The organism is Gilvibacter sp. CC01 (assembly GCF_055755295.1).
Map to the genome: position 1 here is coordinate 1,496,520 of NZ_CM146909.1, position 115,343 is coordinate 1,611,862.

Consider the following 115,343-nt stretch of genomic DNA (forward strand, 5'->3'; position numbering starts at 1 on the left):
CGAGACCGATTACCGCGAACTTATTTTAGATCATTACACCTTTTTAAAACGTCCGGTTTTAGTGTTGGACAACCAGATCTTTGTTGGTAACAGTAAGAAAGTTGTCGCAGCCGCGTCTGAAGCTCTATCATGAACAACTTAAGATGGCTCGCCCTTTTGGCCGCTACGGCTGCCAGTACCATATACGGCATTAATCACACCATTGCCAAAGGCCTGATGCCCGATGTTATTGGCGCATACGGCTTTATCATATTACGTGTGACAGGTGCCGCTGCCTTGTTTTGGCTGGTGAGCTTGTTCTTCCCCAACGAAAAAATAGACAAAAAAGACTGGCCGCGTTTTGTGGGTTGTGCTGCTTTTGGCATGGTGATCAATATGTTGATGTTCTTTAAGGGGCTGAGTTTATCTACACCAATAAACAGTTCGGTTGTCATTACTTTGTCTCCAGTTTTACTGCTGATCTTATCTGCATTCTTTTTAAAAGAGCGCATCACTTTTATTAAAGCTGCCGGAATTGGAATTGGTTTGGCCGGAGCCTTAATGCTGATCCTGTTTGGGGCAAAAACCCAACCCAATGCTCCTAATATTCCCTTGGGCAATTTGCTTTTCATTGTCAACGCGGCGAGTTATTCTGTGTACTTGATTATGGTTAAACCCTTAGTGGCTAAATACAGCTCCATTACCTTGATGAAGTGGTTCTTTCTCTTTGCGGTATTTATGAATTTGCCAGTAGGCTGGAACGAATTTGCTGCTGTAGATTGGACAGGGCTCGACTGGAATCAGATCTGGGGGCTGAGCTTTGTTGTGGTGGGAACCACCTTTATGACCTATTTACTTAATGTGTTTGCCCTTAAGGAGCTGAGTCCATCAACTATAGGAGCCTTTATATATCTGCAACCTGTGATCGCAACAGCATTTGCTGTACTGGCAGGAGCAGACACCTTGAACAGTTTGCGAATTGGTGCCGCCGTAATGATCTTCACTGGGGTCTACTTATCTAGTAGGAAGCGAAAAAATCCAATTAAGAAATAAAAAAGCCCTCTTAGGTAGAGCGCTTATCTTTTAATCGTCCAGGTCTACCGGACGTTTGCCTGCGGCTCGCATATCGTCTTTGGTGAGCCATTTGAAGTCCTTGGTCTTTGGAGACTCCTCTAGCAGCTCCATCAAGTCTTCTGGCAGAGGCGTTAGTTTGCGGGTCATTAAGTTTATCCACGCTCCTTGCATTTCACAATGCGCCATGTTGCGCCCTTTGTGATCGTAAAAATTGTGAACGAATCTAAAGAAGGTCCCATCCTTGCTCACGCCTCCCAATTCAAAGCTCACGCGGATCTTCATACCCTGAAAAGCCTCTTTGAAGTAAAAGATGTTCTCGTTAAAAACTACCGGGCCAATTTGATGTTTGGCCATAGCTTTCATATCTATTCCGCGATCGATCAAGAAGCTCATTCGAGTATGCGACATGAAGTTTACGTAAGCACTGTTGGCCAAATGTCTGTTGGCATCTATATCGCTCCAACGGATCTCAAATTCTTTTAGGTACATGGGCAAAATTTTTTGTCAAAGATACTTGTTTCTACTATGCGTGCATAATATCTGCAGCTATAAAACCAACAATATCCAATAGACATTGGTAACTTGCAACAATGCCACTACTGACCCCTAAATACCAACCCGCTGCCTGGATAAAGAACGGCCACTTGGCAACGATCTATTCTGCCAAGTTGCGTCGCGTGAACAATCCGTATCAGCAACGACAGCGTCTTGAACTGCCCGATGGTGATTTTGTTGATCTGGACCTTATTCTTGAGCCGAGCAGCACCAAATACGCGATCCTTTTACACGGCTTGGAAGGAAATACCGCCCGATCTTATATGAAGGGAGCCGCCCGTGCCTTAGCCGATAAAGGTTGGAACGTTGCTGCCTTGAATTTCAGAGGATGTAGTGGAACTCCCAATAGAAAATATTACACTTACAACGCCGGGCGCACAGCCGATCTTGAATTTCTAATAGCTCATCTGCACGACAGCTACGAAGTGGACCAACTTGCCTTAGTCGGGTTTTCCTTGGGCGGGAACCTCTTGCTTAAGTTCTTAGGCAGCAAACAAGTTGGTTGGGAATTGGTCGATAAAGCCGTGGCAGTCTCGGCCCCGCTAGATCTGCACGGTACACTCAAAGCCCTTGACAGAAGAGAAAACTGGTTGTATCGCACAGTCTTTTTAAAAAGCCTGAAGCAAAAACTCTATCAGAAAGCAAAACAGTTCCCCGATAGGATATCCTTTAAAACGATCCGTGAAATTGATTCACTTTACACTTTTGATAATCTATATACGGCTCCGGCTCACGGCTTTGAGGACGCCCTTGATTATTACACCCAAAACAGTTGTAGGCAGTTCTTGCCAAACCTAGCAACACCAAGCTTGCTGCTCAATGCAACCAATGACAGTTTTCTGAAACAAACGGAGAGTTTCCCAACAGCACTGGCACAAAGCTCTGAATATCTTTATCTCGAAACTCCAGAACACGGTGGGCATGTGGGTTTTGTTGCACCAAATGCGCTATATTACAGCGAACTTAAAATTTGTGCATTTTTAGATGACTGATGCAGTAGAACTATACATTTCACTTGGCTATTTAGGTGTGATGATCCTTTTGGCTTGGCTGTTTAACAAATATCCTCCCAAAAAGATCAATTCTTTTTACGGCTACCGTACGCCCAATTCTATGAAGACGCAAGCGACTTGGGATTTTGCCAATCACTATTCCAGCCAGTTGATGATCAAAATCACTATCTACAGTTTTGCACTACCTTTTATGTGTTATCTGTTTTATCCGCATTTGAATATACTGATCACCTTGGTGGGGCATTCGACCTTGTTGATTTTGATCTTGTTTTTTACCGAACGCGAGCTCAAGTCGCGATTTGATAAAGACGGCAACCCCAAGTAGGTCGCTATTTCTTACCTTTGCCCAGTATTAATCTGCGCAGTATGATACAATCCATGACTGGTTATGGGAAGGCCATAGTTAATCTCCCAAATAAAAAGATAACCATTGAGCTCAAATCACTCAATAGTAAAAACCTGGATCTGAACGCCAGAATTCCATCCCACTATCGAGAAAAGGAGTTGGAGATCCGCAACAAGGTCTCTAAAGCCTTGGTTAGGGGAAAAATAGACTTAGGACTCTTTGTAGAACTTACAGGAGAAGCTACATCTACAAGTATCAACGGCGCTGTAGTACAAGAATACATTCGTCAATTGAACATTGTAGTGCCTGGAGATGCCATGGATCACCTGCAGATGGCTATGCGCTTACCAGATGCGCTTAAAACCGAACGAGAGGATATCGATCCGAAGGAATACGCATCTATCTTAGAAGCTTTAGAAACGGCTTTGGCAGCAATTAAGAATTACCGTAGCAGTGAAGGAGCCGATCTGGAAAAAGATTTCAAACAACGCGTGGCAAATATCAGCGAACATTTAGAAGCTGTGAAAGCTATGGACCCAGAACGTATGGGCAGTGTACGTGAACGATTGACCAAGGCTGTATCTGATCTGAAAGAGCAAGTAGATCAAAATCGCTTTGAGCAGGAACTGATCTATTATCTGGAAAAGTACGATATCAACGAAGAGGTGGTTCGCTTGCAAAGCCATTTGGACTACTTTATACAAACCATGGACGGAAAACAGTCCAACGGAAAAAAACTAGGGTTCATCTCTCAGGAAATGGGCCGCGAAATAAATACTATTGGTTCTAAGTCCAACTATGCCCCGATGCAACAAATAGTTGTGCGCATGAAAGACGAGTTGGAGAAGATCAAAGAACAATGCCTTAACGTACTCTAATGAACGGCAAGCAAGGAAAACTCATTGTATTCTCTGCCCCTAGCGGAAGTGGTAAAACAACAATAGTGCGTCATCTGTTGGCCCAAGAAAAATTGAATCTTGCTTTTTCAATTTCGGCCACTAGTCGCGAACCTCGTGGTGAGGAAAGGGACGGCAAGGATTATTATTTTTTGTCCCTTAAAAAGTTCAAGCAGCACATAAAAGACGGTGACTTTCTGGAATGGGAAGAGGTGTATCGCGACAATTTTTACGGTACGCTAAAATCAGAGGTAGAAAGACTTTGGGCAGAAGGCAAGCATGTGATTTTTGATATTGACGTAGCCGGTGGTCTGCGCCTTAAGCGAAAATTCCCGGAACAGACCTTGGCCGTTTTTGTAAAACCGCCAAGCGTAGACGAGTTAAAGATCAGACTTAAAAAACGCAAGACCGAAGACAAGGCCAAAATAGATATGCGCATTGCTAAGGCCTCGGTAGAATTGGCAACTGCGCCTCAGTTTGACCATATCATTTTAAACGACACCTTGGAACACGCTCTAGAAGAGGCAGAGGACCTGGTGGATGACTTTGTAAATTCATAAAACAAGGTGGGTAAAAAAGTCGGTTTGTTCTTTGGTACTTTTAACCCGATTCATATTGGGCATTTGACCATTGCTAATCATATGGCAGAACACTCCGATCTGGACGAGATCTGGTTGGTGGTCACTCCGCATAATCCACACAAAAAGAAACGAACCCTTTTAGAAGATCATCATAGATTGGCTATGGTTCGTATTGCTGTAGAAGAATATCCTAAACTAAAGGCCAGTAATATAGAGTTTGGTCTGCCGCAGCCTAATTATACGGTCAACACTTTGGCCTATTTAGAAGAGAAATATCCAAAGCACAGTTTCGCCCTGATCATGGGAGAAGACAACTTAAAGAGCTTTACCAAGTGGAAGAATCACGAGGTTATTGCTGAGCGGCATGAGTTGTATGTTTATCCACGAATTAGTGAAGGTGAAGTAGATCCGGCTTGGAAAGATCACCCCAAGGTTAAGCGTATAAATGCGCCCATAATGGAGATCTCTGCCACCTTTATCCGTAAAGCCATTGCAGACGGAAAGAACATCAGGCCGCTTTTACCCGACAATGTTTGGGTATATCTGGACGAGATGAACTTTTATAGGTAGTTGTCTTCGCCGCTTTATGTGATTGGAATTTTATGAATGTACAACCGGGGACTTACATCCCCTCCCCAATTCAAATTAGTTTATTTCCGTTCCTGATGAAAGGAGTTGATCATTTGTTTTATGAATTCAACAGCCATTCCCATTTAGATCTCGAAGGGACAACGGACGAGTTGAACTTCATTGAATGGTTATCACTAGAGGTCTTGAGGTTCGCTAATAAGTTTGTGCAATGAGCGACAGATTAAAAAGTGAAAAGTATACAGTTATTGGCCTTTGTACGATAATAAGAATCGGTGGTAATTGATTTTTAACTCCGGGGACTTACATCCCCTCCCCAATTCAAATTAGACTATTTCTTAAGCTATTAAAAGTAGTTGCTGTCTGATTTTATAAATCTAATCAGCGCTGCAGCAAGATTTCTGGGTGAACTTGAAAGCATTCCTTCTTGCAACTGGACAAAAAAAGAACCGCTCCCAAAAATTAACACTTCTATTAACTTTTTAGGGAGCGATTCCCAACTAAATAACCAACCAAAAAAACTTTTAAGTCTTAACTAACTCTTTTATTTGAGCCTGTATGTCCGCTTTACTTTGGCGTTTAACTTCGGCTCTCTTGTATTGTATGTACCCCCGTCCTTTGTATCGGTATAACGTACCCGATTGCGGGTGGTAAAGTTCGATGGTGCTGTCATTGATAACGTGGAGTTCAAAGTATTCATTGCCCAAATAATCATAATCTAGTGTTAAATATTTTATGTAGGGATCACTCGCATCATCAGCTACATTATATACCCCTTCGTAATCCCAAAATATAAAATCAATATTCGTGCCAACTGGGTCTTTAGAACTCCTAAAATTATCTAAACCTCCTGCCGGTAAGAACTGTAAAAAGTTCTCCTTGTCAAACGGATTAGCATCACCATAACTACTGGTCATAGTATTTTCCCAAGCCACATACTCCTGCAAGAAGTAATGAATGTTGTCATAGAATACCAGATCGTAATCAAAAGTGTTTCGCTGATACCCCACCAAAACATAGCTAATATTAGCAGGGCGGTAATAAACACGGATCTCGTTATGGCTCAATGGTGTAATTTCTAGTGGATAGAATCCATCCAGGTCGTGGTTCACCTCTAAAATGTAATCGTATTCGAGTACATCGTAGTATCCCACATCAAGTCCGAATCCGTTTCCTTGACTCCCGATACCAACCAGGTTGTTGTTCGCCCAAAGTGTTCCGTTTAAAAAAGAAACTGTAAAGGCCTTTTGCAAGAATGGGATCTCTCCATTTCCTGTGGTACGGTTAATGTCTACATACCAGAGTTCGTGCGAATTCAATACCGCAGATAGTGGAACAGGGTCCGGAATAGGATCGTTCACCACGACAACATCGTCTTCGTAAATAACCTGCGTAGAACAGGCCGAAAAAATAAGGGCCAAAAAGGCAAGTACTGAAAGTGATTTTAATGTCTTCATATCCTTGGTATTAAAGTTCAGTTAAGGAAATTCAAACAACGTGCCAAACTCACAATTACTTGATATACAATTAATTACAAGCTATTTTTAATTGTTTATTTTTGAAAACCAAATTGCAGTAATGGCGAAATCCCCTAAAATTGCGGTCTTTGGTGGTGGTAGTATGGCCACTGCTATAGTAAAGATGCTCCTAGAGAATGTAGACGAGCTGGGCTGGTATATGCGCTCTGTTTATGCCTTGGAACACATTAAAAAACAGAAGCACAATCCGAACTATTTGAGCTCTGTAGAGTTCGAGACCGAAAAACTAGTTTTGAGCAACGAAATTGATGAGATGATCCGCTATGGCGATTACTTGATCTTTGTGATCCCTTCCGCATTCTTGCAAGGGGAACTAGACAAAGCAAGTGAACCCCTTAAAGACAAGATCATATTCTCTGCCATTAAAGGGATCGTTCCAGAAAGTAGCTTAATTGTAGGCGATCATTTCTACACCCATTACAAAATACCTTTTGAGAACATTGGAGTGATCACTGGCCCATGTCACGCGGAAGAAGTGGCCTTAGAGCGATTGTCGTATCTCACCATTGCATGTGCAGACCAAGATAAGGCAGCTTGGGTGGCCAAACAGCTCCGCAGTGATTATATCAAATGCAATATCAGTGACGATATAATAGGCACAGAATATGCTGCAATGCTTAAGAACATCTATGCTTTGGCGGCCGGTATTTGTCACGGCTTAGGTTATGGAGACAACTTCCAATCGGTATTGATGAGCAATGCCATACGCGAAATGAAACGCTACGTAAAAAAGATGCACAAGATGAAGCGCGACATCAACGGTTCGGCCTATTTGGGCGATCTATTGGTTACAGGCTATTCCACTTTTAGTAGAAATCGCATGTTCGGGAACATGATCGGGAAAGGCTATACTGTAAAAAGCGCCATGATGGAAATGAGCATGGTTGCAGAAGGATATTACGCCACTAAAAGCGCTTATAAGCTCAACCAAGCTCATGGAAAGAAAAAGGCGAAAACGCCTATTATCAATGCGGTCTATGCAGTACTTTACGAAGGTAAAGACCCCAAGAAGGTGTTCAATAAGTTAGCGGATAAACTTACTTAGCTATAACGCCATCTGTATCCATAACAGGAAGCGTTGAAGCAGCCTCCTCTTTCACTGTGTAAGGCTCAAAAACAAAGGTCTTGTCGTAAAGTTTGTCGTCCGCAAAGAAGGTCAACAAATATTCATTAGTAAATCCGAGAACCTCATCGGGTAGCAGTTCTACCTTTACGGCCTTACCCGGCGGAACATCATTGAGTCCGTGTCTTAATGTAGAAGTTTTTCTGTCGGAATCATTCCCGCGAGACATTACCAAAGTAGTCTGTAGCGTCTTGTCCCAGTTATTGATCAGGTATACAAACCAATTCTGAGCGAGGAACTCTTTGTCCCATTCGCGCACAGCGGCAATATACACCTGAGTCACCTCAGGTATTTCAATATCCTTTCTCATGACCTATAAAGAACCTTTGAACTGTTGTAAAAAGCGAATGTCGTTCTCGCTGAGCATACGGATGTCTGAGATCTGATGCAACAAGAGTGCAATACGGTCTATCCCCATTCCAAAGGCGAATCCGGAGTATTCTTTAGAATCAATCCCGCAATTCTCCAATACGTTAGGATCTACCATCCCACAACCCATGATCTCCAACCAACCGGTACCTTTGGTCATGCGGTAATCGGTCTCGGTCTCCAAGCCCCAATACACATCAACCTCCGCAGAAGGTTCTGTAAATGGGAAGTAAGACGGCCGCAAGCGTATCTTCGACTTTCCAAACAGCTCTGTGGTGAAATATTGCAAAGTCTGCTTAAGATCTGCAAAAGACACGTCCTTGTCTATATACAAGCCTTCTACCTGATGGAAAAAGCAGTGCGAACGTGCAGAAATAGCCTCATTTCTATAAACGCGTCCAGGAGAAATGGTTCTGATAGGCGGTTGATTGTTCTCCATATAACGCACCTGTACCGAAGAGGTATGGGTACGTAACAAGATGTCTGGATCGGTCTGAATAAAGAAGGTATCCTGCATGTCTCGTGCAGGGTGATATTCTGGCAAGTTCAACGCAGTAAAGTTGTGCCAATCGTCCTCGATCTCAGGGCCTTCGGATACGTTGAAACCGATTCGAGAAAAAATCTCAATAATACGGTTCTTTACAATGGAAATTGGATGTCTTGACCCAACATGCAAAGGATTCCCCGGACGACTCAAATCACCAAATTGCCCTTGAACAGTGGCCTGAGAATCCATGGAGTTCTTGAGCTCCTGCATTTTCTCATCGGCGGCTTGGCGCAGGGCATTTATGGCCTGACCTAGATCGCGCTTCTGCTCTGCAGAAACCTCCTTTAAATCGGCATACAAGCCTCGGAGGATTCCCTTCTTACCCAAGAATTTAATACGGAAGGCTTCTAGCTCTTCTGCGGTCTCGGTAGCAAATCCTTTTACCTCGTCTATGTATTTATTGATTTCGTCTTGCATCACTAATCTTCTTTGCAGAGGGCAAATTTAAAATTTTCCTGTGGATAAGCCTCGCTTATTCAATGACTTCTTTTTCTAGAAAGTACTGTACTATGGCTTCTTTCATGAGCACGGATTGCTCCCCGGCCTTTAAAGGGGGTAAAGGCGTGACTACTTCATAATGCGGCCAGCCGTCTTCGTCTTGATAGTCGAAACGGTAATAGCCGTAAGGTTCCAACAAGCGGCATATGGCAATATGCATCAGATTGACCTTGTCGTCCTTTTTAAAGCGACGATCGAACTGTCCAAACTCCTGCAGCCCTATCAGGTATATGATCGCATCAAGATCTAAGGGAGCCCCATCGGCAAATCGTTTGCTGATCAATTCTGTGACGGCTTCCCAGCGGGCCTTAAGTTGTGGATCTCTAGACATACGGCTTTTAAAGCAACAAAGATAAGGCTCCCAGCGTTTGATTTGTATATTTATCGCAAATTAGCAACATGAATAGCTTGGATTTAGCCCTAGTGGTTATTATAGGTCTGGCAGCCTGGGGTGGCTGGAAAAAGGGCCTTTTTGTAGAAGTCGCTTCTCTTATAGGAGTTGTTGCCGGAGTTTTTGGAGCCATCTATTTCTCTGGGTATGCAGGAAACTGGTTAGAGAATTCGGTCGACTGGGAACAGAAATACATCAACCTGTCGGCTTTTGCCATCACTTTTCTGGTGATTGTAGTAGCGGTTCAAATGGCAGGTAAAATGCTAACCAAGATCGCAGATTTTGCTGCTATTGGTATCTTAAATAAACTTTTAGGCGCTGCTTTTGGTGGTCTTAAAATGGTCTTTATTGTCAGTGTTGCCCTAATGTGGTTCAACGACTGGGGAATGTCTGGTTTTATTCTTTCTGAGGAGCGCAAGGAGGAATCTGTACTCTACGCCCAAATTGAGCCCATAGCTCCTGCCATACTACCCGATCTTATCGAAGACGCTAAAGAAATTATAGACGAGACCAAGGAAGATCTCCGTTTAAACGAGGAGAATTAAAGCTCCTTTAGGGCACTGGCGCTTACCCAACCGTCCTTACCGTTGCTGAGTTTGATGCGCAGCCAGTCTCCATCTTGATCGATGATCTCTAATTTAGTGCCCGCGTGAAGCTGGAAAGCTACTGTCCCACTGTTCTTTGGAGCTTCCCGCACATCCATAGTGTCGGAAAACACAATAGCAGAACGCTCATTTATCTCATCCGCAGCACTCAAATAAGCCGCAGTGATACTAAAAAGCACCAGGCCAAATAGTACTAAAGATCCAACGAACAAGATCCGCTTTCTAACCGTAGTGGCAGAGAAATAGTAGCCTAGAAAGCTCAAAACTCCTGCTATCAAAAGACCAATAGAAAGCCAGGCCCAAAGGTTGCTGTCCATACTACCAATAGTACCGTCATAAAACCGAGTAAATACCGTTTTCGGCAAAGGCTCTATCACATCGATACGCAAATTTTGAGCAAAGACCAGATTGTTCTTCACCTCTTTATCTGTAGGGTCCAATTGCAAGGCCTTCTCGTAATAGTAGATACTCGGAGCTACCTCACCCAGCTTGTAATAAGCGTTTCCAAGGTTAAAATAAACCGCTTTAGAATGCTGGCCCTTATCTAATATGGCCTTCCAATCAGCTATGGCCTCTTGGAATGCGTCGGCTTTATAATGCTCTTTCCCCGATTCGAACAATGCATCAGCATCTTGCGCCTGCACAGACGCCACCAAAGCCATTAATAAGATCAATAACAACTTCTTCATTACAATTGTTTGTCGAGTTGGGTTACTACTTGTGTGGCCTTTTCATAATCGGCGGCAACATTGGTACTTATTCCTGACGCGTATCGGGCCAATTCACAGCTCTTTAAAAGCCCAATGAAATTAGTTTTTGCATCTTCTTCCGCCCCTTTTTCATCTAACATCTGAGCAATTTTTTCCTTGCTCATCTCTGTAGTTTCAATACGCAATTTGGCTCTTAGGTAATTGTGTAAGGCACGCTCTAAGGACTCATAGAACAATGCAGGTTGCCCCAGGTTCTTTTTGGCCTCAGAAAGGTATTTCTTAACCAATTTATCTGCTTTGCGTTTGCGTTGCCCTTCTGCGTCTGCTAAGCGTTCTTTGCGTTTTCTACCCGCTACTATAAAGATCGGGATAAGCAGTAAAGGCCCGCCCATTAATGACCAATACAGCGGCGACTTAAAGAACTGGGAAGAAGCTATCGGTTTTAAAGAAGATTTGAGTTTAATGTATTTGAACTGATCTCCCGTTTGTATGATGTTTTTGGGCCCTCCAGAATTTGTATTGTTCTCTGTGGATGCAGTCTCTGTAGACACAGGACCATTTTCCACGGTGATCACCGTACCATCAGAAACAATGGTCTTATAAGTTTCTGTAGCCAGGTCAAAATACGAGAATCTAAGCGGCTGTATCGGGTAGGTTCCCTTAAACTGCGGCACTACAGTATATACCGTAGCTATGGAACCACTCATGCCATTGCTAGTGGTCTTTACATTGTCTTCTCGCTTCGGATCGTATACCTCCAAGGAACTTGGCAAGGTCAATTCCGGTAAATTAAAGAGCTTTAGGTTTCCATCGCCTTCCGCTTGCACACGTATCTCTAAGGATTCATTAGCATCTACTTGATTACGCGAAGCGCTGATGTTGAATTTAAAATCGCCCACAGCACCCGTAAAATTGACTGGTTTACCTTGCTCTGGCAAAGGCTTTACGTCTATGGTCAAGTTTCCGGCAGCTACAGTTTGGTTAACCGTTGTGGTTAAGCGGCGGCCAAAGAAGTCGCGTTTATTGCTCAATACCTCAACCGGAACATCCAATACCAAAGGTTCAATATTGAGTTCTCCTGTTTTCTGCGGATACAAGATAGCCGTCTTCAAGATCACATATCGGTAGTCACGGCCTCTGAACTTGCCCTCGAAAACACGCCGCTGCCGGTTCTCTTTGATCTGACTCCAGAAATCTGCATACTTAGGAATATCTATCTCTCTCCAAGCTCGCGTTACACTGACATCCTCAGAAACATAGAGCTTATAGGTTACCGTGATGGCTTCGTTGAGATAGGGGTCACGTTTAGAGACCTCGGCTACCAAATGCACGTTCTCACTGGCTACGTATTCTGCGTTATTGCCGTCTTTAGGAACATCTACCGCAGCGGTCACCTCTATCTTTAGCGGCAAGGTCTTATAGATCTCTCCGTCTATCTCTACGGTGGCTTGTCCTATGGTAAAGTTCCCTCGAGACATGGGAGATAAAAAATAGCTAAAGGTCTTGGAGTAGGTCTTTTTCCCGTTGATATAGGTATTACTCACCGATTGATTCGGGCCACCAACCACACGGAAACCGTCAAAGTCTGGTGGACTGAAGTTATCGCCGTCCTGATTCATCTGAAAGTCGATACGTACGCGCTCATTGATGCCCAGCTTCTCTTTACTGGCAGAGGCATTGAACTGCACCTGTGCCCATCCGCTGAAACCGCAGAGCGCAACTAGCACCAATACTATCGATCTTAACTTCTTCATCTTACCAATCCTTGTTCGATTTTACTTTAGCGCCTTTCTTGTCTTTGACGTTCATTTTCTGCTGAACTTTCTGTTCTTCGTTATTCATGGCTTCCAGCAGGCTTTCTATCTGTTGTTTGGACAACTGTCCGGGTTGTAGTTTTTGTTGTTCTTGCTCTTGTGGCTGATCTGGTTTTTTAGGATCTCCCTGTTTTTCTTCTTCGTCTCCTTGTTCAGGTTTTTGCTCTTGATCCTTGTTTTGCTCTTGATTCTGCTCGTCTTTCTCTTCACCTTCTTCGCCCTCTTTATCTTCTTTGTCTTTCTCCTTCTCGTCCTTGTCGTCGTTATTATCGCCACCGCCGTTGTTCTGTTGCTCTTTTTCTAGCATCTCTTTGGCTAAGGCTAAATTGTAACGGGTCTCGTCGTCAGTAGGGTTGTTGCGTAAGGCATTTTTATAAGCTTCTACAGCCTCTTTATACATTTTGGCATTCATGAGCGTATTGCCCAAATTGTGAAAAGCTTTGTGTTTCTCACTTTTGGTATCGGCAACTTCTGCCGCTTGAACAAAGCGACGCATGGCCTCTTTATTCTTTTCTTTCTTATAATAAGCACTCCCTAAGTTGTACTTACTCGCCGTATTCTGCGGTTCTAACGAAATGGACTTTCTGTACAAGGCCTCGCCGCTTACAAACTCATCTTTATTGATTGCCACATCGGCATCTGCTCTAAAGGTCTGAGAAGTCTTTGCAAGGGTCTCAAGATCTTCCTGAGCCACTAAAGAACTGCTTAAACCAATACAGAGTATCAACATTATGAATTTAAACTGCTTCATCTTTATTCCTCCTTCTCGTTAAATAAATTCAAACCGCGCAACCACTGGGTCTTGCGCTCTAAGAACAAGATATCCAACAGCAAGAAAAACACTGCTGCCGCTAAGAACCATTGAAACTGATCCTTAAAATCTGCCACTTGTTGAGAATCAAAAGTGGTCTTGTCCAAATTGTTCAAGATCTCGTTCACGCCTTCTACCAATGCAGCCGTATTATTACCGTTCAAATAGGCTCCGCCAGAGGCTTCGGCGATATCTTTTAAGGTCTGCTCGTTGAGTTTGGTTCTTACGCGGTTTCCACTCTCGTCTCGCTTATATCGAATAAGCACTCCATCGCGTTTAATAGGTATCCAAGCTCCTTCTGCATCGTCTTTTCCTACACCAATGGTATAGATGGTAATGCCAGCTTTTGCAGCCTCACGAGCCATGGTCGTTGCCTCGCCTTCGTGATCTTCTCCATCGGAAACAATGAACAATACGCGATTGATCTGCTCCTCATCATTGTAATAGGTCTGCGCTAAATTGATCGCCTCATTAATCGCAGTTCCCTGAGAAGACACCATGTCGGTGTTCATGTTGCGCAAGAACATCTTGGCCGAGCCAAAATCCGTAGTAATGGGTAGCTGCGGAAAGGCGCTCCCTGCGTACCCAATGATCCCAACGCGATCTCCCGAAAGCGAATTGATCACCTCGCTGATAAGCTGTTTGGATTTCTCCAAACGATTTGGCGCAATATCTTCTGCCAACATACTCTTGGACACATCCAAGGCAAATACCAGATCAACGCCTTCGCGTTTTACCGTTTTGAATTCGGTTCCGACCTTCGGGTTGACCAAGGCAAACACCAAACTAACAAAAGCTAAGCCTAAAACAAGGGCCTTTAACCAAGTTTTAATACTAGAACGCTCCGGAGAAAGTCGGTCTAGCAAACTTGTATTTGCAAATTTCTGTTGTGTGCGCTTGCGCCAATACAGCACGCCAAGCAACAATACCAACAAAATTGGCACTACGCCTAACAAATAGAAATATGTCATTTCTTCCCACTGTACCATCAGACAAAACTTCTAAAAAGGGTGTAACGTAAAAGCACCTCGAGCAGCAAAATTCCAAAAGCCAAGAGCGTGAGGTTTCTGAACATCTCGCTATAGGTAGTGAATTTGAACTCCTCGATCTCGGTTCGCTCTAAAGTATTGATCTCGTCGTAAATCTCTTCCAAACGCGTGTTACTGGAAGCTCTAAAATATTTTCCTCCGGTCTCTGCAGCAATCTGCTTGAGCAAGTCCTCATCGATCTGAACCGGAGTCTTCCCGTAATGGAAATCTCCGTTGGACTTTTGCCCAATAGGCGACATGGCCAAGCCATTGGTTCCCAAACCTATGGTATAGACTTTAATGCTGAACTCCACCGCCAGTTCACTGGCTATCTTAGGATCGATAAAACCGGTATTGTTCACTCCATCGGTTAGCAAGATGATCACCTTGCTTTTGGCCTTGCTTTCTTTTAGGCGGTTAATGGCTGTTGCCAAGCCCATTCCAATGGCGGTGCCACCTTCAATGATTCGGTTGTAGCTTATATCTTTAAGCGAAGAGAGCACTATGGTCTTATCGCTGGTAAGTGGCGTTTTGGTGTAGCTCTCTCCGGCATACTCTACTAGGCCAATACGATCGTTTGGGCGCGCATTGATAAAGCGAGCAGCCACCTTTTTTAAAGCCTCTAAACGGTTTGGCTTTAGGTCTCGGGCCAGCATGCTTGCAGATACGTCTATGGCCATGACAATGTCTAACCCTTTGGTGGTCTTGGTTCTTGAATTTTCACTGTAGGTGCGAGGTCGGGCCATGGCAGTGATAAGAATCACCAAGGCTATTATCCGAAGTACAAATAATAGCGGCTTAAGTTTACCCAATAGATTCCCGCTAGCCTTAAACCCATCTAAACTAGACATGCGCAAGGAAGCCGTTTGCTTGTCGCGCTTCAAATAATACCAAACCCCTGCCGCCGGCACCAAAAGCAGGAGCCAGAACAGTTCTGGATTTACAAATTCAAAATTTAACGCGATCATTGTGGTTTTCCTATTTGAGGTTGTGTAATGTTAACTTCTAACTCTATGGAAGCAACTATGCGTTCTATCAATTGTTTGGCGTATGGATCGTCCTCTTCTGAAACAATGACAACCTGTTGAGAGGCTCCAGTTTGCCCAAAAAGATACATTTCGTAATTGAGCTTGCGTCCGAGTTTTCCGTTACCCTGAGTAGCATTGAAAGAGCCATAGGCCTTAACCCCTTTGATCCCTTTATCGGTTTCAAAACTCTCTTGCTTAACAAAGAGATTCTGAGCACCTTTTGCTTCAATATTCTTCAGTGCCGCTTCAATACCGGCATCCATATCTGGTTCTACAGGTTGTTTGTATTCGGTGGTGTTTACAGCGATGTAGAAATTGTCCACATAGCTTCCGTAAGAGAAGGAACTCATATCCTTGACGATCTCTATAGCCGAATCTGGTAGTACAATTTCTTTGCGCACCAAGATCTCTGGAGTTTCTATGATCACTGCCGGATCGCCATACTCGCTCAAATACCAAGTGGATTCTACCAGTTCTTTGGTAGGGTGACCAATGAGATTGTCTTTTAAGTAGTCAACTCCTAAAGTTGCCGCAAGAATTCCTGTGGTTATCACCAATACTCCAATTCCGGCCAGTGTGCCTATGATCCAGCGTTTTCTGAGCTGTTGTTTTCTGAGTTCTTCCTGATACTGTAAGTCCTCTAAAAGTTCTTCTTCTGTTGGTTCCGGAATGGCTTCTTTGGTCTGATTGACCACTTGTTCCAACTCTTGACGGTCTGCTGCTGCGATCTCCGGAGCTATCTGTTGCTTCGCAAATTTCACCAGATCCGCACGCTTTAGAATACTGTCTAAAGCCTTTATCATGTTGTCGCTAAAAGCAAAACTACCTGCATCCTTGTGCATTTGCAGTCGCGTTATAAGTTCTGCAGAGGTACTCTCAAGAGCTGCCGAATCAACTTCTCTATCCAAGTAGCGCTTCACGATCTCGGTAAGTGCCGAATAATAATCTTTAGAGCCCTTTTGCATGGCAAGCGGCGACTCATCCAATGCCTTTAAAGCCGCGATGGCCTCCTCATAAGGCGGAATAGCAGCTTCTGCCTCCGCTTTCTCTTTTTTCCGCTTTAAGAACCAATACAATCCACCACCAATGGCTGCAAGCAGGAGAACTATCCAGAGCCATTTGAGGTTGGCCGGACGTTCACCAACATCCATGCGTTCCCGAATATCGAACATCTTCTGCTTGGTGGTATCTACCACTACGTCGTCGATCTCAATGAGTAAGGAATCGGTAAAAAAGGCCTTCTCGCCTATAATAACGCGTTGTCTGGGTATCAAATACTGCCCGCTGTCAAACTGCGTGAGGCCGTATTCTCTTATCAAAGTTTGGCGCTGTTGATTATAGGCTGTGTCGATGGGGTAGGCCTCTATAACCTCCAACGGCAAGAAAGTCTGACCTTCTGGGAACTGAATAATGTCAGTTGTATCGGACTCTACAACCAAGCGGTAGCGCAGTTCCTCGCCTATCTTGATCTTAGTAGAATCTAATTCGGCGCGAACTTGTGCCTGCAATTGTGCTGCACACAATAGCGACAAGAGGGAGAATAATCGCCCAACCACTGAAATATTGTATATAAAAAGCCTTTTCAAGCTACGCTCTGTTTTTAAAATAGCCCAATAATTTCTTTACGTAACTCTCGTCTATTCGACAAGAGATCTGTCCGCTCCCGCTCTTTAAGAACACCTCTTGGAAGTAGTCCACACGTTCGCGGTAATAGCGGTTATAGTTTTTTCTCACCGATTTAGAACCGGTATTTACCAGCATGCTTTCGCCCGTTTCGCCATCTAGCATTTGTACCACCCCGAGGTTCGGAATATCTTCTTCTCGCGGATCGAATATGCGGATTCCTGTAAGGTCGTGCTTGCGCGCTACTAGCTTCACCGTCTCCTTGTACTGATCTGTCATAAAATCAGAAAGCACAAAGACAATGGCTTTCTTTTTCATCACATTGATCAGATATTTTAAAGCCTGATCCAGATCTGTACGTCTGCTTTTAGGTTCAAATTCTAAAAGCTCGCGAATGATTCGCAGTATGTGCGATTTTCCTTTTTTAGGCGGAATGAACAGTTCTATCTGATCCGAAAAAAGCAGTAGCCCTACCTTGTCGTTGTTCTGTAAGGCAGAAAAGGCCAAAGTAGCTGCGACCTCCGTGATGAATTCTTCTTTGAACTGCTCCTTGGTACCGAATAATTCAGATCCACTAACATCTACCAAAAGCATGAGGGTTAGCTCGCGTTCTTCTTCAAAGACCTTTACAAAGGGCTCGTTATAACGAGCAGTAACGTTCCAATCGATGTTACGTACATCGTCGCCGTATTGGTATTGACGCACCTCGCTAAAGGTCATACCACGCCCTTTGAAGGTAGAGTGATACTCTCCGCCAAAGATGTGGTCACTTAGGCGGCGCGTTTTGATCTCTATCTTCCGTACTTTCTTAAGAAGTGCTGCTGTATCCATTACTGTACTCTCTTGAGTTTGTCTTGGTTAGTAAGGTGCGCTTCTATGGTACTTCAATCTGATTGACAATCTTGTTGATGATGGCTACGGAGTCAATATTTTCTGCTTCAGCCTCGTAGGTGATCCCGATCCGGTGACGCAATACATCGTGAACCACTGCACGAACGTCTTCCGGAATCACATATCCTCTACGCTTAATAAAGGCATAGCATTTGGAGGCCATGGCCAAATTGATACTACCACGTGGCGAAGCTCCAAAGCCAATCAGCCCTTCTAGATCTGCCAATCCAAATTGCTTCGGATTTCTAGTAGCAAAGATGATGTCGAGTATGTATTTCTCGATCTTCTCATCCATATAAACTTCACGCACCGCTTGCTGAGCTCTTGTGATCTGTTCTATGGTCACCACTTGATTGACCTTTTCAAAAGCACCTTTTAAGTTGGCACGGATGATAAGTTGCTCTTCTGCTTGCTGCGGATAGTTGATTACCGTTTTTAACATGAAACGGTCTACTTGAGCCTCCGGAAGCGGATAAGTTCCTTCTTGCTCAATCGGGTTTTGTGTGGCCATGACCAAAAATGGTCTGTCCAACGGAAAGGTCTCGTCGCCGATGGTCACCTGCTTTTCTTGCATGGCTTCCAGTAAGGCCGATTGCACCTTGGCTGGTGCACGGTTTATCTCATCTGCCAAGACAAAGTTGGCAAAGATGGGTCCTTTCTTTATGCTAAAGTCGTTTTCTTTGATGTTGTAAATAAGGGTTCCGATAACGTCTGCCGGGAGCAGGTCTGGAGTAAACTGAATACGGCTAAAACTGCCGTGTACTGCCTGAGATAATGTATTAATGGCCAAGGTTTTAGCAAGACCAGGCACCCCTTCTAGTAAGATATGTCCTTGTCCTAAAAGGCCTATTAAAAGGCGCTCTATCATGTGCTTTTGCCCCACGATCACCTTGTTCATCTCTAAGGTTAGCAGGTCCACAAAGGCGCTCTCCTGTTCAATTTTTGCATTTAATGCTCCTATATCAACACTTGCCGTAGCTTGTTCCATAAATGCTGTTTTTATTGATTTTTTCTGATGGTAATTTTAGTAAGCGCAAATTGCCTATTTTCTGCGACAAGTCTTGTTAACAGTTGGTTAAAAGTTCTTGATAACATAAGGAGTGCTATGGCCTGAAAAATAAGCGTTTTTTATAAATTTTAAGACCTGCTTTTAAGAGGACAATAACGTTTAAATACAGGGTTTCAATTTTGCGCTTCCAGAAGTGTCTAAAAATGCATTATTTTCAATTACAAAATCGCCAAAATACATGAAGAATTCGATAGCCTTAATTACAGGTGCCACCTCGGGAATTGGACAAGCCACAGCCCGTCTTATGGCAAAAGAAGGGATAAAACTCATTTTGTGCGGACGAAGAGTAGAACGCCTTCAGCTTATAAGTCAGGAGCTCTCAGCGTACACCAATGTACACCAGTTGCAATTTGATGTACGAGATAAATCCGCAGTAAATAAAGCCATTGATAGCCTGCCAGAAGCGTTTAAGAATATTGACATTTTGGTCAATAACGCCGGGAATGCACACGGTTTGGACTACATACAAGAAGGCAGCAGCACCGATTGGGATGCCATGATGGATATCAACGTAAAAGGCCTATTGTATGTAACCCAAGCAATACTTCCAGGCATGCTGGAAAGAGAAAAAGGCCATATAATCAACATTGGTTCTACCGCTGGCAAAGAAGTATATCCCAAAGGAAACGTCTATTGCGCAAGTAAACATGCTGTCGATGCCATTAACCAAGGCATGCGCATGGACCTCAACGGAACTCCTATCCGTGTGGGAGCGGTAAACCCTGGGCTTGTGCAGACCGAATTCAGCGAAGTACGATTCAAAGGCGATTCAGAAAGGGCAGACCAAGTCTATAAAGGCTATACTCCTTTAAATCCAGAAGATGTTGCAGAGGCCATTTGGTTTGCAGTGACGCGTCCGCCGCATGTAAACATTGCAGATCTTACCATGATGTGTGTGGATCAGGCTTCGTCTATGATCGTAAATAAACAGGCCTAATATTATGATCAATAAACGGCTACTTGTCAAATACTTGCTCGCTCATAATGACGAGAGTAGTTTTTATGATAAGAAACGCCGCATTGATATTGGCTCAAAGGAAGGGAAAGCCAAATTTCTAAAGCATATCTGCGCGCTCAGCAATTCGAATCCGGCCAACAATTCCTATATCATAATTGGCGTAGAAGACGCTAACAATGAGATTGTTGGGGTGGATTTCTTTGACGATTCCAAGATCCAAAACCTGATCAATGCCTATTTGACCAATCCGCCGCAAATCCAATACGAGAATATCAACTTTCCAGATCTGGAAGATGGTAAGGTAGTTGGCTTGGTTACCATTCGCTCCATAAATGAGATCACCTCTTTGCGCAAGAATATTTGGAAGTATTGGGGCGGTACCGTGTTCTTTAGAGAAGGCAGTATTTCTAAACCTCAGGCCTTTGATATTGAATTAGTAGATCACAATTCAGAAATTGTTGCAGCCATTGAGCAGCACGCCAGAAACAATATTGAACTTACCTTAGACGGGGTGATCGATTTTATCAATAACCGGCACGCCGATATGCCTTCTCACTACAAGGTCTTTAAAGAATTATTCGTGCTTTGCTGGGCAGGACATACCAAGCAAGTCAAAGATGAAACCTATTACTCCCGAGTAGATATAGAGCTGATCAACGAACAAAAACGTTTGTTCTATTCGGCGCTAGATGAAGTCAGCATAAAATACAATGACGATTTTTTCAAGATCGTGGAATATGTGAGCTTGGGGTTGAACAATCAGACCAAATACTACCCTTTAGAGGAGGTTCTTATAAAATTTGAAGACAACGGCTCCTACACTATCGAGACCCAATTACTTTTTGACCCTCCGCAGTTTGATAAAAAGACCTTGCATCATTTTTACAACGCTAACAATGCCCTTTTGGAAAAGCTGAAAAAGGAAATTCCATTGACCAAAATGGAGATTCAGGATATACGGAATTTACCTAACACTTATTTGATCTGTTATCTCAACGATTTTCCAGACGCAAAAGACAAGCTGGTAGAAGCCAAACCTTTTTTGAAAGCCTACAGTAAAGGGATCTATGACTCCTACAGGGAATGTGTTCGCATTTTGCGGAAATTAAAATACAATTAAAGAAATAAGGGTAGTCTGTAACAAAATCCGATGATCTGCACTAATCTATCGGAAGCGGGATATAGTAAAGGAAACTTAATCTTATTAAATCCCTAAATTCCTATCTTTAACCATCAACATTAAACATTATCTACCTATGGGCCTTTTTGACAAGATTAGAGAGAAACTCAGCAACGAATTCATCGACATTGTTGAGTGGCTGGATTATACGGACGACACCATCTGTCACCGTTTTGAACGCTACCAGAATGAAATAAAGAACGGTGCACAACTCATAGTGCGAGAAGGGCAAATGGCGGTCTTTATTAACGAAGGAGAACTGGCCGATGTATTCGAACCAGGAACCTACACGCTAAACACAGAGAACTTACCTATACTCGCTACTTTAAAAGGATGGAAATACGGATTCAATAGTCCGTTCAAGGCCGAGGTTTACTTTGTGAATACCCACCTTTTCACCGACGAGAAATGGGGTACTAAAAACCCGATCACACTTAACGATGATCGCTTCGGATTGGTGGAGATCCGCGCCTTTGGAACCTACGCCTTTAAGATCAGTGATCCCGATAAATTCATAGTAGACATTGTTGGAACAGACAACAATTTTACCAACTTCGAGATCAACGAACATCTAAAAAGTCTTATCGCAACGCGCTTTACCGACACCATTGGAGAAGCCAACTTACCCATAGAACTCTACGCAGCCAATTCCACAGAATTGAGTGAGACCTGTCAAGAGGTTATGCAACCAGAATTTGCAAGTGTTGGTATTTCTTTGGAGAAATTCTTTATCGAGAATGTCTCCATGCCAGAAGACCTTAAAAAGGAGATCTTCGAATACAGCCGCATTGACAAATTGGACCTGGACAAATTGGCCAAATTCAAAGCCGCTAAAGCCATTGAGGCGGCAGCCGCCAATGAAGGCGGAACTGCCGGCGCCGGAATGGGCATGGGTATGGGATTCGTATTGGCCCAACAAATGGGAGGCCTTATGGGTGGAGCAGGACAAGCTACAGCGCCTGCAGCGGCTCCCACAGGAGCCGTGCCGCCGCCAATGCCAACAGCAGTACAATACTATTACGCCTACAATGGTCAACAAGCGGGCCCAGTTAGTTTTGAACAGTTGCGCGCCCTTTTTGCCAACAGGACAGTAAACAAGGATTCCTTGGTTTGGAAGCAAGGCATGAGCGACTGGGCACCACTAAAGGATGTAGAAGAACTCAAAGCCTTTTTAGGAGGAGCGACCCCACCGCCACTGCCTGCTTAATCTCAGAACCCACATAAGCGATGGAGGCTGCACAGCCCAAGTCTAAATCAGAATTAAAGAAGGCCTGCATCAATTGCGGGGCGGAACTCCTATATGCGCCTGGAACAACCGAGTTGCAGTGTGAATACTGTGGTCACAGCGAAACCATTACAGCTGCTACAAATAGTTTCGAAGAATTGGAGCTTCGGCCCTATTTGGAGGAGCTTGGGCATCTTTCACACAGCGAGGTCATCTCACTAATTCAATGCAAGAACTGTGGTGCAAACCAGCACATAGAGGAGAATTATAAGTCCCTGCATTGTGTGTATTGCAGCATGCCGCTCATTATTGAAGATCAGCAGAAGGAAGCGTGGATCTTACCTGGAGCTCTCGTTCCTTTTCAATTGACCAAGGAAAAGGCACATTCCATATTCAAATCTTGGGTCAAAAAGCTGTGGTTTGCTCCGAATAAGCTCAAAAAAGCAGCGCTAGATCCGCAGTTCACCAAAGGCCTATATGTTCCCTATTGGACCTTTGATGCCCAACTTTACGCGACCTATACCGGACAACGCGGAGACTACTATTATGTGTCCGTGCCCTATACGACCACCGTAAACGGAAAAACGGTTACCAGGATGCGTCAGGAACGCAGAACACGTTGGACTCCGGCAAGCGGGAGCATTTCTGGTTTTGTAGACGATACCTTGATCAAAGCTTCGGAACAAAAATCTGGGCGAATCCCTAGTAAGATCGCCCGCTGGAATTTAAAGGAGCTCAAACCCTTTGACAGTTCCTTTTTGGCCGGATTTGTGACAGAGAAGTATACCATACCACTCAAAGAAGGACATATAGAATCCAACAAGGAGGCTAAACGCATCGCCCACCGTTGGGTATGCAGAGATATGGGTGGAGATACCCAGCGTGTTTCATCCCTAAACATGAAACTCACAGACGAGACCTTTAAGCATATTCTGCTGCCCATCTATATCAGCGCATATAGTTTTAAAGGCAAACAATACAACTTCTTTGTCAACGGACAGACAGGAGCGCTCTCTGGCCAACGCCCGTATTCCTTCTGGAAGATCTTTTTCTTGGTGGTGGGCATCATTGCAGCCATTGTGTTGATCATCTTTTTAATAGATCTGGCAGACAAGCAACAATGAAAACCTACGCAATAGGCGACATACATGGCGGTTTAAAAGCACTTGAGCAACTCTTGGATCGTATTCCAATTGCTGCGGAAGACACCCTGGTCTTCTTAGGCGATTATGTGGATGGCTGGAGCGATGCAGCCAATACCGTAGAGTTTCTCATTGAAATTGCCAAAAAACAGCACTGTGTATTTATTCGAGGAAATCACGATTATTTGCTCTCCCAGCATTTAAAGGTACACTCAAACAACCCTTTATGGTTGGCTTCCGGAGGCGAAATGACCAAAGCCAATTACAGCGACAAATGCGCAGCATATAAAGCGAGACATATTGAATTTCTAGACCAATTGGTCAACTATTGGATCGATAAAAACAATAGACTCTTTGTACATGCCGGGTTTACCAACCCGCATGGGCCTCAGCATGAGTACTATCCTAATATGGTCTATTGGGATAGAACACTTTGGGAAATGGCTTGCGGGCTCGACCCCAAAATGCCCGTGGAGCATCCGCGGTATCCTAAAAGATTGACCCTTTTTAAAGAGATCTATATTGGACATACTCCTGTTACCAAAATTGGAGAAAGCGAGGTGGTCAACTGTGCCAACGTTTGGAATATCGATACGGCAGCGGCATATAAAGGCCCATTAACCGCAATTGATGTTGCCACCAAAACCATCTACCAGAGCGATCCGGTTTGGCAACTTTACCCCGATGAATCGGGAAGAAACTAATTTTAGAGCTCTCAAGTAACAAAAAAGCCCAAGCCGACCGTGGAGGCAGCAAGGGCCATATTCTTTGAAAAATCTCTTCTATCCATAAACCGTTAATTGGTCTATGAAAATACTAAATCAATCTAATTTAGCCGGAACCTAAAGGTCGAACTTAATACCTTGGGCTAATGGAAGATCTGTAGTATAATTTATAGTATTGGTCTGTCTGCGCATGTAAATTTTCCAGGCATCAGAACCAGACTCACGTCCGCCTCCGGTCTCTTTCTCACCTCCGAATGCACCACCGATCTCGGCTCCAGAAGTGCCGATATTCACATTGGCAATTCCGCAGTCAGAACCTGCATGAGATAAGAAACGCTCTGCTTCTCGCAAGTTGTTGGTCATGATGGCAGAAGACAAGCCTTGAGCCACACCGTTTTGAACTTCAATAGCGTTTTCAACATCGCCAGAATACTTTAATAAGTATAATACAGGAGCGAAAGTTTCGTGCTGAACGATCTCAAAGGAGTTGTCCGCCTCTGCAATGGCTGGTTTTACGTAACAACCGCTTTCGTAACCTTCTCCTTCTAGAACTCCGCCAGGAACAACAATGTTTCCACCTTCTTCAACTACTTTGTCCAAGGCTTTCTGATACATCGCAACCGCATCAGTATCGATAAGTGGTCCTACGTGGTTGTTTTCGTCTAAAGGATTCCCAATGCGCAACTGCTTGTAAGCATCTACTACCGCATTCTTAACTTGATCGTAAATGCTCTCGTGAATGATCAATCTGCGTGTAGAGGTACAACGTTGTCCCGCAGTACCTACAGCACCAAAAACAGCACCGATCACAGTCATTTTAATGTCTGCATCCGGAGTAACAATAATAGCGTTGTTTCCACCTAGCTCAAGAAGTGACTTCCCTAAGCGAGCTCCAACAGTCTGGGCTACTATTTTCCCCATACGAGTAGAACCTGTTGCAGATATAAGAGGTACTCGTGTATCTGTGGTCATGAATTCACCAACCTTATAGTCTCCATTGATCAAACAAGAAATTCCTTCTGGAAGACCATTCTCTTTGAATACACGTGCTGCGATCTTTTGGCAAGCAACTCCACAAAGTGGCGCCTTTTCAGACGGCTTCCAAACACATATATCGCCACAAATCCAAGCCAAGGCTGTGTTCCAAGACCAAACGGCGACTGGGAAGTTAAAAGCAGAGATGATCCCAACCACTCCAAGTGGATGGTATTGCTCATACATGCGGTGTCCTGGGCGCTCGGAATGCATGGTGAGTCCGTGCAATTGTCGCGAAAGTCCAACTGCGAAATCGCAGATATCAATCATTTCTTGAACCTCACCCAAACCTTCTTGGTACGATTTACCCATTTCATAAGAAACAAGCTTTCCGAGAGGCTCTTTTAAACGACGAAGTTCCTCACCAAATTGGCGTACCACTTCTCCACGCTGCGGAGCTGGCATAACTCTCCAACTTTTAAAAGCTGAGGTAGCAGCTTGCATTACTTTTTCGTAGTCTGATTTGGTGGTGGTGGTCACCTTACCGATCAACTGACCATCTACCGGAGAATACGAAGCGATCTCGTCTCCAGAAGAGAACCACTCAGATCCTGTTGATGTTCCTTGATTAACCGCCTCAAGACCAAGTTCTTTAAGGGCTTTGTCCATTCCAAAGGACGTTGCAACTGCTTTCATCTATTTAATAATTTTATTATTGTGGCAATCAAGCAAATAAAAATTATCTGCATAGATCAACCGCTTCGCTTTCACACAAAAAATTTAATTATTACTGTAGGTTTACTAACAATTAAATTTGTTTGTGTTCATTTCATATTAATTATAAATTTTGACAATAAAATTGTGCTGCGAAGGTAGGCATTCGCAAACGATTTCGCCAAATTCTACAACGGAAGATTAATCTGCTGTGAAACGGGGATCAGATTCCATTTGATGCCCACAATTATCGCAGGTTCTTAAGGTCTCTGAATTGTAGTATTCTTTAAAATGTGGTAAGAAGTCCTTTTCTATATCGTGCAACTCAAAATAGACTTCGTGAAGTTTGTGGTTGCAGTTGTCGCAGAACCACAAGAGGCCATCGGTGTAACCTTGCCCGGCGCGTTTGCGCTCTATGACCAAACCTATAGAACCTTCTTTACGGACAGGAGAGTGCGGTGTTTTAGCAGGATGTAAATACATATCCCCAGGACCCAAAGGCATCACTTTGCGCTCACCGTTGTCTTGAACGATAACCTCGATCTCTCCTTCTAATTGATAGAAGAGCTCTTCAGTTTCGTTGTAGTGGTAATCCTTCCTCGCGTTAGGACCCGCCACAACCATAACGATATAATCATCAGCATCGACGTAAAGGTTTTTATTGCCTACGGGAGGTTTGAGAAGTTCGCGATTCTCTTCCAACCAGGTGTTCAGATTAAAGGGTTTTGCAATTGCCATATCGCCGTATAATTAGTGAAAATCTAAGGTACGGCGATTCTGGCGAATATAAAAGTGCGTGACTAAGCGTAAAGTTATTCCGAATAGAATAGGTGTGTAAAGTAATAGGTTCCTCTAAAGTCTTGCATAACACCAAATCCGCTGTGGGTGTAATCGCCTTCGATCACATTGCGGTGGGTTTGGCTGTTCAGCCATGCATTGACAACATCTTCTGCAGATCGATATCCTCTAGCTACATTCTCTCCGACGCGAAGAGCGCCTTCACTCAATAGGGCTTGAGAACGTTGTGCATAACCGTCGTGGCTAATGCGCTCTTTATCGATCATGTACTCGGTGTGCATCACCGCATAAGCTGTTGCCGTTCTACGGTCGAGCTTAATTGGTTCTAGATTTAAGGTACTGCGATGCGCGTTCACCAAGGATAGGATTTCATTTGCCATGGTCCAATCGGTTTTATTGGCCAAGTTAAGGTCTACTGAAAAGTTTGATTCTGGCTCCACAGGGATGTCATCCTTGGAGCAGGAAGTGGCCACGAATAGCAGGACCACTGCCATGAGGCTGGTTCTAAGTAGGTTCATAATACGGGGACATCAAATTTGGGACATGATGTTGAGCCAAATATAGAAAAAAAATACTAATTATTGCATTTCAGCTAATTTTTATGCATTTCATCGATATTTTGTGTAAGGTTTTAAGGTGTTTTTCCTACACGGTTGATTTTTAAGCTTCCCAATAACTGTGGGCATTTTGACGTATATTAGTAGGTGAAAAAACGCTTAGATCATGATCCGAAAATTTTTTGCAGTTTTAACATTTTCCGCACTGATTTCTTGTGGGAATAATGCCGATTCGACTCAGAATCAGACCTCCGAAGCAACAAAAACAAGCACTGAACAACCCACTTTTGGTATAGTTATCCACGGAGGTGCAGGCACTATTTTAAAGAAGAATATGACCGATTCTTTAGAAACTGCTTACAAGGAAATACTCGAAAAAGCGATTCGCGTTGGGCATAAAATATTGGAAGATGGTGGAGATGCTATGGATGCGGTAACTGCTACTATCAATGTCATGGAAGATTCTCCGCTTTTCAATGCCGGCAAGGGAGCGGTCTTCACGCACGAAGAGACCAACGAACTAGACGCCTCTGTAATGGATGGCAAAACCTTGAATGCCGGGGCGGTTGCTGGAGTCACTCGCATTAAAAATCCAATCGATCTGGCGCGAGAGGTGATGGACAATTCAGATCATGTGATGTTAGCCGGTAAGGGCGCAGAGATCTTTGCAGAGACTCGCGGGATCGCACTGGTTGATCCGGAGTATTTTTTTACCGAAAGACGCTACAACAGTCTGCTCAGAATCAAAGAGCAGCAAAAGACACAGTTGGATCACGACGAAAAAACAGCCTTTGTAGACCCCTTTATTAAAGATTCCAAATTTGGAACAGTTGGCTGTGCTGCCTTAGACAAGAACGGAAATCTTGCTGCGGGAACATCTACCGGAGGTATGACCAACAAGCGCTGGAACCGTATAGGCGATGCGCCGATAATCGGGGCTGGAACCTATGCCAATAATGCTTCTTGTGCCGTTTCTTCTACCGGTTGGGGCGAATACTTTATACGTGCAATGGTGGCACACGATATCTCTGCCCTAATGGAATACAAAGGCATGAGTGTACAAGATGCGGCCAGAACCGTTATTCACGATAAAGTGGGTGGCTTAGGTGGCGATGGAGGCATTGTCGCCATAGACAAAGACGGCAACGTCGCTATGGAATTCAACACTGCCGGTATGTATCGAGCCCATATGAATGCCAATGGGGATCTGGTTATTGGAATCTACGAAAATCAACAATAGCCTTGGAACTCAACAAACCCTACTATGCCGTTATCTTTAGCAGTTATCAAACCGATGATCTAAAGGGATATTCGGCCACAGCACAACTCATGGAGGAGCTCGCAGCCCAACAAGCAGGTTATCTAGGAATAGAAAGCGCCCGCAGCGGTTTAGGTATTACTGTTAGCTATTGGGACAGCTTGGAGGCCATAGCAAAATGGAAACAACAAGCAGATCACCTCTTAGCGCAAAAAATGGGCAGGAACCAATGGTATTCTAGCTATAAAGTACGGATCTGTAAGGTAGAAAGGGAGTACAATTTTACTGCAGATTAAACCCAAGTCTGTTAAAATCTTCCCAAATTCAAATCCGCAGCATACGCAATTAAAAAAAGCTGCGTTATTTAAGTGTCTTCAACCACCAACGCGCCTTATTCCGAAGGCCTTACAGTTTAACTTCAGGAATTTACTAGCCCTTTTGGGCTTAGATTTTTTGTACCTTTAATTACTGACGTTAAACCATCGCCGACTATGAAGTCATTATTCCGCGCGAGTCTCGTTTTATTACTACTCGCAACTGCCTGTAAGCCCAAATCAACACAAGACGATCAACTTTTTCAATACCGGGACTACCTATCCTATCACACGCAAGGGGTGCGCTCTGTGCATGCACCCATAGTCCTTGACTTTATAAGGCCGCTAGCCAACTTCGATGCAGAGGCCCAGCTTCCTGCCAGTAGTTTTAAAATAAGACCAAGCGTAGCGGGTACACTTAAGATCAGTAATGGACGTTCCTTGATCTTTACGCCCAATGAAGCTTTAAAGGCCGATACTGAATATTCGGTTACCGTAAATCTGACTGATTTTCTAGAGGATCTTCCCACGGACAAACGTCAATTTACCTTCTCCTTTAAAACCATAGCACCCAATTTCAAAGTAGACCTCGGGCAATTACAGTCTTATAACAAGAGCTATCAATTTTTACAAGGTAGCATTCAGGCGGCCGATGGTCTTTATTTGAATCAAGCCCGCGAACTGGTCAGTGCAAGTCAAAGTGGAGCACAGCTCGCAGTTAAGTGGGACTCGCTTGGCGGTCCAAATAAATACTACAGCTTTGTGATTGACAGCATAGCGCGTGCTGAAAACGACAGCGAGATCCAAATCCGTTGGGATGGAAAGGCGATCGGAGCAGACAATAAGGGTACAGCCCCTTTTATAATCCCTGGAAGAAACAATTTCACCGTTTTGGACGTAAATACTTCGGAGGCGCCCAGTACCAGACTCACCATAAACTTCTCCGATCCTGTCGATCCAGATCAAGATTTTAGAGGTTTAGTGAATTTAGGAGGTAACGATAATTTACGGTTTGAGGCAGATGGCAATTCGCTGCTGATCTATCCTGCAAGTCGCCCGCAAGGCGATTTGGATCTTGTAGTCTTTGCCGGGCTTAAGAACACCGATGGCTACGCTTTAAAGAACTCTTATTCCGACACGGTCACTTTTGATCCCTTAAAGCCACAAGTCAATTTGCTCTCTAAGGGAACAATCATCCCGAATGCGAAGAACAATCCCATTTATTTTGAAACGGTTAACCTGGCCCAAATAGATGTAAGAGTCGTAGAGATCTTTCAAGACAACCTCTTACAATTCCTGCAAGAAAGTTCTCTGAACAATTCCAGCGATTACTACCTGCGACGCGTAGGCAGACGTGTGGCCAAAAAAACGCTACAGCTGGTAGATACCAATATAGTGAGCGCAAACAGTTGGAAAGCGCACGCTTTAGATCTGACAGAACTCTTCGATGCCAGCCCCGGAAGCGTCTACAGAGTAGAATTCAGTTTTAAGCCAGAATACAGTCTATTTGCATGTGAGACCATTTTAGCAGGAGAAGAAAACGAGTACGAAGATGAATATTACGGAGATTACACAAGTGACAGCGATCTGGAAAGTGCCGACGAAGATGCCCTAGAATCCCGTTATTGGGACAACGAGATCTACCGCTGGCGATCTTACAATTACAATTGGCAAGAAAGAGATAATCCTTGCCATCCGGCTTACTACAATGAAGACCGAATTGTGCAGTCCAATTTAATGGCTTCAGACTTAGGAATAACCGTAAAGGCAGGTAACAACGGAACCTATCACGTCTTTACCAACAATCTTATCAGCTCCGAGCCTATGGGCGGAGTCAAGGTCTCTCTTTACAACTATCAGCAGCAAGTCATTGCCAGTCGCACAACGAATGCACAAGGACAAATTGTGTTCGACACCGACAATAAGGCCGCCTTTGTAGTAGCGCAAAAAGCAGCTAACTACGCCTATGCACGCATAGACGATGGCATGGCTCTTTCTCTATCTAAATTTGATGTGTCGGGAGGACAAGTGCAACAAGGCCTTAAAGGATTTTTATATTCCGAACGTGGCGTACATCGCCCAGGAGATAGCATTCACCTAACCTTTGTTCTGAATGATGCGGCCAATCCCTTGCCAGAAGATCATCCTGTAAAACTTGAGCTCATAGATGCCCGAGGAAAACTAGTGGAGCGTCGGGTTGTTCGTGGAAGCGTAGACGGCTTTTACTATTTTCCACTGACTACAGCTGCAGAGGCACCAACAGGAAATTGGAATGCCACGGTTAGAGTAGGTGGCGCGAGTTTTGGCAAGACTTTGAGAGTGGCTACAATTAAACCCAATCGCTTAAAAGTACAATTGGAGTTTGAGAAGGCTGTTTTAGAGGCCGGCGGCCCCATTTCCGGAACCTTGAAAAGCACCTGGTTGCATGGGGCGCCAGCGCGTAATTTAAAAGCCAATGTCTCTTTGACCTTAGCAGAATCTTCTTCGCCTTTTAAAGATTTTACCAATTTTGACTTTAATGACCCGGTGCGGACTTTTTCTACTTCGGAGTTTAACTTTTTAGATGCGGACCTCAATAGCGAAGGCGCCTTTAATTTTAAAGAACAACTGCAACTAAGTGATAAGGCCCCAGGAATGTTACAAGCGTCTTTTGTGACCAAAGTGTACGAAGGCGGCGGCGATTTCTCTATAGATGTGATTAACAAACCCCTTGCGCCTTATGCACATTTTGTCGGGCTGAAGTCTCCTAAATTAGGACGTTATGAATCTTTTGAAACCCAGCGAGACCATCGGTTCGAACTTGTCACAGTAGACGCACAAGGAAAAGCCTCTGGCAACAGAAAGCTCACCGTTGAGGTTTTTGAGATCTCTTGGCGATGGTGGTGGAACCGCGGACGGGATAATTTGTCTCGATACGAGAACAGCAGCGTTTACAGACCTGTAAAAACCTTTGAGGTCACCACGGGTAGTAATGGAAAAGGAAGCTTTGATCTCAATATTCCCGACGAGCAGCGAGGCCGATATTTAATTCGTGTCAAAGACCCAGTTTCTGGCCATGCAACGGGAATTACAACCTATTTCTTTAAAGATTGGTGGCAAACCGGACAAGCTGGCTCCGAGAGTGCTAAAATGCTCCTTTTTTCATCAGACAAAGACACTTACAATGTCGGTGAACAAGCACAGATCCGGTTCCCTTCGAGTGCAGGTAGCACGGCGCTGATCAGTGTAGAAAATGGCACAGAGGTATTGCATTATCAGTGGGTTAGTACACAGCAAGGCAATACGGAGCTTTCTTTAGACATTACTCCAGAGATGGCTCCAAATGTGTATATCAACATCAGTTTATTGCAACCGCACGAGCGAACCAAAAACGACCTGCCCATGCGACTCTACGGGGTGGTTCCTATAATGGTAAACAATCCGAAGACCGAGCTGTCTCCGCAACTTCAAATCCCCTCTGAATTGAAGCCAGAAACAGACTATCAGGTAACAGTATCTGAATCCAACGGAAAAGCTATGACCTATACCCTAGCGGTAGTAGACGAAGGCCTTTTGGATCTCACCAGATTCAGCACGCCAGATATTCACAAAGCTTTTTACGCCCGACAAGCCTTAGGGGTTAAGACCTTTGATATCTACGATCTGGTGATGGGGGCCTTCTCTACTCAGGTTGACAATATCTATGCAGTAGGTGGTGGCGATGCCGCAGCGGGAGCCAAGAACAGAAAAGCAGACCGCTTTAAACCTGTGGTAAGTTATCTGGGGCCCTTTAAATTAGCCCCCGGGCAGTCTGCCACACATACCTTGACCATGCCCAATTACATAGGGTCTGTAAAAACCATGGTAGTTGCCGGAGACAATAAAACTCAGGCCTATGGTAAGACAGAAGTGGTCACACCAGTGCGCACTCCGCTGATGGTCTTGGCCTCAGTGCCTAGAAAGCTTTCTCCAGGTGAGAAACTCACTCTACCTGTAACTGTCTTTGCTATGGATCCAAAGGTAAAACAAGCACAAGTGCGCATAGAGACCTCCTCCGGATTAAAACCAACGGGAAGTACTACAAAGACGGTTCGTTTTGATAGCCCAGGGGAACAGATCGTGAACTTTGAATACGAGATCCAAGCCAGCGATGCAGTACAAAACATTAAAGTCCTGGCTCAAAGCGGAAGCCATAAGGCGTCTTACCCCTTGGAGATCGATATTTACAATCCGAATCCCATCAGCAGAACATCTAAAACCTATACGTTAGAAGCGGGAACCCAGAACCAGATCGACTTTGCAACCTTCGGGACCGCAGGGACGAACAAGGCGACTCTAGAATTGTCTACCATTCCTCCTATGGATCTGGAAAAGCGTTTGGATTATTTGATCCAATATCCACATGGCTGTGTGGAACAAACAACCTCGGGTGCCTTTCCGCAACTCTATCTCAAAGATCTGGTTGCCCTAAGTTCAACACAAGCGCGTCGTACGGAAGAGAATATCAAAGCTGCGATACGCCGTTTAGGACAATTCCAGAATACCTCTGGCGGTTTGGGCTATTGGATGGGTGAGTCCCAATCTAGTGATTGGGGAACCTCTTATGCAGGTCATTTTTTATTAGAGGCCAAACAACAGGGATATACCTTACCAATTGGGTTCCTTTCTAATTGGATCCGCTATCAAAGTCTGGCAGCCAAACAATGGCGCAAATCATCGCAATCGTATAACACAACCCATGCCCAAGCATATCGCTTATACACCTTGGCTTTGGCCGGGCAGCCCGAACTGGCAGCCATGAACAGGCTCAGAAAAAGCGGCGGATTAACCAATGCCGCACTGTGGCGCTTGGCTGGGGCCTACGCCCTGACCGGGAACAAATCCGCAGCATTAGAACTGCTAGAAAAAGCCACACTTAAATTCGAAAATCAACGATACAGTTGGTATACCTATGGCTCAGCCCTGCGTAATATGGCTATGGCCCTAGAGATCATGACCCTGCTGCAAGACGAAAACGAACGCGAAATGGCCCAATCCATAGCGGCCCAACTAAGCAGTGAGCGTTGGCTCAATACCCAAGAGACGGCCTACAGTCTTTTGGCTCTTGGAAAAATGGTGAAGATCAATGGTGGAAAATCCTTTAGGGTGAGCTTGAATCAAAACGGACAAACTACAGCCTTGAGTTCCGAGAAAAGTATTTTACTGCAAGAGCTTTCCTTTGTTATGGGAGACAATTCCATCAGCCTAAACAATTCAGGAGAGAGTCGTATTTATGCCTCGCTGATCCAACAAGGACGTTATCCGATGGGGGCAGAAAAAGCAGCTACCAAAAATCTATCGCTGCGCACCGATTTTTTAGATAAAGAAGGCAAGCGCATCAATGTGACCGAATTGCGACAAGGCACGGAGTTCAAGATCCGCATTAACATTTTGAACAACTCCAATGACGACCTAAGAGACCTTTCCCTAACGCAACTTGTACCTAGTGGCTGGGAAATTGTAAACACCAATTTTACAGATGCCGTGCAAGGCAGTTTGAATCCGGCGCGATATACAGACATTAGAGATGACAAAGTGAACTACTATTTCGATCTGCGGTCTGGCAAATCCATGACCTTTGAATTGGTGGTCAATGCCTCTTATTTAGGCCGATATTATTTAGCTGGAACACACAGCAGCACCATGTATAGTGATAACTACTACGCCAGAACACAAGGGCAATGGGTAACTGTTAAACAATAATGCGAATAACTAAAAGGTTCATAGCGTTCTTTAAATGGTTAGGCCTTAGGCGAAGCCTTATTTTAGCTGGCTTGCTCTATTGGTTGTTTTGCCTACCTCGAGTTCTATTCGAGTCGCCTACATCTACAGTGATAGAGAGCCGCGAGGGCTATTTGTTGGGAGCGCGAATTGCTGCGGATGGACAATGGCGATTTCCGGCCTCAGATAGCGTGCCTCATAAATTCGAGCGATGCATCCTGCTTTTTGAAGACGAGTATTTCTATCAGCATCCGGGAGTTAATCCGGTGGCGGTAACTAAAGCGCTTTGGAATAATTTGATGACCGATTCTCGCCGCGGAGGCAGTACGCTTACCCAGCAAGTAATACGTCTGTCGCGTGACAACAAAGCACGCACATATTCCGAAAAGCTCATAGAAATGATCCAGGCTACTCGCTTGGAGTTTCGACACAGCAAAAAGGAAGTCCTTGGGCTGTATGCAGCGCATGCTCCATTTGGTGGTAATGTTATCGGTTTGGAAACAGCGGCTTGGAGGTATTATGGCCTACCTGCAACCGAGCTGAGCTGGGGGCAAATGGCTACCTTGGCCGTACTGCCCAACGCACCTGCCCTAGTGTATCCAGGAAAAGGGCAAGAAGTGTTGCTCCAAAAGCGAAACAGACTGCTCAAAAAACTCTTAGAAAGAGGCGAACTCACCCAAACCGATTACGAACTTTCTGTACAGGAACCCTTACCAGGGAAGCCTTTACCATTGCCACAACTGGCCCCACATTTATTAGACAGAATGGTGCAAGAACAAGCCGGACAGCGGGTAAAGACTACTTTAGATTATAAGCTTCAGCAGCAACTCAACACCAGTATGCGTTTGCATCATCAAGGTCTGCAGGCCAATCAGATCCACAATGCGGCGATTTTAGTTTTATCCACAGACCAAAGAGATGTACTGGCCTATGTTGGCAACAGCCCAACGTCTGCGCAGCATCAAGTGTTCGTGGATATCATCCGCAGCAAAAGAAGCACAGGAAGCATTTTAAAACCACTGCTCTATGCAAGTGCCATAGAAGACGGAAGCCTATTACCGGATATGTTGGTCAAAGATGTTCCGACGAGTATCAACGGATACAATCCCAGCAATTTTGACAATGAATTTCAAGGCGCTATTTCGGCCAGCGAAGCCCTTTCACGTTCGCTGAATATTCCGGCAGTCAGACTATTAGAAAGCTATGGCCAAGAACGGTTTCACAGAAAACTCCAAAAAGCTGGCCTTAATAGTATAGATCGTCCGGCAAATCACTACGGATTGTCGCTGATTTTGGGAGGCGCTGAAGCTTCACTCTGGGAAGTAACAGCTGTTTATGCAGCCATGGGAGCCACCTTAAATCACTACAGTGGAAACTCATCTCAATACCGAACTGGAGAATATTCCACTCCGAAGATCATAAAAGACAGTCAGCTAGACTTTGGCAAGACCACTTTCGAAGCTCCTCTTTTTACTGCGGGGAGTTTGTTCAACACCTTTCAAGCCCTGCAAAAAGTGAATCGTCCTTTTGGACAAGAACTCTGGGATAGCTTTAACGGGGCACAACAGATAGCTTGGAAAACGGGCACCTCTTATGGCTTCAAAGATGCATGGGCAGTTGGTGTTACCCCGAAATACACTGTAGGAGTATGGGCAGGTAATGCAGATGGCGAAGGCAGGCCAGGTCTAACAGGTGTGCAAGCCGCGGCGCCACTTCTCTTTAATGTCTTTGATGCTTTGCCAAAAAGTGAATTCTTTGCGCCTCCCTTTGACGATCTGGTTCAAAGAAACATATGCACAAAAAGTGGGCATATCGCCGGGGCATCTTGCGAAAATGCACAAGAGCAATGGGTTGCGAAGGCCAAAGTAATGACCTTGAGCTGTCCTTATCACAGAACTGTATTTTTAGACGATCAAAAGGAGTATCAGGTGAATTTAGATTGTTACCCAGCAGCTGAGATCACCGCAGAAAAATGGTTCGTTCTGCCGCCTTTCTTAGAACACTATTACACCAAGAATCATCCTGAATACAGACCGCTGCCAGTATTTAAGCAGGGTTGTTTTCCAGAGGAGATACCCAATATGGAATTCATATTTCCCAAGGACAGTTCGGATATTATACTCGCCCAAGATTTTAGCCAAAAGCCAAGCGAGGTAGTCTTTAAGGTAGCACATCGAAAATCTGAAACTACACTCTATTGGTATCTGGATAACACCTATTTAGGCAATACCGATACCTTTCATGAAATGGCCCTTTTGCCTAAGGCAGGCCATCATCTACTCACGGTGGTAGATGCCGACGGAAATGAGATCAGGCGTCAAATACACATTCGGAATCCTTAACTTAGCGAAGAACCGATGCCAAAATTCTATGCAACGCTTAATTGTTTTTGCCAGCTTTCTTTCGCTGACCTTATCGTCCTGCGACCCTGACAATGACCATCCGAAACTGAGTTATGAAGAGGTTGCCATACTGCCCGCGCCTGCACAAATGCAGCCCCAAGATGCTAGTTTTATCTGGAAGGCCGAGCTCAATTACTTTGTAGATTCCTATGCGGAAGGTCTCACTGATTTTATCGACACTTACTTTGGAATGAATCCGAGCTTCAATGTGAGCCGCGCAACCGACTCCAACAAAGCACAGCTTAAAATAATAAGCGACAATACCTTGGAGACAGAACACTATCGTCTTGATATCTCTAACGATCAAATTAGCATATTTGCAAAAGACGCCTCTGGTGCATTCTACGGTTTACAAAGCTTAAGACAATTGTTGCCAACCGAATTGGAAAAAGCAGAAGAACTGGCCTTTGAAAAGTTCGAACTACCTGGTTTAACCATTACCGACGGCCCACGATTTGAGCATCGAGGGATGCATTTGGATGTTTCTAGACATTTCTTCGGAGTGGACGCAGTGAAGCGTTATTTAGATGTAATGGCCTTAATGAAAATGAACAGCTTTCATTGGCATTTGACAGACGATCAAGGCTGGCGCATTGAAATAAAAAAGTATCCCAAACTGACCAATCACGGCGGCTACAGACCAGAGACACTAATTGGTCATTATAACGATAGCCCACAAAGGTTCGACGGTGAGCGCTACGGCGGTTATTATTCTCAAGAAGAGATCAAAGAAGTCGTGGCCTATGCACGAAGCTTGAACATTAGAGTTATTCCAGAGATCGAAATGCCCGGACATGCCACGGCTGCCATTAGCGCTTATCCAGACTTAGGTTGTACCGGTGATTCCATTGCTGTTGCCACAAAATGGGGTGTTTTTGACGATATATTTTGCCCCAAGCCGGAGACCTTTGACTTTCTATTTAATGTGTTGGACGAAGTCATTGCGCTCTTCCCTGGAGAATACATTCATATTGGAGGCGATGAGGCCCCAAAAACAAGGTGGAAAGCATGCCCGCATTGCCAACAGCTCATCAAAGACGAAAATCTCAAAGACGAACATGAATTACAGTCGTTCTTTATCAGTGAAATTGCGGGCTACCTCAACGGAAAAGGGAAAAAGCTTTTGGGTTGGGACGAGATCTTAGAAGGCGGTTTGGACCCAACGGCCACGGTAATGTCTTGGCGGGGTGTTGAAGGCGGGATTCAAGCAGCGAAATCTGGCAACAATGTGATCATGAGCCCAACTTCTCATGCCTATTTTGACTATTATCAGGACGATTCTGCAGATCAGCCATTGGCTATTGGTGGGTTCTTACCCTTAGAGAAGGTTTACAGTTTTGATCCTATCCCGGAAGCCTTGAATAATAAGCAAGCAGCTCTAGTTTTAGGGGCTCAAGGCAATGTTTGGACCGAATATATGCAAACCGAAGAAAAGCTGCAATACATGGCTTATCCTCGCACAATGGCGATGGCAGAGGTTGTTTGGAGTGGCGCTAAAGAAGAGCCCGAGGTCTCTTACCCTGACTTCTTAAAAAGGCTGAAACCCCTGCTCAAACGCCTGGACGCTATGGGGCGTAATTATTACAATCCTCTGGAAAAGATCACCGCTGAAATAAGTAAGGAAGACAAGCTCAGAATCAGCTTATCAGGGCCGCTCCCTGAACAGCAAATTCAATACCGTTGGTCTAATGAGCAGGCCTGGATAGCTTATTCAGAACCTATAATGGTAGAGCGTTCTGCTATGCTAGAAGCGCGTTTTGCAGATCAAACAGACCCAAATGCGGTAAATTTTACACAAGAATTTACCTTACATAAAGGAATCAATGCTAAGATCAAGCTCAATAAAAAACCACACCCGGCCTACAACAGCGGAGGTATTGCCGCTTTAAACAACGGGGTCCATGGCAGCAGCACACGCCACGGCGACAAAGAGTGGTTGGGCTTTTGGGGAGACGATCTGCGTGTAGACATCCGTTTTGAAACTCCGGTTAAACTCAACAAACTCAAACTGGGATTCTATCATGCACCGGGTCAGTGGATCTACGCCCCGACCAAAAGTCAAATAAGTGCTACGCTTGCCGACGGTCGCTCTTACAACACTACTGCTATCATTGCAAAGGACTCGCTTTCTAATGTGGCGAATGAGGTATTTGGTATGCCCGAAGAAATGGTCACGCATATCCGTATTGATATCCCTAATTACGGGATCATACCAGACGGGAAACAAGGCGCTGGCAACAAAGCTTGGACCTTTTTGGACGAAATTGTAATGGATTAATGCTGCTAGAAATTTGTACCCCAAGTTTGGAATCTGTCACTGCTGCGGTTAGTGGTGGTGCAGACCGCATTGAGCTTTGTGAACAATTGGAAGTTGGTGGCGTGACCCCTAGACTGGGTTTGGTGGAACAAGTACTCCAATCATATACAATAAACACTCAGGTCTTAATTCGTCCGCGCGGCGGGGATTTTGTTTTTACTGCGGAGGAGATCCGGCAGATGACCAACAGTGTAGAAGCGGTGGGAGCCTTGGGAGTTCAGGGCGTAGTCATCGGCGCTTTAACTGCAGATGGAAACTTGGATATACCAACCTTAAAAACACTTGTTGAGGCCGCCGGTGATCTGGAACTCACATTCCACAAGGCCATAGATACAATGAAAGATCCAGAATCGGCCATAGACACTCTTATAAGCCTTGGCTTCATTAGAATATTGACCTCAGCAGGAGCCAAAACAGCCCTTGACGGATTGGAAAATCTAAAAGCCTGGCAAGCTCGCTATGGAAATGAAATAACTATCATGCCTGGAGGCAGTATACGCCCTGAGAACATCAATGCAATATTATCGTCCGGCTTTAGTGCGATCCACTCCGCAGCAATAAAAAAGGGAGAAATTCACAGTGACAAAAACACTGTGAAAGCCTTAGCATCGGCCCTAAAAGATCAACGTAAAGGATAGCCTTTTCCTGCCCACCATGGGTGAATCTCAATGACCAAGCGCCCTGCCTTGACCATGGGATCCATATTGGCCAAAGAATCTGCCATTTGCAGTGTCGGTACGTTATAAACAGTTATACCACTAATGTCGCTTTCATCGTCAAAGGGGCCAGAAAGGTCAGCATAACCCAACTCATACATACGCCCTAAGTGCGCCATGTGCAAGCCTTGCAAGCTGTCTGCTTGTGCTTTAGGCTGATCTCGATTAGGACCTTTCTTTAAAAAGACCATAAAGTACTTTTGCATGATTATGGTGTCACCCGTGGCCTCATCTACATAATCGAAGATCTCAAAACCGTCTTGTAACAGTTGGGCCTTTTGCTGGGCCACTGAAATTTTTTGATCAGCAGCCTCTACAGTGAGGCGGGCCGTGGGCTCTTGCTTACAGCTATAAACAAGAACTCCTAATGCAATTAAAGAAAGGAGGTATCTAGCCATTTTGAATAAGGTTTTATAGCGAGTTGACTGTTGTAATATTTAGCATCGCCGGTCACTTCTTCTCCCAACCAATCAGGTTTGGGAAAGTCTTCGTCCGCAGCGCTTAGTTCTACTTCTGCAACGATAAGGCCTTCGTTGTCTCCTGAAAAAACGTCGACTTCATAAGTATGCGCTCCTACGGGAATAATATAGCGCTGCTTACTGATCATTCCAGGCAAACAGAGATCTAACAAATGCTGCGCTTCTGTCAAGGGAAGCTCGCGTTCCCATTCAAAACGAGAAGTGCCGTCAGTACTACTAGCTCCTTTTATGGTCAGCTTACCCGAGTTATCTAAAACACGAACGCGCACAGTGCGCTCCGGATCTGTAGACAAAAACCCTTGCTGCATGCTTTCTACGCGAATCGCATCCGCCTTAAAAGCGTCCGATACCACTAAAAATTTACGTTCTACTTCTATCATGATCAAAGCCTGAAGTCTAACGAAGATATCATAAATTTATGGTATGGAACCTGCGCCGCAATTACGAAAGATCATACACGTAGATATGGATGCGTTTTATGCCTCGGTGGAGCAATTGGATAGGCCTGAATTGCGGGGTAAACCGATAGCTGTAGGCGGGAGTTCTAAACGCGGCGTGGTCAGTGCAGCGAGTTATGAGGCCAGAAAGTTTGGAGTGCGATCGGCCATGAGTGGCGTAATGGCCCGGCGCAATTGTCCGGAGCTTATTTTTGTTAAACCCCGCTTTGACCGTTATACGGAGATCTCCAGAAAGATCCGAAAGATCTTTTTTGAATACACCGATCTGGTAGAGCCCCTTTCTTTAGACGAAGCTTATTTGGACGTAACTCAAAACAAAAAAGGAAACCCCAGTGCCACGCTGATCGCCAGAGAAATTCGGGCCAAGATCAAAGAGCGAACTGGCCTTAACGCCTCCGCAGGGATCTCCATCAATAAGTTCATTGCCAAAGTGGCCAGTGATGTTAATAAACCCAACGGACAAAAGACAGTGCCGCCAGAAGAGGTGGAAGAATTCTTAGAGGCCTTAGACATCCGAAAATTCTATGGAGTTGGGAAAGTTACCGCAGAAAAAATGTACCAAATGGGCATCTTTACCGGGGCGGACCTAAAAAAGCGATCACGAGAATTCTTAGATGAACACTTTGGGAAAAGTGGTAACTATTATTACGAAGTAGTGAGAGGAATTCACACCTCTGAAGTAAAACCAGACCGAACGCGAAAATCCTTAGCGGCAGAACGCACTTTTAGCGAGAATATCACCTCCGAAGTATTCATGCTAGAAAGGCTTAAGGGCATTGCAGAAGAGATACAAAGACGTTTGGCCAAAAGTGAGATCGCCGGGAAGACCGTAACACTCAAGATCAAATACAGCGATTTTAGTTTACAAACGCGGAGTAAAACCCTTCCCTTTTATATTGCTACGGCAGACCTTATTTTAGAAGAAGTAAAACAACTTCTGTATCAGGAGAAATTAAAAGAATCGATTCGGCTACTGGGAATCTCCATTTCTAACCTCAACAACGAAAAGAGCGAGAAAGCAGTGGAGAAGGAAAGTATTAGCGAACAATTAAAATTTGAATTCTAGTGTAACATTATCCCCAAAACCATATTTATAAAGCATAAACGGTCATTCATGAAAAGTACCATTTGCCTACTGTTTATACTGTTTTTTAGTTTTGGATTTGCACAGGATTGCGACTGCGCCAGCGATCTGGAATTTGTTGCTGCCAAAGCCAAAGAAAGCCCGAGTTTTAAATCGCAGTGGAAATCTCCTCTTGCCGATAAATTCTTAATTGCAGGCTTGAAAGAAGATATGCGAAACGATGAAAATTTGGCTTTGAATTGCCTCTATTACCTACAGACCTATTTGGGCGCCGTAAAGGATAATCACATCTATATCGCAGATTTTGATAAAGAAAAAGACTATGCAAGCCTGACTCCATTTTACAAGGGATCTCCGGAAGACCTAAGCTCGAATGCCGTTACTACCACAGATGATCCTGTAACCGGAATTTACGAACTAGCTGGGGTATATCGTGTCGCCGTGGTAAAAGTAGCGGATAAGTACTATGATTATGCCGGGTACATTCTAGAGAGCAATTATGAGGATTGGCCTGTCGGGTCGCTGAAGTTTACCCTACGCATAACTGGCGAGGACTTCTCTGGGAACTTTTACGATCGCAATCATAAACCGCAAAGACGAAAAGTTGACCTTACCAATGGCCGATTGTATCCCGAAAGATGGGTAAAAGAAGACTTTGCCGCGAGCTATGCTGCTAACAATTATTACATAGAAGGCGATACCTTTCAGTACAAGGATTATGGTAACGGTGTACACTATGTGCGTCTTGGAAGTTTTGGCGGAAGCAATGAGAACTACGCCAAGGCCATGAAACTCCTAGAAACCTTAAAAGAAAAGTTGACTTCTGGAAAAGTGATCTTGGACTTACGCAATAATGGCGGCGGAGGCCCCAGAACCTCAGATCCTTTTTTAAAACTATTCAAAAAGCGCAAAAAGCAATTGGAGTTTCACCTGATCCAAAACAATTTTGTAGCCAGTAATGCCGAGCATTTTCTAATAAAGGCTAAGAATCAATTACCGCTAACCACTTATGGAGAAAACACCAAAGGCGCCTTGGCTTATGGTTTTGGAAACTATTCTACAGCAGATCTTATAACTCCTTGTAATAATTATTCCTTAGGACTCACCTCGTCTAAATACGAACGTTATTTGAAATATGAGGTAGTAGGTATTGCTCCGGATGTTTCTCTAAGTCATAAATCTGATTGGATTGGTCAAGTTTTAGCGAAAATTGAATAGAAATCGTTTAAAAACAGGTGGTTTTAGTTAAAAAAGTGCTAAAAAACACTAATTTTTGCTAGTTGGCATATTCCTTGAAAAATTTATTCTGACCGGTAGCGTTATACTAACAAACCGGGAATCCAACACCCAAAATAAGAACTGCAGTTCCTTGCAAAGAAAGCTACGATAACATTTTTATTAACGCTAAAACTTGCAAAATGAACACAGTAAAATTATCGAGCTTAGCCCTATTGGGAGCGCTCACCCTAGTCGCTTGTAAAGAAGCCCCTCAAGAAGTTCAAGAATCAGAAACGCAAAGCGTGATCAACGAGCAGTTGGCCATGACTGAGAATCTTACAGATGCCAAAGCAGCTCTGGAAGACAGTGAGGTCACCTATCGCTACGTGACCGCGAGAACAGGCCTCAGCCTTAGAGAGTTTGACAATCTCAACAGTGAAAAGCTAGCTATTATTCCCTACGGAACCAAGCTAGAAATTGTTGAACACGAAGGGCAAAACACCATGAAGGTCAACAATATAAAAGGTGGAATGGACAAGGTGAATTTTAACCGCAAAACAGGTTTTGTATTCAACGGTTATCTGTCTAAGTACTTCCCCCCGGAAGAAGATATGTTGCCTGCTGGCTACGCCAAGGAGCTAAAAGAGGTATACCCGAAAGTTAGCTATACAGAAGTGAATGGTGGCACGGCTAGTAAGCCAGTGAATACAGAGACCTTAGTGCTCCCAGAGGCTACTTGGCATGAAGCCTACTTTATTGCTCAAAAGATCTTTGATATTCCAAAGGAATTTGAGTACCCTAAGCAAACTGGAAAAGCCAGTCAGCAGATCAAAGGGCCAAAAAAAGAGACCGACAGTTGGTTTGATGCCCTAAACATTAAGCGCGACGCCAATGGTTTAACGCAGCTGCTCTACAGCTATGAAGCTAAAAAGGTAAAGCGTACCGTTAGTATTACCGCTACAGAAAAAGGCATGCAGATACAACAGATCCGTGCCTACAAATAAGCGAAAACGTTAGCAAGAATAAGGCCCTTCGGGGTCTTTTTTTATACTTGAGAAACACGCAGTGTGTTGACCATCCCTTTATCTGCAATAGGCATAGCAGCCAAGTTGATCAGATAGTCGCCTTTTACCACATAGTTCTTTTCTGTAGCGATACGGTTTACGTCTTCTACGGTCTCATCGGTACTTACATATTTGTCGTAGTAGAACGCGCGAACGCCGTACAACAAATTCAAGCGAGATAAAATGCGCTTGTTCGATGTAAATACCAAAATGTGCGCTGCAGGTCTCCAAGCAGAGATCTGAAAGGCGGTATAACCACTATTGGTCAAAGTACAGATAGCACGTGCGTCTATCTCATTGGCCATCAGTGAAGCGTGGTAGCAAATACTTTTGGTGATATATCTGTTGGTCTTGATGTGCGGCGGATTCTGAGGCACTTTGATCAGTGGTGAATCTTCTACTCCTTTACAGATCTTACACATGGTCTTTATAACGTCTACCGGATACTTCCCAACAGAGGTCTCGCCTGAAAGCATCACAGCATCTGCGCCGTCCATGACAGAGTTGGCCACATCATTCACTTCGGCACGCGTAGGCGTAAGAGAAGAGATCATGGTTTCCATCATTTGGGTAGCAATGATCACCGGAATACGAGCTTTCTTGGCCTTAAGTACCAACTGCTTTTGGATAAGTGGTACCTCTTGCGCAGGAATCTCCACCCCTAGATCTCCACGAGCCACCATTAAGCCGTCCGAATAGGCGATGATCTCGTCTATGTTTTTTACAGCCTCTGGCTTCTCGATCTTAGAAATAATAGGGATCTTGTATTCGCTGTGCTCCTTTATTAAAGCATTGAGTTCTTTGCAATCGTCTGCGTGACGCACGAACGAAAGGGCGATCCAATCCACTTCTTGAGAAATGGCAAAGACAGCATCTTCCTTATCCTTTTCGGTCAAAGCCGGTAGTGAAATATCTGTATTGGGTAGGTTTACTCCTTTACGAGATCGCAGCGGACCTCCTTGCAATACCTTAGTGTTCACTTCGGATTTGCCATCGGTAGCAACTACTTCAAAAATCAACTTCCCGTCGTCTAGCAAAACACGCTCCCCAACTTTAACGTCTGCAGGGAATTTATCGTAGTTCATATAAACCTTCTCAGAGGTGCCTTCAAACTCATCACCAGTGCAGAATTTAATGGTATCGCCTGGGCTTACTACCACCTCCTCTTTCATAACCCCAACACGAAGTTTAGGCCCTTGAAGGTCTGCCAGGATCGCTGTGGATCTGTCTAACTCTTCGTTGAGGGAACGGATCATAGCGATGCGCTCTTTTACATCCTCATAATTGGCGTGAGAGAAGTTAATTCTGAATACATTGACCCCTTCTAGGATCATATCTCTTAGCACTTCACGATCCGAAGTCGCGGGACCTAAAGTGGCTACTATTTTAGTCTTTTTTTGGGTAGGCATCATTCAAAAATTAGGTTACTTTTGGATTTCACCGAATGTAAATCTACGACATACGCAGTAATAACCTGCGCAATTTCGTTAATTCTTGAAACGATAACGTTTTCGGAATGGTTATTCTTTGTTGATGTGATCTTTAAGAGGTAATCCGCCTGCTTAATTTCGGGTAAAAGATGCACTTTTCGAGCCTTCGGACCCACGCTTTCACCAAACAGATCTGCACTCAAGGCCAAGGGTTTGTCCACTTGTAATTCTGTGGAATTAGCCACCAAGTGAAACTGTCTGTCTTGTTCCCAATCTTCAAAGTAAAAGAACGGATATTCAGCTTTTCCTTCTGCGTAGACAAACTCCAGATCTTGCTTTTCGCGAAGCAGTTTTAGATTCAATTGCTGATTGATCTTATACGCCATGCGATAATCTGGCTCGCTGCAGTGAATAGCAACAACAACACTGTTGTCCAGATCGTCATCGAGAGTCAGTTCCAGTTTGTGTGTGCTCATAAAGTTCTCCGGATTAAGCCGAGGTCTGCTCTGCGGCTTCTTTATCGCCTTCTATGCGTCTTTGTAGCTTGTAATAAGCCCTTTTGGCGGCGCGCTCTTCTGCCTTCTTCTTAGAGGTGGCACGAGCCTTGGCCATGGTTCTGTCGTCTATAGTAAGCTTAACGGCAAAATGCTTCAGATCGTCTTTGCCATTGTCCTCATAGACCATGAATTTAAAGCTGTTCTTGTGCTTCTGACACCACTCGATAAGCAAGCTCTTGTAAGAGATGATCTTGCCTTCTAGTTTTTGAATATCCACATAAGGTTTAATTACTCTTTTGTGGATGAATCGCTCGCAATATTTAAAGCCTTTATCTAGGTAAATGGCTCCTATCAAGGCCTCGAAGACATTGCCGTGAATATTCCCGCTAAAATTCTCTACAGGAATGTTGGTCCGCACTAGTTTGATCAGATCAAGATCGCGGCCTAATTCATTCAAATGCTCTCTACTTACTACTTTAGAGCGCATTTTGGTCAGGTAACCTTCGTTGCCGTGAGGGACTTTTTTAAACAGATGCGCAGCGATCACAGCACCGAGCATAGCATCGCCTAAAAACTCCAAACGTTCGTAATTCTGCTGGATCCCGTCGTCGTCCTTTTGGTTCATCGAACGGTGGGTAAAAGCCTCTTCATAAAAGGCCAAATTCCCCGGTGCAAAGCCCAATATCTTCTTTATAGCGCGAAAAAAATTCCCGTCCTTTTCAGCACGGGAATTGAATATGTTTCGTATGGAAGTCATTAAGTCTTACGCCTCCATTTTTTTAAACAACAAGCAAGCGTTATGCCCTCCGAAACCGAAGGTGTTACTCATAGCGACTTTCACTTCACGTGACTCTGCTTTGTTGAGTATAAGATTTAAATTCGGATCGATGTTCTCGTCTACCGTAGTGTGATTGATGGTAGGAGGAACTAGGTTGTGTTGCATTGCCAAGATAGAGGCAATCGCCTCGATAGCTCCTGCAGCTCCTAACAGGTGACCTGTCATGGACTTGGTAGAATTAATGCTGATGCTGTTCGCGTGGTCTCCAAACACCTTGGAGATCGCTTTCAACTCTGCAACATCGCCCAAAGGAGTAGATGTTCCGTGAGTATTGATATGATCCACTTCCTGCGGATCCAAGCCAGCATTGGCAAGGCAATTTAGCATTACTGCTTCTACTCCGATCCCGTCCGGGTGTGGAGCAGTCATGTGGTGGGCATCACTGGACATGCCGCCACCAATAACCTCAGCATAGATCTTAGCGCCACGCGCCTTAGCGTGCTCGTATTCTTCTAAGATCAATGCTCCTGCACCTTCGCCAAGGACAAATCCATCTCGCGTAGCGTCGAATGGACGACTCGCTGTTTCTGGACTGTCGTTTCTAGTAGAAAGTGCATGCATGGCGTTAAAACCACCCATACCTGCAATAGTTACTGCCGCTTCTGATCCACCGGTAACGATCACATCGCAATGTCCTAAACGAATGTAGTTCAATGCGTCGATCATGGCGTTAGCAGAAGAAGCACAGGCAGATACCGTGGTGTAGTTCGGGCCCATGAAACCGTGTTTGATAGAGATATTACCCGGGGCAATATCGGCTATCATTTTGGGGATAAAGAAGGGGTTGAAACGTGGTGTTCCATCCCCTTCTGCATAATTTATAACTTCATCTTGAAAAGTCTGTAGGCCTCCAATACCTGCTCCCCAGATTACACCAACTCTAAATTTATCAACCTCATCGAGATTGATTCCAGCGTCTTTGATGGCTTCATCTGATGAAACGAGCGCATATTGGGCAAATCGATCTAATTTGCGCGCCTCTTTCCTGTCAAAATGGTCTTGAGGATTATAGTTCTTAAGCTCGCAAGCGAATTTCGTTTTAAACTTTTCAGTATCGAAATAGGTTATAGGGGCACATCCGCTCTTTCCGTTAGAAAGACCGTCCCAATATTCTTGAATGTTACTTCCGATTGGGGTTAAGGCTCCGAGACCCGTTACTACAACTCGCTTAAGTTCCATAGTAAGTTTACTTGGCTTCCTCTATATATGAAATTGCTTGTCCTACAGTGGCAATGTTTTCTGCTTGATCATCTGGAATCTGAATGTCGAATTCTTTTTCGAACTCCATGATAAGCTCTACAGTGTCCAATGAGTCGGCTCCTAGATCGTTTGTAAAACTCGCTTCGTTAACTACTTCGTTTTCATCAACTCCTAGTTTGTCAACGATAATCGCCTTTACTCGTGATGCAATGTCTGACATAATCTTTGTTTTTAAGGTTTTAATTAAGTGGCAAAAATAAAATATTTTACATTAAAACACCATTTTGGGCACAAAATGTAACTCCAATGTAATCAATTTTGATAGAAGTAATTCTGATTTGCCTTACTTTTGTGATTTATACTAATTTACTTCTTTGAAACACCCCATTCTACGGTCTATGAAGCCCAAAATTGTGATCCTTGCTTCCGGAAACGGTACCAACGCAGAAAACATCATCAAATACTTCCAGGCTACTAAAACCGCGGAGGTGGTTCAAGTGCTGTCTAACAAGAAGGATGCCAAAGTTTTAGCGCGTGCTGAGGCCTTAAATGTGCCCGCCAGATCCTTTACCAAAGACCAACTAAACTCTAAAGAGATCCTCGGGAGGATGTTAGAAGAAATTAAGCCAGACTTGATCGTTCTAGCCGGCTTTCTATTAAAGATTCCGGAGTACTTGGTCGCAGATTATCCGGATAAGATCATCAACATACATCCGGCCTTATTACCCGACTACGGAGGTAAAGGCATGTACGGAATGCATGTTCACAAGGCAGTAGTTGAAAATAAGGAGTCCTTTAGTGGCATTACAATTCACTATGTGAACGAACACTACGATGAAGGTGGTATCATATTTCAGGCCAAGACCAGACTGGACCCAAGTGACAGTCCAGAAGATGTCGCTGCTAAGATCCACAAATTAGAATACGAGCATTTTCCAAAAGTGCTAGAAAACCTGATCTTAGCTCATTAATGGCCAAGAAAAAGAAATATTATGTGGTCTGGTACGGTTTGCAAACCGGGATCTTCGAGACCTGGGAGGCCTGTCAGAAGGCAATTAAAGGAGTAAAAGGTGCGCAATACAAATCCTTTGAAGACCGTCTTGAAGCCCAAAAAGCCTACTACCAAGGCGAATACGAAGATTATAAGGGTAAAGGCAGTTCTAAAAAAAAGACACTAACTCCAGAGCAGAAGGCAGCTTATGGCGAACCTGAGCTTTACTCTATTGCCGTAGACGCCGCCAGCAGCGGAAATCCGGGGCTGATGGAATACCGCGGCGTCGACACCCAAACTAAAGAACAACTTTTTCATCAAGGTCCTTTTAAACAAGGCACCAATAACGTAGGAGAATTCCTTGCCTTGGTGCACGGATTGGCCTACCTAGACAAAATTAAGAGCGACCGTATGTTGTATACCGATTCGCGAATTGCTTGGGGATGGGTAAAACGCAAGAAGTGCAATACCAAGCTCAAACGCACGGCCGCAAACGCCCAACTCTTTGAATTGATCGCTAGAGCGGAACACTGGCTCAAAACCCATAAATACAAAACAAAGATCGCCAAATGGGAAACCAAAGCTTGGGGTGAGATCCCGGCAGATTTCGGAAGAAAATAAGCCTCCCGCACCTCTAGTTTTGTACGTATTAAAAAACGTATATTTGCAGCGCAGAACCAAAGGCAAGTTATGAGTAAACTAGTGATCGTCGGAACCGTTGCTTTCGACGCTATCGAAACCCCATTTGGAAAGACCGACAAAATACTAGGTGGCGCAGCCACTTATATAGGTCTGGCCGCATCTCAATTTAAAGCTGATTCCGCCTTGGTCTCTGTAGTAGGCGGAGATTTTCCACAATCATATCTCGATTTTCTAGAAGGAAAAGACCTTAATATAGAAGGGATTGAAGTTGTTCCAGACGGGAAAACTTTCTTCTGGAGTGGAAAGTATCACCACGATATGAACTCCCGAGATACCTTAGTGACCGAACTCAACACACTTGCAGATTTTGACCCTGTGGTTCCAGCGGATTACAAAGACGCCCGTGTGGTAATGCTAGGAAATTTACATCCAAGCATTCAATTGGGAGTCATAGACCAAATGGAAAAGAAACCGGAGCTCGTTGTATTGGACACCATGAATTTTTGGATGGACAACACTTGGGACGAACTCATGGAAGTGATCAAAAAGATCGATGTCATCACCATTAATGACGAGGAAGCACGACAACTTACCGGAGAATATTCTTTGGTCTCTGCCGCCAAGAAGATCCGTCAAATGGGCCCTAAATACGTAGTAATTAAAAAAGGAGAGCACGGTGCCCTGCTGTTTGACGAGCACGAGATCTTCTTTGCACCTGCCCTGCCTTTGGAAGAAGTATTCGACCCAACAGGAGCAGGTGATACCTTTGCCGGTGGATTTGCCGGCTATTTAGCCCAGTCCGAAGAGATCAACTTCGAGACCATGAAACAAGCCATTATTTACGGCGCGTGTTTGGCCTCGTTCTGTGTGGAAAAGTTTGGAACTCGACGTATGGAAGATCTAGACAAAGCAGAAGTGCATCAGCGCTTGATGCAGTTTAAACAATTAACTCAATTCGAAATAGAGATAGATTAACACGCCCAATTACGGGCGTTTTTTATTGAAAGGAAACAACCATGAGTGACGCATTAAAACACGAATGTGGAATTGCAATGATCCGATTGCTTAAGCCTCTGGAGTACTATAAAGAAAAGTACGGCAGTGCCTTTTACGGGGTCAACAAAATGTACTTAATGATGGAAAAGCAGCACAACCGTGGACAAGACGGCGCTGGTTTTGCAAGCATTAAACTCGATGTGGAACCGGGCCAACGCTATATTAGTCGTGTGCGTTCTCATGCCTCTCAACCTATACAAGATATCTTCTCTCAGATAAACGAAAGAATCAATGCGGAGCTCAGTGAGCATCCTGAGTATGCAGACGATGTACAGGCACAAAAAAAGAATATACCCTATATAGGAGAGCTGCTTTTAGGGCATGTGCGTTACGGAACTTTTGGAAAGAACAGCGTAGAGAATGTTCACCCGTTCTTGCGACAGAATAACTGGATGCACCGCAACCTTATTATTGCAGGTAACTTCAACATGACCAACACCAATGAGTTGTTTAACAACTTGATCAAATTGGGAATGCATCCTAAGGAAAAGGCCGATACCATTACTGTTATGGAGAAAATCGGGCACTTTTTAGATGACGCCGTTCGCAAACTCTACAAACAAGCAAAGTCTAAGGGACTCAATAAAAAAGACGCTTCTCCTTATATAGTAGACAATCTCAACGTAGCCAAAGTGCTTCGAAAGTCCTCTAAAGATTGGGATGGTGGTTACGCCATGGCCGGACTTTTAGGACATGGAGATTCTTTTGTACTGCGCGACCCTGCTGGAATTCGTCCAGCATATTTTTACAAGGACGACGAAGTGGTAGTGGTGGCCTCAGAGCGCCCAGCCATTCAAACGGTCTTCAATGTTCCTTTTGATGCTGTAGAGGAGTTAGAGCCTGGTCACGCCATTATTATTCGCAAATCTGGGGAGGTAAAGATCTCGGAAATCTTGAAGCCTTTGGAACGTAAGTCCTGTTCCTTTGAACGCATTTATTTTTCAAGAGGCTCCGATGCAGAGATCTATCAAGAACGCAAAGAATTGGGCCGTTTGTTGATGCCAGATGTTTTAAAGGCTATTGGTCACGACACTGTAAATACTGTCTTTTCTTTTATTCCGAATACTGCGGAGACTTCATTTTACGGGATGGTAGAAGCCGCGCAAGACGAGCTAAATCAGCAAAAAAACAAAGCCATTCTAGATAAAGCTGGCAACTTGACCCCGGAGGATCTACTCAGCATTCAAGAATTGAAGATCCGCACAGAAAAGATTGCTATTAAAGACGTAAAACTACGCACCTTTATTACCGAAGATAGCAGCCGTGACGATCTGGTTGCACACGTGTACGATGTCACTTATGGCGTAGTGAAACCAACAGATAATTTGGTTATCATAGATGACTCTATTGTGCGTGGAACGACTTTAAAAAAGAGTATCTTAAAGATGTTAGATCGTCTGAATCCGAAGCAGATTGTAGTGGTGAGTTCGGCTCCGCAGATCCGTTATCCTGATTGCTACGGAATCGATATGGCAAGATTGGAGGATTTTGTAGCTTTCCAAGCTGCCTTGGCCCTGCATGAAGACCGAGGAACGTCTGGAATTGTAGAGGAGATCTACAACAAATGTAAAGCGCAACATCACCTGCCAGACGCAGAAGTGACCAATTATGTAAAGGAGCTCTATGCACCATTCAGTGACCAAGAACTCTCTGATAAGATCGCTGAGCTGCTTGCAGATGGATCATCTTTGAATGCAGAAGTAAAGGTGTTGTTCCAATCTGTAGAGAAGCTGCACCAAGCCTGTCCAAAGAATTTAGGAGACTGGTATTTCACCGGTGACTACCCAACTGCTGGAGGCAAACGTGTTGTAAATCAGGCGTACATAAACTTCTTTGAAGGCAACCCAGAGCGCGCCTATTAAAATCTGTTAAAAAAAATGCCCTTTTATCGATAGGCTTGTCGTTTATCGAATTTAGGGCGTCCTTAATCTAAAAGTAGGAAAAGCCTTAATTATAATTGACCGAATCGTTTATATTTGAATCACCATAGCATAAGTAGGTTAAGTTCATGGTAGATTTGGGGCAAAAAAAGGTAAACTCTCGTTTACCTTTTTTTATGCTATAAAGTCAACGACCGACCTATTTGGCTTGTCCATAAAGTTCAATGATTTCCGCTTACGCGGCTGCCTCAATCAAACATCCGCAAGCTGGTCGGTTTTACATGACAAAACTGTGGAGGGTCGGCTTCAATTACAAAGATGCCAACATTGAGCTCTATTATAAGGAGGAAAAGGTTGGAAAGGTAAAAGCTTCGTTAACTAATGTAGGAAAAACCTTATAAAACCTGGGTTTCAATGAGGTTTTACCGTAATTAATTCGGTATAAAATGCTTTTCAACGAAATATCTTGTTTTTTATCTAATAATTAAGAATTAGTGAAATTTAAAAGAGTATATTTGAGCTTACCATAGCATAAGTAGGTTAAGTTCATGGTAGATTTGGGGCAAAAAAAGGTAAACTCTCGTTTACCTTTTTTTATGCAGTAAAGTGAACAACCGACCTATTTGGCCTATCCATAAAATTTAATGATTTCCGCTTACGCGGCTGCCTCAATCAAACATCCACTGGATGTTAGGTTTCACGTCGTAAAACTTCATTTCACCAATCTTTTTTTATGCAATAAAGTCAAGAAACTCCCTGAACGACTCCCTTTTCAATTCATCATTTTAAGCATCAAAAAGCTTCGAGCCCCAAATGGGGTGAAGATCCGGCCCTCCAGGCAATTTTGTAAGTTGATTTAATCAAAATTGTCTGGAGGGTCGGTTTCAATTACAAAGGTATAAGCGAGTTTGAAAACTCAAAGTCTTCCGCTTACGCGGTTGCTTTATAAAACAAGGCAGAATTCTCAGTAATTTTATGCCATGTCCAAATCTCAATATTATGTCTATGTGGTAGAGCTCTCAAAAAGAGTGTTTACGGAGAATGCTAAATTCCGTAGCGCTAATCCACAATTCAACGGAGTGCTCCAATGCTTATATGTAGGCATGACAAGTACTTCACCCAAAGAGCGATTTGCACAACACAAGTCTGGTTACATCAGCAAAAAAGGCCACAAGATCTCTTCTAAACTGGTTGAAAAATATGGCCTTTACTTAAGACCTAGCCTTTACAATCACCTCAACCCCTTACCCAGTAGAGAAGCAGCCTTAAAGATGGAAGAAGCCTTGGCGCTTGAACTCCGCAGAAAACGATATGCCGTGTGGTACAACTAGGAATCTCCGCGTTCTTAGAACCTTTAATTTCACCTATATAAATACTATGCTCGCACAGAACAAAAGGTTTATTACCATGCTTGGCGGTGGCCTTAGCTTGCTACTAATACCAGCATTGGCCATGCAATTTGACCAAACGGTCAATTGGGGCAAGGAAGACTTCGCTCTTGCAGCATTATTGATCTCTGGTACAGCTGTAGCCGTTGAACTTGCACTTCGCATTTTTAAGAATGAGAAGTACAGAGATATCATAGTCATTGCCATAGTTCTCTTGGCTATTTTACTCTTTATAGAAATGGCTGTAGGTCTATTTGGTTCACCTATAGCTGGAGACTGATCTAATTTCAATCCCCTTCGATTATCGGTCTTAGGTCGTATCTTTATATTCGATTCTATCAAAAGATGCAATTTTTTAAGTCCATCCTAATAATTGCGTTACTTGCTGTTTCTACAACAGTAATTGCGCAGCAGAAATACGAAAATGAGATTCGTATCAGTAGAGATAGTGTGCCTACAAAAGCACTAGAGTTCATAGATACAGCTCCATTTGACAAAAAGATCCGCTGGTATAAGGAATACTTTCTAGATGGTACTTCTGTTGAAGCAAAAACGCGATATCACGGTAAGCGCTATAGTATTGAGTTCGACCCCTTCGGTAAGCTAGAAGACGTTGAGATAGATCATCGTTGGCGCCACGCTCCAGAGCAAGTGCGCTTACTTATGGAGAACTATTTACAAGAGCGGTTTGGTCATTACACTTTAGACAAACTCCAGTTTCAGTACAGCGGCCCTGCCGAGCAGGTTTTTGAATGGTTGCATGAGCGTCTAAGCGCGGCGGAACTCACCCTGAGGTATGAGGTTGTGATCCACACTAAGGACAACGGGAAATACAAGCGTTATGAAGTTCTTTTTGATGCCGAAGGAGCGCCATTGAGATCGGCAGAATTCATTCCAAAGAATTTAGACAACATTGAATACTAATAAGGTCTTATTACTATTGGCCTTTTTTGTTTCGGCCAGCACCTACGGGCAAAGTGAGTATCAGTTTGGTATTCTGCCAGCTGTAAACATCAATAAAGGCTTGAACCACGGTTATAAGATCAACTTTAAGGTAGCGTCTCGTCAAGGTTTTAAAGAAGGCCTATTTGAAGACGACAACTCGTTTGACTACCAATATATCTTAACCGACCTCACCACCTTGGTCGCCAAAAAAGTGGGCTATAATAAGACCTTAGCCCTAGGTTATTTGTTCCGTATTCGAGGAGAGCAAATCGTGCATCGAAGCATACAGCAATATATATGGACCAATAACTTGGCCCGTTTTAGATTGTCTCAGCGTATTGCTGCGGACCAAACCTTTACTGCAAACAGCGCTCCGCAGTTTCGCTTCCGGTATCGCTTAGCATCACAGATACCATTTAATGGAGAAACCGTGGACCCAAAGGAATTCTATTTAAAGATCAATCATGAATACCTGAATCAGTTCGAGTCCGGCCACTACGATCTTGAAATTCGCTTGATCCCTTTTGTGGGTTATAGCATAACAGATACTGAAAAGTTCGAATTTGGATTAGACTATCGGATCAACTCCTTTATCGATGGCCCGGCTTCGCACAGATTTTGGATAGCCTTGAATTATTATTTGAGTCTTTGATCTATATTGTAGTGTAAATTCAAACTATGGCTTCAGATTCCTATTTTGTTGAATATGTAGTAGAGCAGATCAGTCCTGCGGGCAATATCATTTGTAAAAAAATGTTCGGTGAGTACGGGCTGTATTGCAACGGTAAATTCTTTGGAATGATCTGCGACGACAAATTCTTTGTCAAACCTACTGCCTCCGGCAAGGCTTATATAGGAACTCCAACCGAGGCACCGCCTTACCCTGGCGCTAAGAATTGTTTTTTAATAGAAGAACAACTTGACAATAGTGAATGGCTCTGTGAATTGGTGCGCCTTACCGCGGCAGAATTGCCCGAGCCCAAACCTAAAAAGAAGAAAAAGTGACATTTGTCATTCTTCTATGGTTCAGATTTAATTAGGATTGCATTTTAAATGTCTCCGCCTTTTGAAGCGCTTTTACCAAAGATTAAAAAACAACCACCTTTTGGCCATTACCATTGGCCTTGCTTATTTATGGTTCGGCTTGCTTAAATTTTTCCCTGGAGCGAGTCCTGCTGAGGTTTTAGCAAAACAAACTATAGAAGCTTTGACTTTTGGCGTATTGCCGACAGAGGCAGCTCTTATTCTTCTAGCCGCTTGGGAAACTGCAGTAGGTGTGCTTTTACTTTTAAATTGTTGCCGCCAAACCGCAGTTAAATTCGCTTTGATTCACATGCTGTTTACATTTACTCCGCTGTTTTTATTTCCTGATCTCGCTTTTTCAGAACCGCCATTTTACTTCAGTCTTGTCGGGCAGTATATCTTTAAGAATCTCATTCTAGTGGCTGCTTTGATATACCTTTTAAAGACACCGGCCTTGGCAACGGTTGTGGAGGAGGAATAATTTTCTTTTCTTTAAGGAGCGGGCACAAACCTATTCGCTCATTCAAACGCGCTGTTCCCTCAATATAACTTTCCATTAACAATTGACTGCTCTAGTTTTATTGGAAATGTAAAAAAATGATCTTATGAAATCTAATTTTAAAAGTGGACTGCTAAAGTCCTTAAGTTTTATGGGGCTTTGCCTTATGCTGAGCCTATTCTCAAATCCAGTTTTTGCTCAAGCACGTACGGTTAGTGGTGTAGTTTCTAGCACTGATGGACCCTTAGAAGGCGCTACTGTTATTCTTAAAGGCTCTTTGGATTATGTCCTAACGGACGAGGATGGAAAGTTCGAATTCCCAAAGGAGCTCAACAAAGACGATGTATTGCTTATTACAGCTTTAGGTCTAGAAGATGCCCAAGTTGTCATTGAGGCAGATACTAGTTTTATCTCGCCAATATTGGCAGACGATCCGGTAGTCATCATCGCGGCCTTAAGAACAGAACCTTCTAAAAAATCGCGGCAACCAGAGCAACAGTAGCGAATGCGACAGCTTACACTTATAGTACTCTTTGCCTTTATTGTTCCTACGCAGGCACAACGCGAGGATTTCGAACATATCGATCTCACCCGGGCAGATGCGCTTGCAAGAGACCTTAAAGGCGAAGATCTATATGCCTTACCCATCTTGGTACACCAGTTAACTGCACCCTTGGAAACCGATGTGGAGCGCTTTAGAGCCATCTATATTTGGGTGTGTCAGAATATTAAAGGTGATTACCCGCTGATGCTTGAAAATGACAAGATGCGTCGCAAACTGCATACAGACAGTTTGGCTTTAGAGCAGTGGAATTACGAGTTTAAAAAGGAGATCTTTCAGATCCTGAGAAAAAAGAAACGCACCACTTGCAGCGGATATTCTTACCTCCTGAAAGAGATGGCAGAACTCGCCGGCATAGAGGTTACCATTGTAGACGGTTACGGCCCGATCAACAAACTAAAGATAGAACGCTTAAAAATTCCAAATCACTCCTGGAACGCTGTCAAACTGAACGATAAATGGTATCTCTGTGATGCTACTTGGGCCTCTGGTTATACAGACCTGACCACCTACCTCTTTGAGTTCGATTATGACGACCAGTATTGGCTGATGCCACCAGAAGAATTTGCCGAGACCCATCAGCCGGAAGATCCACAATGGACACTCTTACCAATTGCACAAAACTAAAAAGCCACTCCTTATCGGAATGGCTTTTTGCTTTTTACGTTGACGGATCTTATTTGGCCGCTTCGTAGTTTTTAGAAACCTGATCCCAGTTGATTACGTTAAAGAACGCTTGTACATAATCTGGGCGACGGTTTTGATAGTTCAGGTAATAGGCATGCTCCCAAACATCAATCCCAAGAATCGGGGTTCCTCCGCAACCAACACCTGGCATAAGTGGATTGTCTTGGTTTGGCGAAGAGCAAACTTCAACTTTTCCTCCTGGGTGAGCGCAAAGCCAAGCCCATCCAGATCCGAAGCGAGTTCCTGCGGCAGCAGCAAAGGCATCTTTAAAGCCTTCGTAGCTTCCGTAAGCTTCGTTAATGGCATCGGCTAGAGCTCCAGAAGGTGCTCCTCCGCCATTAGGCGACATTACTTCCCAGAACAAACGGTGGTTGTAAAACCCACCGCCGTTGTTACGAACGGCGCCGTTGTTCATGTCTAAATTCTTTAAAATATCTTCGATAGACTTTCCGTCAAGGTCAGTTCCTTCGATAGCTGCATTTAGTTTGCTAGTATATCCTGCATGGTGTTTTCCGTGGTGGATTTCCATGGTGCGGGCATCGATATGCGGTTCTAAGGCGTCGTGCGCGTATGGCAAGGCTGGTAGTTCAAATGACATATTGTATGTTTTTAAATTAAACGTCTTGTTTTAAGTGGTATAAAGATACGAATTAGCTGCAGGACAATTAAGCTTCCGTATTATAAGATTGTTATGCGGGAATAACATAGATTTATACCTACTTTTAATACCCTAGTAAATCCGTCGCTATAAAAACTACTGACCAAAAAGAACCTTTTGTGCTCTATGCCGCCTCTGCCGGTAGTGGAAAGACCTTTGCCTTGGTGAAGCGTTATTTAACGCAATTGTTGATTCCAGCTGCGACAGACAGTTACCGCTCGCTCTTGGCTATAACCTTTACCAACAAGGCAGTTGCCGAGATGAAATCGCGGATCTTGCAGCAGCTCGATCACTTCACAAAATATCAAGAAAAGGATAAACTCACGGCCATGCAACATGAGGTCTGTGCAGCCTTAGATATCAAAGCGCCAGAGCTAGCCAGACGCTCCCAAGGCGTTTTGAAAGACCTATTGCATAATTACGGGGCTTTTGCGGTAGAGACCATTGACAGTTTTAATCATAGGTTACTGCGGACCTTTGCACGAGACCTCGGACTGAGATCTGACTTTGAGGTAACTACAGAGGCCGACCTACTCTTACAAGAAGCGGTTGATGCAGTCCTGGCGCAAACCGGTGAGGATGAATTTCTAACAGAGACCCTTGTGAATTTTGCCTTGCAAAACACCGAAGAAGACCGCAGTTGGGATCCTAGTGGCCCGCTCTTGGACAAAGCAAAGGTGTTGCTTTTTGAAGACAGTATTGAGCCCGTTAAACGGCTACAGGAAAAATCGACCGAAGACCTCAAGACCCTAACCAAACTATTAGAAAAACGCCGCTCAGAAACTCAAAATAGCTTAATCAATATTGCCAAAGAAACGCTTCAACGCATTGCGGATTCTCAATTGGAGGTCTCTCATTTCAATAGAGGTAGCTATCCGAACCACATGATCAAATTACGCGACGGCCAAGCGGTCAAGTGGGACAACAAATGGCAATTGGATATTGAGAACTACAACTTCTACACCCAAAAACAAGAAGCTTGGGTAAAAGATGCGATAGATGCCATGCGCGAGCAGCTGATAGCACTGTTTTATCAGGCTAAGGAATATGCCATTGCTACTGATTGGTATCAGCGCCTGTATAGAGAAGTAGTTCCTATGACCCTGCTCAACTATGTTCAAAAAGCATATCAAAACATAAAGGACGATCAAAACTTGGTCACGGTTGCAGAGTTCAACCGACGTATCCACAACGAGATCAAGGCCCAACCGGCTCCTTTTATCTATGAGCGACTTGGAGAGCGCTACCGACACTTTTTTATAGACGAGTTTCAAGACACTTCGTCCATGCAGTGGAATAACTTGGTTCCTTTGGTAGACAATGCCCTCTCGCAACAAGACAGAACAGACCAACAAGGCACCTTGCTCTTAGTGGGCGATGCCAAACAATCCATTTATCGATGGCGGGGAGGTTTACCGGAGCAATTTTTAGACCTGAGTGAAGGTCAGACTCCTTTTGCTATCGCCGCCTCGTTGCACAAACTCCGCAGAAACTGGCGGTCTCGCAAAGAGGTCATCGACTTTAACAACAAATTGTTCAAGCATTTGGGGACCTACTTAGCAGAAGGTCCGTATCGCGATTGCTATTTAGAACAGGCCGAGCAAGAATTTAACGATAAAAAGGGCGGCCAGGTTACCTTAGAATTCTTTGAAGCGCAAAATAAGGAAGAACGCGATCCGGAGTACATAGATCGTGTTAAAGCAAAGATAGACAGCTGCCTTGAGCAAGGATATGCCCTAAAGGACATTTGCGTATTGACTCGTAAGAAAGACGACAGTAAAACCTTGGCTCAAGCCCTACAAGAAGATTACGCCGTGGTTTCTCCAGATAGTTTACTACTAAAGGAATCTACTTTGGTTCAACTGCTGATCTGCGGATTGCAATTGCGCGATAAAGCTGCGGATGCAGAAATACGTCTGGCCTTGTTGTGGAATTACCTGGAAATAACTGGAGCTGAAGGGCAGAATCACACTTTGTTTAAGATGGTTATTGCGGACTCTAATGACGCACTTCAACAGACACTTGAAGCATTGCGGCTCGATTTTTCTTTAGACCATATGAATAGCCTAGGGCTGTATGAGTCCTTGGAATACCTTATAAGAAGTTTTAAACTGCAGCCTTACATCACCGCCTACGAAAGGCATTTTCTGGATGTGGCCAGAAATTTTGAGCAGCACAACAGCAGCGCGACTACCAACTTTCTTGAGGATTGGAAAAAGCAAGAAGATGCGGCCAGTTTGCAGTTCCCAGAAAACTTAGATGCCATTAGACTTATGACGGTTCACAAGTCTAAAGGACTTGAATTCCCGGTTGTTATTATTCCATTTACAGATGCTGATTTGATCAATAAGCGCAACGAATATCTTTGGTATGCAGTTGATCCGCAGCATTATTGTGGTTTTGAAGAGTTCCACCTACCCATTAATGCCATAAAGGAAACAGATACAGAGACCTACGAGCGTTTCTTAGAGCAGCGTTTCTTTGATGAACTTAATGTGTGGTATGTGGCCTTGACTCGTGCCGAAGATCAATTACACCTGATTAGCAGTAGCACCAAGGCAGACCAAAAAACATTTGGCGGATTGGTCCGCTCTTATCTAGAGGCCTGCGAACCCGAGCGTGCAGACCAAAATAGCCTGACTTGGGGAACGCCTGTAGTCCCAGAGCAGCAGCAAAAAGCAACCGAAGAAGCTCCGTCGGCATATATCAGCAGTGATAAGTCAGCCAATAAGATTCGCCTTATTGCAAGTCCACGGGACAAATACCAAAAAGAAACCCGAGCCGCCCAAGACCGAGGAAACCGCTTGCACTTGTGGCTTTCTCAGATAGCCTCAGAAGAGGAACTTCCCTTGCTATTCGAACGCCTGGAAGTGCTGGCTCGTTACTCACGTGAACAATTGGCTACAGATAGGGCTCTTTTAGAGAAGCTGATCCAGCATCCTGAGGTGGCTCCATATTTTCGCGTCGGTGTAGAAGCCAAGAACGAAGCTGCCATTATAGATAGCTCTGGAGAGATCCATCGTCCGGATCGATTGGTCATAGATACGGATAGCGTTGTGATCATAGATTACAAGTTCGGAAGCCCTGATCCGACCTACAGAGCACAGTTAGATCGTTATCAAGACGCTCTGCAACAACTCGGCTTTAAAAAATTCAAGAAAATACTCGTTTACGTACAAGAAGAAATAGAACTGGATACTTGGTAAATGCTCTTAGGCTTTAATACCTTTGTAAAAAATCCATCTCATGTACGGAAATATCAAGCAGCATCTGCAAGAAGAACTCGAAGGTATCAAAGAAGCCGGGCTCTTTAAAAAAGAACGAATTATCACCTCTCCACAAGGTCCGGAGATCACCATAAGCACAGGAGAAACCGTGCTGAATTTCTGCGCCAACAATTATTTAGGACTGTCGGCCCATCCGGAAGTGATACAAGCCGCAAAAGACGCCATGGATACCCACGGTTTTGGGATGTCGTCTGTCCGTTTTATCTGCGGAACCCAAGATATCCATAAGACCTTGGAGCAAAAGATCGCCGATTATTATGGTACTGAGGACACCATCCTCTACGCAGCAGCTTTTGATGCCAATGGCGGCGTGTTCGAACCTTTACTTACCAATGAAGATGCGATCATCTCCGACTCTTTGAATCACGCCTCTATCATAGACGGCGTACGCCTTTGTAAAGCGGCCAGATATCGCTACGAGAACAACAATATGGAAGATCTTGAAAAACAGCTTATCTCAGCAAACGAGGCCGGAGCCAGATTCAAGATCATAGTAACCGATGGTGTTTTCTCTATGGATGGTTTGGTTGCTCCTCTAGATAAGATCTGTGATTTAGCCGATAAGTACGACGCCATGGTGATGATAGACGAATGTCACGCCACTGGCTTCATTGGCCCAACCGGTCGAGGTACACTAGAAGAAAAAGGAGTGATGGGTAGAATTGATATCATCACAGGAACCTTGGGCAAGGCTATGGGAGGCGCAATGGGCGGTTACACCACTGCCAAAAAAGAGATCATAGAGATGCTGCGTCAGCGCTCAAGACCTTACTTATTCTCCAATTCATTGGCACCAGCAATTGTAGGTGCTTCTATTAAGGTATTTGATATGTTGAGCAATGACACCAGTCTTAGAGATAAATTGGAGTCCAATACCGCTTACTTTAAAAAAGGGATGATGGATGCGGGCTTCGACATAATAGACGGAGACTCCGCAATTGTACCAGTAATGCTGCATGACGCCAAATTGTCACAGCAAATGGCAGACCTATTGTTAGATGAAGGAATCTATGTAATAGGGTTCTTTTATCCAGTGGTTCCAAAAGGGAAAGCAAGGATCAGAGTACAGCTTTCTGCGGCCCACGAAAAAGAGCATCTTGACAAGGCGATTGAAGCCTTCAAAAAAGTGGGTAAAAAGTTAAATGTAATCGGCTAAAAACCTAAATAGGCTCTAGAATAAAAGCTTATTACAAAAATTTTAGTAGATTTGCTTTTGTTAATAAAATTTAACAACATATTTTTGCTTCAATTAACACTTAAAAAAATTAAATTTTCTAATATGAAACATCTTAGCAGATTTTTAGTTGCTTCCTTGCTTGTCCTAGGGTTAAGTACTGCGAATGCACAAGACGAAAACAATCCTTGGGCTTTCAGCGTTGAGTTTAATGCCGTGGATACTTTCCCAGTTGGTACTGAGGATGTAGGAAGAACTCCAGCACCTACTAAGGGTAACTTCTTCCAAGAGTTCTTCAACGTAAACGACCACTGGAACATTATTCCAGTTGTATCTAAGTTCTCTGTTGGACGTTATGTAGGTTCTGGCCTTACTTTAACTGCTTCCGGATCTGTAAACAGTATCAGCAAAATCGGTGATTTCAGAATTGACAACGTTGCATACTATGCTGCAGACGGGCGTATTAGCTATAGCTTCAAAGATGTGATCGGTGGTCCAGGTGGATGGCTAGATCCAGTAATTGGAGTTGGTGGTGGTTACACTTGGGTAGATGACATAGGATTTGGTACTATGAACTTCGGAGCCGGATTCCGTTTCTGGTTGAGCGAGCAGTTCGGTATCAATGTTGAGTCTACTTACAAGCACGCTTTCGAAGATGTTTACGGAATTCGTCACTTCCAGCACTCTGCTGGTGTGATTTTCACTTTCGGTGGTAAAGACACTGATGGAGACGGTATTTACGACAAAGACGATGAGTGTCCAGAAACTCCAGGTCTTCCTGAATTCAACGGATGTCCTGATTCTGACGGTGACGGTATCGAAGATCGTAACGATGCTTGTCCTGACGTAGCTGGTGCTGCTGAGTTCAACGGTTGTCCTGACACTGACGGTGACGGTATCGCTGATCCAGACGACGCTTGTCCTACTGTAGCTGGTCTTAAGTCTTTAGGAGGATGTCCTGATGCAGACGGTGACGGAATCAAAGATTCTGACGATAACTGTCCTAATGAAGCAGGTCCTGCTGCTAACAACGGATGCCCTTGGCCAGATTCTGACGGTGACGGTGTACTAGACAAAGATGACAACTGTCCTGATGTTGCCGGTACTGTTGCTAACAACGGATGTCCAGAAGTAACTGTAGAAGTGATCAACACTTTGAACGAGTACTCTAAGACTATCTTGTTCGACACTGGTAAATCAACTATCCGTCAAGAGTCTTATGCTGTTCTACAGAACATCGTTGACATCATGAAAGAATACCCTAACACTACTTTCGTTATCGAAGGACACACTGACAGTGTAGGTAGAGATGCTACTAACCAGACGCTTTCTGAGAATCGTGCTGCTTCTGTTAAGTCTTACCTAATGACTATCGGAATGGAGTCTTCTCGTTTAATCTCTGTAGGTTACGGTGAGTCTCGTCCAATCGCTTCTAACAACACTAGAGCTGGACGTCAAGAAAACAGACGTGTAGAGATTTCTTTGCAGAAATAAGAAATCCCTCAAATACATAAAAAAACGCCTCCGAGTATCGGTGGCGTTTTTTATTTTTATGCTATGCAAGCATTCATTGCCCAGTGCTGGGATCATTTACGACAAAAGGTTACAGACCCTGCACAACTTCGCTGCATAGTGCCCAGCATCAGAGCTGGCAACTTTCTACGGCAATGCATACAGGAAAGTCAAATAGCGCCCGGCTTTTTACCTGACATTATTCCTATAGAAGCCTTTATTCAAGAGGTTGCAGATCTGCAGATCATAGACGAGCTTCCCTTGCTATTTGAGTGCTACCAGGTGTATCTAAATCACCAACCTGATCAACCCAAAGAAGACTTTGACACTTTCAGCTCATGGGCTACTATTCTTCTAGGTGATTTTAATGAGATAGACAGGTATTTGGTGCCGACCGACTCTTTTTTCTCCTATTTGGCGAGCATACAAGAATTGAATCACTGGTCCACCCACGACACCCAGTCGGATATGGTTCGTGCTTATCTTCAGTTTTGGAATGAGCTTCCTGAATACTACAGCGATCTTAAAGAAATACTCGCCTCCAAAGGTTTGGGTTATCAAGGTATGGTGTATCGGGAAGCCACAGAACAAATAGCTTATTATTTGGAGGCTAAAGGAGGTCGGCCTCATGCGTTCATAGGCTTTAACGCATTGAACACTGCGGAACAGTTCCTTTTTCAAGAGTTTCTTGCACAGGGATCTCATTTTGTACTGTGGGATGCAGATAATCATTTTATAGGCGACAAAGGACATAGCGCATCATTGTTTATGCGGCGTTATTTTAAAAGCTGGTCGTATTATGAAAACCATCAGCCGCTCTTTATTGCGGATAATTACAGTACGCCTAAAAATATTACCCTAGTAGAGGCGGCTAATGCGCTGGACCAAGTAAAAGAAATTGGAAACCTACTCACAGGGCTATCTGCAGATCAGCAGCGTAACACCGCCATTGTTTTAGCAGATGAAGAACTTCTATTGCCTTTATTGAACTCGCTTCCAGCTAATGTTGAAAAAGTCAATGTGACCATGGGGGTTAGCCTAAAAAGCCAACCCTTAACACTGTGGATCATGGCCTTATTGGAACTCCATATTCGTTATCCAAAAAACTTCTATTACAAGGCCCTATTCAAGGTGTTGGAACATCCTGTTTGCCAATTGATATTGCCAGATGGGGCGCTTTTAGTACAAAAAATGACCCGTGAAAATCAGATCAGTATAAATACAAAGGCTATCTGCGCTAACTTCAAGGCTGAAGATCAACAACTGCTAGAGTTGTTATTTGCGAGTTGGCCATTAGAAGCGGAGTCCGCTCTGAATAGATTAGAACAAATCATAGCTAGCGTAGCCGAGAGCTCCAACGATCTTCATAGAACTGCGTCGGTAAAACTATTGGCGGCTTGCACACAACTAAAAAATATGCAAGATCGCTATGGCTCGCTCAAATCACTAGAAGCCTTGCGCAATATCTTTAGGCAACTTGCTGGCAAACAGCAGTTGGACTTTCAGGGAGATGCATACGATGGTTTGCAGATAATGGGTGTACTAGAGAGCCGGGCTTTGGATTTTCAGCGGATTATCATGTGCTCTGTCAACGAAGGACTTCTTCCAAGTGGCAGTGCAGCTCCATCTTACATTACCAACGACATGAAATACCAATACGGCTTACCGGGTCTCTTTGAGAAGGACGCCATATTCGTTTATCATTTTTACAGACTATTGCATAGAGCCAAAGACATTACTTTATTCTACACCGCTGTCGGTTCCGGTTTTCAGGCCAAAGAAGAAAGCAGGCTTATCAAACAGCTGCGCAACAATCATCCGCAGCATAAAATCAGCCAAAGAACACTTAAAACTAAGATGAATGCGACCAAGGTCGGTTTAAAGGTAATTCCCAAGGATTCAGATATACTGGAAAGGCTAGAGCAGATTGCGGCTAAACAGTTTAGTCCATCCAGCCTGATCAACTACATCTGGAACCCAATCGAATTCTACAAACAGAAGATTTTAGGTGTTGGTCCTGCGGATATTTTAGAAGAAGACATTGCTCTTAATACCTTAGGCTCTGTGGTGCACGAGTCCATTGAAACGCTTTATAAACCGCTAGAAGGTAGCAAGCTTACCGAAGCTGTCTTAAAGACACTCTTCCCTAAAATAACACCTACTTTGGCAGCCCAAAGTATAAAGCATTTGGGTAAACATTACCTAGCGGGTAAAAATCGTATTGTATTCGAAGTTGCCCAGAAATACGTGCAATTCGCTATTGAAAGCGACCTAAAGCACCTAAAAGCAGGGCGTGAAATTAATCTAATAGCAGTAGAAATGCCGCTTCGAGCTGTGTTTAACCACTCAAGTTTGGGCGCGATACACTTAGGAGGAACAGCAGATAGAGTCGACACTTTAGACGGAAAGCTTCGTATTATAGACTACAAGACTGGTAAAGTAGAGCCCAACCAACTGCAATTGGCTAATTGGGACGTTCTAACAACCGATTATAAGTACAGTAAGGCATTTCAAGTCCTTATGTACGGCTATATGTATTGGCTTGAGCACAATATCATACCCGACCAAGCTGGAATTATATCTTTTAGAAAACAGTCGGAAGATTTTATGGCTTTTGGGTGGAAAAACCCCGGTAGTAGGCAACTCGACCATCAACTCACCGAAACCACCTTGAATAGTTTTGAGCAAGAGCTAAGCAAGTTGATAGAAGAACTCTTCAATCCAGAATTCCCGTTTACAGAAAAAGAAATTTGACCATGACACACTCCTTTCAACTATTACCCGATCACGGCCGCGCTATTATTGGAGACCTACATTTGGCTCAGGGAGACAGAAGAGATGATCTGATCGTCTTTTGCCATGGCTACAAGGGTTTTAAAGATTGGGGAGCTTGGCATTTAATGGCTAATGCTTTTACAGAAGTTGGTTTTGATTTTGTGCGGTTCAATTTCTCTCACAATGGTGGAACCGTAGAACAACCCATAGACTTCCCAGATCTGGAGGCCTTTTCAGAGAACAATTACAGCCTAGAAATGAACGACCTCCAAGTGGTTCTAGATCATTTTAGCAAAGCCGAAAAAACTCCATTGGATCCACCTAAAAATATCTACCTACTCGGCCACAGTAGAGGCGGTGGGATCGTTATGTTAACTGCGGCCCAAGACAAAAGGATAAATAAATTGGCAACCCTAGCCGCGGTTAGTGATTATAGGGCGCGATTTTTAGAAGGAACCCCACATTTTGAAGCATGGAAGGCCTCTGGAATAACCCATATTGAAAATAGCAGAACCGGACAGCTGCTTCCTCATAAATTTCAGTTTTATCTGGATTTTATAGCTAATGAACAACGGCTCACTATCAGTAAAGCCGTTAAAGAGCTCAAAGTACCTCAACTAATAGTTCACGGAACGGAAGATCCTACGGTAGCCCTTAAAGAAGCGCAGGCCTTGCATCATTGGAATCCAGATAGCAGTTTGGTAGTTATCGATGGAGCAGATCATGTTTTTGGCATGCAACACCCTTGGAATAAAACCGAGTTGCCAGCAGCTATGCAAGAAGTTGTCACAGCACTCATTGCATTCTATAGTGCTTAACCTCCAATGGCGATCATACTGCGATTGTTATTGTAATTCTCCGGATCGCTGAAAGATTCGTCGGATTCCATCCCGGCACGCACTGCAAATTTTGCCTTGACTGCCTGACTGATTAGCGGCTGAATGTCTTTACCGGCTCGGAAGGGCGTCAAAAGGTCTACCTCAGCATTGGAGAATAAACAGTTCTTGATCCGGCCATTGGCTGTGAGTCGAATTCTATTACAAGTATCACAAAAGGGATTGGTAACCGTACTGATCATCGCGAAGCTGCCCGCATACCCTTTTACTTTATAGTTACGAGAAGTGTCGTTTAAACTATCGGTAAGTCGTTCTACTTTTGATACAGTCCAATGATCAAAAACCGACTTTAAGATCTCTTGTTCTGCTACTAGCTTGTCTTTGTTCCAGCGGTTGCCGTCAAAAGGCATAAACTCTATGAATCGCATGATTACCGGCATAGTTTCCGTATAGGCAACAAAATCAACGATCTCCTCATCGTTAAAACCTTTGATGAGCACACAGTTGATCTTAACCTTAAACCCTTCTTCAAGCAGCAGTTTAATGTTTCGTTTTACAGCGGCAAAATCGTCGCGTCGCGTTATGGACTTAAATTTCTCTGGATGCAAGGTGTCTAAGCTAACATTGATCGTTTTGATCCCTGCGGACTTTAATTGGGCGATATAACGGTCAATCAGCACAGCATTGGTAGTAATGGTCAATTCGACTGGCAAACCGCTTAAACGCGATAAGATCTCTTCAAAATCTTTCCTCACTAAGGGTTCGCCACCAGTTAGGCGAATCTTAGTAACCCCAAGTTTTACAAATTGCTGTGCCAGAGCGAAGATCTCGTCTGCTGTCATTAATTGTGCCCTGGGGCTCAGTGGGATCCCATGCTCAGGCATGCAATAGGTACAACGCAAATTACACCGCTCTGTCAATGAGATTCGCAAATAGTTATGCGCTCTGCCAAATGTGTCCTTTAGTGCCTCCATTAATCGTGTCTTTCTTCTCCCATTACATTAAACAAATGCAAAGCCGCCGGAAAAACGGCTTGCATAGACTCTTGAGCACCTTTTGTAGAGCCTGGCAAGGCCATTACTAAAACATTGCCAATGGTGCCAACCAAAGACCGTGATAGCATGGCGTAGGGCGTGCGTTGTTGCCCATAAGAACGGATGGCCTCTTCCATCCCTGGAATACGCCTTTCTATTAAGGGTTCCAGGGTCTCTGGGGTAAGATCTCTTGGCGAGAGTCCTGTACCTCCGGTATAAATTATAAGTTGACATCCTTGAGCTATTCCTTTATTCAAAACAGATTCTATTTTTTCCGGCTCATCAGGAATTATCGTATAATCGATTTTGTCTAAACCGTGAGTTTCCAATTCTGCTACGATTGTTTTGCCAGCCTTGTCCTGTTTATCACCAGCTGAAATACTATCGGAACAGACGACCACCAGCGCTTTTATATTTCTAGAAAGTCGCTTTCTGTGTGTGGATTTGCCGCCAAATTTCTCTAACAACTTGATCTCTCCGATACTTACCTGTTTATCGATTGGTTTAAGCATGTCGTAAACAGTCAAAGCCACAACGCTAGCCCCATGCATGGCTTCCACTTCAACTCCGGTCTTATACAAAGTCTTTACTGTCATCAAGATATGCAGCTCCAACGGATGGAATTCATAATCAATTGCGGTATACTCAATTGGAAGTGGGTGGCAATCCGGCAATAGATCCGGTGTTTTTTTAACCCCTAATAGACCGGCAGCCTTTGCCATGGCCAATACATTGCCTTTTGGTACTCTATCTTCTCGAATGGCGGTGAGAGTCTCTTCGGACCCAACGCGGACCACAGCTCGCGCAACAGCCGTTCTCAGGGTAGTTCCTTTATGTGTAATGTCTACCATATTACTGGTTTACTTTCCATTGATGTGATTGATCCATTAGCAGTTCTTTCCCAAAAACCGGGGCTTCTGCTTTGATAGATTCCACCACGTACTCCAAGGCTCTAAAACACACTTTTCTATGAGGTGAAGAAACAAAGACGAATAAACAGATCTCTCCTGCTTTGACAAGTCCCAAGCTGTGGTAGATATGCATGCAAGTAATTTCAAATCTTTCGAAAGTGTTCTCTCTTATCTGATGCATCACTTTATTGGCCATTTCTGTATAGGCCGTATATTCAATAGCTCCAACGGTGGTTTCACCTACCTGGTCTGCTCGGACCTGGCCCAAAAATATATCGTGCGCACCTATCCCTGTTTTGCTTTGATGTTTAGCAATGGATTGTGCTATAAAATCAGGACTAATGGGTCCTTCTCTAAATACGTTCTTAATAGTGTTCATGCTCACTTACTATTTTCAATTTTTCTTTTTAAGACTGCGGCAGAGGCCTCAAGTACATAAGCATGTTCAAAGCCTTGACTCCGCATAAGATCTACCGCGTTACGGGCTCGCTGTCCGCCTTGACAGAATACAATATATGTTTGCGCTCTATCGAGTTCGTCAAAGCGACCTGATAGTTGATTCAAGGGTATCCTGTGAATTGGAATTTCAGGTACTTCCGGAAGTTCGTCTAGCTCACGTACGTCGAGAAAATCCGCAGCTTGGTAATCGGGTAGCTGATCAATATAGATGTTTGGTGATAGCTCTTGATTCTGTAATTTAGGAGAGGATTTGACGGTATTATTGGCGTCAAAACTTCTCTGCAATTGCACTCTTCTGAGGCTAAAATCCTTCATATTCATAAAGAACACTACCTTATTGGGCAGCTCGTTTGGCCATAGAAAAAATTGCATGGCTAGTTGCGCCATTTGCATCCCGATAATGCCTGAAACAGTTCCCAAAACACCTATTTCCACGCAACTAGGCACTTCTCCTGCTTTGGGTGGCTGCGGATACAAACAGCGATAGCTTGGTCCTTGTTGATAGTTGAATAGTGCAAATTGGCCTTCGCTTTTGTATAAGGCTCCAAAAATCCAAGGCTTATCTAGTGCAACACAAACATCGTTGATCAAATAACGCGCTTGGAAATTGTCTGTAGCATCTACTATCAGATCGTACTGCTCAAAGACAGCTGCGGCATTCGCTGTATGAATTCCCTCAGAATAAGTCTGAGTCTCAACCTCTGGATTGATCGCCTTTAAGCGTTGGTGTGCAGCTTCTACCTTTGGCCTACCAACGTCGTCCGTAGTGTATAATAGTTGCCGATGCAGATTAGACAAAGACACTGTATCAGCATCTGCAATGCCCAATTTTCCTAAACCAGCTGCCGCCAAATATTGTAAAATTGGGCTGCCCAGACCTCCAGCACCTATAACCAATACGGAGGCCCCAGATAAAGCCAATTGACCTTGGGTCCCAACTTCTTCTAATTGTATTTGACGCTTATACCTTTCCATGATCAACCTCCTGAGAATGGGGGTAATAGTGCAACTTCCGCTTTGGCCGGAAGTGGATACTCTCCTCTTACAATTTGGTGGTCTACAGCAATACTGTAGCTCGCCATAGCAAGCCCAGGATACTCCTTCTTAAGTGCGTCATTCAAAGCTGCAACGGTATCGACCGTCGCCGAACGCACCTCCTCGGATTTCCCCGTAAGCTCCGCTATTCTTCCGAAGTACTTTAGTTGTAATTCCATTAGTCAATTTTTAAATATCTCACCGATGTGTTCTTAGCTACAAAGCCCATGTCTTCTTCCATATATACTAAGGCATCTGCAACCGCAAAACTCTGCAGCATAGAAGAAGCCTGTCCGTTCAATATCTCCACAGTGTTATTAGCACCAATTTTAGCCTTTAAGAATTGGGCTCTGTCACCTTTCTTATTAAAATCCGCAGTAATAGTGGCTTGTCTAAAGCTAATTCTAGCCTCAGCATCACCTTCCCAAAGCTTTAAAGCCAAGTGAACATATACATAAAAGCAATTTAAAGCAGAGGCTGGATTTCCCGGTAAGGCAAACACCATTCGCTGGTCTTTGGTTCCAAATAATAGTGGTTTACCCGGCTTTTGTTTCACCTTGTAGAAATGCGTTTTAACGCCAAGATGAGACAGGGCCTCATTTACAAAGTCGTAATCGCCCACAGAAATACCCCCGGAAACCAAAACAACATCGGCGGTCTCAAACGCCTTCTCCAGGGTCTTAGTGAGGTTGTCTAGCTTGTCTTCTGCCTTAAGCACAAAAGTATCTGCATAAGCTTTGTCTTTTAGCGCTGCACGGAGCATAAGCCCATTGCTTTCATAGATCTGCCCACGACTAAGTTCTTCTCCGGCTGCTTTAAGCTCATCGCCAGTAACCACAATGGCAACACGAGGTTTTTTATGAACCGGCACTGCCGATACTCCAACTCCAGCCAACAGTCCAAGACTAGCAGGGCTAAGTCGAGTCCCTTGAGCTAATACCACATCTCCTTTAGACAGTTGTTCTCCAACAGGTCTAATATTGGCCCCTTCTTGTGGAGCATCGTCTAAGGCCAGAACTTCGTCCTTGCGGGTGACTTTTTCTTGTATTACAATACTGTTTGTACTGTCGGGCACAGGAGCTCCTGTAAAAATGCGTACTGCCTCTCCAGGTTTTAAGCTTGGGTTATGTGAAGAACCTGCTGCTACCTCACCAACCACATGATAAGTAAGACTTTCGTGCATGGACAAGGCATAGCCATCCATTGCCGATTGTCGGAATGGCGGCATATTGATCGGACTGTAAATAGATTCAGCTAAAACGTGATCAAGAGCCTGTTCTAGTGAACAATTTCTCTGTTCTCGTGTAGCGGTAACAACAGCCGATATGATGTCTAAGGCTTCTGTAACAGTTACCATGTTGCGTTATATCCTACCAAATATAACGATAATTGGTCTTTAAATTCGAGGCATATTTAGAAATACGCATCGCTTTAAGATGTTTTAACTGCTTAGGCCCTCTCGGATAAAATCGAATGCTTAATTTTAGACATGTTCCACGAATTAAAAGCGATTTTCGAAAAAGCCCTCAAAGCAGGGCAAGAAGGGAAAAAAGCAGTTTTGGCATCCGTAGTTGCCCTAGACGGCTCCTCCTACCGCAGGCCTGGGGTTCGTATGTTGATCTTAGAAGATGAAAGCATGCACGGTGCTGTTAGCGGCGGTTGTGTGGAAAAAGATATTTTGCGCCAAGCGGCAGAAGTGTTTCAGCGAGGAATACCTAAGATGATGCATTACGACGGCCGATACCGTTTAGGCTGTGAAGGCCTTTTGTATATTCTGATAGAACCTATTGCGAGTCCAAAAGATATCTTAGAGGCGCTACTTGCGCAAGAAGCTACTCGAAAGGGTTTCCACATTGTCTCTAAATTTAGTCGGCAAGAAGGCTTGCAACCAACAGCGCAATCGGTGTTTCAGTTTTACGGTGGCCAGTCATTAGCTGTTTTTCATGCGGAGCCAGACTCGCAACCTCTAGAAGAATTCACGCAAGAAGTTGTGCCAAGCATTCGTCTTATGATCATTGGAGCGGAACACGATGCAGTGGCATTAACGCAAATCGCTGCTGGAATCGGTTTCCAAGTTGCTGTCGTTGCGCCTGTTGATGACCCTAAAACCTTAGCGAACTTTCCCGGCGCATCACATTACTATCCCTGGACGCCAGAAGAACTAAAAGTTGCTGATATAGATAGCAGAACTGCCGTTGTGTTGATGACACATAGCTTCTCTAAAGACCTCAAATATTTAGGGAGTCTAATAGGATCCGATGCTGCATATGTAGGACTGCTTGGTCCTAAAAAGCGCAGAGAGAAACTCTTTGATGCGCTCATTGAACACTACCCGGAGGTGGCTACAGCATTCATTGAGAATCTTCATGGGCCAGCAGGCATCAATATTGGCGCAGAAACTGCATATGAGATCGGTGTTTCGATAGTTGCGGAGATTCTTGCTTGCATGCGAGGGCAACATCCGCAGCCACTCAAAGACAAAACCACAGGAATTCACGACTGATTGGCTTTACCTATAAGCATATTGATCTTAGCCGCCGGGAACTCTTCGCGCATGGGAGAACCTAAAATGCTCCTGCCCTGGGGCAAGTTAAGCGTACTAGAAGCTGTATTGGAAACGGCGATGAGTATCAATGCTTCTGAGGTCTATCTCGTAGCTGGAGCAGAAAGCACTAGCCTTAAGGAAACCGCCAGCAAATATGATATAAAACTAATTGAAAACCCACATTGGGAGCGCGGTATGGGTCATTCCTTAGCGCGTGGAGTAGCCTTAGCTCAAAACAGCGATCCAGAAGGCATCATGGTGCTGCTTGCCGATATGCCGACTGTACAAACTGCAACCCTCAATGGCTTGATCGATACTTTTAAACAAACAAAAGCAGATATAATTTGCACTAAATATCCGCAATTACAGGCGGTGCCCGCTATTTTTCGAAAAAATATCTTTGCTCGTTTGACCCGTTTAGACGGAGAAGTGGGCGCAAAACAACTCTTTCAACTTTCAGACATTACTGTGGCTTCCTACCCGATCGAATCAGCCTATGAGGATATCGATACGCCAGAAACCTATCAGCAGTTAAAAAAGAAATACAACCTCTAGCACTTCTCTGATTCCATACCGGGAAGCGGAACCGTAAATCCGATCACCTCTGTCATGTCTGCGGGCTTTAACTCATTAATGAAAGGCTGTTTCATTAAGCGCTGCCCAGTTGCCGCATTGATCGCATTGGCAATCGCAGCTCCAGCGGGAGGTAAAGCAGGCTCACCGAGTCCTGTAGGAGAAAGTCCATTCTCTACAAAATAGGTTTCCACTTGTGGTGTTTCACGCATACGGATCAAGCGATAGGTGTCGTAATTGTTAGACGTAGGTCTTCCCTGATCAAATCCAAAGTCCCCGTACATGGCATGTCCAATCCCGTCGATCACTCCACCCTCTATCTGGTTCTTAGCCCCCAAAGGATTCACTACGATTCCACAGTCTACTGCTACAGTAACCTTTTTAATCACAGGGTATCCATTTTCCAATTCAACCTCGGCCAACTCAGCGACGTGGGTGTTATGGCTGTAGTAAGCTGAAAACCCTTGGTAAACACCTTCTGGAGCCTTACCCCATCCACCTTTTTCTGCAGCCAACTTTATGGTTTCTTGCATGCGCTGGCCAGAGTATTGGATGTTTTCGTCGGTGGTTCCCTTTACATTTTCCAATAGATCGAGGCGCATTTGCACCGCGTCTTTACCTAATTTAGCAGCTACTTCGTCAAAGAAAGTCTGTTCTGCAAAAGCCAAAAAGTTCGTGTAAGGTGCACGCCAGGCACCAATAGTAATATTACTCTGATAATTGGCTGTATCTACCTTGTAATTTGGGATCGCCCCAGCTGGGAAGAAATGCGGGATCAAACCATACATATTGGAATTTATAGCTGCTTCCTTAAGATAATATCCGGTGATCTCACCATCCTTTAAAGAAGCTGCAATTCTGTATTTGATCGCTGGTCTGTAGATCCCAGCAGTCATGTCGTCTTCTCTGCTGTAAACAACCTTGACCGGTTTTTTAGCCAAATTAGAGATCTGAGCGGCATCCAAAACAAAATCGCCATAGAGTCGGCGGCCAAAACCACCGCCCATACGGGTCATTTCCAAGAAAACCTCTTCTTCTTTGCGTTCCAAGAGTTGTGCAACTCTTGAGGCGGTACCTGCCGGAGTCTGGATAGGACCAACCAAGTGGATTCTATCTGCAGTTACATCCGCATAAAAGTTCATAGGCTCCATACAATTGTGTGGCAAAAATGGAGACTCATAGGTTCTTTCTACCACTTCGTCCGCAGCGGCAAAGGCGGCCTTGATATCGCCGTCTTCTCTTCTGGTATTGAACTGATTTCCGTCTAAGATCTCATTGAGAATACGATCGTGGTCTGCGGTACTTTCTAGCGTACTGTCTGCCTTCCAGATCGCTTTTAGAGCCTTTTTGCCTTGCATGGCTGCCCAAGTATTGGTTGCCAAAACAGCGATCTTATTGTCGTAGCTGATCACATCCAAAACACCAGAAACTGCTCGTGCATCGGCATCGTCAAAACTTTCGAGCGCATTACCAAAAGCAGGTGGGCGCATCACACTAGCGTAAACCATGCCTTCTGCTTTGTAGTCTAGCCCAAACAGTGGTTTCCCTGTTATGATCTCATCGATGTCTACATTGCCGGTATCGATTCCGATAATAGTGTAGTCTTTCGGTTCTTTAAGGGTTACATCTTCTGGCACTTCCATGGTTGCAGCCTGATTGACCACCTGTCCGTAATGCAGCGTATCACCATTGGTGTTGGTGATCACTCCTTGACTTGCCGTACAGCTCGAGGCATCTACTCCCCACTGGGCTGCAGCCGCATTTATGAGCATCTGTTTGGCCGTGGCTCCGGTCTGACGCAATGCGTCCCATCCGAAGCGAATAGACTGACTACCCCCAGCAACCTGACGCTGGTAATTCTTAGTATCCAAAATCCCTTGGGCCACATGGACCTTGTCCCAAGACACATCGAGCTCTTCTGCAATGATCATAGGCATAGAGGTCTTAACCCCTTGGCCAATTTCTGGGTTTGGTGAAAATATGGTAACATATCCTTCATCTGAAATCTTGATAAAGGCATTGAAGTCATTAAAATTTAGAGCGGCAATATCAACCGGAGGTTGTGCTGCTTCCTTACAGGCCTGAAATAAGTTGAAACCGATAAGCATTCCGCCACCGGCCAAAGCCGAAGTCTTTATAAAACCCCGACGACTAAAAGTGAGTTTCTGATTGTTTTCCATGACGTCTTGGGTTTAAGCGTTCTTTTTGGCTGCTAATGCAACAGCGCGTTCTATTCGGTTGTACGAAGCACAGCGGCATATATTGCCGTGCATGGCGTTTCTGATCTCTGCGTTAGATGGATTGGGGTTCTGCTCTAAAAAGGCAGAAGCTGTCATGATCTGCCCTGCTTGGCAGTAACCGCACTGCGGAACATCTACTTCTTTCCAAGCTATTTGAACCGGATGATCACCAGCCTCAGACAGACCTTCTATAGTCGTAATTTCTTTACCTTCCAAGCTAGAGATTGGAAGTTGGCAACTGCGAACAGCATTGCCGTCTAAGTGTACGGTACAGGATCCGCATTGTCCGATCCCACATCCGTATTTGGTACCCACCATGTCTAACTCATCGCGTAACACCCACAAAAGAGGTGTGTCTGGCGAAGCATTGACAGTGCGAGTTTCCCCGTTGATCTTTAAGCTTAGGCTTGCCATAACTGGTTGGTTTTGTAATGAACTTTTAAGGTACAAAAAAAGCCTGTAGTGCTAGCGTTTTTAACACTACGGGCTTAAAAATTAAGATTTTATAAAGGAGCTAACGGATCCGATTACGGATCACTGCTTGAGCAAAACCATTTTGGCTGCATCGCTTCTGGCAACAGTTCGCATAAAACTGCGCAGCTCTTTGTATTCCTCTGTGGCGGCTCGAAAATTCTGTAAAACCAAGGTCCGATTCACCTGTACGGCCTTGTCGCCGTCGGGCAATACGAGCAAGGTGTAGCTGCCAAATTTAGATTCTATTACCACAGGCGATGGCAAGGCATCGACAACATAACTATCGGGAATCTCAATACGGAAACTGGTATTGTCTACCCCTCCACGTAACAAGACGGCCTCTTGAGTGCGCTCTTTGTATCGGCGCGGGATATAGCTATAACGATCCATAACATTTACAGGCACTATCACCTTTTCACTAGAGAAATTGGCAAAATCCTTGGCTGAGATAACTACTTCTTCACTGAGACTGATGTCCTGTTTATCTTCTTCTAGGCTGATGCTTTGTATTTCCAGGTTGTCAACATAGCGCCAATAGCTTTTATAACTGCTGATGCGATCTTTCTGATCTTCGTGCAATAAGGCGCTTCTTATGTCGTACTGAATTCCTTTAGAAACCAGATTCACCGTTCCGCTTAATGTCCCGTCTGTGTCCAAACTAAAGGTGCCACTGGTGTCCAGTGTGTTCTGGTCTATAGTATAATTAGGCGTGCGTTTAATGATGCCGCCTTCAGGCGTAAGGGCAACTACATCTCTGTTATCTGTAAAGTCGCCTAGAAAGTTAAAGGGCATGGTCTGGCTGGTGCATTCCAACCACAATTCTTCTTCTTCCAAAGGCACATTTAATATCACGTGATTGCCTTGTAAAGAGGCAAAATCCTTATCGATACTCCGCTGATGGCGGCCAGCCCACACCACACAATAATTGGCTTCTATCCCCTGACTTTTTAGCAGCGCCATGGTCAAATTGGTGAGTCCCTTACAATCACCGTAACCTTTTTCGATGACTTCGTTAGCCGGATAGGGTCTGAGTCCACCTATACCCAATTGCACACTGATATAGCGCGTATTGTTTTGCATGAATTCATAAATTCGGCGCACCTTTTCTTTCGTATTTGGTGCATCTGCAACTAAAGCATTCACCTTAGCAACAACCTCTTGAGGCAAGGCGTCTAGGCCTGCAACAAGATTGCGATACTGCCAGGCTCCGAGTTCCTGCCAGTTGCTGGCTTGTCCGTCTATTCCATCTATACTAAAAGAACTCAATCCGAAGTGTGCAGTGGGCACCAAGTCTGTAAAACTCGGGCTCATCTCTTCTGTTTTGATCACTCCTTGCTCACGCACAGAGATCTTTAGAAACCCTTCTTGCTCTTCCACTTCAAATTGACCCTTAGGATCAAAGGTCTTATACCGCAAGCCCAAACTTGGCTCGTATTTAATACGAACGTATTTGTTCCATATGCTGGAATAGGTGTTCTGATACATGGTCCAACGAGGAATAAAGAAGGTATTATCGCTCTCTACAACACTCTCAAAGATCACTGTGTACGGATAACTCGTGGGAGTATAGTTTAAGAATAACACCCTACTGTCGCTGTAAAGGGTTCCGCCGCTCACAGCGCTTACATCTTCAAAATCACGTTTGCGGAAAGTCTCCAACAGATTGCCGTTGGCATCGACCACATCTACTCTTAAACTTTTGACCTTGGTCTCATCGTCATAATTCACAAAGGCGTCCACATGCCTATCTCCGGCCTTATTGTGCACGGTGATCACACGACGTTCGCAGGTAATTATCTTCCTGTTATTGGGTATATCGATCTCTACCTTATGCTCAACAACAGTACTATTGGCATCCGCTAACAACTGCTCCGGAATATCGGCAACCTTGTAATCGATCTGCCCAAAGCTTAAGACAGGAATGAGAATTAGAGTTAATATGAAGATATTTTGATGAAAGCGCATGGTCTGGTTTGGTTTGCGGTAACAGCAAGCTAAAACCTCAGCAGGAGAAAACCAAATTTAATCCCTTTGCTCTTGGTACTGCTTCCACTTAGCCAACAGGAATTCCGTAAGGGTCAAATTTAATTTATCCGGAGTCGGAACAGCACTAGAAGTTTCCACACAATACAATAAAAAGGGATAGATGTCAACGGCCTCCAAGCCCAATTCCTCTTTAAAGAATTCTTCTGGCAAGGCAGCCTGTAGCTTGTCAATTAGAGCATCTTGCTTTTCCCAATTGTTTAAGGTTCTAAGACTTTTGATCCGGCCGTTTATGAGATTCAAAATATAATCAAAAGAGACGGCGCCATAGTCGTGAGCAGAGGAGGCAGAATAGAGTTTTTTCTCCGCATTGCTGAGTACTTTGGTGGGCATGATCAACCCAAAGTTCTGCTGTATGATCTCGGCAATTTGTTCGTCAGAGAGTTGGTCCGAACTTACCACAACCTCATCAAGCTCTGTGGTTTCTAGGGTCATGGTGATGTTTAATGGTCCCATATCCCCAGGCAGATCCTTAGCGACAAATTCGAAATTCGCAAACCCCAATCCGGCAAAGACAATAGTGTCTCCATCGGTATAACTTATCTGATAAGCACCTTTATTATTGGTTACGGTTCCTTTGACTTTGCTGATGTTAATCACCGTGATCCCTTCTAAAGACTTGCCTTGTTCGTCGGTGACTCTGCCGCTTAGACTTTGCCCAAAACAAACAGTGCCCATCAGCAAGAATAGATAAAGTAAAATGCGTTGGTTAGAAAGCATGTGCTAACTACGGGAAAATTGCGAACTGATACTCGTAAGGCGTTGTTAAAAAGCAGCCGCAGAAACCTAAATAGCTGTTAAAGGGGCAGCCCCTGATATTTTGATTTGGCACACAGTAGCCATAACTTTAAGAAACTAACTAAATACCACTATTATGGGAATCTTGTATTCATTACTTATTGGCGGACTCTTTAAAAAGAAATAACCAATCTTTGAACTTTAATAAAAGGCCTGTCTCTTTTAGAGCTGGGCTTTTTTGGTTTAGGCGCCCCGTGAAGTAGAACAGAGCTCACACGCTAGCGCCAGACTCCGTCTGGTGTTGTATTGTCCGTCCGGTGCTAATTATAAATTATAGAACCATAACTGTAAATTCATAAATGGGTTCAATTACAATAGATATCTGCAGAAACTCTTTTGTAGCTTCGGATTATGAGCAGGAAATACAAATTCCATAATCCAACTGCAGCATATTTTGTTTCGTTTGCTACCGTTAATTGGGTCGATGTCTTTACCCGTGCGGTATACTTTAATGTTTTGGCTAAAAGTCTCTCCTTTTGTAGAGCAAATAAGGGTATGGAAGTTTATGCGTTCTGTTTTATGCCTAGTCATGTTCATCTGATTTTTAGATCAAAACATGGAGAACATTCGTCCTTGTTAAGAGATTTTAAAAGGTTTACTTCCAAACAGCTGATTGAGACGATTCAATCTCACTCTAGAGAAAGTCGTAAGGAATGGCTTTTATCTATGTTTAGTATTGCTGCAAAAGGCAATAATGATGTCTGGCATTTCCAATTTTGGCAACATCATAACCATCCTATTGAGCTTTGGAGTAATAAAGTGATAAAACAAAAATTAGATTATATTCACAACAATCCTGTAAAGGCTGGATTTGTAACTAAACCTTCTCATTGGAAATGGAGCAGCGCGCGCAACTTCTCTGGAAAAGGTTCTATTCTTGAAATTGATGAGATTGGTTTTTTGGGTTATTGAAGCACCAGACGGAGTCTGGCGCTAGCGATGGGTCTTTCTGTTACTTGCAGAGGGCTTTTAAAAATAAAATTTTAATGAGAATAATAAAATTCAACCTTGGAGTTTTAGCTTTAATATTAATGCTATCATTCAGTATGCTAGTATTAATTTTAATTCTTTTTAAAGATAAACCTACGATTGAATATAAGACTGAATTTAATCTAGAGATAACAAGTATAAAAAGAAACAAAGGCTTTATATTTTTTAAGGACAGTATTCCAATATCAGAAGCAGCCGTTATTAAAACCTCCTCTGAAAAGCATATCTATTTAAAAGATATTATGCCTCCTTACAGGTTAAAAAAACAAAAATATAGCGAGTTGCTAACTGTAATAAAAGGAATTGATACATTGAAGTTTATAATTCCAGGGCTAAAGGTTGTCAAATAAAGTGGCGCCCGCTAGCGCCAGACTCTGTCTGGTGCTGACTTCAAGCACAAAATAAGATTCGGATTGATTTGACTTCGCCAAATCTTCCGAACATTCTCGCACTCTTCGGATTCATTTTTCGAAGAAAAATGTTCCGAAATGACTCGCACTTATGCAAATAGAAAATCCACACTTTTCAGTGTGGATTTTCTGCTTGATGTGGAGAAGATCGGGCTCGAACCGACGACCTCTTGACTGCCAGTCAAGCGCTCTAGCCAACTGAGCTACATCCCCATTGCGGGAAGCAAAAATAATAAAATTTTATTCTTGACCGCTTAAGATCAGCAAAGGTTTGCTGGTGTAAAAGTCTTTTTTCATAACCGCCGAGGTTTCCCACAGCTTTTGGAAGAATCCGCGCTTTCTGCGGATCACACACAACATATCTGGATTGTTAGACTGGAAGTGCTCCAACACCCCTTGGTAAATGGTTGCATTCTCTGTTGTGGTGCATTTATTCTCTAAGGCCTTCAAAGCCTCATCGTGCTCTAGGTCACTGTCCTCTGAATCTGGAGTTATCACATGTAGTACATTCAAACGGGCAGAGAAAAGGTCAAGCATGGCTTTAAGCGGATCCAGCAAGCCTTCTTTAACGATCTTACCGCTTTTAATAGCCATCAAGATCACCTCCACCTTTCTAAAAATATAATCCTGAGGAATTACTAAGACTGGAATGTCCGTCTCTTTAATGATCTTCCCGGTGATACTCCCCAAATACACCTCATCTTTGATGTCTATGCTCTGCGGAGAAACAATCATCAGATCAACCTCCAACTGATTGGAAATGCGGGTAATCCCTTCAAAAGGATCGCCTTTAATAGCGCGAGCCAAAACTTCTACGTCGCCAGTATCTACAGAATCAATGATCTTTTGCAGTTGGGCTTCACTCTCTTCGTGCAGTAATTCATTCACCTTGGTAAGCCCACCAACTTTAGAGAACTCTCTGTATAGATTTACCAAATAAACCGTGGCACCACTCATGGATGCAAACTTCACAGCATAGTTCAAATTGTTGATTCCGTTTTCGGTATTTCCAACCGGTACGATTATCTTCTTCATTTTGGTGGTGGCTTTAATTACCTTTGTACAAAAGTAATGCGAATTAATGATTCGGCTCGCAAAAAAAGAAGAAATACCTCAAATACTGGCCCTTACAAAGGCTTGTGCTCAGGATATGATCTCCCGTGGGATCTACCAATGGAATGCGCATTATCCGTCTAAAGAGGCTTTTGAGCTCGACTTAAAACGCCAAGAGCTCTACCTCTTGTTTCAAGATGAGATCCTTGCAGGTACCATTACCATTTCCACCCACAAAGATGCCGAATACGAGGAGATCGATTGGCTCACCAAAGATGGAAAGCAATATTACATACATCGGTTGGCGGTGCATCCTGAGTTTCAAGGTCAGGGTTTAGCCAGATCACTAATGGATTTTGCAGAAGGGCTTGCAAGAGTGAACAATGTGGAATCCATCCGGCTAGATACCTTTAGCCAGAATCACAGGAATCAAAAGTTTTACGAAGCGCGTGGATACAAACGATTGGGCAATATATACTTCCCTAAGCAAAGTGAGCACCCTTTTTATTGTTACGAACTGCCTTTAAATCCTAAAGCTCTTGGTTGATATCTCTTTTAAAAGGATACAGCAACTGGCCATCCCAGCGATAATATCGGGGATAGCAGAACCTGTGCTTTCGCTCACCGACACGGCTGTGGTGGGTAACATCCCCGAATTTGGTAAAGAATCGCTGGCTGCGGCAGGTATAGTCGGTACACTACTCTCTACCTTTATTTGGGTGTTGGGGCAATCTCGTTCTGCCATAACGGCTATCATCAGTCAAAACTTAGGAGCTGGGAATTTAGATAAACTCCGCAGCTTTCCGGCGCAAGCTGTCTTTTTTAATGTGTTGACCAGCCTGATCATTTTGGCGAGTACTTATTTCTTTTCGCGGCAGATCTTTATTCTTATGGAAGCCGATGGAAGAATTCTGGATTACAGCGTAGATTACTACAACATTCGCGTTTGGGGCTTCCCCCTCACACTATACACCTTTGCAATATTTGGCATATTTCGCGGCTTACAGAATACCTTTTGGCCCATGATCGTAGCAACTACGGGAGTAGTGGTGAACATTATTTTAGATTTTGCCTTGGTATACGGCATTGAAGGCTTTATTGAGCCTATGAACATCAAAGGTGCTGCCTGGGCCAGCTTGATCGCTCAAGCGGTAATGGCCATATTAGTGACCGTGCTGCTCAAAACCAAGACCAAAGTCTCCTTGCGCTTTAAAAAGACCTTGCACCCAGAGGTAAAACGTTTGGTGAGCATGTGGGGTAATCTGGTGATTCGTTCCTTGGCCTTGAATGCCGCATTAATTCTGGCAGTAAGAGAAGCCACGGCTTTGGGTGACAACGAAATTGCGGGCTACACCATAGCCATTAATCTTTGGCTCTTTGCTGCCTTCTTTTTAGATGGTTACGGGGCTGCCGGAAATATTCTAGGGGGTCGTTTACTGGGCGGGCAGGACTACAAAGGCCTATGGTCATTAACCAAAAAAGTTTGTGGTTATAATTTGATTGTCAGTGCTATTCTAATCACAGTGGGGCTTGTCTTTTATACACCTTTGGGAGTGTTATTTAACAAAGAGCCAGAAGTGCTTGCTGTGTACGACGATATTTTTTGGTATGTACTAATATCCATGCCAATTAGTGCCATGGCCTTTACTTTAGACGCGGTCTTTAAAGGCTTAGGAGAGATGAAATACCTGCGTAATGTGCTCTTGGGTTCTACGCTTTTAGGTTTTATCCCAACTTTATTTATTAGCAAGTACTTTGGTTGGCAGATGGATGGGATCTGGTACGCCCTGCTGGTGTGGATACTGTACCGAGCCTTAGCCCTGATTATCAAGTATAAAAATAAGTATTACGGCCTTGCGCGAACCACATAATTGATACCTTTGCATCGCATATTGGAACTATGAGCAACATCAGAATTACCAAACAGTTCTCTTTTGAAACCGGTCACGCCCTGTGGGGCTATGACGGCAAATGCCGCAATGTACACGGACACAGTTACAACCTGTATGTGACTGTGATTGGGCAGCCCATTACCGATCCCTCTCATGTAAAACACGGCATGGTCATCGACTTTGGAGACCTGAAAAAGATCGTTAAAGAAGAGATCGTAGAGGTTTTTGATCACGCAACGGTATTTAATAAGAATACGCCGCATGTGGAATTGGCGAAAGAGCTACAAGACAGAGGGCACAATGTGCTTCTGGTTGACTATCAGCCCACCAGCGAAATGATGGTGATTGACTTTGCCGAGAAGATAGCCAAACGCTTACCAGATGGCATAAAGTTGCACTCCTTAAAACTTCAAGAGACCGCCACTAGCTTTGCCGAGTGGTTCGCTTCTGAGAACTAGAGGCGCATTTACTATCTTTATCGCATGCAAATCCCTGCAGGAAAGAAAATCTACTTCGCCAGTGACAATCACTTAGGTGCTCCAACGCCAGAGGAGAGTCTGCCGCGAGAAAAGAAATTTGTCCGTTGGTTAGATGAAGTAAAACACGACGCTGCTGCTATTTTTCTGCTAGGAGATCTCTTCGACTTTTGGTTCGAATACAAAACGGTAGTGCCAAAAGGCTTTGTCCGGGTGTTGGGTAAACTAGCCGAAATTCGCGACAGTGGTATCCCGATCTACTTTTTTGTTGGCAACCACGACCTTTGGATGAAGTCCTATTTTGAAGAAGAATTGAACATTCCTACTTATAGAGACATTCAGGAATTCGAGTTCAATGGCAAGCAGTTCCTTTTGGGTCATGGAGATGGAAAAGGCCCTGGCGATACTGGTTACAAACGCATGAAGAAAGTTTTTACCAACCCTTTCTTCAATTGGCTTTTTCGCTGGTTTCACCCAGACCTGGGAATGCGCTTAGCGCAATACTTATCGGTAAAGAACAAGCTTATCTCCGGAGACGAAGACAAAAAATTTCTGGGCGAAGATGGAGAATGGCTTGTCCACTATTGTAAGCGTAAACTGGAGAGCAAGCACTACGATTATTTGATCTTTGGTCATCGGCATTTACCTATGCAGATCGCTGTTGGCCCCCAGTCGAAATACATCAATCTTGGCGATTGGATAAACCATTATACCTATGGTGTGTTTGATGGAGAGACCTTTGAACTAAAGACTTTCGAAGCTTAATTCTAATTCGCCAAAAGCGCATAAGCCGTTAACGGATCCATTCGGCCATCGGCATAAAAACCATTCTTTCTTTCAAATGATTCTACGGCATTAGTGGTAGCTAATTGATAGATTCCATCGTGTTCCATCTGGTAACCCATCTTAATTAAAATACCTTGAATTTCATAGACCAAAGGGCCTTCTGATCCAATACCGAATTCGAAGTCTGCGGGTGCCGTTTCTAACCACCCCAAAAGCATTTCTTTTTTGCTCTTTAAAGAGGCCTTTGCAGTATCTAAGCCCATTTCCTTAGCCTCTATCTGAACATTGTTCATGCCTGCTTCTTTGAGCCTAGCAGATTCCTGCAATTTAGCTTCAAGACCTTTTAGTTTGGCCATCAGTTCTTCATAAGTGACCACAGCAGCTTTTGTGGCCTCGTTGTCTTTCTTAGGGGCTCTAACATCAATACTGTGAAAACTCCACATCTGAGCCACATGGCCATTTACTTTGGCCACCGCCTGATGATAATCTGCAACAACCTCCTGATCGTAGTAATTCAGGTCAATATTGGCCGGTGCCTGGTAGGTTGACCCTGGTGGATTGAATCTCTTGTATTTACTGTAGGCGTTATAGCCCAATATGCCCACAATGATGAGCAATAAGAATATTATTATCTGTTTCATCCCAGAAAAATTGCGTTAGTTGAACAAAACCTTGGCCTTGCTTTGCAAAAATAAAAGTACATAATTCTACGCTATGCAGCTAGGATTCTGCCTTCTTCAGGTCTTTTGCGCGTAACTGTAAGCTTACCCTACCATTCCAATGGTTCTCATCCAAACTGTAAACCAGGTCAAAAGGTGCTTTATCTTTGATCAGATCGATTTTCTTACCCAAACCGAAGCCTATGGCGTCAAAAGCGAATTGTCCATCTGTAGCTTTGAACTTAAGATGTGATCCGTCTGACCCAACTGGTTTTGCCCAACCGCTGTCTGTCAGATTTCGAGTAGCAAAAACCGGAGTGCGGTTTCCCGGACCGAATGGTGCGAACTGTTTTATGAGTCTGTAGAACTTAGGAGTTATGTCTGCAAATGAAAGCTGCAGGTCCACACTGATCTGGGGAATCTTTAAGGAATCGTCTAAGGTTTGCCCGACTACTTTTTCAAAAGCCGCTTTGAAATTCTCGTATTCGGATTCTTCTAAAGTAAAGCCTGCGGCGTATTTGTGTCCACCGAATTGAATCATATGCTCCTTACAGGCGGCTAAGGCCTCATAAACATCAAAACCGCTGACAGAGCGGGCAGAACCAGCCAAGACCTCTCCAGATTTAGTGATTACCAAAGTAGGCCGGTAATACTGCTCAATAAGTCGAGAGGCGACTATTCCTATAACTCCTTTGTGCCAATGCGGTTCATAGACCACGGTGGTTGCTCTATCTTCTTCTTGTTCATCCAAGATCTTAGCTAAAGCTTCTGCGGAGATCTGTTCGTCCGTCGCTCTGCGAGAAGCATTGAAAGCTTCGATCTCTTGGGCAAATGCGAGGCAGGAATCAACTGCATCCGCCATTAGCAAAGCCACCGCATAATCTCCGTGCTTCATTCTACCAGCTGCATTGATCCGTGGGGCCACCACAAAAACGAGATCAGAAATATCGTAGGTCTCTTTATCTCGTTGTCCTAATAATGCCTGAATTCCAGGTCGCGGATTCTCATTGACCACTTGTAGTCCATGAGCGGCCAAGACCCTGTTCTCTCCAGTCATTGGAACAATATCTGCAGCAATAGCCGTTGCAACAAGATCCAAATAAGGCAGTAAATCCTGGAGCTGCTCTCCGCGGTTCTGCCCCAAGGCTTGTATGAGTTTAAAACCAACACCACATCCACAGAGCTCTTTGTAAGGATATTGGCAATCCGATCGCTTCGGATCCAAAACTGCTACAGCATTTGGCAATGCTTCGCCCGGCGTATGGTGATCACAAATAATGAAATCTATACCCTTTATGGCGGCGTAATCCACTTGATCTATGGCCTTGACGCCACAATCCAGAGCAATAATAAGTCCAACCCCATTGTCGTGTGCAAAATCAATGCCTTGAAGCGAAACCCCATAGCCTTCGGCATAACGATCTGGAATATAAGTAGTTACCTTTGGATACCTTTGCAACAAATAAGAAGCCATAAGTGCCACACTACAGGTGCCATCAACATCGTAATCACCATATACCATAATAAGCTCTTCTTCTGCTATAGCCAGCTCAATTCGAGCTACAGCTGCCTGCATGTCCTGCATTAAAAAGGGATCGTGCAATGCCTCCAAGGAAGGCCTGTAAAAGTCCTTGGCCTCTTCAAAGCTTGTGATACCACGTTGAACCAGTAATATTGCCACAACTTCTGGTATACCCAATGCTGTTGCGAGCTGCTGTACAGTAGCTTTATCTGGTTTTTCTTTGAGGTTCCATTGCATAATTGCTGAGGTGTGACTGCGGATTCTATTCTGCAGGTAAAGGTAGCCAAAAGTCTGTTTTTTGTGTAAGGTATCCCCGGATTCACCGCCTTAAATTTGTAAATTCACAACATAAAAAATTGAACCAATGCCTTTAGTGACTCCACTTTCTCCGGACCACGATCCGGAAACCGCCAAACTGGCCGAATTTTTCAACGAAACCCTTGGTTTTTGCCCAAACAGCGTACTAACCATGCAACGCAGGCCAGCCATTAGCAAAGCTTTCATTAACCTTAACAAAGCAGTTATGGCCAATGAAGGGCGTGTCACCTCAGCCTTAAAACGTATGATCGCTTGGGTGAGTAGTAACAGCACCGGATGTCGTTATTGTCAGGCCCACGCTATTCGCGCCGCAGAACGTTATGGTGCGGAACAAGAGCAATTAGACAATATTTGGGAATACCGCACCCACCCTGCCTTTAGCGAAGCAGAACGCGCTGCTTTGGACTTTTCATTAGCAGCTTCACTTGTACCTAATCAAGTAGACAAGGCAATCAAAGCGCGCTTGTACGAACACTGGGACGAAGGCGAGATCGTTGAGATGCTCGGTGTGATCTCTTTATTCGGGTACCTAAATCGTTGGAACGACTCTATGGGTACTTCTATTGAAGTTGGCGCTATAGAAAGTGGCAATCAATATTTAGGAAAACACGGTTGGAATAAAGGGAAGCATCTTTAAGAAGCTCCGGCTACCACCAAAACAAATTCACCTTTAGGAGCTTTGGTTTCAAAGTGCCTTTTTATTTCTGATAGGGTTCCACGAACCAATTCTTCGTGCAGTTTGGTTATTTCTCGGGCAGCGACAGCCTTGCGATCACTTCCAAACAACTCCTCGAACTGCGTTAAAGTTTTAAGTAGCTTATGCGGAGATTCGTAAAACACCATAGTTCTAGGCTCGTCTTTAAGACTTTCTAACCGCGTTGCACGGCCCTTCTTAACGGGTAAAAAACCTTCGAAAACAAAACGTTCACAGGGCAAGCCGCTTGCGGCTAATGCAGGTATCAAAGCTGTAGCTCCCGGCAAGCACTCCACCTCTAATCCGGCTGCCAAGGCCTCTCGAACCAAAAGAAAACCAGGATCGCTAATTGCTGGGGTTCCGGCGTCAGAAATCAGAGCTATGGTCTGTCCGGCCTGCATCTGCGAGACTACAGCCGCAGTAGCCTTATGCTCATTGTGCATATGATACGAACGCATCGGAGTAGCAATCTCGTAATGTTTTAAAAGTTTCCCGCTGGTACGGGTGTCTTCTGCTAGAATAAGAGAAACAGACTGCAACACCTCTAAAGCTCGTAAGGTGATATCTTTTAGGTTGCCTATCGGCGTGGGTACCAAATAAAGTGAAGCGTTCATCGATAGTATTTACCAAAAAAGTACGATAGCAGTAGCGCAATGGCTGCCAACAGTACAAAGGTAACGGAATCTCCTAAACGCTCGTGGGCAAAAAAGGCGAGTACTAAGTCAAAGAATAAACCGGCATAGGCCCACTCGGTAAGCCAGGGGATCTTTCTCCAGAGGATCATGATAATGGCGAGAACTTTGGCTACAGCTAGCGGAATAACCAAATAATCCGGATAGCTGAAACGCCTGAAGAAACCTTCTACCATTTCCGTATTGGTAAAATACATGCTTGCAGAATAGCCCATTATAAGGCAAATGGCCATTGTACTGGCCCAGTAAACAAGCTTTCCCGGATGCATAAGCTTAGAATCGACGCTCTATTATACTCATAAAACGCTCAGCCACCTCTTGTTTTTCTAACCAATAGTTATACTCCGGCTTTACTTGTCCATTGATGAAATCTTCGGCCTGCTGAAACGAATTGCAAGTATCCAGTTGAGACATTACGCGAGCATAGTCTTCTGGTTTGTTGTCAAAAAGGTGTTTGATAAATGCAATCCTGTCGTTAAGCCCAATCTGTGCTTTAGCGGCTGAGGCATCGTTGAGCGAGCGTGGTTTATCTACTGAATTGTTCGTGGTTTCTGCAGCCTCTGGAGCTTCCGGAGTTTCCACGGCGGTGTGTGTTGGGGGTGTTTCTTGCTTACGCTCAAAAACTGGAGTGTGCTTGTAATCTGCAGCAAGTTCTTCTAAGTCATTTTTGATGTACTTGGCTTTGGGTAAAACCTCCTCCAACAAGGCGTCTACTTTCTCTGACTCTTCTGGCATTTGAGCCACTATGTCTTTGATCTTTTCTATAAGTGGTTCCACCAATTCATCATCGTGTACTGGTTTTTCAACAGGTTTAGGTTCGGTAAACCAATTCTGTTCTCTATAGCTCTTGGAGTCTAATGATTCACTATCTGGTACCGGAGTGGTCAAGGGATCTACGCCCACTTGAGCTTCCAAATGACTCAATATGATGAGTTTTTCATACAGTCTTTGAGCCTTCTCTTTGAGATCTACTGCACTGAGTGCCTTGGGCCCGTCTAATATTTCCTGTGCCAATTCGCGCAATTCGGCATGGATGGTCTTGTTCATTCTTCTCACTTTACAGAAGTTTTGGATTTGAATTTTAAAAGATTCGCTCTTGTTAGTCTGTTTGCGATCTCAAAAAGTAAAGTTCAATCCATAACTTATCAAATTAGCTCCTTTTTGTTTGGACGTTTTGTTACCTTTACGCCATCCGTTAATTCTAACGGATTTTTGTCATTTTTCGTGTAGTAAATTACAAAATGTTTCTCGAAAACACCGTAAATCAGCAAGAACAGTTCGGATGGATAGAAGTCATCTGCGGCTCTATGTTCTCTGGTAAAACGGAGGAACTCATCCGGAGATTAAAACGCGCGCAATTCGCCAAACAACGCGTGGAGATCTTCAAGCCAGCTGTAGACAGACGTTACGATGATGAGATGGTAGTTTCTCACGACAGCAACGAGATCCGCTCCACTCCTGTTCCAGCGGCGGCCAATATTCCTATTCTAGCAGACAATTGCGATGTGGTCGGTATCGATGAGGCGCAGTTCTTTGACGACGAGATTGTCAAGGTCTGTAACGATCTGGCTAACCGGGGCATTCGCGTTATTGTGGCCGGATTAGATATGGATTACAAGGGTAATCCTTTTGGTCCAATGCCCGCACTTATGGCAACTGCGGAATATGTGACCAAAGTTCACGCGGTTTGCACGCGCACCGGAAACTTGGCGCAGTACTCCTACAGAAAATCTGCCAATGACAATTTGGTATTACTCGGTGAAACCGACGAATACGAGCCCTTGAGCCGCGCCGCTTTTTACAAGGCGAACCTCCGCGAGAAACTCTCCAAAATGGAGGTAAAGGATCCGGAAGAGATCAGTCCGAAGCAAAAGAAAGCATGAGTCTAGCTGCAGAAACTGTATTGGAACTGGACCTTGGTGCACTCCAACACAACTATCGTTTTTTAAGATCTAAATTGGCACCAACTTGTCGCATGCTTGCGGTGGTTAAAGCCAATGGGTACGGAGGTGATGCCACTACAATCGCTCTGGAACTCCAAGAACTGGGCGTTAACTATTTAGCCGTAGCCTATGTTAGCGAAGGTGCCTTTTTACGAGATGCAGGCGTTACTTTGCCTATTCTTGTTTTGCATCCGCAGCCGGCCAACTTCGAACTTCTGGTAAGTAAGTGTTTGGAACCAAGTATTTATTCTGAGCGACTGTTGAACCTTTTCACTCAATTTTCACAAACCCAAAAAATAGTTGCATATCCGGTTCACCTTAAAGTAAACACTGGCTTGAACAGGCTGGGCTTTGACCCTGCTAAAGCTGTTCTAGCTGCCACGACCATACAAAAGGAAGATACGCTGAGTCTGCGATCGGCCTTTACGCATTTAGCAGCTAGTGAAGACTCCGCAGAAAAAGAATTTACCCTTAAACAGCTTAGCGCATTCGATGCTATTCTCCCATCGTTGCGACAAAACGGCGATGACAAATTCTTTGCGCACGCAACCAATACTTCTGGTATCATTAACTATCCGCAAGCACATTACGATCTTGTCCGAACTGGAATTGGCCTCTACGGTTACGCCAATGAGGCGAGTCTAGATAAACAACTCAAACCGGTCATGCGTTTAAAGACGGTTATCAGTCAACTGCATCAATTAAAGCAAGGTGAAAGTGTAGGTTACAACCGTGGTCATATCGCTACGGATGCAATGACCATTGCAACCTTGCCTGTAGGTCATGCCGATGGTCTGCCGCGTGCTTTAGGAAAGGGTGTTGGCAGTGTGATTGTAAGCGGAAAACACGCACCAATTGTCGGTAATGTATGCATGGACATGATTATGGTAGATGTGACAGGTATTGCCTGCCAAGAAGGTGACTCCGTGGAAATATTTGGCCGGCAGCAATCCGCAGAAGAATTGGCAAAAAAAGCCAGTACCATCTCTTATGAATTACTCACGGCTGTCGGTGGTCGAATAAAGCGCGTCGTTCTTCGATAAGTCTGTTAAAAACTTCAGCTCGCCAGACTACATTCCTTCTTAGTTTTTAGTACTTTGTAGTCAATTAACTAATACATCAATTTCCATGTTAAAAGAATTTAGAGATTTTATCATGACGGGTAACGTCATTGATTTAGCAGTGGCTGTGATCCTGGCCGGTGCTGTTGGTCTTGTAGTCAATGGATTTGTTAGCGACATCATGATGCCTATTGTTGGGCACTTCGCTGGCGGATTGGACTTTGCCGACATGAAAGTCGTTTTAGACGAGGCCGTAGTTGCTGCTGATGGAACCGTGACTTCTCCAGAAAATGCAATTATGTATGGAAAGTGGGTGAATGCCATCATCAACTTAATTACTGTAGGATTTGTATTGTTTATAATCGTTAAGGCCTACAACAAGACTAAGAAAAAAGAAGAGCCTGCTCCTGAGGCTCCGGCTGGACCAACTCAAGAAGAGTTGCTTGCCGAGATCAGAGACCTACTTAAAAAGTAATCTCTTTTAAGATTAGATAGCTGAAACCGCCTACCCCCAAGGCGGTTTTTTTATGTTTCTTTTTAGACCTCCTTTAAGCCTCATGCTTTACTTTTGCATTTTAAATTTTAAATCATGTATAAAGTAGCAGTTGTAGGTGCTACCGGAATGGTAGGCCAGGTCATGCTTCGCGTTTTAGAAGAGCGCGATTTCCCAATTGAAGAACTTATACCGGTTGCCTCAGCGCGTTCGGTAGGAACCCAAATAGCGTTCAAAGGGAAACAGTATAAGGTGGTAAACATGGAAACTGCGCTGGACATGAAACCTCAGTTGGCCTTATTTTCTGCTGGAGGTGATACTTCTAAGGCCTGGGCGCCAAAATTTGCCGAGATCGGTTGTACCGTGGTCGATAATTCGTCGGCTTGGCGCATGGAACAAGATATCAATTTGGTAGTTCCTGAGATCAATGCATATAACCTCAGCAAAGCTGACAAGATCATTGCCAATCCTAATTGTTCTACCATTCAATTGGTTATGGTGCTTAAACCTCTGCACGATAAGTACAAGATAAAGCGTGTGGTGATCTCTACCTATCAATCGGTTTCTGGAACTGGGAGCAAAGCGGTAAACCAAATGAACAACGAGGTAAACGGAGTACAAGGAGAAATGGCCTATCCGTATCCAATCTATAAGAATGCCCTGCCACATTGCGACGTATTTGAGTCTAACGGCTACACCAAAGAAGAATTCAAACTAGTTCGCGAGACACAAAAGATCCTAAATGACAGAAGCATTGCGCTAACAGCTACAGCCGTACGTATACCGACGGAGGGAGGCCACTCAGAATCTGTGAACATTGAATTTGAAAACGATTTTGACCTCAGCGAAGTCCGCAGCATGCTGGCCGCCACTCAAGGTGTTGTGGTTCAAGACAATCCGGATACCAATACGTATCCTATGCCACTTTATGCGCACCAGAAGGACGATGTTTTTGTTGGGCGAATTAGACGAGACCTGAGTCAAGCCAACAGTTTGAACTTGTGGATCGTGAGTGATAACCTCAGAAAAGGGGCGGCAACCAATGCAGTTCAGATAGCGCAACACTTAGATAAGGAAAATCTTTTGTAAGCTGTTTGGGGAGGCTTCGTCTAAGACCTCATAATCAACCCAAAACAGTTAAAATGAAATATTTAAATCTTATTATCCGAGTCGGACTAGGACTCATGTTGTTGCTTTTTGGTTTCAACAAATTCTTCTGGTTTTTACAAGACTTTGATTTTAGCGGATACCCTCAGGCCGAATATTTATTCACTGCCCTGCGTTATTCTGACGCAACAGATGTAGGCAAAGGATACTTGATGGGCCTTGTAGGGCTTACCGAAGTTGTCGTTGGATTACTCCTGGTAATTAGAAAATGGGTGCCATTAGCTTTAGTAATGTTGGTGCCGATTTCCATTAATATAGTATTGTTCCACGCCTTTTTGAATTTGCCAAATATCGGGCCTGCTATCTTGGTAGCCTTATTGAACGGATACCTGATGTACAAAAACTGGGACGCGTACAAACCGATGTTCCGATAAACATTCTGGTCTATCCCCATTTAAAGATTAACAACCATCTGCTCGGATGGTTGTTTTTTTTACAATATTTTTGTTAAAACCCTATGTGGTAGGGTTTTTTGTCCCGTTCTTGTTTAATTATTACACTAATGTGCCAACCATGATCAGCCTTTTTAAAAGGATTGGACTCTCTTGTCTTGCCCTAGGGGTACTGATAGGATGTAATTCAGACGACAATGACTACTCACCATTGGCCTACGAAGCCATTGATGATGTCGCCTTTGTTGCTCAGAATGCAACCGTGATCATTGATGTTTTTGCCAACGATGTCAATGTGCCTACTCAAGGCCAATTACTGGTACAAAGCGTTTCTTCTGGCACAGCCAACGTACTCGATCCCAACAACACTCCCAACGACCCTAGCGATGATCTTTTAGAATATACCGCAGACGGTGGCATATTCGGAAGCATCACTCTGCAATACGCTCTGTGCGAATCCGGCACAGACAATTGCATAGGAGCAACCATTAATGTCACAGTCACACCTGTCAGTCCTGTAAATTTCAATCTGGAACAATTCCCTTACGACAATCTTTCAGATTACAATTTCTTTGAAGGTGCCATGGCCAACCAAGAACCGGTCTATGGTGTATTGCCATACGAGCCAATCAGTACCTTGTTTACCGATTACGCCTTAAAGAAGCGATTCATTTGGATGCCAGATGGTGCTCAAGCGCAGTACACAGAATCATATGAGTTACTGCAGATGCCAGTTGGTACTATTTTGATCAAAACCTTCTATTACGACAATGTATTGCCTGCTGGCGACACTCAGATCATTGAGACCCGTTTAATCTATCGCACAGCCGAAGGTTGGGAATTTGCCGAATACATTTGGAATGAGGCCCAAACAGAGGCCACCTTGAATCTGGATGGTGATTTTACCGAGGTAAATTGGCTACAAGACGGCGTGGAACGCAGTATTAACTACCGTATTCCATCCGAAGCGGAATGCTTTACTTGCCACAAAACACAATTGGATCCAATTCCTATCGGTCTGAAACCTCAACACATCAACAGTGATTACCCTTATGCAGATGGCGTAGAGAATCAATTGCGCAAACTTATCGCCATGGGTTATTTGGCAGAAGGTCTGCCTGCTGAGATCCAAACGGTGATTGATTGGAGAGATACCTCGCAACCTATTAGCCTCAGAATGCGATCTTATGTAGATATAAATTGTGCGCATTGCCACTCAGACGACCGTCATTGTGATTATCGCCCGGTGCGCTTTGCCTTTAACGAATCTGCGGACAATGTGAACCTCGGTGTTTGTGTGGATCCCGAAACTCCGATCCCGCCTAATACCAAGATCGTTGTCCCTGGCGATATTGATACTTCTGTACTCTTCTTTAGAGTGAACTCAGAGGCAGAAGAATACCGCATGCCCCTTTTGGGCCGAACTATACGCGATGAAGAAGCTGTTGCCATGGTGGAAGCCTGGATCAACTCACTTACTGAGTCCTGCGACTAAAAAATTGAAACACTTAACTAAAAAACGATGAAGAAAATTATTTTAAGCATCCTCGCCTTAACTACGGTGGGAGCTGTTTTTGCCCAAGAATCAGGGACAGTAGATCCGGTTAGTTTCGGATTCACCTCCGTCTCTACTACTGGCTCTAACCGAGCTGTAGTAGATATGAATGGAGACTTTCTAGACGACATAGTTTCTATTAGTTCTACCAATGTGAATATCTTAGAGCAACAAGCCGACGGAACTTTTGTAACTCGCAATATTTCTACAACTTCGGCCAACTATACACCTTCTTGGTCATTAGCTGCTGCGGATTACAACCGCGACGGTTACACCGATCTGCTTTACGGTGGTGGTAGCGGAGTGACTTTTATGCGCTCTGACGGAACCGGAAATGGCTTTATAGAAGTTTCTGGCCCAGAATTCGTGTTCTCTCAGCGTTCCAACTTTGTAGACATTAATAACGATGGAGACATGGACGCTTTTGTTTGTCACGATGTTGCGCCAAACGTATACTACATTAACGACGGTACTGGAGCTTTGACTTTTAACCAAGGGGGCTTGGGGGATTATCCTTCTGGAGGTAACTACGGATCGGTTTGGATAGACTACAACAACGACGGTTTATTGGATATGTTCATCGCTAAATGTGGTGGAGAGGTTGCTCGTAGAACCAACCAAATGCACCTGAACAACGGTGACGGAACTTTCACGGAGAACGGAGCGGCCATTGGTCTTGCAGATCCAATGCAAACTTGGTCTTCTGCTTGGGGAGATTTTGACAACGACGGCGACATGGACGTGTTTGTAGGAGCCAGCTCCGGAGCACATAAATTAATGCGTAATAACGGTCCTGGAGCGGGCTACACCTTTACCGATGTAACTGCCGCCTCAGGTGTACTGTCAGTTACAGCGACAGGAATCGAGAATGCCACTTACGACTTTAACAACGATGGTTTCTTAGATATCGCTTCTAACGGCAACATCCTCTACGGAAACGGAGATCTAACTTTTACAACCATTGACTTTGGTGCTATTAGTGGAAGCAACGGAGCTTTTGGAGACTTGAACAACGACGGATTTGTCGATGCTTTCAACTCTGGATTCATCCGTCTCAATTCTGGTAACGATAACCACTGGTTGGTGATCAACACTGTAGGAGACCCTAGTAACATTAACGGAATTGGAGCTCGTATTGAATTGACTACCGATTCAGGGACTCAAATTCGCGATGTGCGCAATGGAGAAGGATTCCGTTTCTTAAGTACGCTGAACACGCACTTCGGAACAGGTGCAGATACCAACATCAACACTTTAGTAGTTAAATGGCCATCTGGAACCGTTGACACCTTCGAAGATGTAGCTGTAGATCAAGTAGTGACTATCTATGAAGGCCAGCCGCTAAGTGTAGAAGAGCAAACCAACGAAGTTGCTCTTACTGTTTATCCTAACCCAGCGACAGAGATCCTGCAATTGGATTATAGAACGCCACTTACCGATGCGCAGTACACCATTTACAACCTAAACGGTGCATTGGTGCAGTCTGGTGTGGTTGCCAACAAATCGATCAATGTGGCAGCACTTGCTAGTGGAGCTTATGTGGTAAAGATCGAAACTGGTGGAGCAGTGATCAACAAACAGTTCTTGAAGCAATAGGAACTGATTTTATTAAAATACTTAACCCTGTGATCTTCAGACCACAGGGTTTTTTATTTTTAGTATCTTTAATTCATACTTGTGTGCAACTAACTAACCATCCCCTAGTATGAATTCCACCTTTTCTAAAATCCTGAAATGGCTCCTAGGCTTGTCTTTACTTGTTTTTGGAGCAAACAAATTCTTTGAGTTTTTAAGTCCGCCTGCTTTTCCACCTAGGGCTGCAGAATTTATGACTTCCTTAGATGCCACCGGTTATGTCTTATACATTGTTGGGGCCTTGGAGATTCTGGTTGGCCTTATGCTTTTGCTGAATCGATGGGTACCTTTTGCGCTGATCCTCTTGGCACCGATATCACTGAATATCGTCTTGTTCCACATCTTTTTAGATCTACCGGACATAGGCATTGCTTTGGTTGTAGCTGGGCTCAATGTTGTGCTGATTTATAAATATTGGAAGGCTTACACACCACTGTTTACTTGAGGCGAGTCTCAAGCTGCTGTTAAACTGCGAATTGTATCTTAAAACAAAGAGCAGTTTTTCTTACCTTTAGCTGCCTTTAAAACAGGCGGTAAAAGATCTTTTTTTCACTGGTTAAATTGTAATTTCGATGAAGCGAATAATTGGAGTAGCCGTTTTGGCTATCGCGGCCATCAGCTGCCAAGAAAACACCTCTCAACCTGTACCCACTGTGGAATATCACAAAACTAAAAAAGTTGACACCGTAGATACTTACTTCGGAGTTGACGTTCCAGATCCATACCGCTGGTTAGAAGACGACAGAAGCAAAGAAACAGAAGCATGGGTAGACGCACAAAATGCGGTAACCAATGGTTTTCTAGATACCATTCCCTTTAGAGACGAGCTCAAGGCGCGTTTAAAATCCATTTGGAATTACGAAAAAGTAACAGCTCCATTTAAAGAAGGCGAATACACCTACTTTAGAAAGAACGACGGGCTGCAAAATCAATACGTAGTTTACCGATATAAAACCGGAGACGATCCAGAAACCGCCGAAGTATTCTTAGATCCGAACACTTTTAAAGAAGACGGAACCATTTCTCTATCAGGTTTGAGTTTCTCTGAGGATGGGTCTCTAGCGGCTTACAGCATTTCAGAGGGTGGAAGCGATTGGCGTAAGATCCTGATCATGGATGTCGCCTCCAAAGAGATCATTGAAGACACCTTGCGCGATGTGAAATTCTCTGGTATCTCTTGGTACAAGAACGAAGGATTCTACTACTCTAGTTATGACAAACCAGAAGGCAGTGAGCTTTCTGCCAAGACCGATCAGCATAAATTGTATTACCACAAGCTAGGAACAGACCAAGATGCAGACCCAGTTGTCTTTGGTGCAACGCCAGCGGAAAAGCACCGTTATGTAGGTGGTGGCGTTTCTGAAGATAACAAGTGGTTGTCTATTTCCGCCTCGGTTTCTACCTCCGGAAATAAAATGTTCTTGAAAGATCTGGAAAACCCAGACAGACCACTGATTACTGTTATAGACAATGTGGACAGCGACACCTATATGTTAGACAATGACGGAGACACCTTGTATTTGGTGACCAACCTCAATGCCCCTAACCAACGTATTGTTAAGACCAACGCCAGCAATCCAAGTTGGGAGAATTGGGAAGACGTAATTCCTGAAACCGAACATGTACTCAGCCCTTCAACAGGTGGAGGATACATCTTTGCAGAATATTCGGTAGATGCCATCTCCAAGGTGATGCAATACAACTATGACGGAAGCCTAGTGCGTGAAGTAGCATTGCCCGGTATAGGTTCTGCCGGGGGTTTCTATTCCAAAAAAGAAGAAAAAGAGATCTATTTCAACTTTACCAACTACTACACACCAGGTAGCATTTTTACCTATCAAGCAGATAGCGGAGAAGTTGCCTTGTACCGCAAATCGGCCATCGATTTCAACCCAGACAATTACGAGAGTAAACAAGTTTTCTATACCTCTAAAGATGGCACCAAAGTGCCTATGATCATTACGCATAAAAAAGGTTTAGAGCTTAATGGTAAGAACCCAACTATCCTTTATGGTTACGGCGGATTCAATATCTCACTCAACCCTGGATTTAGTATTGCCAACGCAGTTTGGATGGAACAAGGCGGTGTTTATGCCGTGCCTAACCTTCGTGGAGGTGGCGAATACGGAAAAGCTTGGCACGATGCCGGTACGCAAATGCAAAAACAAAATGTATTTGACGATTTCATCGCTGCCGGAGAATACTTGATCGAAAACAACTATACTTCCTCTGATTACCTTGCCATTCGAGGTGGTTCTAATGGAGGGTTACTAGTCGGCGCCGTTATGACTCAGCGTCCAGACCTAATGAAGGTGGCGCTACCAGCCGTAGGCGTGCTTGACATGCTTCGCTATCATACCTTTACAGCCGGTGCGGGATGGGCCTACGATTATGGAACCGCAGAAGACAGCAAAGAAATGTTTGAATATCTGCTGGGTTACAGCCCGGTCCATAATGTGGAGCAAGGAGTGAATTATCCGGCTACCTTGGTAACCACAGCAGATCACGACGATCGTGTTGTGCCAGCGCACAGTTTTAAATTCGCTGCAGAACTTCAGGCCAAGAATGGTGGAGCTAATCCGACCTTGATCCGCATTGAAAAAGATGCAGGACATGGCGCGGGAACACCAGTTACTAAAACCATTGAGCTTTATGCCGATCTCTTTGGCTTTACGCTCTACAATATGGGATATCGCGTATTACCAGAAGACGTCAGCAACAAAATAAAAGGATAAAAAATCGCCCTTGCCCACAGCAAGGGCTTTTTTCTATGTTAACAGTTTCAATTGACAAATTCAGCTATCAGGAGCAACAAGAGCTGTTGGGTCCCTTAGCGTTTTCTCTAAATACCGGAGACCATTTAGCGATCTTGGGAGAAAGCGGCAGTGGTAAATCTACTTTGCTGCATCTTATTTACGGGTTGATGGACCTGGACCAAGGCGAGATCCTGTGGAAAGGTGAAGCTGTACTCGGGCCGAAGAATCAACTGGTTCCCGGAGCACCTTATATGAAATTAGTGGCGCAAGAGGCCAATGTAATGCCTTACACCACAGTCAGCGAGAACATTCAAGAGCATTTTTCCAGATTGAATCCGCAGCAAGAAGCTGTCCGCACACAAGAACTATTAACTTTATTGGACTTAGAACCCTTTGCCGAAAAGAAGGTAAAATCGCTTAGCGGCGGGCAAAAACAACGCGTGGCTATTGCCAAGGCCTTAGCCTTAGTGCCAGAGGTACTGCTGCTAGATGAACCCTTTGCACACATTGATGAGTTTAGACGCTCCAGACTCCGCAGACAACTCTACAACTATTTAAAAACCGCAGGAATTACCTGTGTCACAGCTACACATGATGCAAATGAAGCCTTGAGTTTTGCAGATCAGGTGTTGATATTAGAAAATGGTAAAGTCTCGTTTTTTGGGCCGCCAGATCAGCTTTATAAGAATATCTCAAGCGCATATCAGGCCGGGTTCTTTGGAGAGATCAATGCCTTGCCCAATGGGCAGTATTTGTTTCCACATCAACTGCATTTATCCAAGCAGCAAGCAGATTTTAGTGCTAGGGTAAAGGCGAGCTATTTCAAAGGAAGTCATTACCTTGTTCAAGCCCAAGATGGCGAGCAGGAGTTGTTCTTCAACACTTCTGAGAGCATTGAACCAGGAACAGAAATCCACTTAAAAATTGACCGCTAATGCGTTTTTTAAATCCTATTTCTCAGATCAAGGTATTTTTCTCTATCGTGGTTGCACTCTTTGGGGTTTATTTGCTCACGCAAGGCACCATGTTTGGGCTTATCATCCTCGGGGTTTCTGCCCGACTGGCACTACGAGAAGGAGCCGAAGTTGAAGTTTTTGAAAAGCGATATCGGAACCTGTATTCGGTTTGGGGTGTTACGGTTGGAAATTGGAAACCGTTGCCTGAAATAGAATATGTGTCCGTTTTTAAAACGGTAAAAAATTATAGGGCTCGCGTAATCACTGCGGAGGCCAACATGGGCAAGACCGTGTTCCGGATCAACCTTTTTTACCAAACCAATAAGCACATCACCGTTTACGAAACAGATACGAAAGAAGACGCTATGCATAAGGCAAATGGTTTGGCAAAGGCCTTGGAAATCGAGGTTTACGACGCCGCTGCAGACGATTAGTGAATCTTAATTATCTGCTGACTATTTCCGTTCCAATCGATACTTTCTCCAACCGATTTTCCAAGTAGTAATTGGCCAATAGGGCTTTGTGGGGCTATTGCCCAGATCTGATCTCCTTTAACCTTTAAAGCTCCAGCGGCAATAGCTATGAAATAGCGCTGCTGATCTGTTTCAACCAAGCTGCCCAAATGCACTTTTCCTGTAGCGACTCCAGATTGGATCTTGGATAGCGCTAAACGTTGCTGATCTATCGCCTTGAATTGCTGCCCCAGCTTTTCGGCCTGTAGTTGTAAATGCGCTCTTTCTGTATTGTGCTTGTCTCCAGCGCTGCTTTTTACGGCACCCTGTAAAGATTCATCTACCGCGGATTGCGCCTGTTTAAGGCCATCTAAGCGTTTGTCCAACCAGGCATGACAGAGGGCTATTAATTCGGATTTATTTTGTTCCAAGGTTCTTTGCGTTTTCCGATTCTAGATCAAGAGGGCCAAAGTTATACATCTGCTGGCTGATCCAAGACTTTCTTTTAGCTATGTAGGCATTAGGAGCCACCGGCCTATATTTTAATGGATTGGGTAAGATAGCCGCTAACCCTAGGGCTTGATCTCGGTTTAATTTGTCTGCATCTGTATTGAACCAATGCTCAGCAGCTGCTTGAGCTCCATAAATACTTGGACCAAATTCAATGCTGTTCAAATAGACTTCCAAAATGCGTTCTTTGCTCCAATACATCTCGATCAAAAAAGTAAAGTAAGCCTCAAAACCCTTTCGCGCCCATGACCTATGTGGCCAAAGAAATACGTTTTTTGCCGTTTGTTGACTTATGGTGCTGGCCCCGCGCAACTTCTTGCCTGCTTTGTTTTGCTCTCGAGCCTTTTTTATAGCGGCCACATCAAATCCATTATGCTTAAGAAACTGTTGGTCTTCTGCACATATAACTGCCTTTTGTAGGTTTGGAGCTATCTGTTCTATAGCGACCCAGTGGTGTTGAATACTCGCCTTCTCATCTGTCTGAAAATACCGAATAGCCATAAGTGGCGTAGCTGGAACAGGCAAATATTTATAGGCCAATGCCCAAAGGTTAGATAAGACCAAGAACCAAATAAAGGTTTTAATTACAAAACGGATCAGTTTGCGCATCAATCGATCAACTTGGCGAGCGAAGTACCTGTGTCTGCTCCTATAGCAACTCCCATACCTCCCAGACGAATGCCACAATAAACGTGTTCTGACACTTGCTTTACAATAGGCGCCTTTTTGCTTCCGACTCCCATGATACCGCTCCAGCGTTGTTCAATTTTAACGTCTTTACCGGGTAAAATCGTATGGCGCAACAGTAAATCTAAAGCAGTTTGGATCTGTTCTGTGGTTTCCATAAGCGTAGTGGTTTCTCCTTCCATATCCAAATTACGCCCGCCCCCAAAGAGAATACGACCATCTATATTTCTAAAATAATAGTAGCCTCTGTCTAAATGAAAGGTGCCGTTAAAATGCAAATTGGCTATGGGTTCGGTGATCAAGACTTGTGCTCTGGCGGGTTTTAGATCTTCTTTTAACAGACTTCCGGCCAATCCGTTGGTTGCTACTAGAACTCGACCGGCACGAATAGAAAATTCTCCATTGATCTCAAGAGAAACTCCGCCGGTTGAATCACTCATGGCCGTGACCGTAGCACCGTTTATAATCTGAATATCAGAACCGTAGGCTTTCTTTATAAAGGCCTGCATCATAGCGCCAGTATCTATCTTTCCTTCAAATGCATTAAAGATCAGTTGCGGCTGAATATTATCAAATCCGAAGGAATTCTCAAGCCTGCTAAAAACCGGAGCATCAAATATGGGATCCAAAAGCTTGTTTAGCCTCCCGATCGCTTCCAAGCTTTGTGTGTAGAGCGCTTCGTCTTGCAGGGTGAATAATTCATATCCTCCACAGGGATCATAACCGATGGCGTCTGTCCCCAACAGTTTTTTTAGTGTTTCTAGGCCATACACACGTTTTTTAACCAAAGCAACCACTTCCTTTTCACTATGAACAGAAAGGTCGTCTAGGAGCTCCGAAACGCTTCCGAAGCAAGCAAAGCCAGCATTCTTAGTACTAGCGCCAGACGGCAACATGCCCCGCTCCAAAACCGCGATCTTGGACTTGGGATGTTTGTGTCGTAATTCAATGGCTGCAGCAAGGCCGACAATACCACTCCCCACTATAACAAAATCTAAGTTGGCAAACCAACTCTTGTGTTCCCAATACGACAAATTCACTTCTTAGAATTTTTTACGATGATAATAAAAACGAGCATGAACAGCGGTATGGCAAATGCGAAGTACAGCCCTAAGGTCTTGAGGCCAATAATCACTACAAGTATTGAGACCAAAACAAAAACGATATGCTTAAAATAACCTTCTCGCATGGACTAAAAATAAAAAAATCCGAAGCCATTAGACTCCGGATTTCTCAATATCTGTTGCGAATGTTTATTCTTCTTCAGGTTCGCGCATTTCAAAGTCATTCATGAAAGCGGTGGTGTAGTTTCCTTCTACATAATCCGGCTCTTCCATAAGCTGACGGTGGAATGGGATGGTTGTTTTGATTCCTTCAATAACAAACTCATCTAATGCGCGCTTCATTTTAGCGATCGCCTCTTCACGCGTTTGCGCGGTAACGATCAACTTAGCGATCATGGAATCGTAGTTTGGTGGAATCATGTAACCAGCGTATACGTGTGTATCCAAACGAACTCCGTGTCCTCCTGGCGCATGCAAAACTGTAATGCGTCCTGGCGAAGGTCTAAAGTCGTTATAAGGATCTTCCGCATTGATACGACATTCGATAGAGTGCAACTGTGGGTAGTAGTTCTTACCAGAGATCTTTATCCCAGCAGCAACTTTGATCTGCTCACGGATCAAGTCGTGATCTACAACCTCTTCTGTGATAGGGTGTTCTACCTGAATACGCGTGTTCATTTCCATGAAGTAGAAATTGCGGTGCTTATCCACCAAAAATTCTACTGTACCCGCGCCTTCATAATTGATATATTCTGCCGCCTTTACAGCTGCTTTGCCCATGGCATCGCGCAGTTCATCGGTCATGAAAGGAGAAGGAGTCTCCTCTGTTAGCTTTTGGTGACGTCTTTGAACAGAACAATCACGCTCACTGAGGTGACAGGCCTTTCCTGTAGAATCTCCTACAATTTGGATCTCAATATGGCGCGGCTCCTCAATGAGCTTCTCCATATACATGTCGTCGTTTCCAAAAGCAGCTTTACTCTCCTGTCGTGCAGATTCCCATGCGGATTGCAAGTCTTCTTCTTTCCAAACGGCGCGCATTCCTTTTCCTCCTCCTCCGGCACTAGCTTTAAGCATAACAGGATATCCTGTCTCTACAGCTAGTTTCTTGCAGGTTTCAAAATCTGGAATAACACCATCAGATCCAGGGACACAAGGCACTCCTGCAGCTTTCATGGTTGCTTTTGCAGAAGCTTTGTCTCCCATACGGTCGATCATCTCTGCGGAGGCGCCGATAAATTTAATATCGTGCTCTTCACAGATCTTAGAGAACTTTGCGTTCTCTGACAAGAAACCATATCCTGGATGAATCGCATCGGCATTGGTGATCTCTGCCGCAGCGATGATATTAGCTATTTTAAGATAGGATTCAGAACTGGCGGGCGGTCCTATACATACGGCTTCATCGGCAAAACGCACATGAAGACTTTCCGCATCGGCAGTGGAATAAACGGCTACCGTTTTAATACCCATCTCTTTACAGGTTCGAATTACGCGCAAGGCGATCTCTCCCCGATTGGCAATCAGTATTTTTTTAAACATAACACTGTGATTTTTTTACGTCCGAAGTACTTAGACCCAGACGCACTATGTAATGCGATTTGACTAAGAAGGGTCGATTAAAAATAATGGCTGGTCGAACTCCACTGGAGAAGAGTCGTCAACCAAGATCTTAACGATCGTTCCTGATACTTCTGACTCGATTTCATTGAAGAGCTTCATGGCTTCTATCACACAAAGTACATCTCCATTACCAATACTGTCGCCTACCTCAACAAACATAGGTTTGTCTGGCGCCGGACGACGGTAGAAGGTTCCAATAATCGGTGATTTGATAGTTACGTATTTTGAATCGTCTGCAGCAGCAGGAGCTTGGGCAGCTGGAGCAGCAGCTTCGGCAGCTGGAGCAGCAGCAACAGGAGCAGCGGCGGCGGCAGGGATCTGCTGAATATAAGTTGCTTCCGGACCTTTGCTTTCCATTCCTGTACGAATGGTGATCTTAAACTCGTCCGTCTCCAATTTTACCTCATTTGCGCCAGATTTGGCTACAAATTTGATGAGATTCTGAATATCCTTAATTTCCATCGGATCTTGTTTTTTTAGTTTATTAGGTTGTGGTTTTTATGAATCATATGCCCAAGTCAGATAGATCGACCCCCAGGTAAATCCACCGCCAAAAGAAGCAAAAATTAGCTTGTCTCCTTTTTTGAGCTGTTTTTCGTAATCGTATAGACACAGCGGCAGGGTAGCCGAAGTGGTGTTTCCGTAGCGTTCAATGTTCATCATGACCTTGTTATCATCCAATCCCATCCGTCTTGCAGTAGCATCAATGATACGCTTATTGGCTTGGTGTGGTACCAGCCAAGCGACATCATCGCCGGTCAAATTGTTGCGCTCTAAGATCTGAGCTGCTCCGTCTGCCATATTGGAAACCGCAAATTTAAAAACGGTCTTCCCGTCTTGGAAAACATAATGCTGCTTGGCATCTACAGTTTCATGAGAAGCAGGAAGAATGGATCCTCCCGCGTCGATCTTTAAGTGCTCACGGCCAATCCCGTCGCTTCTTAAAACCTCATCTTGCAGGCCATAACCTTCTTCATTAGGTTCAAAAAGCACGGCACCACCTCCATCACCAAAAATGATACAAGTGGCACGATCTTCATAATCAATTATAGAAGACATCTTGTCTGCTCCAATAAGCAGTACTTTTTTATAGCGTCCAGATTCAATATAACGTGCTGCTGTAGACATTCCGTAAAGAAAACTCGAGCAAGCTGCAACTAAATCATAAGAAAAAGCGTTTACGGCTCCAATCTGGGTGGCTACGTAAACGCCTGTTGCTGCTACCGGCATATCCGGAGTCGCTGTGGCCATAATGACCATATCAATATCTTTTGGGTCTGTACCGCTTTTCTGAAGGACATCTTGAGCAGCTTTAATAGCCAGATAAGAGGTTCCTTTATTGCTGTCTTTTAAAAGGCGGCGTTCTTTGATTCCCGTTCGGGTGGTGATCCATTCGTCGTTCGTATCGACCATAGTCTCCAAAATCTGGTTGGTCAGTACGTAATCTGGCAGGTAGCCCCCGACAGCGGTAATAGCTGCTGTGATCTTACTCATTTTACAGAATTCAGTACACAAAAAAAGGCATTATGCCTTAAAAGGAAGTGAAAATAACGAATTTTCGATTAAAACAAGCCAAAATTGGGTCATTTATGACAATTTTGGGCATATGTAATAAAAAACTCTCGCAGATCAAATAAATTGATAGCGAGAGTAATAATTTACAAACAGGTACTACTAGCTTTCCGCAGACTCGGTATCGTCAATAAGAACCTGTCCTCGGTAGTAAAGCTTTCCTTCGTGCCAGTGCGCTCTGTGATACAAGTGCGTCTCTCCTGTAGTAGGATCTGTGGCCAATTGAGGAGCAGTTGCCTTGTAGTGCGTTCTGCGCTTGTCTCTTCTGGTTTTAGAGATCTTTCTCTTAGGATGTGCCATTACTTATTTATTTATCCGTTAATAATTTCTTTAAATCGTCCCAACGCGGATCTGTTTGATCTTCGTCAGATTGTTCTGCCTGATTATTCAGACTGAGTTCTTCGAGTTTGTCGAGTGCCTCAGATTTTAAAGTCCCATCTGCTACACCGGGATGCACCCTTTTGGCTGGAACTGCAAGTACAATGCTTTCATATATGTACTGTGCAACGTCTACCTCGTAGCTACCGTGGGGTAAAATCAGAAGATCTTCTTCTTCGTCATTGTACTCTTGACCAAACTTAACAACCAGATCAAAATTGCCAGAAATTGGCTGATTATATGGTTCATTGGTCAAATCACAATTGACATTGACGGTTCCGTTGAATTGAAAATGCAGGTCTAATAAGGTGCTTTTCTTTTCTAATTCTAGATCAACTTTTACGTTAGCCTTGTGGAATTCGTCATACTCAAAGTGCTCAAAGAACGTGTTGTCTATCTGATAGTCAAACTGATGGCTGCCTATTTTAAGGCCCACAAACGGGATGGTATATGCTTTCAAATCCTTCACAATCAATTCGTTTACTACCCCGTCTCTATCAAAGACGGCTGCAAAGATAAAAAATAAATTAAAACGGACTACGAAGCCTTAGCGCTTTTTTGCCAAGACTTTACGGGCTCTTTTCTGTAATGGATTAGCACTCAACTCCAAATATTCTTGTCTGGTCTTGTAGATCTGAATAGCGCTGAACACAGCCTCTTTAAATGAAGTGTGGTCTGCCTCCCCTTTCCCGGCCTTGTCATAGGCCGTTCCGTGGTCAGGCGAAGTCCTTATTTTATCTAGTCCAGCGGTATAATTCACCCCTTGCCCAAATGATAAGGTCTTGAACGGCACCAAACCTTGATCGTGATATGCGGCGATGATCGCATCGAAGTTCAAATGATTCTTAGTGCCAAAAAAACTATCGGCGGCATAAGGGCCGTAAACTAAGGTGCCTTCTTCGTTAAGTTTTGCCAAAGTTGGCCGCACCACCTCGTCGTCTTCTTTACCAATGACGCCATTATCTCCGGTATGAGGGTTAATGCCCAATACTGCGATCTTAGGAGTAATGATCCCAAAATCCTGTTTCAGGGTTTGGGTTACTGTCTTTATTTTGGTGGTGATCAGCTCTGGAGTAATCGCTGCCGATACATCTTTAACAGGCAAATGATCTGTGAGCAAGCCAACGCGCAAGGACTCACTGATCATAAACATCATACTGTTGCCTTCTAACTGCTCATTCAAGTAATCTGTGTGTCCTGGGAATTTGAAGTCCTCAGCTTGAATATTGTATTTGTGAATAGGCGCGGTGACCAAAACATCGATCTTGTCTTGTTTAAGGGCGGTGACTGCAGCCTTAAAACTCTTTATAGCAAAAGCTCCTGCTTCGGGCTTTTCTTCTCCGAAGTTCACCGCAACTCCTTCTTTCCAGACGTTGAGCACATTGATCTTTTTATGAGCGATCTGATCCAGGTTGTTTATTCCGTGAAGATTTATCGGATAATCAAAATGCTTTTTATAGAAGGACATGAGCTTTACCGAAGCAAAGATCACGGGTGTGCAGAATTCGAGCATGCGTGAATCCAAGAAGGTTTTCAAGACGATCTCTCCACCAATTCCGTTTAGGTCTCCAATAGAGATCCCCACTGTGATCTGTTCCTTTTTATTCAAAGCTTATGGTCTTAAACGCTTGACCGCTTAGCTTAATCAGCTGGGCGATTATTCGTATTTTTGCATCACAAAGTTAACAACAATATTAAGATGTTTACAGGGATCATAGAAGAAGTAGCCGAAGTTGTTCATTTGGAGCGTGAGGGTAGCAACCTTCATATCAGAATGAAAGCGGCAATGACACCGGAACTTCAAATCGATCAAAGCGTGGCACACAATGGAGTGTGTTTAACTGTAGTTGCTCTAGACGACAACCAATACACTGTTACTGCTATAGACGAAACACTTCAAAAGTCGAATCTTGGAGCCTTAACTATTGGTAGTGGGATTAATTTGGAGCGTGCTATGAAAATGGGAGCTCGTTTGGACGGTCATATTGTTCAAGGTCATGTGGATCAAACTGCTACTTGTATCGCTGCGGAGTCATTAGATGGCAGCTGGACCTATAGATTCCAACACGAACTCATGCCTGGGAATCTTACCATTGAAAAAGGTTCAATCACGGTAAACGGAGTAAGTTTAACTGTTGTAGACAGTACGGACACGGAATTCAGCGTTGCTATCATTCCATACACTTACGAACATACCAATTTTAATTCCTTGAAAGTCGGAGATACGGTCAATCTTGAATTTGATGTGGTAGGAAAATACGTTCAGAAACTCTTGCGTCAGTCTAGCTAAGTCGCTTTCTGCGATACGCAATAAACACCCCAAGGGTTAGACCAAAAATAAGCAATACAAAGCTTGATGCATCTATGGGAAGTCCCGGTGGGGGGGGACCCGTAGGCGGTGGTGGACTCTGGGCAGCTATTGATTGGGGCAACAGCAAACACAGTCCTAAGACTGTTATTTTTACGATTTGGGGTCGCATAATCGGGTTCTAATGTACTAATTTTTTTAAAATCGCAAAGGAAAACCTTCACTCTCTGAGAATTAGTAACTATTATTTTACAATCTAGTGGACCCAGAAGGGCTCGAACCTTCGACCCCCTGATTATGAGTCAGGTGCTCTAACCAGCTGAGCTATGGGTCCTGAAACAGTGTGCAAATGTAAAATTAGTTAATTTATCCGCAAACTATTTGAATCAATTTCTGTCCTGACATAGCTCAACTAACACTCCATTGGACGATTTTGGGTGTAAAAACGCAATGATTTTATTGTCAGCACCTTTTTTTGGGGTTTCGTTCAGCACTCGGAAACCTTCCGCTTTTAGCCGTTCTATTTCTGCTTTTATATCATCTACCGCAAATGCGATGTGGTGTATTCCCTCTCCTCGTTTTTCAATGAATTTAGCAATGGGACTCTCCGGATTGGTCGCCGCTAACAGTTCAATCTTTGAATCGCCACATTCAAAAAAAGAGGTGTCAACGCCTTCTGACTCCACTGTCTCTACCTTGTAATGAGGCTTTCCTAAAAGTGCTGCGTACACACTATTAGCTTGTTCTAAGTCTTTTACGGCTATTCCTATATGTTCGATCTTTCGCATCTCACTATAATTTCAATTGTGCTAGAATAATGTATTCAACAAGTAAATATGCTACTTTTGTAGTATGAACGAAAACAATCGGCAGAAAAAAATAGCAGGAATCCTGCAAAGTGACATTGCCACGCTCATACAGAAAATGTTGCGCGAGGCAGGACAAACTCATTTGGTGGTGTCTGTTACCAAAGTAAATGTCACCGTAGATCTGTCTATTGCTAAAGTATATCTGAGCATATTTCCGGCGGCTCATGCCAAAGCAATGATGGAGGAGATCAAAACGGTCACGCCTAACATCAAGCATCAATTAGCCCAACTGACGCGCGACCAATTGCGCAAAATGCCGGACTTGATCTTTTACCTCGACGATTCACTAGAGTACATCGAATCTATAGATAAAGCTTTAGAAGGCGAGGTTGACCCTGTTAGAAATCCTGATTTACTGGGGAAAAGAAAAAAGTCTTGAGTTGAACACTCCTTTCTACATTGCCAAGCGATATCTCTGGAGCAAAAGCAATAACAACGCTATAAATAAGATCACGCGAATTGCAGCGATAGGCGTCATAGTTGCTACGGCGGCTTTGCATATTGTACTTTCCGGTTTTGCTGGGCTTCGTGACTTTTCGCTGAGTTTTGCCAATGTTTTCGATGCCGATCTCAAGGTCTCTCCGGAAACTGGAAAAACATTCACTAGTGATGCGAGCCTGCGACAGGCAATATTAAAGACAGAGGGAGTCCTAGCTATTTCTGAAGTTGTAGAAGAACGCGTTTACCTAAACTTTAAAGGAAAAAACCACATTGCCACTATAAAAGGAGTAGATGCGCGTTTTGGTTCCGTTGTGCCTATTGACAGTATGCTGTTCATTAACGATTGGTTTCGCCAAGGAGAAAATGAAGTGGTGCTTGGGCTTACAGCTTCGGTTAAACTTTCTTTAGGTACTTATGACTACAGCGAGCTTTTAGAAATCTACGCACCAAAGCCCGGTACGGGGCAGATCTTAGACCCAACTCAAGCCTTTAGAAAAGAGCGGGTAGTAGTAACCGGCATTTATAATGTCAATGAAGATGTAGATGATACTTTTGTTTTTGCTGATATAGATCTTGCCCGGCGTTTATTAGGATATGATGAGAACATCGTATCTGGCTTGGAGATCAAATTAGATCCTGGTGCCGACCCAGAAGAGGTGAAAGAAGCCCTTGCAACACTGTTTCAAAATCCTGTCGATATCAAGACACGATTACAACAAAACGACGCGCTCTACAAAATGCTCAATACAGAGAACGTGGCCGTATATCTCATCTTTACTTTGGTGTTGATCATTGCGCTTTTCAATGTTATTGGCGCTATAATCATGATGATCTTAGATAAAAAAGGCAATTTAAAAACCCTGCAGAATATGGGCTTGTTGGGTAGTGAAATCCGGAAGATCTTTTACTATCACGGTGTATTGCTTACGGCCGTAAGTGGGGTAATAGGTCTGGCGCTCGGTTTTATTATTGTATGGTGTCAGTTGCAATTCGGATGGGTAGCAATTACACCAACTTTACCCTATCCGGTTAAACCCACAGTTTTGAACGCCCTTGTAGTTTTGGTCACCATGTTGGTGCTTGGCCTAATTGCGTCCAATATTGCTTCGAGAAATGTGAACGAGAAAATGCTTGCTAAGATCTAAGCAAACTGAAAGTCTCCAAAACGTTCCAAAACCTCATCAAAGGTTGCAAATACATCTGCAGAATCATCGCTGGTCACCATTTTAGAACGGTACTCCTTAAAGTGAGGAATTCCTTTAAAATAATTGGTGTAGTGTCTGCGGGTTTCAAAAACGCCCAGCTTCTCCCCTTTCCAATCGATAGACATTTGTAAATGACGTCTGGCTGCGTCTACGCGTTCTTGCATAGTAGGAGGCGGTAAATGTTGTCCGGTTTCAAAGTAATGCTTCACCTCTCTAAAGAACCAAGGATAGCCAATACTTGCCCGACCGATCATGGCGCCATCTAAACCATACTCATCCCGCATCTCTACAGCGCGTTCTGGGGTGTTCACATCGCCGTTTCCAAAAACAGGAATGTGCATGCGTGGGTTGTTCTTCACTTCCGCAATTGGGCGCCAATCTGCATCGCCTTTATACATCTGTGCTCGGGTTCGTCCGTGAATTGATATGGCTTTACAGCCCACATCTTGTAAACGCTCGGCCACCTCGACGATCTTGATGCTATCGTGATCCCAACCCAAACGAGTCTTCACAGTAATGGGCAAATGAGTGCGTTCTACCATAGCCTTAGTGAGCTTGACCATAAGATCTATATCTTTCAAAATGCCGGCGCCGGCACCTTTGGAGACGACCTTTTTTACCGGACACCCAAAATTGATGTCTATAATATCTGGCTTTGATGCAGTAACTATATCTACAGACTGTAGCATGGAATCCATATTGGCCCCAAAGATCTGGATGCCAACAGGGCGTTCCTTCTCATAAATGTCGAGCTTGATCACACTTTTTGCAGCATCTCTAATGAGTCCTTCGGAGGAAATAAACTCCGTATACACCACATCTGCCCCTTGCTCTTTACACAAGGCGCGAAAGGGTGGATCGCTCACATCTTCCATCGGTGCGAGCAACAATGGAAATTCTCCTACGTCTATGTCTCCTATCTTGGCCATTGGCTGCAAAATTAAGCAAATTCAGATTCTTTTAAAATCTTACTAAAAGCCACGCTTTTGCACTATCTTTGCGCCAAATAGCCCCAAAGGCAAGTATATGAAGCACTTTCGCAACTTTTGCATCATTGCACACATCGATCACGGCAAGTCTACCTTGGCCGATCGCCTGTTGGAATTTACCGGCGCTATAACCCAGCGCGAAAAACAGGACCAGCTCCTAGATAGTATGGACCTGGAGCGTGAACGCGGGATCACCATTAAGAGTCATGCGATTCAGATGGAGTACGTGTACCAGGGCGAGACCTATGTCTTGAACCTGATCGACACTCCTGGCCACGTGGATTTTAGCTACGAGGTGTCACGATCTATTGCTGCCTGCGAAGGAGCGCTACTTGTTGTAGATGCTGCACAGAGCATCCAAGCGCAGACCATTTCTAACTTGTACTTGGCCTTAGAGAACGATTTGGAGATCATTCCGGTGCTTAACAAAGTGGATCTGCCAAGTGCAAACCCGGAAGAAGTTACAGACGACATAGTCGACCTTTTAGGCTGCCGTGCCGAGGAGGTAATTCCTGCTAGTGCTAAAACTGGTATTGGCATAGAAGATATTCTGAATGCGATTATTGAGCGTATTCCTGCTCCAGAAGGAGATGCAGACTCGCCTTTGCAAGCCTTGATCTTTGACTCGGTATACAACCCTTTCCGCGGTGTAGAAACCTACTTTAGAGTTATCGATGGTGAGATCCGCAAAGGACAGCAGATCAAATTCATGGCTACAGGCAAAACCTATTTTGCAGACGAGGTAGGTACGCTTAAACTCAAACAAGCTCCGAAGCAAAAAGTAGGCGCAGGAGACGTGGGCTACCTCATTACAGGGATAAAAGATGCGCGCGATGTAAAAGTGGGTGATACCATTACAGACGCCAAGCAGCCTACCACTAAAATGATCGAAGGTTTTGAAGACGTAAAGCCAATGGTATTTGCTGGGATCTACCCTGTCGATACAGAAGATTACGAAGAACTGAGAAACTCCATGGAAAAATTGCAGCTTAATGATGCTTCGCTGGTTTTCCAACCAGAGAGTTCTGCGGCACTTGGATTTGGATTCCGCTGCGGATTCTTGGGGATGCTTCACCTGGAGATCATTCAAGAGCGCCTAGAGCGCGAATTCAATATGACAGTGATCACCACGGTACCAAACGTGTCTTATCACGCCTATACCAATAAAGAACCAGACGAGGTCATTTTGGTTAACAATCCGTCCGATCTGCCAGAGCCTTCTACCTTGAATCGCGTAGAAGAGCCTTATATCAAAGCGAGCATCATAACCAAATCAGACTTTGTTGGTCCGGTAATGAGCCTGTGTATCGAAAAGCGCGGCCAGATCACCAATCAGAACTACCTGACCCAAGAGCGTGTGGAATTGTCATTCGATATGCCTTTGGCAGAGATCGTTTTTGACT

At 44.1% G+C, this 115,343-nt stretch carries 115 protein-coding genes and 2 tRNA genes (2 of these 117 cut by a window edge); 64 read left to right on the plus strand and 53 right to left on the minus strand.

Annotation, left to right across the window (positions count from 1 at the left end; translation table 11 throughout):
- Both AC0J2F_RS07045 and AC0J2F_RS07050 read left to right on the plus strand, forming a co-directional pair.
- Nucleotides 1–133, plus strand: the end of a protein-coding gene (locus AC0J2F_RS07045) for an arsenate reductase family protein (protein ID WP_473007047.1). The gene continues 218 nt to the left of window position 1, outside the view; 133 of the gene's 351 nt are visible here — the last part of the coding sequence; the start codon falls outside the window, past its left edge; it ends in the stop codon at nt 131–133.
- Nucleotides 130–1,032: a DMT family transporter gene (locus tag AC0J2F_RS07050; protein WP_473007048.1), complete on the plus strand. Its 903-nt coding sequence runs from the start codon at nt 130–132 to the stop codon at nt 1,030–1,032. Before AC0J2F_RS07045 ends, AC0J2F_RS07050 begins: the two co-directional genes overlap by 4 nt.
- Before the next feature lie 30 nt (nt 1,033–1,062).
- Here the strand turns inward: AC0J2F_RS07050 and AC0J2F_RS07055 are convergent, their stop codons facing one another.
- Complete coding sequence (locus AC0J2F_RS07055; protein WP_087523977.1) at nt 1,063–1,542, minus strand: acyl-CoA thioesterase; 480 nt, start codon at nt 1,540–1,542, stop codon at nt 1,063–1,065.
- Between the two features lie 101 nt (nt 1,543–1,643).
- On the opposite strand from AC0J2F_RS07055, the gene AC0J2F_RS07060 reads away from it, so the two are divergent.
- From AC0J2F_RS07060 to nadD, 5 genes are read left to right on the plus strand one after another with little or no spacing between them, the layout of a single operon-like run.
- Complete coding sequence (locus tag AC0J2F_RS07060) at nt 1,644–2,600, plus strand: YheT family hydrolase (RefSeq protein ID WP_473007049.1); 957 nt, start codon at nt 1,644–1,646, stop codon at nt 2,598–2,600.
- Nucleotides 2,593–2,946, plus strand: a complete 354-nt coding sequence (locus tag AC0J2F_RS07065; RefSeq protein ID WP_473007050.1) for an SdpI family protein — start codon at nt 2,593–2,595, stop codon at nt 2,944–2,946. Before AC0J2F_RS07060 ends, AC0J2F_RS07065 begins: the two co-directional genes overlap by 8 nt.
- A gap of 41 nt (nt 2,947–2,987) precedes the next feature.
- Entirely contained in the window at nt 2,988–3,845 is an 858-nt protein-coding gene (locus AC0J2F_RS07070; protein ID WP_473007051.1) for a YicC/YloC family endoribonuclease, read from the plus strand.
- On the plus strand, nt 3,845–4,423 hold the full coding sequence (gene gmk, locus AC0J2F_RS07075; protein WP_473007052.1) for a guanylate kinase: 579 nt from the start codon (nt 3,845–3,847) through the stop codon (nt 4,421–4,423). The genes AC0J2F_RS07070 and gmk overlap by 1 nt, the downstream gene beginning before the upstream one ends.
- 6 nt (nt 4,424–4,429) lie before the next feature.
- The gene (nadD, locus tag AC0J2F_RS07080; RefSeq protein WP_473007053.1) at nt 4,430–5,014 is read left to right on the plus strand and encodes a nicotinate (nicotinamide) nucleotide adenylyltransferase; all 585 of its coding nucleotides are present in this window, start codon (nt 4,430–4,432) and stop codon (nt 5,012–5,014) included.
- Between the two features lie 542 nt (nt 5,015–5,556).
- Here the strand turns inward: nadD and AC0J2F_RS07085 are convergent.
- Nucleotides 5,557–6,489 (minus strand): nicotinic acid mononucleotide adenyltransferase, encoded by a 933-nt coding sequence (locus tag AC0J2F_RS07085; protein WP_087523968.1) that lies wholly within the window; start codon nt 6,487–6,489, stop codon nt 5,557–5,559.
- A gap of 121 nt (nt 6,490–6,610) precedes the next feature.
- Between AC0J2F_RS07085 and AC0J2F_RS07090 the strand changes: the two genes are divergently transcribed.
- The gene (locus AC0J2F_RS07090; RefSeq protein WP_087523967.1) at nt 6,611–7,615 is read left to right on the plus strand and encodes an NAD(P)H-dependent glycerol-3-phosphate dehydrogenase; all 1,005 of its coding nucleotides are present in this window, start codon (nt 6,611–6,613) and stop codon (nt 7,613–7,615) included.
- Here the strand turns inward: AC0J2F_RS07090 and AC0J2F_RS07095 are convergent.
- From AC0J2F_RS07095 to AC0J2F_RS07105, 3 genes are read right to left on the minus strand one after another with little or no spacing between them, the layout of a single operon-like run.
- Nucleotides 7,608–8,003, minus strand: a complete 396-nt coding sequence (locus AC0J2F_RS07095; protein WP_473007054.1) for a hypothetical protein — start codon at nt 8,001–8,003, stop codon at nt 7,608–7,610. The two genes, AC0J2F_RS07090 and AC0J2F_RS07095, sit on opposite strands and share 8 nt — an antisense overlap.
- 3 nt (nt 8,004–8,006) lie before the next feature.
- Nucleotides 8,007–9,026 carry a phenylalanine--tRNA ligase subunit alpha gene (gene pheS / locus AC0J2F_RS07100; RefSeq protein ID WP_374958615.1) on the minus strand — a complete coding sequence of 340 codons (1,020 nt, stop codon included), beginning with the start codon at nt 9,024–9,026 and terminating at the stop codon, nt 8,007–8,009.
- Between the two features lie 55 nt (nt 9,027–9,081).
- Nucleotides 9,082–9,438, minus strand: a complete 357-nt coding sequence (locus AC0J2F_RS07105) for a hypothetical protein (RefSeq protein ID WP_087523964.1) — start codon at nt 9,436–9,438, stop codon at nt 9,082–9,084.
- A gap of 68 nt (nt 9,439–9,506) precedes the next feature.
- Between AC0J2F_RS07105 and AC0J2F_RS07110 the strand changes: the two genes are divergently transcribed.
- Nucleotides 9,507–10,043 (plus strand): CvpA family protein, encoded by a 537-nt coding sequence (locus AC0J2F_RS07110; protein ID WP_087523963.1) that lies wholly within the window; start codon nt 9,507–9,509, stop codon nt 10,041–10,043.
- On the opposite strand, the gene AC0J2F_RS07115 is transcribed toward AC0J2F_RS07110, so the two are convergent.
- Genes AC0J2F_RS07115 through AC0J2F_RS07150 form a run of 8 tightly spaced genes read right to left on the minus strand, consistent with a single transcriptional unit; the run spans nt 10,040 to nt 18,996 of the window.
- Nucleotides 10,040–10,792: an SH3 domain-containing protein gene (locus tag AC0J2F_RS07115; protein ID WP_473007055.1), complete on the minus strand. Its 753-nt coding sequence runs from the start codon at nt 10,790–10,792 to the stop codon at nt 10,040–10,042. The two genes, AC0J2F_RS07110 and AC0J2F_RS07115, sit on opposite strands and share 4 nt — an antisense overlap.
- Nucleotides 10,792–12,567: a BatD family protein gene (locus tag AC0J2F_RS07120; RefSeq protein WP_473007056.1), complete on the minus strand. Its 1,776-nt coding sequence runs from the start codon at nt 12,565–12,567 to the stop codon at nt 10,792–10,794. Before AC0J2F_RS07120 ends, AC0J2F_RS07115 begins: the two co-directional genes overlap by 1 nt.
- Nucleotide 12,568: 1 nt before the next feature.
- Nucleotides 12,569–13,378: a tetratricopeptide repeat protein gene (locus AC0J2F_RS07125; RefSeq protein ID WP_473007057.1), complete on the minus strand. Its 810-nt coding sequence runs from the start codon at nt 13,376–13,378 to the stop codon at nt 12,569–12,571.
- A 2-nt stretch (nt 13,379–13,380) separates the two neighbouring features.
- On the minus strand, nt 13,381–14,427 hold the full coding sequence (locus AC0J2F_RS07130) for a VWA domain-containing protein (RefSeq protein ID WP_374959594.1): 1,047 nt from the start codon (nt 14,425–14,427) through the stop codon (nt 13,381–13,383).
- Entirely contained in the window at nt 14,427–15,431 is a 1,005-nt protein-coding gene (locus AC0J2F_RS07135) for a vWA domain-containing protein (protein ID WP_473009374.1), read from the minus strand. The genes AC0J2F_RS07130 and AC0J2F_RS07135 overlap by 1 nt, the downstream gene beginning before the upstream one ends.
- Nucleotides 15,431–17,080 carry a hypothetical protein gene (locus AC0J2F_RS07140; RefSeq protein WP_473007058.1) on the minus strand — a complete coding sequence of 550 codons (1,650 nt, stop codon included), beginning with the start codon at nt 17,078–17,080 and terminating at the stop codon, nt 15,431–15,433. Before AC0J2F_RS07140 ends, AC0J2F_RS07135 begins: the two co-directional genes overlap by 1 nt.
- Nucleotide 17,081: 1 nt before the next feature.
- Entirely contained in the window at nt 17,082–17,948 is an 867-nt protein-coding gene (locus AC0J2F_RS07145) for a DUF58 domain-containing protein (protein ID WP_473007059.1), read from the minus strand.
- Nucleotides 17,949–17,991: 43 nt separating this feature from the next.
- Complete coding sequence (locus AC0J2F_RS07150; RefSeq protein WP_473007060.1) at nt 17,992–18,996, minus strand: AAA family ATPase; 1,005 nt, start codon at nt 18,994–18,996, stop codon at nt 17,992–17,994.
- Nucleotides 18,997–19,255: 259 nt separating this feature from the next.
- On the opposite strand from AC0J2F_RS07150, the gene AC0J2F_RS07155 reads away from it, so the two are divergent.
- The 5 genes from AC0J2F_RS07155 (at nt 19,256) to AC0J2F_RS07175 (ending at nt 24,286) form a co-directional block, all read left to right on the plus strand.
- On the plus strand, nt 19,256–20,014 hold the full coding sequence (locus tag AC0J2F_RS07155) for an SDR family NAD(P)-dependent oxidoreductase (RefSeq protein WP_473007061.1): 759 nt from the start codon (nt 19,256–19,258) through the stop codon (nt 20,012–20,014).
- A 4-nt stretch (nt 20,015–20,018) separates the two neighbouring features.
- Nucleotides 20,019–21,155 carry a DUF5929 domain-containing protein gene (locus AC0J2F_RS07160; RefSeq protein WP_473007062.1) on the plus strand — a complete coding sequence of 379 codons (1,137 nt, stop codon included), beginning with the start codon at nt 20,019–20,021 and terminating at the stop codon, nt 21,153–21,155.
- A gap of 136 nt (nt 21,156–21,291) precedes the next feature.
- Nucleotides 21,292–22,422: an SPFH domain-containing protein gene (locus tag AC0J2F_RS07165; protein ID WP_473007063.1), complete on the plus strand. Its 1,131-nt coding sequence runs from the start codon at nt 21,292–21,294 to the stop codon at nt 22,420–22,422.
- A gap of 20 nt (nt 22,423–22,442) precedes the next feature.
- Entirely contained in the window at nt 22,443–23,564 is a 1,122-nt protein-coding gene (locus AC0J2F_RS07170) for a TFIIB-type zinc ribbon-containing protein (RefSeq protein WP_473007064.1), read from the plus strand.
- Nucleotides 23,561–24,286 carry a metallophosphoesterase gene (locus AC0J2F_RS07175; protein ID WP_473007065.1) on the plus strand — a complete coding sequence of 242 codons (726 nt, stop codon included), beginning with the start codon at nt 23,561–23,563 and terminating at the stop codon, nt 24,284–24,286. Before AC0J2F_RS07170 ends, AC0J2F_RS07175 begins: the two co-directional genes overlap by 4 nt.
- A gap of 138 nt (nt 24,287–24,424) precedes the next feature.
- Here the strand turns inward: AC0J2F_RS07175 and amaB are convergent, their stop codons facing one another.
- The 3 genes from amaB to AC0J2F_RS07190 all read right to left on the minus strand — a co-directional run bounded on the left by amaB (nt 24,425) and on the right by AC0J2F_RS07190 (nt 27,312).
- Nucleotides 24,425–25,978, minus strand: coding sequence for an L-piperidine-6-carboxylate dehydrogenase (amaB, locus tag AC0J2F_RS07180; RefSeq protein WP_473007066.1), 1,554 nt, complete (start codon nt 25,976–25,978; stop codon nt 24,425–24,427).
- 219 nt (nt 25,979–26,197) lie between these two features.
- Complete coding sequence (locus tag AC0J2F_RS07185) at nt 26,198–26,734, minus strand: 3-hydroxyanthranilate 3,4-dioxygenase (RefSeq protein WP_087523948.1); 537 nt, start codon at nt 26,732–26,734, stop codon at nt 26,198–26,200.
- Between the two features lie 74 nt (nt 26,735–26,808).
- On the minus strand, nt 26,809–27,312 hold the full coding sequence (locus tag AC0J2F_RS07190; protein WP_473007067.1) for a CAP domain-containing protein: 504 nt from the start codon (nt 27,310–27,312) through the stop codon (nt 26,809–26,811).
- Between the two features lie 205 nt (nt 27,313–27,517).
- Between AC0J2F_RS07190 and AC0J2F_RS07195 the strand changes: the two genes are divergently transcribed.
- The 6 genes from AC0J2F_RS07195 to AC0J2F_RS07220 all read left to right on the plus strand — a co-directional run bounded on the left by AC0J2F_RS07195 (nt 27,518) and on the right by AC0J2F_RS07220 (nt 40,019).
- Nucleotides 27,518–28,591 (plus strand): isoaspartyl peptidase/L-asparaginase family protein, encoded by a 1,074-nt coding sequence (locus tag AC0J2F_RS07195; RefSeq protein WP_473007068.1) that lies wholly within the window; start codon nt 27,518–27,520, stop codon nt 28,589–28,591.
- Nucleotides 28,592–28,593: 2 nt separating this feature from the next.
- A complete protein-coding gene (locus AC0J2F_RS07200; RefSeq protein WP_473007069.1) occupies nt 28,594–28,905 on the plus strand; it encodes an antibiotic biosynthesis monooxygenase family protein in 312 nt (103 codons plus the stop codon).
- A 195-nt stretch (nt 28,906–29,100) separates the two neighbouring features.
- Entirely contained in the window at nt 29,101–34,644 is a 5,544-nt protein-coding gene (locus AC0J2F_RS07205) for an MG2 domain-containing protein (protein WP_473007070.1), read from the plus strand.
- Nucleotides 34,644–37,004 carry a penicillin-binding protein 1C gene (pbpC, locus tag AC0J2F_RS07210; protein ID WP_473007071.1) on the plus strand — a complete coding sequence of 787 codons (2,361 nt, stop codon included), beginning with the start codon at nt 34,644–34,646 and terminating at the stop codon, nt 37,002–37,004. The genes AC0J2F_RS07205 and pbpC overlap by 1 nt, the downstream gene beginning before the upstream one ends.
- A 28-nt stretch (nt 37,005–37,032) precedes the next feature.
- Nucleotides 37,033–39,342, plus strand: coding sequence for a beta-N-acetylhexosaminidase (locus tag AC0J2F_RS07215; RefSeq protein WP_473007072.1), 2,310 nt, complete (start codon nt 37,033–37,035; stop codon nt 39,340–39,342).
- Complete coding sequence (locus AC0J2F_RS07220; RefSeq protein WP_473007073.1) at nt 39,342–40,019, plus strand: copper homeostasis protein CutC; 678 nt, start codon at nt 39,342–39,344, stop codon at nt 40,017–40,019. The genes AC0J2F_RS07215 and AC0J2F_RS07220 overlap by 1 nt, the downstream gene beginning before the upstream one ends.
- Here the strand turns inward: AC0J2F_RS07220 and AC0J2F_RS07225 are convergent.
- Together AC0J2F_RS07225 and AC0J2F_RS07230 are read right to left on the minus strand one after the other, a co-directional pair.
- Entirely contained in the window at nt 40,004–40,495 is a 492-nt protein-coding gene (locus tag AC0J2F_RS07225) for a YciI family protein (RefSeq protein ID WP_374959567.1), read from the minus strand. The two genes, AC0J2F_RS07220 and AC0J2F_RS07225, sit on opposite strands and share 16 nt — an antisense overlap.
- Nucleotides 40,471–40,956 carry a CYTH domain-containing protein gene (locus AC0J2F_RS07230; RefSeq protein WP_374958108.1) on the minus strand — a complete coding sequence of 162 codons (486 nt, stop codon included), beginning with the start codon at nt 40,954–40,956 and terminating at the stop codon, nt 40,471–40,473. The genes AC0J2F_RS07225 and AC0J2F_RS07230 overlap by 25 nt, the downstream gene beginning before the upstream one ends.
- 43 nt (nt 40,957–40,999) lie before the next feature.
- On the opposite strand from AC0J2F_RS07230, the gene dinB reads away from it, so the two are divergent.
- The 3 genes from dinB to AC0J2F_RS07245 all read left to right on the plus strand — a co-directional run bounded on the left by dinB (nt 41,000) and on the right by AC0J2F_RS07245 (nt 44,340).
- Nucleotides 41,000–42,100, plus strand: a complete 1,101-nt coding sequence (dinB, locus tag AC0J2F_RS07235) for a DNA polymerase IV (protein ID WP_374959566.1) — start codon at nt 41,000–41,002, stop codon at nt 42,098–42,100.
- A gap of 48 nt (nt 42,101–42,148) precedes the next feature.
- Complete coding sequence (locus tag AC0J2F_RS07240) at nt 42,149–43,336, plus strand: S41 family peptidase (protein WP_473007074.1); 1,188 nt, start codon at nt 42,149–42,151, stop codon at nt 43,334–43,336.
- Nucleotides 43,337–43,536: 200 nt separating this feature from the next.
- On the plus strand, nt 43,537–44,340 hold the full coding sequence (locus tag AC0J2F_RS07245; protein WP_473007075.1) for an SH3 domain-containing protein: 804 nt from the start codon (nt 43,537–43,539) through the stop codon (nt 44,338–44,340).
- A 41-nt stretch (nt 44,341–44,381) separates the two neighbouring features.
- Here the strand turns inward: AC0J2F_RS07245 and pyk are convergent, their stop codons facing one another.
- Genes pyk through AC0J2F_RS07270 form a run of 5 tightly spaced genes read right to left on the minus strand, consistent with a single transcriptional unit; the run spans nt 44,382 to nt 48,585 of the window.
- Nucleotides 44,382–45,809, minus strand: coding sequence for a pyruvate kinase (pyk, locus tag AC0J2F_RS07250; protein ID WP_087523936.1), 1,428 nt, complete (start codon nt 45,807–45,809; stop codon nt 44,382–44,384).
- Nucleotides 45,809–46,306, minus strand: a complete 498-nt coding sequence (locus tag AC0J2F_RS07255; RefSeq protein WP_087523935.1) for an IPExxxVDY family protein — start codon at nt 46,304–46,306, stop codon at nt 45,809–45,811. Before AC0J2F_RS07255 ends, pyk begins: the two co-directional genes overlap by 1 nt.
- Nucleotides 46,307–46,319: 13 nt before the next feature.
- On the minus strand, nt 46,320–47,084 hold the full coding sequence (gene rnc, locus AC0J2F_RS07260) for a ribonuclease III (RefSeq protein ID WP_087523934.1): 765 nt from the start codon (nt 47,082–47,084) through the stop codon (nt 46,320–46,322).
- 6 nt (nt 47,085–47,090) lie between these two features.
- Complete coding sequence (gene fabF, locus AC0J2F_RS07265; RefSeq protein WP_374958112.1) at nt 47,091–48,344, minus strand: beta-ketoacyl-ACP synthase II; 1,254 nt, start codon at nt 48,342–48,344, stop codon at nt 47,091–47,093.
- Nucleotides 48,345–48,351: 7 nt separating this feature from the next.
- Nucleotides 48,352–48,585 (minus strand): acyl carrier protein, encoded by a 234-nt coding sequence (locus AC0J2F_RS07270; RefSeq protein ID WP_034259990.1) that lies wholly within the window; start codon nt 48,583–48,585, stop codon nt 48,352–48,354.
- 178 nt (nt 48,586–48,763) lie between these two features.
- Here AC0J2F_RS07270 and purN point away from each other — a divergent pair, with 178 nt between their 5' ends.
- From purN to AC0J2F_RS07330, 12 genes are all read left to right on the plus strand, one after another.
- The gene (purN, locus tag AC0J2F_RS07275) at nt 48,764–49,336 is read left to right on the plus strand and encodes a phosphoribosylglycinamide formyltransferase (RefSeq protein ID WP_374958113.1); all 573 of its coding nucleotides are present in this window, start codon (nt 48,764–48,766) and stop codon (nt 49,334–49,336) included.
- The gene (locus tag AC0J2F_RS07280; protein WP_087523930.1) at nt 49,336–49,977 is read left to right on the plus strand and encodes a ribonuclease H1 domain-containing protein; all 642 of its coding nucleotides are present in this window, start codon (nt 49,336–49,338) and stop codon (nt 49,975–49,977) included. The genes purN and AC0J2F_RS07280 overlap by 1 nt, the downstream gene beginning before the upstream one ends.
- Before the next feature lie 69 nt (nt 49,978–50,046).
- Complete coding sequence (locus tag AC0J2F_RS07285; protein WP_473007076.1) at nt 50,047–50,973, plus strand: PfkB family carbohydrate kinase; 927 nt, start codon at nt 50,047–50,049, stop codon at nt 50,971–50,973.
- A 41-nt stretch (nt 50,974–51,014) separates the two neighbouring features.
- A complete protein-coding gene (locus AC0J2F_RS07290; protein WP_473007077.1) occupies nt 51,015–52,916 on the plus strand; it encodes an amidophosphoribosyltransferase in 1,902 nt (633 codons plus the stop codon).
- A 998-nt stretch (nt 52,917–53,914) separates the two neighbouring features.
- Entirely contained in the window at nt 53,915–54,265 is a 351-nt protein-coding gene (locus AC0J2F_RS07295; RefSeq protein WP_087523926.1) for a ribose-5-phosphate isomerase, read from the plus strand.
- A gap of 46 nt (nt 54,266–54,311) precedes the next feature.
- On the plus strand, nt 54,312–54,602 hold the full coding sequence (locus AC0J2F_RS07300) for a hypothetical protein (protein WP_473007078.1): 291 nt from the start codon (nt 54,312–54,314) through the stop codon (nt 54,600–54,602).
- 65 nt (nt 54,603–54,667) lie between these two features.
- Nucleotides 54,668–55,246 (plus strand): hypothetical protein, encoded by a 579-nt coding sequence (locus AC0J2F_RS07305; protein ID WP_473007079.1) that lies wholly within the window; start codon nt 54,668–54,670, stop codon nt 55,244–55,246.
- Complete coding sequence (locus AC0J2F_RS07310; RefSeq protein ID WP_473007080.1) at nt 55,236–55,919, plus strand: DUF2490 domain-containing protein; 684 nt, start codon at nt 55,236–55,238, stop codon at nt 55,917–55,919. The genes AC0J2F_RS07305 and AC0J2F_RS07310 overlap by 11 nt, the downstream gene beginning before the upstream one ends.
- Nucleotides 55,920–55,945: 26 nt before the next feature.
- Nucleotides 55,946–56,272, plus strand: a complete 327-nt coding sequence (locus AC0J2F_RS07315; RefSeq protein ID WP_473007081.1) for a TfoX/Sxy family protein — start codon at nt 55,946–55,948, stop codon at nt 56,270–56,272.
- A 100-nt stretch (nt 56,273–56,372) separates the two neighbouring features.
- Entirely contained in the window at nt 56,373–56,771 is a 399-nt protein-coding gene (locus AC0J2F_RS07320) for a doxx family protein (RefSeq protein ID WP_374959561.1), read from the plus strand.
- A gap of 124 nt (nt 56,772–56,895) precedes the next feature.
- The gene (locus AC0J2F_RS07325; protein WP_473007082.1) at nt 56,896–57,291 is read left to right on the plus strand and encodes a carboxypeptidase-like regulatory domain-containing protein; all 396 of its coding nucleotides are present in this window, start codon (nt 56,896–56,898) and stop codon (nt 57,289–57,291) included.
- 3 nt (nt 57,292–57,294) lie between these two features.
- Nucleotides 57,295–57,978, plus strand: a complete 684-nt coding sequence (locus AC0J2F_RS07330) for a transglutaminase domain-containing protein (protein ID WP_473007083.1) — start codon at nt 57,295–57,297, stop codon at nt 57,976–57,978.
- A gap of 49 nt (nt 57,979–58,027) precedes the next feature.
- On the opposite strand, the gene AC0J2F_RS07335 is transcribed toward AC0J2F_RS07330, so the two are convergent.
- Entirely contained in the window at nt 58,028–58,636 is a 609-nt protein-coding gene (locus tag AC0J2F_RS07335; RefSeq protein ID WP_087523918.1) for a superoxide dismutase, read from the minus strand.
- 179 nt (nt 58,637–58,815) lie between these two features.
- Here AC0J2F_RS07335 and AC0J2F_RS07340 point away from each other — a divergent pair, with 179 nt between their 5' ends.
- The 5 genes from AC0J2F_RS07340 to AC0J2F_RS07360 all read left to right on the plus strand — a co-directional run bounded on the left by AC0J2F_RS07340 (nt 58,816) and on the right by AC0J2F_RS07360 (nt 68,262).
- Complete coding sequence (locus AC0J2F_RS07340) at nt 58,816–61,902, plus strand: UvrD-helicase domain-containing protein (protein WP_473007084.1); 3,087 nt, start codon at nt 58,816–58,818, stop codon at nt 61,900–61,902.
- A gap of 40 nt (nt 61,903–61,942) precedes the next feature.
- Entirely contained in the window at nt 61,943–63,139 is a 1,197-nt protein-coding gene (gene kbl / locus AC0J2F_RS07345) for a glycine C-acetyltransferase (protein WP_473007085.1), read from the plus strand.
- A 123-nt stretch (nt 63,140–63,262) separates the two neighbouring features.
- Entirely contained in the window at nt 63,263–64,651 is a 1,389-nt protein-coding gene (locus AC0J2F_RS07350; RefSeq protein WP_473007086.1) for an OmpA family protein, read from the plus strand.
- Nucleotides 64,652–64,714: 63 nt separating this feature from the next.
- Nucleotides 64,715–67,423: a PD-(D/E)XK nuclease family protein gene (locus AC0J2F_RS07355; RefSeq protein WP_473007087.1), complete on the plus strand. Its 2,709-nt coding sequence runs from the start codon at nt 64,715–64,717 to the stop codon at nt 67,421–67,423.
- A 2-nt stretch (nt 67,424–67,425) separates the two neighbouring features.
- Nucleotides 67,426–68,262: an alpha/beta hydrolase family protein gene (locus AC0J2F_RS07360; protein WP_473007088.1), complete on the plus strand. Its 837-nt coding sequence runs from the start codon at nt 67,426–67,428 to the stop codon at nt 68,260–68,262.
- On the opposite strand, the gene moaA is transcribed toward AC0J2F_RS07360, so the two are convergent.
- The 6 genes from moaA to AC0J2F_RS07390 are packed head-to-tail and all read right to left on the minus strand — an operon-like array spanning nt 68,259 to nt 73,076.
- A complete protein-coding gene (gene moaA / locus AC0J2F_RS07365) occupies nt 68,259–69,254 on the minus strand; it encodes a GTP 3',8-cyclase MoaA (protein ID WP_473007089.1) in 996 nt (331 codons plus the stop codon). The two genes, AC0J2F_RS07360 and moaA, sit on opposite strands and share 4 nt — an antisense overlap.
- Nucleotides 69,254–70,165: a bifunctional molybdenum cofactor biosynthesis protein MoaC/MoaB gene (moaCB, locus tag AC0J2F_RS07370; protein WP_473007090.1), complete on the minus strand. Its 912-nt coding sequence runs from the start codon at nt 70,163–70,165 to the stop codon at nt 69,254–69,256. Before moaCB ends, moaA begins: the two co-directional genes overlap by 1 nt.
- Nucleotide 70,166: 1 nt before the next feature.
- Complete coding sequence (locus AC0J2F_RS07375) at nt 70,167–70,604, minus strand: molybdenum cofactor biosynthesis protein MoaE (RefSeq protein ID WP_473007091.1); 438 nt, start codon at nt 70,602–70,604, stop codon at nt 70,167–70,169.
- Between the two features lie 2 nt (nt 70,605–70,606).
- Nucleotides 70,607–71,659, minus strand: coding sequence for a ThiF family adenylyltransferase (locus AC0J2F_RS07380; protein ID WP_473007092.1), 1,053 nt, complete (start codon nt 71,657–71,659; stop codon nt 70,607–70,609).
- Nucleotides 71,660–71,661: 2 nt separating this feature from the next.
- Nucleotides 71,662–71,898: a MoaD/ThiS family protein gene (locus AC0J2F_RS07385; protein WP_473007093.1), complete on the minus strand. Its 237-nt coding sequence runs from the start codon at nt 71,896–71,898 to the stop codon at nt 71,662–71,664.
- The gene (locus AC0J2F_RS07390) at nt 71,898–73,076 is read right to left on the minus strand and encodes a molybdopterin molybdotransferase MoeA (RefSeq protein WP_473007094.1); all 1,179 of its coding nucleotides are present in this window, start codon (nt 73,074–73,076) and stop codon (nt 71,898–71,900) included. The genes AC0J2F_RS07385 and AC0J2F_RS07390 overlap by 1 nt, the downstream gene beginning before the upstream one ends.
- A gap of 132 nt (nt 73,077–73,208) precedes the next feature.
- On the opposite strand from AC0J2F_RS07390, the gene AC0J2F_RS07395 reads away from it, so the two are divergent.
- Nucleotides 73,209–74,222 (plus strand): XdhC family protein, encoded by a 1,014-nt coding sequence (locus AC0J2F_RS07395; RefSeq protein ID WP_473007095.1) that lies wholly within the window; start codon nt 73,209–73,211, stop codon nt 74,220–74,222.
- On the plus strand, nt 74,223–74,819 hold the full coding sequence (locus AC0J2F_RS07400) for a nucleotidyltransferase family protein (protein WP_473007096.1): 597 nt from the start codon (nt 74,223–74,225) through the stop codon (nt 74,817–74,819).
- Here AC0J2F_RS07400 and AC0J2F_RS07405 read toward each other — a convergent pair.
- From AC0J2F_RS07405 to AC0J2F_RS07420, 4 genes are all read right to left on the minus strand, one after another.
- The gene (locus tag AC0J2F_RS07405; protein ID WP_473007097.1) at nt 74,816–77,017 is read right to left on the minus strand and encodes a xanthine dehydrogenase family protein molybdopterin-binding subunit; all 2,202 of its coding nucleotides are present in this window, start codon (nt 77,015–77,017) and stop codon (nt 74,816–74,818) included. The genes AC0J2F_RS07400 and AC0J2F_RS07405 overlap by 4 nt on opposite strands.
- 12 nt (nt 77,018–77,029) lie before the next feature.
- Nucleotides 77,030–77,491, minus strand: coding sequence for a (2Fe-2S)-binding protein (locus AC0J2F_RS07410; protein WP_374960024.1), 462 nt, complete (start codon nt 77,489–77,491; stop codon nt 77,030–77,032).
- A 120-nt stretch (nt 77,492–77,611) separates the two neighbouring features.
- Nucleotides 77,612–79,516: a DUF3857 domain-containing protein gene (locus AC0J2F_RS07415; RefSeq protein WP_473007098.1), complete on the minus strand. Its 1,905-nt coding sequence runs from the start codon at nt 79,514–79,516 to the stop codon at nt 77,612–77,614.
- A gap of 57 nt (nt 79,517–79,573) precedes the next feature.
- Nucleotides 79,574–80,272, minus strand: a complete 699-nt coding sequence (locus AC0J2F_RS07420) for a carboxypeptidase-like regulatory domain-containing protein (RefSeq protein WP_374957500.1) — start codon at nt 80,270–80,272, stop codon at nt 79,574–79,576.
- Nucleotides 80,273–80,743: 471 nt separating this feature from the next.
- Between AC0J2F_RS07420 and AC0J2F_RS07425 the strand changes: the two genes are divergently transcribed.
- Both AC0J2F_RS07425 and AC0J2F_RS07430 read left to right on the plus strand, forming a co-directional pair.
- A complete protein-coding gene (locus AC0J2F_RS07425) occupies nt 80,744–81,304 on the plus strand; it encodes an REP-associated tyrosine transposase (RefSeq protein WP_473007099.1) in 561 nt (186 codons plus the stop codon).
- 74 nt (nt 81,305–81,378) lie between these two features.
- Entirely contained in the window at nt 81,379–81,732 is a 354-nt protein-coding gene (locus AC0J2F_RS07430; protein ID WP_473007100.1) for a hypothetical protein, read from the plus strand.
- 199 nt (nt 81,733–81,931) lie between these two features.
- On the opposite strand, the gene AC0J2F_RS07435 is transcribed toward AC0J2F_RS07430, so the two are convergent.
- Nucleotides 81,932–82,005, minus strand: a tRNA-Ala gene (locus AC0J2F_RS07435).
- 27 nt (nt 82,006–82,032) lie between these two features.
- Nucleotides 82,033–82,827, minus strand: a complete 795-nt coding sequence (locus tag AC0J2F_RS07440; protein WP_473007101.1) for a universal stress protein — start codon at nt 82,825–82,827, stop codon at nt 82,033–82,035.
- A gap of 46 nt (nt 82,828–82,873) precedes the next feature.
- Between AC0J2F_RS07440 and AC0J2F_RS07445 the strand changes: the two genes are divergently transcribed.
- The 4 genes from AC0J2F_RS07445 to AC0J2F_RS07460 are packed head-to-tail and all read left to right on the plus strand — an operon-like array spanning nt 82,874 to nt 85,978.
- On the plus strand, nt 82,874–83,392 hold the full coding sequence (locus AC0J2F_RS07445; RefSeq protein ID WP_473007102.1) for a GNAT family N-acetyltransferase: 519 nt from the start codon (nt 82,874–82,876) through the stop codon (nt 83,390–83,392).
- The gene (locus tag AC0J2F_RS07450) at nt 83,385–84,716 is read left to right on the plus strand and encodes an MATE family efflux transporter (protein ID WP_087523896.1); all 1,332 of its coding nucleotides are present in this window, start codon (nt 83,385–83,387) and stop codon (nt 84,714–84,716) included. The genes AC0J2F_RS07445 and AC0J2F_RS07450 overlap by 8 nt, the downstream gene beginning before the upstream one ends.
- A gap of 29 nt (nt 84,717–84,745) precedes the next feature.
- Nucleotides 84,746–85,195, plus strand: coding sequence for a 6-pyruvoyl trahydropterin synthase family protein (locus AC0J2F_RS07455; RefSeq protein ID WP_087523895.1), 450 nt, complete (start codon nt 84,746–84,748; stop codon nt 85,193–85,195).
- Between the two features lie 24 nt (nt 85,196–85,219).
- Nucleotides 85,220–85,978: a UDP-2,3-diacylglucosamine diphosphatase gene (locus AC0J2F_RS07460; RefSeq protein ID WP_087523894.1), complete on the plus strand. Its 759-nt coding sequence runs from the start codon at nt 85,220–85,222 to the stop codon at nt 85,976–85,978.
- A 2-nt stretch (nt 85,979–85,980) separates the two neighbouring features.
- Here AC0J2F_RS07460 and AC0J2F_RS07465 read toward each other — a convergent pair whose 3' ends face one another.
- Both AC0J2F_RS07465 and recJ read right to left on the minus strand, forming a co-directional pair.
- Entirely contained in the window at nt 85,981–86,640 is a 660-nt protein-coding gene (locus AC0J2F_RS07465; RefSeq protein WP_374959811.1) for a peptidoglycan-binding protein, read from the minus strand.
- Between the two features lie 79 nt (nt 86,641–86,719).
- The gene (gene recJ / locus AC0J2F_RS07470; RefSeq protein WP_473007103.1) at nt 86,720–88,417 is read right to left on the minus strand and encodes a single-stranded-DNA-specific exonuclease RecJ; all 1,698 of its coding nucleotides are present in this window, start codon (nt 88,415–88,417) and stop codon (nt 86,720–86,722) included.
- Nucleotides 88,418–88,544: 127 nt separating this feature from the next.
- Here recJ and AC0J2F_RS07475 point away from each other — a divergent pair, with 127 nt between their 5' ends.
- Nucleotides 88,545–89,135 (plus strand): carboxymuconolactone decarboxylase family protein, encoded by a 591-nt coding sequence (locus tag AC0J2F_RS07475; protein ID WP_473007104.1) that lies wholly within the window; start codon nt 88,545–88,547, stop codon nt 89,133–89,135.
- On the opposite strand, the gene rsmI is transcribed toward AC0J2F_RS07475, so the two are convergent.
- From rsmI to AC0J2F_RS07490, 3 genes are read right to left on the minus strand one after another with little or no spacing between them, the layout of a single operon-like run.
- On the minus strand, nt 89,132–89,806 hold the full coding sequence (gene rsmI, locus AC0J2F_RS07480) for a 16S rRNA (cytidine(1402)-2'-O)-methyltransferase (RefSeq protein WP_473007105.1): 675 nt from the start codon (nt 89,804–89,806) through the stop codon (nt 89,132–89,134). The genes AC0J2F_RS07475 and rsmI overlap by 4 nt on opposite strands.
- Nucleotides 89,803–90,153 (minus strand): DoxX family protein, encoded by a 351-nt coding sequence (locus tag AC0J2F_RS07485; RefSeq protein ID WP_473007106.1) that lies wholly within the window; start codon nt 90,151–90,153, stop codon nt 89,803–89,805. The genes rsmI and AC0J2F_RS07485 overlap by 4 nt, the downstream gene beginning before the upstream one ends.
- 4 nt (nt 90,154–90,157) lie before the next feature.
- Nucleotides 90,158–90,931 (minus strand): hypothetical protein, encoded by a 774-nt coding sequence (locus AC0J2F_RS07490; RefSeq protein WP_473007107.1) that lies wholly within the window; start codon nt 90,929–90,931, stop codon nt 90,158–90,160.
- Between the two features lie 194 nt (nt 90,932–91,125).
- Here AC0J2F_RS07490 and AC0J2F_RS07495 point away from each other — a divergent pair, with 194 nt between their 5' ends.
- The 11 genes from AC0J2F_RS07495 to AC0J2F_RS07545 all read left to right on the plus strand — a co-directional run bounded on the left by AC0J2F_RS07495 (nt 91,126) and on the right by AC0J2F_RS07545 (nt 102,276).
- The gene (locus AC0J2F_RS07495; RefSeq protein WP_087523888.1) at nt 91,126–91,767 is read left to right on the plus strand and encodes a thymidine kinase; all 642 of its coding nucleotides are present in this window, start codon (nt 91,126–91,128) and stop codon (nt 91,765–91,767) included.
- Nucleotides 91,764–92,870: an alanine racemase gene (alr, locus tag AC0J2F_RS07500; protein ID WP_473007108.1), complete on the plus strand. Its 1,107-nt coding sequence runs from the start codon at nt 91,764–91,766 to the stop codon at nt 92,868–92,870. Before AC0J2F_RS07495 ends, alr begins: the two co-directional genes overlap by 4 nt.
- Before the next feature lie 85 nt (nt 92,871–92,955).
- Nucleotides 92,956–93,363, plus strand: a complete 408-nt coding sequence (gene mscL / locus AC0J2F_RS07505; RefSeq protein ID WP_473007109.1) for a large conductance mechanosensitive channel protein MscL — start codon at nt 92,956–92,958, stop codon at nt 93,361–93,363.
- Between the two features lie 114 nt (nt 93,364–93,477).
- Complete coding sequence (locus AC0J2F_RS07510) at nt 93,478–94,470, plus strand: aspartate-semialdehyde dehydrogenase (protein WP_473007110.1); 993 nt, start codon at nt 93,478–93,480, stop codon at nt 94,468–94,470.
- A gap of 53 nt (nt 94,471–94,523) precedes the next feature.
- On the plus strand, nt 94,524–94,922 hold the full coding sequence (locus AC0J2F_RS07515) for a DoxX family membrane protein (RefSeq protein WP_087523884.1): 399 nt from the start codon (nt 94,524–94,526) through the stop codon (nt 94,920–94,922).
- Nucleotides 94,923–95,061: 139 nt separating this feature from the next.
- Nucleotides 95,062–96,435 carry a hypothetical protein gene (locus AC0J2F_RS07520; RefSeq protein ID WP_473007111.1) on the plus strand — a complete coding sequence of 458 codons (1,374 nt, stop codon included), beginning with the start codon at nt 95,062–95,064 and terminating at the stop codon, nt 96,433–96,435.
- A gap of 27 nt (nt 96,436–96,462) precedes the next feature.
- On the plus strand, nt 96,463–98,091 hold the full coding sequence (locus AC0J2F_RS07525; RefSeq protein ID WP_473007112.1) for an FG-GAP-like repeat-containing protein: 1,629 nt from the start codon (nt 96,463–96,465) through the stop codon (nt 98,089–98,091).
- 109 nt (nt 98,092–98,200) lie between these two features.
- On the plus strand, nt 98,201–98,575 hold the full coding sequence (locus AC0J2F_RS07530) for a DoxX family membrane protein (RefSeq protein ID WP_087523881.1): 375 nt from the start codon (nt 98,201–98,203) through the stop codon (nt 98,573–98,575).
- 127 nt (nt 98,576–98,702) lie between these two features.
- Complete coding sequence (locus AC0J2F_RS07535) at nt 98,703–100,865, plus strand: prolyl oligopeptidase family serine peptidase (protein WP_473007113.1); 2,163 nt, start codon at nt 98,703–98,705, stop codon at nt 100,863–100,865.
- Nucleotides 100,866–100,900: 35 nt separating this feature from the next.
- Nucleotides 100,901–101,821: an ABC transporter ATP-binding protein gene (locus tag AC0J2F_RS07540; RefSeq protein WP_473007114.1), complete on the plus strand. Its 921-nt coding sequence runs from the start codon at nt 100,901–100,903 to the stop codon at nt 101,819–101,821.
- The gene (locus tag AC0J2F_RS07545; RefSeq protein WP_473007115.1) at nt 101,821–102,276 is read left to right on the plus strand and encodes a hypothetical protein; all 456 of its coding nucleotides are present in this window, start codon (nt 101,821–101,823) and stop codon (nt 102,274–102,276) included. The genes AC0J2F_RS07540 and AC0J2F_RS07545 overlap by 1 nt, the downstream gene beginning before the upstream one ends.
- Here AC0J2F_RS07545 and AC0J2F_RS07550 read toward each other — a convergent pair.
- The 9 genes from AC0J2F_RS07550 to pdxA form a co-directional block, all read right to left on the minus strand.
- Nucleotides 102,273–102,725: a 3-oxoacyl-ACP synthase gene (locus AC0J2F_RS07550; protein ID WP_473007116.1), complete on the minus strand. Its 453-nt coding sequence runs from the start codon at nt 102,723–102,725 to the stop codon at nt 102,273–102,275. The genes AC0J2F_RS07545 and AC0J2F_RS07550 overlap by 4 nt on opposite strands.
- Complete coding sequence (gene mtgA / locus AC0J2F_RS07555) at nt 102,712–103,413, minus strand: monofunctional biosynthetic peptidoglycan transglycosylase (protein WP_473007117.1); 702 nt, start codon at nt 103,411–103,413, stop codon at nt 102,712–102,714. Before mtgA ends, AC0J2F_RS07550 begins: the two co-directional genes overlap by 14 nt.
- On the minus strand, nt 103,413–104,531 hold the full coding sequence (locus AC0J2F_RS07560) for an NAD(P)/FAD-dependent oxidoreductase (RefSeq protein WP_473007118.1): 1,119 nt from the start codon (nt 104,529–104,531) through the stop codon (nt 103,413–103,415). Before AC0J2F_RS07560 ends, mtgA begins: the two co-directional genes overlap by 1 nt.
- A 213-nt stretch (nt 104,532–104,744) precedes the next feature.
- Nucleotides 104,745–106,097 (minus strand): acetyl-CoA carboxylase biotin carboxylase subunit, encoded by a 1,353-nt coding sequence (accC, locus tag AC0J2F_RS07565; protein ID WP_473007119.1) that lies wholly within the window; start codon nt 106,095–106,097, stop codon nt 104,745–104,747.
- 63 nt (nt 106,098–106,160) lie between these two features.
- Complete coding sequence (accB, locus tag AC0J2F_RS07570) at nt 106,161–106,640, minus strand: acetyl-CoA carboxylase biotin carboxyl carrier protein (RefSeq protein WP_473007120.1); 480 nt, start codon at nt 106,638–106,640, stop codon at nt 106,161–106,163.
- Nucleotides 106,641–106,676: 36 nt separating this feature from the next.
- The gene (locus AC0J2F_RS07575; protein ID WP_473007121.1) at nt 106,677–107,672 is read right to left on the minus strand and encodes a beta-ketoacyl-ACP synthase III; all 996 of its coding nucleotides are present in this window, start codon (nt 107,670–107,672) and stop codon (nt 106,677–106,679) included.
- A 180-nt stretch (nt 107,673–107,852) separates the two neighbouring features.
- Complete coding sequence (gene rpmF / locus AC0J2F_RS07580) at nt 107,853–108,050, minus strand: 50S ribosomal protein L32 (protein ID WP_087523871.1); 198 nt, start codon at nt 108,048–108,050, stop codon at nt 107,853–107,855.
- A gap of 7 nt (nt 108,051–108,057) precedes the next feature.
- A complete protein-coding gene (locus tag AC0J2F_RS07585) occupies nt 108,058–108,597 on the minus strand; it encodes a YceD family protein (RefSeq protein WP_473007122.1) in 540 nt (179 codons plus the stop codon).
- Between the two features lie 78 nt (nt 108,598–108,675).
- Nucleotides 108,676–109,737 (minus strand): 4-hydroxythreonine-4-phosphate dehydrogenase PdxA, encoded by a 1,062-nt coding sequence (gene pdxA / locus AC0J2F_RS07590; RefSeq protein WP_473007123.1) that lies wholly within the window; start codon nt 109,735–109,737, stop codon nt 108,676–108,678.
- Between the two features lie 90 nt (nt 109,738–109,827).
- Here pdxA and AC0J2F_RS07595 point away from each other — a divergent pair, with 90 nt between their 5' ends.
- Entirely contained in the window at nt 109,828–110,418 is a 591-nt protein-coding gene (locus AC0J2F_RS07595) for a riboflavin synthase (protein ID WP_473009376.1), read from the plus strand.
- Nucleotides 110,419–110,696: 278 nt separating this feature from the next.
- On the opposite strand, the gene AC0J2F_RS07600 is transcribed toward AC0J2F_RS07595, so the two are convergent.
- A tRNA-Ile gene (locus AC0J2F_RS07600) sits at nt 110,697–110,770 on the minus strand.
- A 52-nt stretch (nt 110,771–110,822) separates the two neighbouring features.
- Nucleotides 110,823–111,224, minus strand: a complete 402-nt coding sequence (mce, locus tag AC0J2F_RS07605) for a methylmalonyl-CoA epimerase (RefSeq protein ID WP_473007124.1) — start codon at nt 111,222–111,224, stop codon at nt 110,823–110,825.
- A gap of 64 nt (nt 111,225–111,288) precedes the next feature.
- On the opposite strand from mce, the gene rbfA reads away from it, so the two are divergent.
- A complete protein-coding gene (gene rbfA, locus AC0J2F_RS07610) occupies nt 111,289–111,684 on the plus strand; it encodes a 30S ribosome-binding factor RbfA (protein ID WP_473007125.1) in 396 nt (131 codons plus the stop codon).
- A 1-nt stretch (nt 111,685) separates the two neighbouring features.
- Nucleotides 111,686–112,891, plus strand: a complete 1,206-nt coding sequence (locus tag AC0J2F_RS07615; protein ID WP_473007126.1) for an ABC transporter permease — start codon at nt 111,686–111,688, stop codon at nt 112,889–112,891.
- On the opposite strand, the gene dusB is transcribed toward AC0J2F_RS07615, so the two are convergent.
- Complete coding sequence (gene dusB, locus AC0J2F_RS07620; RefSeq protein WP_473007127.1) at nt 112,888–113,880, minus strand: tRNA dihydrouridine synthase DusB; 993 nt, start codon at nt 113,878–113,880, stop codon at nt 112,888–112,890. The genes AC0J2F_RS07615 and dusB overlap by 4 nt on opposite strands.
- A gap of 97 nt (nt 113,881–113,977) precedes the next feature.
- Here dusB and lepA point away from each other — a divergent pair, with 97 nt between their 5' ends.
- Nucleotides 113,978–115,343 carry the 5' portion of a translation elongation factor 4 gene (lepA, locus tag AC0J2F_RS07625; protein ID WP_473007128.1) on the plus strand. It continues 431 nt past the right edge of the window, so the window shows 1,366 of its 1,797 coding nt (coding positions 1–1,366); it begins with the start codon at nt 113,978–113,980; its stop codon lies beyond the right edge, outside the window.

Coding starts and splice junctions, on each gene's coding strand:
- AC0J2F_RS07050 (WP_473007048.1), top strand. CDS start 130: ATGAACAACTTAAGATGGCTCGCCCTTTTGGCCGCTACGGCTGCCAGT.
- AC0J2F_RS07055 (WP_087523977.1), bottom strand. CDS start 1,542: ATGTACCTAAAAGAATTTGAGATCCGTTGGAGCGATATAGATGCCAAC.
- AC0J2F_RS07060 (WP_473007049.1), top strand. CDS start 1,644: ATGCCACTACTGACCCCTAAATACCAACCCGCTGCCTGGATAAAGAAC.
- AC0J2F_RS07065 (WP_473007050.1), top strand. CDS start 2,593: ATGACTGATGCAGTAGAACTATACATTTCACTTGGCTATTTAGGTGTG.
- AC0J2F_RS07070 (WP_473007051.1), top strand. CDS start 2,988: ATGATACAATCCATGACTGGTTATGGGAAGGCCATAGTTAATCTCCCA.
- gmk (WP_473007052.1), top strand. CDS start 3,845: ATGAACGGCAAGCAAGGAAAACTCATTGTATTCTCTGCCCCTAGCGGA.
- AC0J2F_RS07085 (WP_087523968.1), bottom strand. CDS start 6,489: ATGAAGACATTAAAATCACTTTCAGTACTTGCCTTTTTGGCCCTTATT.
- AC0J2F_RS07090 (WP_087523967.1), top strand. CDS start 6,611: ATGGCGAAATCCCCTAAAATTGCGGTCTTTGGTGGTGGTAGTATGGCC.
- AC0J2F_RS07095 (WP_473007054.1), bottom strand. CDS start 8,003: ATGAGAAAGGATATTGAAATACCTGAGGTGACTCAGGTGTATATTGCC.
- pheS (WP_374958615.1), bottom strand. CDS start 9,026: ATGCAAGACGAAATCAATAAATACATAGACGAGGTAAAAGGATTTGCT.
- AC0J2F_RS07105 (WP_087523964.1), bottom strand. CDS start 9,438: ATGTCTAGAGATCCACAACTTAAGGCCCGCTGGGAAGCCGTCACAGAA.
- AC0J2F_RS07110 (WP_087523963.1), top strand. CDS start 9,507: ATGAATAGCTTGGATTTAGCCCTAGTGGTTATTATAGGTCTGGCAGCC.
- AC0J2F_RS07115 (WP_473007055.1), bottom strand. CDS start 10,792: ATGAAGAAGTTGTTATTGATCTTATTAATGGCTTTGGTGGCGTCTGTG.
- AC0J2F_RS07120 (WP_473007056.1), bottom strand. CDS start 12,567: ATGAAGAAGTTAAGATCGATAGTATTGGTGCTAGTTGCGCTCTGCGGT.
- AC0J2F_RS07125 (WP_473007057.1), bottom strand. CDS start 13,378: ATGAAGCAGTTTAAATTCATAATGTTGATACTCTGTATTGGTTTAAGC.
- AC0J2F_RS07130 (WP_374959594.1), bottom strand. CDS start 14,427: ATGGTACAGTGGGAAGAAATGACATATTTCTATTTGTTAGGCGTAGTG.
- AC0J2F_RS07145 (WP_473007059.1), bottom strand. CDS start 17,948: ATGGATACAGCAGCACTTCTTAAGAAAGTACGGAAGATAGAGATCAAA.
- AC0J2F_RS07150 (WP_473007060.1), bottom strand. CDS start 18,996: ATGGAACAAGCTACGGCAAGTGTTGATATAGGAGCATTAAATGCAAAA.
- AC0J2F_RS07155 (WP_473007061.1), top strand. CDS start 19,256: ATGAAGAATTCGATAGCCTTAATTACAGGTGCCACCTCGGGAATTGGA.
- AC0J2F_RS07160 (WP_473007062.1), top strand. CDS start 20,019: ATGATCAATAAACGGCTACTTGTCAAATACTTGCTCGCTCATAATGAC.
- AC0J2F_RS07165 (WP_473007063.1), top strand. CDS start 21,292: ATGGGCCTTTTTGACAAGATTAGAGAGAAACTCAGCAACGAATTCATC.
- AC0J2F_RS07170 (WP_473007064.1), top strand. CDS start 22,443: ATGGAGGCTGCACAGCCCAAGTCTAAATCAGAATTAAAGAAGGCCTGC.
- AC0J2F_RS07175 (WP_473007065.1), top strand. CDS start 23,561: ATGAAAACCTACGCAATAGGCGACATACATGGCGGTTTAAAAGCACTT.
- amaB (WP_473007066.1), bottom strand. CDS start 25,978: ATGAAAGCAGTTGCAACGTCCTTTGGAATGGACAAAGCCCTTAAAGAA.
- AC0J2F_RS07185 (WP_087523948.1), bottom strand. CDS start 26,734: ATGGCAATTGCAAAACCCTTTAATCTGAACACCTGGTTGGAAGAGAAT.
- AC0J2F_RS07190 (WP_473007067.1), bottom strand. CDS start 27,312: ATGAACCTACTTAGAACCAGCCTCATGGCAGTGGTCCTGCTATTCGTG.
- AC0J2F_RS07195 (WP_473007068.1), top strand. CDS start 27,518: ATGATCCGAAAATTTTTTGCAGTTTTAACATTTTCCGCACTGATTTCT.
- AC0J2F_RS07205 (WP_473007070.1), top strand. CDS start 29,101: ATGAAGTCATTATTCCGCGCGAGTCTCGTTTTATTACTACTCGCAACT.
- pbpC (WP_473007071.1), top strand. CDS start 34,644: ATGCGAATAACTAAAAGGTTCATAGCGTTCTTTAAATGGTTAGGCCTT.
- AC0J2F_RS07215 (WP_473007072.1), top strand. CDS start 37,033: ATGCAACGCTTAATTGTTTTTGCCAGCTTTCTTTCGCTGACCTTATCG.
- AC0J2F_RS07220 (WP_473007073.1), top strand. CDS start 39,342: ATGCTGCTAGAAATTTGTACCCCAAGTTTGGAATCTGTCACTGCTGCG.
- AC0J2F_RS07225 (WP_374959567.1), bottom strand. CDS start 40,495: ATGGCTAGATACCTCCTTTCTTTAATTGCATTAGGAGTTCTTGTTTAT.
- AC0J2F_RS07230 (WP_374958108.1), bottom strand. CDS start 40,956: ATGATAGAAGTAGAACGTAAATTTTTAGTGGTATCGGACGCTTTTAAG.
- dinB (WP_374959566.1), top strand. CDS start 41,000: ATGGAACCTGCGCCGCAATTACGAAAGATCATACACGTAGATATGGAT.
- AC0J2F_RS07240 (WP_473007074.1), top strand. CDS start 42,149: ATGAAAAGTACCATTTGCCTACTGTTTATACTGTTTTTTAGTTTTGGA.
- AC0J2F_RS07245 (WP_473007075.1), top strand. CDS start 43,537: ATGAACACAGTAAAATTATCGAGCTTAGCCCTATTGGGAGCGCTCACC.
- pyk (WP_087523936.1), bottom strand. CDS start 45,809: ATGCCTACCCAAAAAAAGACTAAAATAGTAGCCACTTTAGGTCCCGCG.
- AC0J2F_RS07255 (WP_087523935.1), bottom strand. CDS start 46,306: ATGAGCACACACAAACTGGAACTGACTCTCGATGACGATCTGGACAAC.
- rnc (WP_087523934.1), bottom strand. CDS start 47,084: ATGACTTCCATACGAAACATATTCAATTCCCGTGCTGAAAAGGACGGG.
- fabF (WP_374958112.1), bottom strand. CDS start 48,344: ATGGAACTTAAGCGAGTTGTAGTAACGGGTCTCGGAGCCTTAACCCCA.
- AC0J2F_RS07270 (WP_034259990.1), bottom strand. CDS start 48,585: ATGTCAGACATTGCATCACGAGTAAAGGCGATTATCGTTGACAAACTA.
- purN (WP_374958113.1), top strand. CDS start 48,764: ATGAAGCCCAAAATTGTGATCCTTGCTTCCGGAAACGGTACCAACGCA.
- AC0J2F_RS07280 (WP_087523930.1), top strand. CDS start 49,336: ATGGCCAAGAAAAAGAAATATTATGTGGTCTGGTACGGTTTGCAAACC.
- AC0J2F_RS07285 (WP_473007076.1), top strand. CDS start 50,047: ATGAGTAAACTAGTGATCGTCGGAACCGTTGCTTTCGACGCTATCGAA.
- AC0J2F_RS07290 (WP_473007077.1), top strand. CDS start 51,015: ATGAGTGACGCATTAAAACACGAATGTGGAATTGCAATGATCCGATTG.
- AC0J2F_RS07295 (WP_087523926.1), top strand. CDS start 53,915: ATGTCCAAATCTCAATATTATGTCTATGTGGTAGAGCTCTCAAAAAGA.
- AC0J2F_RS07300 (WP_473007078.1), top strand. CDS start 54,312: ATGCTCGCACAGAACAAAAGGTTTATTACCATGCTTGGCGGTGGCCTT.
- AC0J2F_RS07305 (WP_473007079.1), top strand. CDS start 54,668: ATGCAATTTTTTAAGTCCATCCTAATAATTGCGTTACTTGCTGTTTCT.
- AC0J2F_RS07315 (WP_473007081.1), top strand. CDS start 55,946: ATGGCTTCAGATTCCTATTTTGTTGAATATGTAGTAGAGCAGATCAGT.
- AC0J2F_RS07325 (WP_473007082.1), top strand. CDS start 56,896: ATGAAATCTAATTTTAAAAGTGGACTGCTAAAGTCCTTAAGTTTTATG.
- AC0J2F_RS07330 (WP_473007083.1), top strand. CDS start 57,295: ATGCGACAGCTTACACTTATAGTACTCTTTGCCTTTATTGTTCCTACG.
- AC0J2F_RS07335 (WP_087523918.1), bottom strand. CDS start 58,636: ATGTCATTTGAACTACCAGCCTTGCCATACGCGCACGACGCCTTAGAA.
- kbl (WP_473007085.1), top strand. CDS start 61,943: ATGTACGGAAATATCAAGCAGCATCTGCAAGAAGAACTCGAAGGTATC.
- AC0J2F_RS07350 (WP_473007086.1), top strand. CDS start 63,263: ATGAAACATCTTAGCAGATTTTTAGTTGCTTCCTTGCTTGTCCTAGGG.
- AC0J2F_RS07355 (WP_473007087.1), top strand. CDS start 64,715: ATGCAAGCATTCATTGCCCAGTGCTGGGATCATTTACGACAAAAGGTT.
- AC0J2F_RS07360 (WP_473007088.1), top strand. CDS start 67,426: ATGACACACTCCTTTCAACTATTACCCGATCACGGCCGCGCTATTATT.
- moaA (WP_473007089.1), bottom strand. CDS start 69,254: ATGGAGGCACTAAAGGACACATTTGGCAGAGCGCATAACTATTTGCGA.
- moaCB (WP_473007090.1), bottom strand. CDS start 70,165: ATGGTAGACATTACACATAAAGGAACTACCCTGAGAACGGCTGTTGCG.
- AC0J2F_RS07375 (WP_473007091.1), bottom strand. CDS start 70,604: ATGAACACTATTAAGAACGTATTTAGAGAAGGACCCATTAGTCCTGAT.
- AC0J2F_RS07380 (WP_473007092.1), bottom strand. CDS start 71,659: ATGGAAAGGTATAAGCGTCAAATACAATTAGAAGAAGTTGGGACCCAA.
- AC0J2F_RS07385 (WP_473007093.1), bottom strand. CDS start 71,898: ATGGAATTACAACTAAAGTACTTCGGAAGAATAGCGGAGCTTACGGGG.
- AC0J2F_RS07390 (WP_473007094.1), bottom strand. CDS start 73,076: ATGGTAACTGTTACAGAAGCCTTAGACATCATATCGGCTGTTGTTACC.
- AC0J2F_RS07395 (WP_473007095.1), top strand. CDS start 73,209: ATGTTCCACGAATTAAAAGCGATTTTCGAAAAAGCCCTCAAAGCAGGG.
- AC0J2F_RS07405 (WP_473007097.1), bottom strand. CDS start 77,017: ATGGAAAACAATCAGAAACTCACTTTTAGTCGTCGGGGTTTTATAAAG.
- AC0J2F_RS07410 (WP_374960024.1), bottom strand. CDS start 77,491: ATGGCAAGCCTAAGCTTAAAGATCAACGGGGAAACTCGCACTGTCAAT.
- AC0J2F_RS07415 (WP_473007098.1), bottom strand. CDS start 79,516: ATGCGCTTTCATCAAAATATCTTCATATTAACTCTAATTCTCATTCCT.
- AC0J2F_RS07420 (WP_374957500.1), bottom strand. CDS start 80,272: ATGGGCACTGTTTGTTTTGGGCAAAGTCTAAGCGGCAGAGTCACCGAC.
- AC0J2F_RS07425 (WP_473007099.1), top strand. CDS start 80,744: ATGAGCAGGAAATACAAATTCCATAATCCAACTGCAGCATATTTTGTT.
- AC0J2F_RS07430 (WP_473007100.1), top strand. CDS start 81,379: ATGAGAATAATAAAATTCAACCTTGGAGTTTTAGCTTTAATATTAATG.
- AC0J2F_RS07440 (WP_473007101.1), bottom strand. CDS start 82,827: ATGAAGAAGATAATCGTACCGGTTGGAAATACCGAAAACGGAATCAAC.
- AC0J2F_RS07445 (WP_473007102.1), top strand. CDS start 82,874: ATGATTCGGCTCGCAAAAAAAGAAGAAATACCTCAAATACTGGCCCTT.
- AC0J2F_RS07455 (WP_087523895.1), top strand. CDS start 84,746: ATGAGCAACATCAGAATTACCAAACAGTTCTCTTTTGAAACCGGTCAC.
- AC0J2F_RS07460 (WP_087523894.1), top strand. CDS start 85,220: ATGCAAATCCCTGCAGGAAAGAAAATCTACTTCGCCAGTGACAATCAC.
- AC0J2F_RS07465 (WP_374959811.1), bottom strand. CDS start 86,640: ATGAAACAGATAATAATATTCTTATTGCTCATCATTGTGGGCATATTG.
- recJ (WP_473007103.1), bottom strand. CDS start 88,417: ATGCAATGGAACCTCAAAGAAAAACCAGATAAAGCTACTGTACAGCAG.
- AC0J2F_RS07475 (WP_473007104.1), top strand. CDS start 88,545: ATGCCTTTAGTGACTCCACTTTCTCCGGACCACGATCCGGAAACCGCC.
- rsmI (WP_473007105.1), bottom strand. CDS start 89,806: ATGAACGCTTCACTTTATTTGGTACCCACGCCGATAGGCAACCTAAAA.
- AC0J2F_RS07485 (WP_473007106.1), bottom strand. CDS start 90,153: ATGCATCCGGGAAAGCTTGTTTACTGGGCCAGTACAATGGCCATTTGC.
- AC0J2F_RS07490 (WP_473007107.1), bottom strand. CDS start 90,931: ATGAACAAGACCATCCATGCCGAATTGCGCGAATTGGCACAGGAAATA.
- AC0J2F_RS07495 (WP_087523888.1), top strand. CDS start 91,126: ATGTTTCTCGAAAACACCGTAAATCAGCAAGAACAGTTCGGATGGATA.
- alr (WP_473007108.1), top strand. CDS start 91,764: ATGAGTCTAGCTGCAGAAACTGTATTGGAACTGGACCTTGGTGCACTC.
- mscL (WP_473007109.1), top strand. CDS start 92,956: ATGTTAAAAGAATTTAGAGATTTTATCATGACGGGTAACGTCATTGAT.
- AC0J2F_RS07510 (WP_473007110.1), top strand. CDS start 93,478: ATGTATAAAGTAGCAGTTGTAGGTGCTACCGGAATGGTAGGCCAGGTC.
- AC0J2F_RS07515 (WP_087523884.1), top strand. CDS start 94,524: ATGAAATATTTAAATCTTATTATCCGAGTCGGACTAGGACTCATGTTG.
- AC0J2F_RS07520 (WP_473007111.1), top strand. CDS start 95,062: ATGATCAGCCTTTTTAAAAGGATTGGACTCTCTTGTCTTGCCCTAGGG.
- AC0J2F_RS07525 (WP_473007112.1), top strand. CDS start 96,463: ATGAAGAAAATTATTTTAAGCATCCTCGCCTTAACTACGGTGGGAGCT.
- AC0J2F_RS07530 (WP_087523881.1), top strand. CDS start 98,201: ATGAATTCCACCTTTTCTAAAATCCTGAAATGGCTCCTAGGCTTGTCT.
- AC0J2F_RS07535 (WP_473007113.1), top strand. CDS start 98,703: ATGAAGCGAATAATTGGAGTAGCCGTTTTGGCTATCGCGGCCATCAGC.
- AC0J2F_RS07540 (WP_473007114.1), top strand. CDS start 100,901: ATGTTAACAGTTTCAATTGACAAATTCAGCTATCAGGAGCAACAAGAG.
- AC0J2F_RS07545 (WP_473007115.1), top strand. CDS start 101,821: ATGCGTTTTTTAAATCCTATTTCTCAGATCAAGGTATTTTTCTCTATC.
- mtgA (WP_473007117.1), bottom strand. CDS start 103,413: ATGCGCAAACTGATCCGTTTTGTAATTAAAACCTTTATTTGGTTCTTG.
- accC (WP_473007119.1), bottom strand. CDS start 106,097: ATGTTTAAAAAAATACTGATTGCCAATCGGGGAGAGATCGCCTTGCGC.
- accB (WP_473007120.1), bottom strand. CDS start 106,640: ATGGAAATTAAGGATATTCAGAATCTCATCAAATTTGTAGCCAAATCT.
- AC0J2F_RS07575 (WP_473007121.1), bottom strand. CDS start 107,672: ATGAGTAAGATCACAGCAGCTATTACCGCTGTCGGGGGCTACCTGCCA.
- rpmF (WP_087523871.1), bottom strand. CDS start 108,050: ATGGCACATCCTAAGAGAAAGATCTCTAAAACCAGAAGAGACAAGCGC.
- AC0J2F_RS07595 (WP_473009376.1), top strand. CDS start 109,828: ATGTTTACAGGGATCATAGAAGAAGTAGCCGAAGTTGTTCATTTGGAG.
- mce (WP_473007124.1), bottom strand. CDS start 111,224: ATGCGAAAGATCGAACATATAGGAATAGCCGTAAAAGACTTAGAACAA.
- rbfA (WP_473007125.1), top strand. CDS start 111,289: ATGAACGAAAACAATCGGCAGAAAAAAATAGCAGGAATCCTGCAAAGT.
- dusB (WP_473007127.1), bottom strand. CDS start 113,880: ATGGCCAAGATAGGAGACATAGACGTAGGAGAATTTCCATTGTTGCTC.